Below are 113430 nucleotides of genomic sequence, written 5' to 3'. Positions count from 1 at the left end.
CGTGCACCACGATGCACCGAAGGGCCGACCGTCGCGGTGCTCTACTACCGCGCGCACCACATGGCGGGGAACACCGCGTTCGTCGAGACCCTGTCGGACGCGGTCGAGGACGCGGGTGGGCAGGCGCTGCCGGTGTTCTGCGCGTCACTGCGCACCGCACCGGACGACCTGATCTCGTTGCTGGGCACGGCGGACGCGCTCGTCGTGACCGTGCTGGCCGCCGGTGGCGCCACCCCGGCCACCGCGGGCGCGGGCGGCGAGGACGACGCGTGGGACGTCGGTGCGCTCGCGGCGCTGGACGCGCCGATCATCCAGGGCCTGTGCCTCACCACCAGCCGCGCGACGTGGTCGGAGAGCGACGACGGACTGTCCCCTCTGGACACCGCGACTCAGGTGGCGGTGCCGGAGTTCGACGGGCGGCTCATCTCGGTTCCCTTCTCCTTCAAGGAACTCGACGCCGACGGCCTGTCGGTGTACGTGCCCGACGCCGAACGCGCGGCCCGCGTGGCCGGGATCGCCGTGCGGCACGCGGCCCTGCGCCACACGCCGGTCGCCGACCGGAAGATCGCGCTGATGCTGTCGGCGTACCCGACCAAGCACGCGCGGATCGGCAACGCGGTCGGCCTCGACACCCCGGCCAGTGCGCTGCGGCTGCTGAACGCCATGCGGGAGAGGGGATATGACGTCGGCGACCTCCCCGGCATGGCAAACGGCGACGGCGACGCGCTGATCCACGCGGTGGTCGAGGCGGGCGGACAGGACCCGGACTGGCTCACCGAAGAACAGCTCGCCCGGAACCCCGTTCGTATCCAGGCGTCCGAGTACCGCGCGTGGTACCAGACGTTGCCCGCCGAGCTGCGGGAGTCGATCGAACAGCACTGGGGGCCGCCGCCCGGCGAGCTGTTCGTGGACGGGGACGACATCGTGCTCGCCGCGCTCCTGGCGCGGAACGTGGTCCTGATCGTCCAGCCACCACGCGGTTTCGGCGAGAACCCGGTCGCGATCTACCACGACCCGGACCTGCCGCCGAGCCACCACTACCTGGCCGCGTACCGGTGGATCCGGCACACCTTCGGCGCGCACGCCATGGTGCACCTCGGCAAGCACGGCAACCTGGAGTGGTTGCCGGGCAAGAACCTCGGCATGTCCGCGTCGTGCGCGACCGACGCCGCGCTCGGTGACCTGCCGCTGATCTACCCGTTCCTCGTCAACGACCCCGGCGAGGGCACGCAGGCCAAGCGGCGCGCGCACGCCGTGCTCGTCGACCACCTCGTGCCACCGATGGCACGTGCCGAGAGCTACGGCGACCTGGCACGACTGGAGCAGTTGCTCGACGAGCACGCGTCGATCGCCGCCATGGACCCCGCGAAGCTGCCCGCCATCCGCGCCCAGATCTGGACACTGATCCAGGCCGCGAAGCTCGACCACGACCTCGGGGTGGCCGACCGCCCGCACGACGCCGAGTTCGACGACTTCCTGCTGCACATCGACGGCTGGCTGTGCGAGGTGAAGGACGCGCAGATCCGCGACGGCCTGCACGTGCTCGGCGAGCCACCGACCGGGGAGGCGCGGATCAACCTGGTCTCGTCGATGCTGCGGGCCCGGCAGGTGTGGGGCGGCGACGCGAACGCCCTGCCCGGGTTGCGGGAGGCGTTGGGCCTCGACGAGGACGGGACGTCCGCCCGGGCGGACGTCGACCGCGCCGAGGCACTGTCCCAAGCGCTGGTGTCCACAATGGAAGCACGTGACTGGGCGGCGTACGCGGTGCCCGCGGTGTGCGAGCAGGTGCTCGGCCGTGTCGAACCCGCCGTCGTCGACGTGCTCACGTTCGCCGCCACCGAGATCGTGCCCCGGCTCGCGCGCACCACCGACGAGATCGACCACGTGCTGCACGCGCTCGACGGCGGCTACGTGCCCGCCGGCCCGAGCGGTTCACCGCTGCGCGGCCTGGTCAACGTGCTGCCGACGGGCCGCAACTTCTACTCCGTGGACCCGAAGGCGATCCCGAGCAGGCTCGCGTGGGAGACCGGTCAGGCGATGGCCGAGTCGTTGCTGACCCGCTACCGCGGCGACACCGGCGAGTGGCCGCGCTCGGTCGGACTGTCCATCTGGGGCACGTCGGCGATGCGCACCGCGGGCGACGACATCGCCGAGGTGTTCGCGCTGCTCGGGGTCCGGCCGAGGTGGGACGAGGCGTCCCGCCGGGTGAGCGGCCTGGAGGTGATCCCGCTCGCCGAGCTGGGCCGCCCCCGGATCGACGTGACGGTGCGCATCTCCGGCTTCTTCCGCGACGCGTTCCCGCACGTGGTGTACCTGATCGACGACGCGGTCCGCATGGTCGCCGCCCTGGCCGAGTCCGATGAGGACAACCACGTCCGCGCCCACGTGCGGTCCGACATGGACACCCACCGCGACGAACGCCGCGCCACCACGCGGGTGTTCGGGTCGAAGCCGGGTTCGTACGGTGCGGGACTGCTGCCGCTGATCGACAGCCACAACTGGCGTGACGACAGGGACCTGGCCGAGGTGTACGCGGTGTGGGGCGGTTTCGCGTACGGCCGTGACCTCGACGGCGCCCCGGCCCGCGAGGACATGGAGTCCGCGTACCGCCGGATCGCGGTGGCGGCGAAGAACACCGACACCCGCGAACACGACATCGCCGACTCCGACGACTACTTCCAGTACCACGGCGGCATGATCGCCACGGTCCGCGCGCTCACCGGCCGCGCCCCGGCCGCGTACATCGGCGACAGCACGCGGCCCGAGTCGGTCCGCACCCGGTCGCTGACCGAGGAGACCGCGCGGGTGTTCCGGTCCCGCGTGGTCAACCCGCGCTGGCTCGCGGCGATGCGCAGGCACGGCTACAAGGGCGCGTTCGAACTGGCGGCCACGGTGGACTACCTGTTCGGCTACGACGCCACCGCGGGCGTGGTCTCGGACTGGATGTACGAGCAGCTCGCGCGGACGTACCTGCTCGACGAGGAGAACCAGAAGTTCCTCACCGAGTCGAACCCGTGGGCCATGCACGGCATCGCGGAGCGCCTGCTCGAGGCGGCGGAACGCGACCTGTGGGCGAACCCGGACGAGGACACCCTACGGGCGGTGCGGGCGCTGTACCTGAAGGCGGAGGGAGACCTGGAGTCGGGCACGTGACCGGCGACGTCACGGCGTCTCCTCCAGGCACTGCCGCAACCGGCGCAGGTCGGCGGCGATGCTCCTCCGGACCTGGCGCGCCATGAGCGGGCCGGCCCACCCGAAGAACCGCCCCGGTGTGCCGGTCGCGTGGATCGACACCAGCGTCCCGTCCGGGTGCTCGGCCAGCTCGTAGCGCACCGTCATCGGGAACGGCCGGTCCACCCGCATCTCCACCAGCCGGTCCGCCTCGTGCCGGGTGACCACGTACCCGTACGTGAACGTCCGCCCGAGGAACTTCGCCGTCCGCGTGACCGTCGCGCCCTCGGTCAGCGGCCCCGGCCGTGCCGGGGTGCTCGCGGTGATCCCGCCGGTCCACCGCAGGTCGTTGGCCGGGTCGAACATGAACGCGGCGACCTGTGCCGGGGACCGGCGCACGACCACACTCGGTGCGACGTCGACTGCCATGACATCTCCTCCTGGTGGAAGTGTGAACGAGTGCCCCGTCCGTGGCGAGCCGAGCGCGCGCACGGGATGCTGCGGGGCATGGAATTCCTCATGAGCCGGATGATCCTGCGTCCGCGCGACCCCGACCGGACGGTGGCCTTCTACCGTGACACACTCGGGTTGGCCGTGTACCGGGAGTTCCCCGGCGGCACGGTGTTCTTCCTGGGCAACGGCCTGCTCGAGGTGTCCGGACGTGGAGAGGGCGGCCCGGGGGACGACGTCGTGCTGTGGCTGCAGGTGCGCGACATCGAGGCCACGGCACGGGAGCTGGCCGACCGCGGGGTCGCGGTCGAGCGCGCGCCGACGCGGGAGCCGTGGGGGCTCGTCGAGATGTGGTTGCGTGACCCGGACGGCCTGCGGCTCGTGGTGGTGGAGGTGCCCGAGGACCACCCCATACGCCGTGACCAGCGGCCGACCGGGTGAATTCGTCAGGAAGTCGTCAGGTCCGTGACCTGCCCACGCGGTGAGGATGGGGCATCGGCGTCGTCGACGGGAAGGCAGCAGGTGTACCGCTACGAGCAGCATTGCCCGGTCGCGCGTGCCGCCGAGGTGCTGACCGAACCGTGGACCCTGCTGGTGTTGCGGGAGCTCCTGCGCGGCGCGGAACGGCGAGCGGACATCGCCAAGGGCGTGCCCCGGATGTCGGCGAGCCTGCTCACCGCACGGTTGCGCACGCTCGTCGCGAACGGGCTGGTCGTCGAGGTGGTCCACCACCCGCGGGACAAGCGGTACCGGCTGACCGAGGCAGGGCGGGGCCTCCGGCCGGTCGTCGACCAGCTGGGCCGGTGGGGCCAGCGCTGGCTGACCCCACCCGGCCTCCGCGACCTCGACACCGACGTGCTCCTGCACGACATCTGCGGGCAGATGACGCAGGACCGGCTGCCGGAACAGCCGCTGACCGTGGCCGTGGCGGTCGCCGACGCGCTGGACAGCGGCCGCTGGTGGCTCGCGCTGTCGCCGTCGGGTGCCACCGTCCACCGCGGGGCGCCGCCCCGCGGCGCCGACGTGCGCCTCGCGTGCACCCTGAGCGGTCTGGCCGGGATCTGGCTCGGCCGCCAGAGCTGGCTGCGAGCGGTCCGTGACGGGTCGGTCGTGTTCACCGGCCAACCGGACACGGTCCGCGCGGTGCTCGCCTGCGTCGGCGTCAGCCGCTACGCGACGAGGGAGACCGCGTGACCCTGCCGTTCGCCGACCAGGTCGCGCTGATCATCCCGACCGCCGACGAGCCGCCACCGGACGAGGTCCGGTGCTGGGTGCAGGACAACCTGGCCGCGGTGCCACCCGTGCCGAGGCTGCACGCCGCCCTCGTCACCGAGGAGCTGGTCGGCAACGCGCGGGCGCACGGTCTCCCGCCGTACGTGCTGCGCATCGCCGTCGACCCGCAGCGGCGGGCGCTGCGGGTGTTCGTCGAGGACTGCGCCGCCCACAGCGGCGGCCGGTGGCAGTCCGGCGGCGGGCTCGCCCTGGTCGACGGGCTGTCGCGGGGCTGGGGCGTGGAACGACGTGCCAGTGCCAAGACCGTGTGGGCCGAGGTCGGTCTGTGACCGGGCAGGACTCATGACGGGCGGGCACCGCGCGGCGGGACGAGCACGGGCAGCAGCGCCCACACCGTCTTGCCCGCCACCACGCCGCCCATCAGCGCCTGCTCGACGCCCCACCGCGCGCACATGCCACGCACGACCCGCAGGCCGCGGCCGAGCCGCCAGCCGTCCGCGCAGCCGCGGGTGGCGTCGGTGACCGCGAGCCGGATGAGGTGGCCGTGTGACCGGACCGTCACCGCCACGCGGTACGGCGGTTCGGCGTGGTCGAAGGCGTTGTCGACGAGTTCCCCGAGCACGACCGCGGCCTCCCGGATCACGCCCGGTGTGCAGCCGTCGAGCGGTCCGCGCAACCATGTCGGGAGGCCGGTGCGGAAGCCGGGGTCGGCCGCTGCGATACGGATCTCCGCGGGCAGGTGGCCCGCGATGCCGGGCGCGGTGTCGGTCACCTCGACATCCTTGCCGTGTCCGCGCCCGGAAAACCTGACGAACGGCTGACGATTCCCCATGACCACCACGTTGTTGCTCGTCGAGGACGACGCACGGATCCGGGAGGCTCTGGGCCTCGCGATGGCCGACGAGGGCTACCGCGTCATCCAGGCCGCCACCGGCGAGGAGGCGCTCGCGCTGCTCGCACGCGACGAGCGGGAACCCGACGTCGTGCTGCTCGACCTGATGCTGCCCGGGATGGACGGGCTCGCGGTGTGCGCGCGGATCCGGGAGCGCGGCGACCTGCCGATCATCGTCGTCACCGCGCGGACCGGGCCGAACGAGGTCATCGCCGGGCTGGAGGCGGGCGCGGACGACTACGTGTCCAAGCCGGTCGACGCCGGTGAGCTGAGCGCCAGGATCCGCGCGCTGCTGCGCCGGGTCCGCACCGGCGACCCGGACATCCCGTCGGTCGTCGACGTGGGTGACCTGAGCGTGCGCGTCGCCGAGGGCCGGGTGGTCCGCGACGGCGCCGAGGTGCCGCTCACGAAGACGGAGTTCCGGCTGCTGTGCGCGCTGGTGCTGGCGGGCGGTGCCGTGGTCACCCGCGAGCAGTTGCTGGAGCGGGTGTGGGAGTACGGGTACTTCGGCGACACGCGGCTGCTCGACGTGCACGTCCGCAGGCTGCGGCGCAAGATCGAACCAGACCCCGGGCAGCCGACCCACGTCATCACCGTCCGGGGAGTCGGCTACCGGATGGGGACGCCGTGATCGGGGCACGCGGATGAACATCGTGAGCCGCCTTCCCCTGCGCGCCAGGGTGATGGCGTGGTTCAGCCTGGTGTCGCTCGTGGTGGCCGGGACGCTCGCCGTCGCGACCTGGCACCTGTCCACCGGGTACATGCTCGGTCAGCGGGAACGCAGCGCGATCGCCCAGGCCACCGGCAACTCGCGGCTCGTGGAGGCGCAGCTGCGCCGCAACCCCGACGGGCTCTCCGAGCTGATGACCGGGCTCGGCGCCGAGGTCGAGTCGGCGGTCCTGCTCGTCGACGGCGGCGACTGGTTCTCCGGCGGCAACCGGGTCGACCCGCGCAGGCTGCCGGACGGGTTCCTCGACACCGTGCGGAACGGGCAGGCCGCGCACCAGCGCACCGTGCTCGGCGAGGTCCCGGTGCTCGCGGTCGGGCTGCCGCTGCCGGAGCTGGCCGCCACGTACTTCGAGGTCTCGCCGATGCGCGAGCTCGACCGCACGTTCAAGTTCCTGAGCTGGCTCCTGATCGCGGGCACGCTCGCGAGCGCGCTGGCCGGTGCGCTGCTCGGCCGGTGGGCGGCCACCCACGCGCTGCGCCCGCTGCGGCGGGTCACGGCGGCGGCCGCGGAGGCCGCACGCGGCGACCTCGGGGTGCGGCTGCCCGCGACCGGCGACCCGGACCTCGTGCCGCTGGCCGAGGCGTTCAACGACACCGCGGAGCGCCTGCAGCAGCGGGTCGCGCGGGACACCCGGTTCGCGGGCGACGTCAGCCACGAGCTGCGGTCGCCGCTGACCACGATGCTCAACGCCATGGCGGTGCTGTACCGGCGCCGCGCGGAGCTGCCGCCCGGTTCGCGCCAGGCAGTGGAACTGCTCGACACCGACCTGCGCCGTTTCCGCCGCATGGTCGACGACCTGCTCGAGATCTCCCGCGACGACCAGGACCGGTCCACGTTCGAGCTGGTCGACCTCGTCGAGCTGGTCGCCGCCGTGACCGCGCACCACGGCCCCCTGGCCCCGGGCGTGCTGGACGTGTCCGCGCGCCCGTGGATCACCGGCGACCGCCGCAGGCTGGAACGCGTGGTGGTGAACCTGCTCGACAACGCGACGCGGCACGGGAAAGGGCTGGTGCGGCTGGGGATCCTCAGCCGCGACGGGCGGGCGCGGATCGAGGTGGACGACGCGGGGCCCGGCGTGCCGGAGGCCGAGCGGGAACACGTCTTCGAGCGGTTCTCCCGCGGCTCGCCCGCCGCGCGCGACACGAGCGACAGCGGTGTCGGACTCGGGCTCGCGCTGGTGGCGCAGCACGTGCGCGGCCACGACGGACGGGCGTGGGCGGAGGAGCGACCCGGTGGCGGAGCGCGGTTCGTCGTGGAACTGCCGGAGGTCACCGAATGAGGGCGCTGGTGCTGGCGTGCGTACTGGTCCTGTCGGGGTGCGGGGTGAGTTCCGAGGACGAACCGCAGATCATCGAGGAGAGCACGCAGCCGCAGCCGCCCGGGACCCCGAGCTTCGACATCGACCCGAGCCCACCCGCTACGAGCGGCACGGCGTCGCCGTCGCCGTCTCCGTCATCACCGTCATCACCGTCATCACCGTCGCTGCCGCCGTCGACGGGTCCGGTGAGCGTTACGTCGCGGGGGTGAACTGCTCGATCGCCAACGGGATGCCGCCGGTGCACTTGGTCGGCTTCGGGGTGTGCGCCTGACCGGTGACCGTGACCTCCTCCTCGTTCTCCTCGGCCTCCTGGACGGCCGCCCGGTCACCGCCGAGCAGGACGTAGGTCGTGAAGCCCGTGTCCAGCAGCAGGCATCCCGGCTGCTCGCCGGGCACGACCGTGCCGGTCACGCGCACCAGCATCGTCGCGGGCTCGGCCGCGTCCGTCGAGATGGCGTCCGCGCGGGTCGGGGTGCTTTCGGCGGTGGCGCCGGTGGTGGTACCGCCCGCACAGCCCGCCGTGGCCAAAGCGACCGCGACGGCGGTGGTGACGAGGGACGTCGAGCGGGGCCGAGGTCTGCGTGATGGCCTGTTCACAGGCGGCCACGTTATCGCTGACGGAAGCGGGCCGGGTCCGCCGAACGGTGGAAACGACCGTGTGATCGTCAATGCATGGGCTATCTTCGAAAGGTGAAGATCGCCGTGGTCGGCGAGACTCGGCCGGGGGAGCGCAGAGTCGCGCTCGTGCCCGGTCTCGTGTCTCGCATCGCCGATGTCGCTGGGGATGTCGTGGTCGAGCCGGATGCCGGCGCCGCGGCGGGATTTTCGGACGAGGACTACCGGCAGGCGGGTGCCTCCGTCGCCGCGGACGCGGTGCGCGGCGCCGGGGTGGTGCTGTCGGTGCAGCCGCTCCCCGTCTACCGCGTGGCGGAGCTCGCGCCGGGCGCGATCACCGTCTCCTTCCTTCCACCGGCACAGGAACTGGACCTGGTCCGCGCGCTGCGCGACGCCGGGCACACGGCGCTGTCGATGGAGTTGGTGCCGCGCATCTCGCGTGCCCAGACCATGGACGCCCTGTCGTCACAGGCGTTCGTCGCCGGGTACCGCGCCGCGATCGTGGCCGCCGAGCGGTTGCCGAGGCTGATGCCGTTGTCGATGACCGCGTCCGGGACGATCCGGCCCGCCACCGTGCTCGTGCTGGGCGCGGGTGTGGCCGGGTTGCAGGCGATCGCGACGTCGCGCCGCCTCGGCGCGATCGTGAAGGCCTACGACGTCCGCGCCGCATCGGCCGAGGAGGTCCGCAGCCTCGGCGCCGAGTTCGTCGACCTGGAGTTGCCGCCGCTGGAGGGTGCGGGCGGGTACGCGCGGGAGATGAGCGAGGAACGGTCGCGGCGGCAACGCGAGCTGCTCGCACCGTACGTCGCCGACGCGGACGTGCTGATCACGACGGCCGCCGTGCCGGGCCGGACCGCGCCGCTGCTCGTGACCGAGGAGATGGTGGCGGCCATGCGGCCCGGCTCGGTCGTGGTGGACCTGGCCGCCGAGTCGGGCGGCAACGTCGAGGGCGCGAAGCCGGGTGAGGAGGTCGCCGTCGGCGGCGCCACGGTCTGGGGTGGCGCGAACGTGCCGAGCCAGCTGCCCGCGCAGGCGAGCCAGCTCTACAGCACGAACGTGGTGAACCTGTTGCTGCTCCTGCGTTCCGGCGACGAGCTGGTGCCGGACTTCGATGACGAGATCGTCGCGGGCGCCTGCGTGACGCACGCGGGCGAGGTCCGGCACGAGCCGACCCGCACCCTGCTCGACGAGTCCTAAGTGGACGCTGTGCGTTTGACGGACACCCCGGATCCGGCGGCCACCTGGGCGGGTGGCCAACCGGATCCGGGGCTCGACGGCATCGGGGTCGGCGCCGCGACCGTTGCCGTACCGACGTTCAACGGGGATCACCCGTTGTGGGCGGTGCGAGGGCTGCCGGCCCTGCATCCGGCGCCATCCCGTCACCCCCAACCGTCGGCGAAACCCAGGATGGCAGGGCCGAGGGGTGCCCGATAGGGGGCCAGTTACCGGTCAGATCGGTGAAATATCAACGAATCCGCGCCGGTAACACTTTGCGCGATGAGATGAGCACTTGGGGTAACTGCGCTCCGCCCACTGGCGATAACAGGGTCGTGACAAGAGCACCACTACCCGAGATCGTATGTGAGGCGATGAATTGATCATGGTCGACAACCCGTTCGGTGTGCCGGTCGGCGACCTCATCCGCGAGCTGCGCCACCGGCGCGGTCTCACCCAGGTGGCGCTGGCGGAACGACTGGCCGAGATGTCGGGCAACGACGGCGTGAACCGCAGGCAGGTGGCCAGGTGGGAGCGCGGTAAGCGGATCCCGAGCCCCTACTGGCGGAACTGGATCTCCGCCGTGCTGGAGGTCCCGTCCACCAGACTGGACCGGGCGGCCGCGGTCGCCCGGTTCCTGCGTGCGGCCCGGGAGGTGGCGGAGGTCGGATCCGTGGGGTGAACCCGCGTGGCGGGCACGACCACACCCGACGTCGTCGCGCCCGCCACGCGCCCAGGGGGTCTCGTTGGGGGTTTCCCCGACGCCGGGGCGCGCCGGGTTCTCTAGAGTTGGAACCATGACCGCCCGACCCCTCCGTGACCTGCTCGCCGACCTCGTCGGCGACGCCGAGGCACGGCAGGCCTACGGCGACGACCCTGCCGGTTACCTCGCCGCCAACGGGCATCCGGACCTGCCGTCGGCACTGGTCTCCGAGGCGGTGGTGGCGTACGCCGACACGGCCCCGGTCGAGGTGGCGGAAGCGCTGGCCCCGTACGTGGCCGCTCATGGCCCGGTACCCGACCCCGACGCGCGGGCGGACTGGTTCGACCTGCTGACCGCCGCGGAACCGGTGGGCGCCGACACGTTCGGCGAGCACCTCGACACGATGCCGCCGTCCGGTGAGTGGAGCGATCCGGAGGAACTGGACTTCGGCGCGGGCGCGGGCCCCGCGACCGGGGAGAGCACGCACGAGGTGATCCCCGACACGGACGAGGTGCCCGTAGACGACCCGGCACCGGAGTGGCCGGACGACGTCGTGCTACGGCCGGAACCGCCGATACCAGGACTCCCCGCCACCGACGACGACGAGGCGGACGACACCACCCTGGAGTGAATGCCCTGAAAGACGCTTTCGGGACGTTGAGCCCGAATCCACCGATGATCATGCTCGGTTGTGTACGGGGCGGTTTCCCTCCGGGGGGGTCCTCGCCGGACGGGCTGATCTCGGGGAGGGGCCTCACGAATTGGGATTGTTGTGGTTTGGCATCGACGGGAGGGCAGGCAGGCCGTCTTCGTGGGCTGGCGCTCGGCTTGTGCGCGGGCCTGACCAGGCCGCGCTTGCCGCAGGTACGGAACAACCAGGTTGACCACCGGTGGATCCAGGCTGAGTGTCCCGAAAGCGTCGTTCAGGGCATCGCTCTCAGCCCTCCGCGTTCTCCGGTTCCGAGGGCGGGGTGGCTGGTTCGCTGTCCGGGGGCGGTTCCGTCGTGCTGGGTTCCGTTGAGCTGCTCGTCGTCTCGGTCGTCGTGGTCTCGTGGTGCGTCTGGGGTGGACGGTTCGGACGCGGCGTCTGCGGCGGGGCCTCCGTGGGGGTCACCTCGGCCCTGGTCACCGGGACGCAGTTGCCCGTGCGGTAGCTGCCGTCGGTGGCCTTGACCAGCACGTGGTCGGCGGTGGCGATGCGGGCGCACACCTTGGGCGCGTCCCCGACCGCGGTGACGTACTTCTGCGAGGTGACGTCGACGACCGACGGCCTGCGGTCCTCGACGTACCACTCGCCCTGCTCGGACTCCGGCACCTGGTGACCCATGATCCGGTCGGGCGGGTTCGTGCCGTCGCTGCCGTAGATGTGCAGGTGCTTGCCACCGCCGACGCTCAGCGCGCCGCCGTCGCTCACGTACTGGATCGTGAGCTTCCCGTCGGCCACCACCGCCGCGGTCAGGCACACCCAGCTCGGGTTGCTCATGATCGCGTCGGTGCACTGCTCGTCCGGTGGCAGCAGGGAGTTCGCCGTGGTGGGCACCGTGCTCGACGGCGGGTTCGCCGCGGCACCGGCACCGCCGTCGTCGCCGTTGATGAGCGCCAGTCCCACGCCGCCACCGGCCAGGAGGGCCACGACCGCACCGGCCACGCCGAGCGCCATGAGCCGCTTGCGCCGGTCGGGTTCGGGCGCGGACGGTGGGCTGACCGGTTCCGAGGGGCGTTCGGCACCACGGGCCGCGAGGTTCGGGCGCCCGGTGTCTCGGGTGCCGCTCACGTTGGTGGGTGGTCCGGACGCGGCCGCACCACCCGGGCGCGCGCCCGCTGCCCCACGCGGAGCGGGTCCGCCAACGGCCGCCGACGTGTTCGCCGGTCCACCCCGGCCCGGTGCCGACGACGTACCCGGCACACTCGCCCTGCCCGCCGCGAAGCCCGCACCCGCCGCCGCGAGGCCCGCGCCGCGTGGCGGTCCACCCGGCCCCGCTGCCGTCGCGCCGCCGTCGGTCACCGGGCCGCCGCGACCCGCGGGGGCCCCGCGCCACGCAAGACCCGCGCGCCACGCCGCCCCCAGCGCCACCGCGTGCTTCGGGTGGGTGTCCACCGCGACCGGTCGGCCCAGCTCGGCGCTCACCAGCTGCCCGACGATGGGCATCCGCGACGAACCACCCACCAGCAGCACCGAGTGCAGCTGCTCCGGCGTGCAGCCGGCCGACCGCACCGCCCGCCGCAGCGCCTCGATCGACCCGTGCAGCGCCGGGCGCACCATCGACTCGAACTCGCCCCTCGTCAACCGCACGTCCGTGGTCACCGACGGCAGAAGCACCGGAATCGTGGTGTCCGTGTCGGCCGACAGCGCTTCCTTGGCCTGCACGCATTCCTCGCGCAGCCGGGCCACGGCGGCGATCGCGGCCGGGTCGTCCTCGTCCAGGTCGTCGAGTTTGCCGCCCAGCGCGGTGCGGACGTGGTTGAACACGGCGGCGTCGAAGTCGATGCCGCCCAGACGTTCGATGCCTTCCGGTTTGCCGAGGATGGTGAAGCCGGTCGCGGTGCGGCGGAGGACCGCCGCGTCGAAGGTGCCGCCGCCCAGGTCGTAGACCGCGACCACCGCGCCGACGCCCAGCCGTTGTTCCTGCGCGTAGTGCGTGGCCGCGGCTTCCGGTTCCGTGGTGAACAGGACCGACGGGAGGTCGGCCATGCGCACCGCCTGGCCGAGCAGGTCGATCTTGTAGGGGCCCCAGTTCGCCGGGTGCGACACGCACACCCGCGCGGGCGGGCCGCCCTCCCGCTTCACGACCTCGTCGACCGCCGCGCGCAGGAGCCGGGACATCAACGACTCCGCCGAGTGCGGGGTGCCGCCCAGCATGATCGGCGTGGTGTCCCCGACGCGCCGTTTGAACTCCCGCGCCACCCGGTTCGGCTCGGTCAGCCCTCGTCGGTTCGCGGCCTCGCCGGTCAGGAACGTCTCGTCCTGGCGCAGCAGGACCACGGACGGGATGGCGGCGGTCCGGTCGCCCAGCGAGACGATCTCGGCGCGGCCGTCACGCCACACGGCGGCCGCCGTGTACGTGGTGCCGAGGTCGATGCCCAGTGCGTACATCGCGAAACTCCTAACGGGAACGGGCGAGGTCGGCGAGCATGCCCTCGCACGACCGGACCGCCACGCGTGCGGCGACCGCCATCTCGTAGCTGGTCATGGGACTTTCGGCGCGGCGCTGCCAGCGCTCCAGCGCGGTGGTGGCGGCGGCGCTCACCTGCCCGCCGTCCGCGTCGGCGGGCAGCCGCAGCCGTTGGTGCGCGGCGCCGCCCGCACCGCCGATCACGCGCTCCAGCTCGTCGAGCACCTCGTCCTTGCCACGCACCCAGCCGGCGCGCAGCCCGGACAGCACCCGCAGCTCGTTGAACGGGTGCGCGGAGGCGACGACCTCCTCGACCTCCGCGGCGAGCCGCTCCGACCCGGGCCGTGCCCAGCCGCGGGTGACCTCGGCGACGGCGAGCAGCGCGGACCGGCACTTCAGCACGTCGCGCCGCTCGAAGAACAGCGACCGCAACAACTCCTGCAGGTGCCCGAGCCCGCTGCGGTCGGTCAGCTCGGTGGCCAGCTCGCTCGCCTTCTCGGCGACGCCGCGGCGCAGCATGGTGCTCGCCAACCGGACCCCGAACACGCCGAACCGGGTCAGCAGCGCGGTGCGTTCCAGCTCGGTCAGGCCCAGCTCCGGCTTCGACGACACGAACCGGTCGGCCGACAGCAGCAGCTCCTCGGCCTCCTTCACCGGCAGGTCCGCGATCCGGCGCAGCCGCGCGACCTCCTCCTCGGTCAGCGTCACCGCGGTCTCCGCGAGCAGCCCGGCGACCGGGACCACAGACTGCACCAGCCGCCGCACGTTCGGGTCGGCGCCGAGCCGGGTCGCGACGCGGCGGGCCGACGCCATCGAGTCGAGCCGCCCGACCGCGATCTCGTCGGCGCGCGACAGCACGCCGATCGCGTTGACCGGGCTCGGCCGCGACACCTCGGAGTCGTGGAACGCACGCAGGAACTCGACGTCCCCGGCGTGCAGGTGCCGCATCAGGTAGACGACCGCGTCCGCGGGCGTCTCCTCCTCGTCGGGCACCAGCAGGTCCCACGTCCGGCGCGCGGCCGACTCGGTCAGCGAACCGATGCCGGGCGTGTCGACGAGCGTGACCGCCCGCAGCGCCTGCGCGGGCCACGTCACCACCAGCTCGTCGACGTCCTCGGCACGCAGCCCGCCGAGGTCGATGTCGAGCCGGTCGTCCTCGCGCGCGAACCGCAGCTGCCGTTGCTCGCGACCGACCTGGGCACGCACCTGGTAGGTGTGCCCGTCCCGGTACCAGGTGACGATCCTGGTGCACTCGCCCGCGTCGGTGGGCGCGAGCCGCTCCCCGACGAGCGCGTTGAGCAGCGTCGACTTGCCCGCCTTGACCCGGCCCGCGACCGCGACCCGCAACGGCTGGTCGAGCCGGTCCCGGAGCGTGGCGAGCCGTGCGGCGTGCGGCGTCCCGCGATAGACCTCGATACCGTGCGCGAGCACGGAACGGGTGCGGTCGACGAGTTTCATCGCGAGACCGCCTCGGCGCGCGAGCGGAGCTTGCGGATCCGCTCGATCTCGGCGTCGACGTCCTTCAGCCGCTTGGCGCGGTCGGACTGTGTGCGGGTCGCGGCCTCGGTGGCCGCGGCGAGGGCCGCCGCGTTCGACCGGTTCAGCTCCTCGGCCAGCGCCGTGTAGTGGTCGCGCAGCTCGCGTTGCACGCGGCGCAGCGTGTCGCGGGAGTCCTTGGCCGCGACGAACGTGACCTTGTCGCAGTACCGGCGCACGGCGTTGCGTGCCTCCGTCCGTCTCTTCTGGACCTGTCGCTTCTTCTCCTCGCGCAGGCCACGATGCCCGAGCACGAGGCCGATCCCGACGCCGATCGGACCGAGGACGATGCCGACCATGCTGCCCAGAAGGGAGAACATGACGGCGCTGCCGTACGCGCTCTTCAGGGCGACCATCGCCTGCTTGACCACGCGCATCTTCTTCAGGTCCAGGTCCTCGCCGACCTCACCGGCCGCGAGCGGGGTCGGGTCGTGCACGGTCGGCCTGCGCAGCGCCGTCCCGGACGCCGCACGGAAGTGCTCGCCGACCCGCTCGGACAGGTCGGTGGCGCGCTCGCTCAGCAGCTCGTAGTTCGCCAGCAGCTCCTCGGCCGTCTTCGCCTGCAGCCACGACCCCATCTCCGCCCACGTGTCGGCGGGGTCGCTCTCGTCGATGGCCTCGTCGGCCTCCGCGGTGACCGCGCGGATGCGGGACTTCAGGTCGTGGTCGATGTCCGAGGTGAGGTCGGCGATGCCGTCGTTCAGGGTCTGGTTCCACCGGGCCGCCGCGGACTTGAGCTGTTCGACGCGGGACTTCACCGCGGTCAGCTCGTCGACCACCCGCTGCGCGGCGACCGGGTCGGCGAGCGCGGCCCGTTCGGCGGCGAAGGACGCCTCCAGCTGGTCGCACAGCGACACCACCTCGGCCGCCGCCTCGGTCGCGAGCCGCTGCTCGGCCGAGCCGCCGACGAGGTCGCGCACGAACTCGATCAGCCCGGGGTAGCCGGACTCGGCGTTCAGGCCGGCGTCGCTGTTCTTCACCGCGCGGGCACGCAAGGCCGACGACACCGCGACGAGCGGGATGTCCGGCCCCTCCGCAGCGAGGTGCGCCTCGTCCAGCTCGCGGATCCGCCGCCACGCCGGGTAGAAGTCGGTCTTGGTGAGCACGCACGCCACCGTCGGGCACAGTTTGCGTGCGCGGCGGAGGAAGTCCACCTCGCTGCGGGTCAGCTCCTGCGCCGCGCTCGTGACGAACAGGACCGCGTCGGCCATGGAGATCGCGGCGAGGCTGGCGGCCGCGTGCGCGGAGGCGAGACCGCCGATGCCCGGTGTGTCCACGAGGGTGAGGCCGCTCGCGAGGATCGCCCTCGGGATCCGGATCTCGACCCCGGCGACCCGCTCGTCGAGCGCACCGTTCTCGACCACGTGCGCACGTACGTCGGCCAGCGCGATCGGCTCGCGCCGCCGTTCGCCGCCCTGCCACACCAGCTCGGCGCTCGCGTCGTCGCCGTGCCGCACGAACGTCGGCACCGCGGTGGCCGCGTCGTCGTCGACCGGGCAGACCGGCGCGCCGACGAGCGCGTTCACCAGGGAGGACTTGCCCTGTTTGAACTCGCCCGCGACGACGACGTGCAACACCGGGTCGGCGAGCCGCGCCCGTACCGCAGCCAGCCGGGACGCGAGGTCCGGTCTGCCGAACGCCTCGCAGGCACGCAGGCCGAGGTCCACCAGGTCACCGGCCCGCGCGGCGGGCGCTGTCGTGGTCGCTGCTGTCGTCATCGGGGGCTCCCGGGTCGGCGCACGCGCGCGGCCGGTGCGGGCCTCGTGGCCCGACCGGCCTGCTCGCTGGTGGTGGGGATTACTGCACGGCCAGCTGGTCGTCGCCCGCGACCGCGGTGTCGTTGTCCTGCACCGTGGTGACGGTCGTGTCGTTGTCCTGGATCGTCGTGTCGTTGTCGTTGACCGTGGTGTCGTTGTCCTCGACCGTGGTCACGACCGTCGTGTCGTTGTCCTCGACGTTCGAGCCGCTGGCGCTGCCGCCGACCGCGATCGCCGAGCCGTCGTCGACGGTGACGTCGGACAGGTTGGTCGCGTCGCCCTCACCGAAGGACACGGCCGAGTCGTCGACGTCCGCGTTGCCGAGGTTGTTGACGTCGCCGTCGCCGAAGTTGAACACCGTGCCGTCGGCGCTGCCTTCGACCTGCGCGGTCTGGTTGCCGTCGCCCACGACCGCGTTCTCGACGTCGCCGCCCGCGTTGACGCCCGTGTTGACCCCGGTGTTGACGCCCTCGGCGTCCCGCCCGGCCTGGACCGCGCCGTCGCCGGTGTTGGCCTGGCCGAAGTTGGGGCCGTCGATGATCTGGCCCTGCTCGCCGGTGACCGCGTTGACGTCGCCGAACACGGGACCGCTGACGTCCACGCTGTTGTCGACGGACTGGTCGATGAGGTTGGTGATGTAGTCGTCGCCCTCGTAGGTGGCGTAGGTGATGTGGTTCAGGTGCTGGACCACGTTGTCCACCGAGTGCGACGCCCCGCTCGACGGCGGCGGGCCCGCGTTCTGCACGGCCGTGCGGGCCTCGGCGGGCACGGACGGGTCGCCGCACACCTCGCGCACCGCGGCCTGCACGTCCACACCGGACAGGTCGTGGTCGGTCACGCCCTGCGCGGCGAGCATCCCCTGCGGGTCCTCGGCGTAGTTCCCGGCGAACTGCCGGTCGGTCATCAGGTTGTGGATGAAGTCCTTCAGGGCTTCGGTCACGTTGACGGTCATGGCTACCTCCTGGATCAGCGGCCCTGGCGTTCGGGCGTGACACCAGGTTGCGGCGGGAGGCCCCGTGCGGACATCGGGGAGACCCCCGTCACTGTTGGGGGCCGCTAGGGGGTAGATCGGTGGAACGGGGCTTCCGTGTCGGTTGTGACCGAATCTCTCGGTCCGCGCTCACCCGGTCACTCGGCGACGATGTCCCGGAGCATGGCCAGCAGCTCCGCACGCGAGGTGGCGCCGAGCTTGCTCCTGATGCGCGCGACGTGGTGTTCCACGGTCTTGGGGGAGATGTAGAGCTGCGCCCCGATCTCGCGGTGGGTGCTGCCCGCGAGAACCATGCGGGCGACGTCCAGTTCCCGTTCGGACAGGCCGCTGCTCTCCGCGCTGATCGTCTTGTCGGGTTCGGACAGTTCCCGCGCGCGTTCGAGGAGCCTGCGCGCGGCGGCGGGGTCGGTGGTGGTGATCGCGGCCTGGCCCGCGAGCCGCGACGCCTCCCACGGCAGCTGCCGGTCCGCGAGCGCTTCGGTGAGTTCGCTGACGGCGTCCGGGTCGACCGCCCCGCCCGCCAGCACGGTCGCCCACATCGCGGCCGCCTGCCCCAGCACGCCAGGGAGCTGTTGCGCGGCAACGGTTTCGGGGTCGTCGTCGGCGATCGCGACCTGCACGCGCAGCCAGCCGAGCGCGGGCCGCCAGGCGGGTGTGACGATCTCGTCGAGCGCGGCGAGCACCGGCTCGATGCGGCGACGGTGCCGCAACCGGGCGGCGGCGACGAGGAGTTCCTCGACGGCTGCCAGCTGCCACAGGTCGACCGCCTGGCGCGCCAGGACCGGTTCGACGGCGTCCCAGACGGCGTGCAGCCCGGCGATGTCACCGCGGCGGCGCGCGATGCCCGCACTGAGCGCGGCCCGCAGCAGGCGTTCGCGGCCGGGTGGGTCGCTGGTGCGGCGCAGCTCGGCGAGCGCGGTGTCGTACCGGCCCGCACGCATGCGGGCCCACGCGAGCAGCAGCCGGTGCCGTTCCTCGGCGGCGGGGCCGCCGACCGCGGTGGTGAGCGCACGGGTCAGGAGGTGCTCGGCCGTGGCCAGGTCACCGGTCGCGACGGCGGTGATCGCCCCGATGGCGTGCGGGGTGTCGGGGAGAACGGCGACCGGGGTAGCCCGCTCGACGTCCTCGGCCGCCTCGATGAGGAGAGGAACGGCGGACGCGGGGTTCTCGGCCGCGACGATCGCCGCCATCGCGAACCGGGCCAGCGGGCCGGTACGGGGCGCAACCCGTTCGGGGGGCCGCGGCTGACCGGCAACGACCTCTTCGGCGACGTACGCCGCGGCCCGCCTGGCTTCCGCCAGCCGTCCCGTCGCGGCCAGCAAGGGGACCGCCAGCAGCGGGCCGGGCGCGGGCGCGGTCAGGAGCGTGTCCGCGCCGCGGGCCGCGCGGCCGTCGTGCGCGGCGGCCGCTCCCGCGGCCAGCGCGAGACGCCCCGTCCCGGGTTCGATGTCCGCGGGCAGGCCGAGGAGCGTGGCGGTCTCCGCCCTGCCCGGCGCGACGGCGGCCGGGTCCGCGCCCGCGTCGGCGGCGTCGTCGAACCACGACAGCGCGGCCGCCGGGTCGGTGAACCGGGTCCGCTCACCCGCCAGCAGGTACACCGCCGCCGCGGCCGGTGTGCGGATGTGTGCCGCACGCAGCTGGGTCGCCGTCGTCACGGGGTCGGCACCGGCGGCGAGCATGGCGCGGGCGGCCGTGTCGTGCAGGGACCGTCGTTCGGGCGGCGACAGCTCGGCCAGCACCACGTCCGCGAGCGCGGGGATCATCCGCTCGCCACCGGGCACGAGCAAACCGGCCTCGCGCAGCGTCGGCATGACGTCGCCGAGCACCTCGTCCGGCAGGTCGACGCGCAGCGCCAGCAGCTTCGCCACCGACCGCGCCTCCGCCGGGAGCAGGGCGAGAACGCGCTGTGTCCTGGCGACCAGCGCGTCCCGGTCCCGTGACAACGCCACCACGACCGGCATGCCCGCCGACTCCGCACGCACCTCCGCCGCGACGTCCGGGGACACCGGCCGCCCGCTTGCCGTCGCCAGGAGGGTGGCCACCCCGTCCACGTCGAGCGGCGCCAGCACCTCGACCCCGTCCGCGGCCGCCAGCTCGTCGAGTTCGGCCAGTTCCCGGCTGGTGATCGCGGGGCGGCGGGAGATCGCGAGCCGCGTTCCGGTGCGCGCCGCCGCGGTCAGTGCACGCAGCGCGGTCGCGTCGAGCCGGTGCGCGTCGTCGACCACCACGAGCCCGTCGCGGGCCGCTGCCAGCCCCTCCACACCCGTGAACCACCAGCCGGATCCGTTGGCGGCGAGGATCGTGCGGAGGCGGTGGGTCCGCCCCGCGCCGTCCACGCCCACCACCACGGTCACCCGCGAGACGCTACTCCGGGACGGCCCGTCGGCGGGCGTACGCCGTCGGTGTCACGCCCTTCCAGCGTTTGAAGGCGTGGATGAAGCTGGACGCCTCCGCGTAGCCGAGCCGGACCGCGACGTCCTCGACCGGGACCGCGCCCATCGAGAGCAGCTCCTCCGCGAGTGCCTCGCGCACCTCGTCGAGCAGCGCGCGGAAGCTCGTGCCCTCCTCCTCGAGCCTGCGCCGCAGCGTGCGGGTGCTCAGGTTCAGCTCGCGCGCGATCGCGGGCATCGGCGAGCCGAGCGCGCCGAGACGGGTCAGCCGCTCGCGGACCTGGTGCGCGGTGCCGGTCCTGGCCCGGCGTCGCGCCACCAGGTCCCGGCACTGCGCCTCGCACATGGCCACGGTGTGCGCGTCCGCCAGCGGCAGCGGCTCGTCGAGGTAGGACGCGTCGAACGTGGCCACGTTCGCGGGCGCGCCGAACGTCGGACGCAACCCGAAGGTGCGCTCGTACTGGCCGGTCGTCGCCGGTTCGGCGAAGCGGAACGCGAGCCCGGTCAGCGGCACCCCGGTCGGCAGCAACTCGTCGACGACCGTGTGGATCGCGGCCAGGTCCCGTTCGACGAGGAAGCGGGCCAGGTCGGCGGGGAGCAGGCGGTCGTCGAGCGCCAGCCGCACCTGGCCGTCGGCGACGGTCACCTCCGGGATGCTGAACGCGAAGCTGAGGTCGTAGTAGCGCAGCGCGACCGCGACCGCGTCCCGCATCGTCGGGCTGGACAGGAACGCGAAGCCGAGGATCCCGAACGTCGTCGCGTGGTACTCGCGGCCGGCCGCCACCCCGGAGTCGGGCAGCGCCTGGGCCAGGTTGCGGACCACCCGCAGCTCCTGCCGGGCCTCCACCTCCACGGACGGGTCGGCCAGCTGTGCGGCGGCCAGGCCGCTGCCCGCCAGCAACGCGCGTTCGGACAGCCCGTGGCGGGCGCCGAACCGCACGAGCACGCTCGTGCCCGCGACACCGCGCGGGAAGTCCCAGTGCCGCACCGCGGACTCGGCCAACGACGTCATGGCCGAAATTATGGATCGCCTGGCCGCTGTTGTCTGGCCGAGGCGCCCGCCCGCCCCCTAGCGTCACCCTGTGGCCAGCACAACGACACCGTCCGTCGTCGTCATCGGCGCCGGGTTCGGCGGCATCGGCGTCGCCTGCGTGCTGCGCCGGGCCGGGTTCACCGACGTCACGATCCTCGAGAAGGCCGCCGACCTCGGCGGCGTGTGGCGCGACAACACCTACCCCGGCGCCGCGTGTGACGTGCCGTCGTCGCTGTACTCGTACTCGTTCGCACCCAACCGGACCTGGCCGCGCCGCTACTCCGAGCAGGCCGACATCCTGGCCTACCTGCGCCGGACCGCCGAGGCGGAGGGCGTGCTCGACCGGGTCCGGTTCGGTGCCGAGGTGACCGGCGCGGCGTTCGACGAGCGCCGCGGCGTGTGGCGGGTGGACGTCGCGGGCGGTGCGACCGTCACCGCCGACGTGCTGGTCCCGGCTGTCGGCCAGCTGTCCCGGCCGATCGTGCCCGACCTGCCCGGCGCGGACACCTTCACCGGACCCGCGTTCCACTCCGCGGGCTGGGACCACGACGTCGACCTGGCCGGGAAGGCGGTCGCGGTGGTCGGCACCGGCGCCAGCGCGATCCAGTTCGTGCCCCGCATCCAACCCTCGGCCGCCCGCGTGACGGTGTTCCAGCGGTCCGCGCCCTACGTCGTGCCCAAGCCGGACCGCGCCTACCGGCCGTGGCACCACCGGATGTTCACCGCGCTGCCCGCCAGCCAGCAGGTCGGCAGGGGCGCGACCTTCGGCATCGGCGAACTGCTGACGACCGCGCTCACCACGTGGCTGCCGCTCGGCCGGGTCCTCGACTCGATCTTCCGCTTGCACCTGCACGTCCAGGTCCCCGACGCGGCACTGCGTGCCCGGCTCCAGCCGGACTACCGCATCGGGTGCAAGCGGCTCCTCTTCTCCAACGACTGGTACCCGGCGCTGAACCAGCCGAACGTCGACGTGGTCACCGAACGGATCGCCGAGATCCTCCCGAACGGCGTCCGCACCGGGGACGGGCGCGTGCACGAGGCCGACGTGCTCGTCTACGGCACCGGGTTCACCGCCACCGACTTCCTCGCCCCGATGACGATCCGCGGGCTCGGCGGTCGTGACCTGAACGAGGAGTGGGCCGACGGCGCCCGCGCCCACCTCGGCATCACCGTGCCCGGCTTCCCGAACCTGTTCCTGGTCTACGGCCCCAACACCAACCTCGGCGGCAACTCGATCATCGCGATGATGGAGGGCCAGTTCGGCTACATCCGCGACCTCGTCCGGCTCGTCGCCGCACGTCCGGGGTCCTATGTGGACGTCAAACGGACGGCGGCCGACCGGTTCGACACCGAGATGCGCGCCCGGCTGGGCCGCAGCGTGTGGGCGGGGTGCGACAGCTGGTACCGCGGCGAGAACGGCCGGATCACCACGAACTGGCCGGGTCTCGTGCGCGAGTACCGCGAGCGCACCGCCCGGCTGGACGTCAGCGAGTACGCGGTCGTCGAGACCGGCACCGCGACCGAAAGCGGCAGGGAGCGCGCGGATGCACTATGACGTGCTGGTGATCGGCTCCGGTTTCGGCGGCAGCGTCACCGCGTTGCGGCTGACCGAGAAGGGCTACCGGGTCGGCGTGCTCGAGGCGGGCAGGCGCTTCGCGGACGACGAGTTCGCGAAGACCAGCTGGCGGGTGCGCGACTACCTGTGGGCGCCCGCGCTCCGGTGCTTCGGCATCCAGCGGATCACCCTGCTCAAGGACGTCCTGGTGCTGTCCGGCGCCGGCGTCGGCGGCGGTTCGCTCGTCTACGCGAACACGCTGTACGAGCCGCCGGACCGGTTCTACCGCGATCCGCAGTGGGCGGACATCACTGACTGGCGTGCCGAGCTGGCGCCGTTCTACGACCAGGCCAAGCGGATGCTGGGCGTGACCAGGTACCCCACGAGCACCCCGGCGGACCGCGTGCTCGGCGCGGTCGCCGGGGACCTCGGCGTCGGCCACACGTTCCGCCCCACCGACGTCGGCGTGTACTTCGGCGACGGGCCGGGGAAGGCGGCGCCCGACCCGTTCTTCGGCGGCGCGGGACCGTCGCGGACCGGGTGCACGCACTGCGGCTCGTGCATGACGGGCTGCCGCCAGGGCGCGAAGAACACGCTCGTCAAGAACTACCTGTACCTGGCGGAAAAGGCGGGCGCGGAGGTGCACGCGCTGACCACCGCCACCGACGTGCGGCCGCGGCCGGGTGGTGGCTACGTCGTCCACACGCGACGGACGGGTGGCGCCCGCGCCCGGACGTTCACCGCCGACCAGGTCGTGTTCGCCGCCGCCGCCCTTGGTACGCAACGACTTCTGCACCGGCTGCGTGACCGGGGGAGTCTGCCCGGTGTCTCGGGCCGGCTCGGCACGCTCGCCAGGACCAACTCCGAGGCCGTGCTGGGCGTCAAGACCCGCACTGACGACGTCGACCACTCCGTCGGCGTCGCGATCACGTCGTCGATGTACCCGGACCCGACCACCCACGTCGAGAACGTGCGCTACGGGCGGGGCAGCAACATCATGGGTCTGCTCATGACGGTGCTGGTCGACCCGGAGACGGGCCGTCGCCGTTGGGCGCTGGGCCTGCGGGAGATGGTGCGCCGTCGTCGCGACCTGCCCCGGCTGCTCCTGCCGCGCCGCTGGTCGGAACGTTCGATCGGGTTGCTCGTCATGCAGAGCCTGGACAACTCGCTCACCACGTACACGAGGCGTGGTCTGTTCGGGCGCCGGAGGATGACGACGAAGCAGGGGATCGGCGAGCCGAACCCGGTGTGGATTCCCGCCGGGCACGACGTGGCCCGTCGGATGGCGGAGAAGATCGAGGGCATTCCTGGTGGTGCGTGGACCGATCTGGCGAACATTCCGCTCACCGGGCACTTCATCGGGGGGTGCCCGATCGGGACGTCGCCGGAGACCGGGGTTGTCGACCCGTACCACCGTTTGTTCGGTCACGACGGTCTGCATGTCGTGGACGGGTCGACGATCTCGGCGAACCTTGGCGTCAATCCGGCGCTCACCATCACCGCGCAGGCCGAGCGTGCGATGTCGTTGTGGCCCAACAAGGGGGAGGTCGATCCTCGGCCGGCGTTGGGTGCCGGTTATCGGCGGTTGAGTCCGGTGTCGCCGGGAAGTCCTGTGGTGCCGTCGTCGGCGCCTGGGGCGTTGCGGCTGACGGTTGTTGCTCGGGAGGGTGGCCGATGACTGCTTATCCGCCGGAGCCTTGGGATCTGCGGGGGCTCGGGTACGTGTCGTTGTGGTTGGTGCCCACTCGGGTGTTGCCGCCGTTGCCGTCCGGGGTGCGGCCGGTGTCCGTGTTCGGTCGGTCTGTGGTCGCGACGGGGTTCGTGGACTATCAGCCGGGTGGGTTGTTGCCGTATCACGAGTTGCTGGCCGCGCCGGTGGTTCGGCGTGGTGTCGTGCCTGGGGTGTCGATCACGTCGATTTGGGTGGACAGCGCCGCTTCTCGGGCTGGTGGGCGTGAGTTGTGGGGGATTCCCAAGGAGATGGCTTCGTTCGAGGTGGCTCACGAGCCGGTGTTCCGGGGGGTTGCCCGGGTGGATGGGACGGTGGTGGCGGAGGCTCGGGTGAAGGTGGGGCGGGTTGGGGTGCGGTTGCCGGTTCCGTTGCGGGCGGTTGTTTGGCAGACGTTGGGTGGTGTGTTGGCGCGGACTCCGTTGCGGGCTACCGGGCGTGTGTGCCTGGCGCGGGGGAGTTGGCGGGTTGGTGGTTCGTTGGAGTGGCTTGGGTCGTATCGGCCGTTTGTCACTGTTGCGGCGGTGGATTTCGGGTTGCGGTTTGGGCCTCGGGATTGACCGGTTTTCTTGTGGTTTTCCCTCCGGGGGGGCTTGTGCGCGGGGCTGGGGCCGCTTTCGCGGGCGGTTCAACGCCCTGAAAGACGCAGGCCGTTCGAGGGGTGCATGCGGTCTTCAATGTCCAGGATGTTCGCCGCCGCTTTCGCGAAGGCCACCGCCACGTGGTCGTGGCCGTGTGGTGCCACCACCTGCATGCCTACCGGCAGCCCGGTGGGCGTCAGGCCGACCGGCATCACCACCGACGGTAGGCCCAGCACGCTGATCAACCCACACCACCCGATCGTGCTCATGTGCGGGCGGGTCTCGCCGTCGATCTCGAGTGAGCGGGATCCGATGTCGCCCTCCTGGTCGTGTGGGAACGCGGGCATCGCGGTGACCGGCATCAGCAGTACGTCGTACCCGGTGAACCAGCGTGACCAGGCCGACCGTGCCCGTGCGCGGTCCTCTGCCCGCGCCAGCCACCCGCGGTGGGTGGCGGTCGCCTCGGGCACCCCGTTCTCCGGCAGGTTGTAGGCCACCGCCGCCAGCACCATGTCCAGGTGCAGTGCCCACAGCTCGTCGAAGGTGGTGGGTGGTGGTGGCGTCGATATCCGCATGCCCGCCGTCGCGAGCGTGTCCACCGTTCGTCCCAGCACGGTCGCGACCTCGTTGCCCACCCGGCATGACGGGTCGTCCAGCCAGGTCGCTACCCGGAACGTGGTCGGCACCGGACCTGTCGGCACGCCCAGTACCGACATCACCAGTGCCAGGTCGTCCGCGCTGCGGGCGATCGGTCCCAGCACGTTGCCGTCGGGTGGCACCGCGCCTGCGCCGACGTGGTCCACGTAGCCCTCGCCGGGCATGACGCCGACCGACGGTTTCAGCCCGTACACGCCGCAGAAGTGTGCCGGGATGCGGATCGAGCCCGCGATGTCCGACGCCAGGTCGAACGCGGACAGCCCGTCCGCGACGGCCGCCGCGCTGCCGCCAGACGAGCCGCCCGGTGTGCGGGTCACGTCCCACGGGTTGTGTGTCGTGCCGAACACGGGGTTGTAGGTCTGGATGTCGCCGCACCAGGTCGGCACGTTCGTCTTGCCGAGGACGACCGCGCCCGCCGCCCGTAGCCGGGCCACGGCAGGCGCGTCCGACTCCGGCACGTGGTGCGCGAGTTCTGGCGAGCCGCCGGTGGTCCGCAGACCGGCGGTCGCGATGGCGTCCTTCACCGTGATCGGGACGCCGTGCAGTGGGCCGCGGGGCTCGGGTAGTGCGTCCAGCGCCGCCGCTTCCGCCAGCGCGCGTGCCGCGTCCACCGTGACCACGGCGTTCAGGTCCGACGCCGCGATCCGGGCCAGGTGTTCGGTGACCAGCTCGCGGCTGGACACGGACCGTGTCGCCACGGCCCGTGCCAGCCCGCGGGCATCAGTTGCCACCCTTGGCCTTCTCCCAGTTGCCGAGCTTGCCGCCGTTGTCGATCAGCGGGCCCGCCGGTTCGAAGTGCCCGGTCGTGCTCGGCGTCGCGCCGGTGTAGGTGTACATGCCGCCCGCCTCGAACGGGTACGCGTCCTGCGTGCCGCTTACGCTGCCCTCGACGCCCTTGATCATCAGCGGGTACGTCGACGTGTACGAGTGTGCCGCGATGTTGATGTTCGCGCGGGTGAGGCCGCCCTTCATCACCGACGCGTCCTGCAGCGCCTGCACGATGTACCACGCCCAGAACCAGCCGTTCGCGATCTGCGCGTTCTTCGCGTCCAGCCCGGCCGCCGTCACCGTGTCGGTGTACAGCTTCGCGAACTCGGCGTTCGTGTTGTCCGGGTCGGTCGGCGCGTAGTAGTAGCGCACCACGTTGGTGCCGTTGCCGGTCAGGCCCTGCTTGCCGAGCGGTGCGTAGGTCGTCTGGATCTGCGCGCACGGCTGGGCCGCGACCACGACCGGGTCCCACGACGACTTCTCGATCGCACCGATCGCCTGCGTGCAGAACGTGCCCGCCTCGGCGAGCACCACGACGTCCGCCTTCGACGCCGCCGCGCTCGTGACCTCGTTGTCCACGTTCGGCGCGGTGACGTCGTTGGTCTGCTCGTCGACGATCTCGATGCCGTCGGTCTGCGCGACCGCTCGCTTGAACCCGTTGATGTACGCCTGCCCGAGCGCGTTGCCGATCGAGATCGTCGCGACCTTCGCGCCCTGCGGGAACTTCTCCTTGATCCAGGTGGCCCAGATGCCGCTCTCGTTGTAGTAGTCCAGGCCGAACCCGGTGGTCCACGGGTGGTTCGTCGGGTCGCCGAACTCGTTGTCCGACGCCGCGACCATGTAGTGGCCGACGCAGTTCTTGTTCGTGTAGTCGATCAGGTTCAGGTTGTTGGGCGAACCGAGGACCGCGAAGCTCGCCGCGTACTCACCGGACTGGACCGCCTCCTCGACGTTCTTGCGCGTCTGGTCCGGCTGGTACTGGTCGTCCTTCACGTCGATGCTGATCTTGCGGCCCTGCACACCGCCGTTGCGGTTGACGTAGTCGAAGTACGTCTTGATGCCCTCGCTGATCGCGCCGTACGCGGCCAGCGCGCCGGAGTGCGGCATGCTGGTGAACAGGCGGATCTCGTCGTCGGTGATGCCCGCGTTGTTGTCGAAGCTCGACGGACAGTCGGTCAGGTCGAGCGTGAAGTCACCGGGTCCGGTGTAGACACAGCCGTCGGACTGGCCCCAGTTCTTCGCGTCCGGGTTGGGTGTGGGAATCGTGCCGTCGTCCGGCGACGTGGCGTCCTTCGGCTTCGACGACGACGGGCCGCACTTCTGCGCCTCCGCGGCCTGCTTCGCCTCCTCGTGCGAGCACGCCACCAGCGCGGACGTGGCGGCGGTGACCGCCAGGATCGCCAGGCACCGTTGCCAGGTGGATCGGGTCATGGTTCAGCTCTCTCTCACAGCCGGTTGTTCGGTCCGGGACGGCGCGGCGAAGCGGTACCGCTCCCAGTCGTGTGGGGGCCGGGGGACGATCTCGAGGACCCGGCGGCGCAGCCGCGCCAGTCCGTCGATCACCCCGCCCGGCAACAGGAACACGAAGGCGATCAGCAGCGCGCCGGAGGCGATGCCGACGATCTGCCCGCCGTCGGGTCGGCCGCTGAGCAGGTCGAGCGACTCCGCCCAGTCGGCGATGTAGGTGCGCAGGACCACGAACACGATGGCGCCCGGGATCGCGCCCCAGATCGACGCGCTGCCCCCGGCGATCAGCGCGACGAGCAGGAAGATGGACAGGTACAGGTCGAACCGGGCGTCGGAGACCGCCGGCACCTGGATCACGAGCAGCGAACCCGCGACGCCCGCGAACGCGGCGCTGACCGCGAACGCGAAGATCTTCACCGGTGCGACCCTGACCCCGGCCGCCGAGGCGGACAGCGGTGCGTCGCGCACCGCGTGCATGGCCCGGCCGATCCTGCTGCGCACGATGTTGCCCGCGATCAGGAACATCAGCGCGGCCACGGCGAGGATCGCGTAGTAGTGGTCGGTCGGCGGGCCGGTCGGGGTGTAGGGGTTGACGAAGAACCAGTCCGGCGCCGTCATCTCCTCGGCGGCGAACTTGCCGTTGGGACCTCCCGTGAAGCTCGGGAACTTGTTGACGAGCACGGGGAACAGCGCCGCGACGGCGAGGGTGACCGTCGCGAGGTAGAGCCCGCGGATGCGCAGCGCCGGGATGCCGACGAGCGCGCCGGCCACGAGGCAGAGCACGACGCTCACCGGGATCGTGGCCAGGTAGGGCCAGTTGTGGTCGGCGACGAGGATGACCGTCGTGTACCCGCCGATGCCGACGAACGCGCTGTGCCCGAGCGAGATCTGTCCACAGTGCCCGGTGAGCAGCCCGAGCCCGAGGATCGCGACGCTGTAGCACACGATCTGCGTGAGCGTCTCGATCTGGGCGACGGACGGGATCAGCAGCGGCAGGACGACGAGGACCGCGGCGGCGGCGAGGCCACCACCCCAGCGCAGGTTGCGGTGCGCCGTGCTGCCTTCCTCGATGGTGAACCTGGCCATCAAACACGGTCCTGGGTGCGGCGGCCGAGCAGGCCGGAGGGTTTGAACTGGAGCACGGCGATGATCACGAAGAACGCGCAGCCGAGGCCGAACTGGCCGCCGAGTGCGGGGATGTAGCCGGTGAGCAACGCGATCGACAAGCCGACGACGACCCCGCCGACGAGTGCGCCCGCGATGCTGTCGAGCCCGCCGAGGGTGGCTGCCGCGAACGCGTAGACGAGGATCTTGTCCATGAACGTAGGGTCCAGGTAGGTGGTGGGCGCGGCGAGACAACCCGCGAGGGTGCCGACCGCGGCGGCGATGGCCCAGCTGCTCTGCACGGTCCGTCCGATGTGGATGCCGAGCAGCCGCGACGACTCCAGGTTCGACGCAACGCACCGGAACGCGAGCCCTAGCCGGGCACGGGAGAGCACGAGGTGCAGCACCAGCACGACGACGCCGACGAGCAACGCGGTGCCCAGGTTCGTGTAGTACAGCCGGGCGCCGCCGATCGACAGGTAGTCGTCCGCGTCGTGCGGGAACAGCGTCGGGAAGCCACGCGGGTCGAACCCCCACAGCAGCGCGGCGAGCGCGTTGAACGCCAGGTACAGGGCGAGCGTGACGATCGTGATCGCCAGGTGGTTGCTCGGGTCGAACGGCCGGACCAGCGTCCGTTCGATGCCCGCGGCGGCCGCCGCCGAGATCACCATGCCGACGACGATCGCGACGATCAACGGCAGGCCCCACTTGTCCACGGCCGTGAACGCGAGGAACGTGCCGACCATCGCCATCGCGCCCTGCGCGAAGTTGATGACGCCGGTGGCCTTGAACACCAGCACCAGCGCCAGCGCGACCATGGCGTACAGCACGCCGTTGGTCGCGCCGTCGATCACGCGCTGCAGGTACAGGGTCAGTCCGCCGTCGATGATCGCGTACACGGAGAACGCGGCCAGCAGCGCGACGACCACGCCGAGGCTGCGGGTGGCGGAACGGCGCCTGCGCGCGGCGAGGACGTCACCGCCCCTGGGTGTCCGGCCGGTCGGTGTCCCGGCCCTGTCGGTGGTCGTGATCGTCACGGCACCCTCCCTTGGGTGTCAGTAACCGAGGTAGGCGCGGCGGACGGACTCGTCGTCGCGCAGTTGGTCGGCGGGGCCGGTGACGGCGACCGTGCCCGCTTCCAGGACGTAGCCGCGGCGCGCCATCTCCAGTGCCAGCGCCGCGTTCTGCTCGACGACGACCATGGCGACCGACCGCTCCGCGCACACGCGGGCCAGCACGTCGAACAACTGCCGCACGACGATCGGCGCCAGCCCGAGCGACGGCTCGTCCAGCAGCAGCAACGTGGGACGGCTCATCAGCGCCCGCGCGATGGCGAGCATCTGCTGCTCACCGCCGGACAGGCTGCCCGCCGACGTCGACTTCCGCTCCGCCAGCCGGGGGAAGACCTCGTACCAGTAGCGGACGTCCGACTCGACGTCCCTGTCGCGGCGGACGTACCCGCCCGCGCGGATGTTGTCGTCGACGGACAGGTCCACGAGCGTGCCGCGGCCCTGCGGGACCATCGACACGCCGCGGCGGACCACGTCGTAGGTGGACTTGCCGCCGATCCGCTTGCCGCCGAAGGAGATGTCGCCCTCGGTGCGCACGAGCTGGCAGATCGACCGCAGCAGCGTGGTCTTGCCGGCGCCGTTCGCGCCGAGCACGACGACCACCTCGCCGTCGTCGACGGTGAGGTCGACACCGTGCAGGCATTCGACGTCACCGTAGAAGGCGCGGACGTCGTTGAGTTCCAGGAGCGCGGTCATACCGGTGTCCCGAGGTAGGCCTCGACGAGTTCGGGGGAGTCCCGCAGCTCGGCGGGTGTCCCGGAGACGAGGTTGCGGCCGAAGTCGAGCGCGACCACGTAGTCCGAGATGCCCATGACGAACTGCATGTGGTGTTCGACGAGCAGCAGCGTCATGTCGTGTTCCTCGCGCAGGCGCCGCAGCAGCTCGCCCAGCTCGCGGACGTCGCCGTGCGCGAGACCGCCCGCGGGTTCGTCGAGGAGCAGCAGCCGGGGCTCGGCGATCAGCGCGCGGGCCAGCTCCACCCGCTTCAACGTGCCGAACGGGAGACCCTTGCACTCGCGGTGCGCCACGTCGGCGATGCCGAAGTAGTCGAGCATCGCGTAGGCGCGGGCCCGCACCTCACGGTCCTCCCTGCGGGCCGGTCGGCCGAACAGCGCCGACACGAACCCGACCCTGCCACGGGCGTGCCTGCCGACCATCACGTTCTCCAGCACGGTCATGCCGGGCCATAGCGCGAGGTTCTGGAACGTGCGGGCGACGCCCATGCCGCTCAGCGCGGCCGCGTCGAGGCGGGCGAGATCCGTGCCGTCGAAGTGGACGCGGCCTTCGGCGAGTGGGACGAGGCGGCTGATCGCGTTGAACGCGGTGGTCTTGCCCGCGCCGTTCGGACCGATCAGCGCCGCGATCTGTCCGGTGCGGACGGAGAACGACACGTGGTCGAGCGCGGCGACACCGCCGAACCGGACAGTGACGTCTTCGAGGGTGAGTAGGTCACTCATACGACCCCCTCCGCGTGGAGGTCGGCCAGCTCGTTCTCGTCGACGTTCGCCAGTGCGGTGAGCACCGCGTCGGTGTCCGCGCCGAGCGCCGGGCCGGTGCGTTCGATCTCGCCCGGGGTGCGGGAGAACTTGGGGACGACGCCGTTCATGGGCAGCTCCGTGCCGTTCGCGGCCTGGCGCCACAGGATCATGTCGCGAGCCGCGAAGTGTTCGTCGGTGAGGATGGTCGCCGCGGTGTTGATCATCCCGACCGGGACGCCGTGCCGCTGCAACAGCTCGACCAGTTCGCCGCTGTCGTACGACTTCGTCCACGCGGCGACGAGCGTGTCCAGCTCCGCCATCGCCGCGCCGCGTGCCTGGTGGGTCGCGTACCGCGGGTCGACGGCCAGGTCGGGATTGCCCATCGCCTCGGTGAGCCTGCCGAACACCGAGTCGGCGTTGGCGGCGATGACCACCTCCGCGCCGTCCGCGGTCGGGTACACATTGGACGGTGCGACGCCGGGGAGGACGCTGCCGCTGCGGGTGCGGATGACCCCGCCGACGTGGTAGTCGGCGAGCATCGACTCCATGAGCGCGAACACCGCCTCGTAGATCGCGACGTCGACTTCCTGGCCTTCGCCGCTGGTGTCCCGTTCCCGCAGCGCGGCCAGTGTGCCGATGACGGCGAACAACGCCGCGAGCGAGTCGCCGAGGCTGATGCCCGCGCGTGCCGGAGTGTCGTCCGGGGACCCGGTGGTGTACCGGATGCCGCCCACCGCCTCGGCCACGCTGCCGAAACCCGCGTGGCCCGCGTTGGGCCCCGACTGGCCGAAACCGGAGACGTGCACGACCACGATGCCCGGGTTGACCGCACGCAGGCTCTCGTAGTCGAGGCCCCACCGCGCCATCGTGCCCGGCCGGAAGTTCTCCAGCACCACGTCGCAGTTGGCGACGAGGTCACGCACCAGGCGCTGTCCCCGGTCACTCCGCAGGTCGACGGTCACCGACCTCTTGTTCCGCGCGATCGCCGGCCACCACAGGGACTCGCCGTCCTTCGTGATTCCCCAGTGCCGCATGGGATCGCCGGTCCGCGGCGGTTCGATCTTGATGATCTCCGCGCCGTAGTCGGCGAGCAACTGGCCTGCGAACGGGCCCGCGATGAAGCTGCCCAGTTCGAGAACTCTGACTCCGCTCAGGGGACCCAACTCCGCGCCACCCTCCTGAATCGACAGTGGGCACATATTGCACACAATCCGGAGATCGAGACAAGGGTTTGTCAGCACTCTTGTTGACGCGGATCCCCGATTGTATGCTGACGACCACCTGCGATGGCGTGCGCCCGTCGCCGGGCACTCGGTGTCACCGGCCGCGTACTCTGCACGCCCGAGCGGGCAGTGAGGGGTGTTGGTCATGGGTGCGAACGACAACGGTGTGGCGGCGGCGTACGGCGGGGGACCGCTGCCGGAGGAGGGCATGGCGGGCCCGGTGCTCGCCTACAGCTCCATCCGCTCGTGGATCGTGGAAGGCAGGCTGCGACCCGGGGAGCGGCTCATCGAGGCGAAGATCGCCGCCGAGCTGAGCCTGTCCCGCACGCCGGTGCGCGAGGCGGTGCGGATGCTCGCCGCCGACGGGCTCGTCATCACCGAACGCAACCGCGGCGCGATCGTGCGGTCACTGGACCGTGGTGACGTGCTGGACCTGTACGAACTGCGTGCGCGGCTGGAGTCGTACGCGGCGGAGCTGGCCGCGGCGCGGGCCACGCCGGACGACGTCGCCGCCATCGACGCCGGCATCCGCGACTTCGGCAAGGCAATGCGGCGCAAGGACCTCGACCGCCTCGACCGCACCCGCCTGATCGGTGAGGCCAACCGCAGGGTGCACGCCGCCATCATCGCCGCCAGCAGGCACACCCGGCTCGCGCACCTGCTCAGCAGCGCGGTCGACGCACCGCTGGTGTTCGAGGCGCTGCGGGAGTTCTCCACGAAGGAACTGGAGCGGTCGAACCTCTTCCACCAGCTGATCCGCGACACGATCGCGAAGGGTGAGCCGGTGCGGGCCGCGCAGCTGATGCACGAGCACATCATGCTCGGCCGGGACCAGATCCTGCGGAACCTCGACGGCGAGGAGTAGTTTTCGCACCAGCGATTGCATACAATCGCCGACCATGGCGGACTACACGCGGATTCGGTCCACTGTGGATGCATACATCGCCACCCTCACCCTCGACCGCCCGGAACACGGCAACGCCGTCGACGACGCCATGCACTCGGAGCTGACACGCGTCTTCGCCGACATGGGTCGCGATCCCGACGTGCGTGTCGTCGTGCTCACGGGCGCGGGCACGACGTTCTGCCGTGGCGGCGACAGCAGCCCGACGCGGACGTTCACGACGCTCACCGGGCTGACACCGATCGAGGAGGCCCGGCTGATCGTGGAAACGCTGCTGGACCTGGACAAGCCGGTGATCGCCGCGGTGAACGGGGACGCGCTGGGGCTCGGCGCGATCCTCGCCAGCCTCGCGGACGTGGCGTTCGTGGCGCCGACGGCTCGCGTCGGCGACCGGCACGTGCTGGGCGGCGTCACCGCGGGCAACGGCAGCGCGGCGCTGTGGCCGGTGCTGGTCGGCCTGAACCGCGCCAAGTACCTGGTGCTGAACGGCGAACTGCTCACCGCGGACCAGGCGGTGTCGGCGGGTCTGCTGCACGAGGTGGTCGCGGACCCGCTGTCAGCGGCGCGGGAGCTCGCCACCCGCTGGGCGACGTTGTCGCCGTTCGCGTTGCGGAGCACGAAGTCCGTGCTCAACCGCCATCTGAAGGCGGCGGCGGACGAGGCCCTCGGGTACGGGCTGGCGTTGGAGGAACAGTCCCTCGCGGAGTTCACGGCTCGGCGCGCACGGTAGAGGAGACGACATGCTCGACTTCACCGGACAGGTCGCGATCGTGACGGGCGCGGGCAACGGGCTCGGCAGGCGGTACGCACTCGACCTCGCCGCGCGCGGCGCCCGGGTCGTCGCGAACGACATCGGCGTCGGCGTCGACGGTGTCGCCAACGACGACAGCCCGGCACGGCGGGTCGTCGAGGAGATCCGTGCCGCCGGGGGAGAGGCGGTGGCGGCGGAGGCGAGTGTGGCGTCCCTGGCGGGCGGCGAGGCCGTCGTGGCGCAGGCGGTCGCGGCGTTCGGCAGGCTGGACGTGCTGGTCAACAACGCCGGCATCGCCAGGACGAACCACTTCACGGACGTCAGGTACGCCGACGTCGAGGCGTCGTTGTCGGTGCACCTGCTGGGCGCGTTCCACCTGCTGCTGCCCGCGTGGCGGCACTTCGTCGCACAGGGCGGCGGCGCGGTGGTGAACACGACGTCGGCGGTCGGGGTGTTCGGGCAGCAGCGGTCGAGCGTGTACGCGGCGGGCAAGATGGGCGTCGTCGGCCTGACCAGGGTGCTCGCGCTGGAGGGCACCGCGCACGGCGTGCGGGTGAACGCGATCGCCCCGGTGGCCCAGTCCCGCATGGCGGCGGACGTCTACGGGCGGCTGAACGACAAGCTCGACCCGGCGTTCGTGTCCGCGGTCGTGCTCGCACTCGCGCACCCGTCGGCCACGGTGACCGGCGAGGTGATCTCGGCGGGCGGCGGCCGCGTCTCCCGCCTCCTGCTCGCCGCGACGGAAGGCCACTTCGACCCGAGCCTGGACGACGAGTCGGCCGCGGCGGTCCTGTCCGAGGTGGCGGCCGACGAACGCGTGGCGGCGGTCCCGAGCTGCGCGATGGACGAGATCGACCTGATCCGGGCGAACTACCCGGATCTGGCGGACTTCCGCATGGCGCCGCGCTAGTCCCGGTGAAGGCCGGTCAACCTCGGGTTGATGGTGGCGGCCAGCATGGCCTGGACGTGGCTGATCCAGCAGCCCAGTTCGTTGGTCTTCCGCGCGTTCCTGCGCTCGAACAGGAACCGGCTCAGCCCGAGCGCGATGATCCAGTCGTCGATCTCCGCCTGGTCGATGACGTGCGTGGTGCCCGCGACGACCCGGTCGCGAACCCGCCGAACCGCGGCGGTGTCCCGCAGGACGCGCGCGTGCCGCTGCCGGAACGACTGCGCCTCGCGACGGTCGCGGTAGGCGTCGGGGAACATGTCGCGCAGCACCGCCTCCGGTGAGCGGCCGCGGCGGAACCGGCCGCGGGGCTCCACCCGATCGTCCTCCAGGAGGCGCAGCAGTTGGCGCATCATCTCCGTCAGCGTCTCGGCCACGTTGTCCGTCATCCGCACCGCGATCCCGTCGCTGACGGCGACCGCGTCGAAGTCGTCGGTGATCCCGTACTGGACCTCGTCGTCGGTCACGCCGTGCGCACCGATGCGTGAATGCCGCGGCGCTGGAACGCGACGGCGAGCTGCTCGGCCTCGTCCCGTCCCGGCAGCTCCGCCACGTCCGCCGTCCCGTCCTGGTCGATCCGCCTGGTCAGACCCAGCGCGTCGTCGAACGAGAAGGAACACAGCGTTTGCAGGTAGTGCACGACAACTTCGAAACAGGTCACATGGTCGTTGTGCAACGCGACTCTGAACACGCGCGCATGCTAACCGTACAGTGATCGGCCATGTGGGATGGCGTCGACCGGGTCGGCGACGCGGCCGTGTGGGCGCTGTCCCGCCTGCACGACCCGCGCTGCGTGGCGGGCTGGTCGAGCAATTGACCGGGCCAGGCCTCGGCTTCGGCACCGTCGAGACTCACTTCCCACGCGATGGTCACGTGGTGTCGTCGCCCGCCGTGCACGAGTGCTCGTCTCCTTGCCGGACCACGCAGGCGTCCTCCTCGACGCCGTGGTGACCCGCCTGGAGACCGAGCCGAACCAGCACCTCGTGTCGAACCTGTGCGCGGTGCTCGGCGCGTGGGGTCCGGCGGCCACCGTCGCCGCGCCGGTCCTCGACCGGTTGCTCTTCCGGCCCGCCACCTGCGCGCGGCGGCGAAGGCGCTCGGTGGGATCGGCCCGGCGGCCGCCCGGGCCACGGACACCCTTCGCGTGCTGATCAGGTCCGGTGACGACTGGGTGCGGGTCGAGTCCGCGCACGCGTTGTGGCGCGTCACCGGCGACACGGCCGAAGCGCGCGCGGTGCTGACGGACGAAGTCCGGCCGCTCGTCGACGGCGACGTCCTCCCGGTGCGGCGTGCCGCGTTGCGCTACCTCGCCGACATGGGAGCCGCGACCGAGCCGGTGCTCGCCGTCGCGCGTGCCGTCGAGAGCAGTCCGCGCAGGCTGGCGGACTCCGGTGGCTGGCGGACGTTCGTCCAGGACGAGGAGATCCGCGCGGCCGCCGCCGCGATCACGCGGTCTCGATGACGCACAGCAGGTCGCGCACCTCCAGCACGTCGCCGTTGTCGCCCTGCAGTTCCCGGACCACTCCCGACTGCGGGGCGGTGATCACCTGCCGGGCCTTCTCCGCCTCGATCTCGACCAGGTCCGCGCCCTCGGCGACCTCCTCGCCGTCCTCGACGTACCAGTCGACGATCTCGGCGTCGCTCATGCCCATCGACAGCTGGGGGAGCCTGACCTCGTGTCGTGCCAACGTGTTCTCCTTCAGACGAACGTGCGGCGCACCGCCGCGACGACCTTGTCCTTGTTCGGGTAGATCTGCTTCTCCAGCGCCGGGCTGAACGGCACGTGCGTGTCGTCCGTCGTGACGCGGACTACCGGGCCACGCAGTGCGCTGAAGCACTCCTCGGTGACGTGGGCGGCGATCTCGCTCGCGGCGCTGCACGTGCGGTTGGCCGGGTCGACCACCACGAGCCTGCCCGTGCGCGTGACCGACTCGAGGATCGTCGGCCAGTCCATCGGGACCAGCGTCCGCGGGTCGATCACCTCGGCGCTGATGCCATCCTCCGCCAGCTCGGACGCCGCCTGCTCGGCCAGGAACGCACCCAGTCCGATGCCCACGATCGTCACGTCCGTGCCCGCACGCCGCACCGCCGCGGACCCCAGCGGCACGATGTGGTCCTCCGCTGTGGGGAGCGGGCCGCGGCCCTTGCGGCCCCACAGGTTCGCGTCCTCGAAGCACAGCACAGGGTTGTCGTCGCGGATCGCGGACTTCAGCAGGCCCAACAGGTCCGGCGCGGTCGACGGGAGGATGATCTTCAGGCCCGGCACGTTCATGAACATCGGGTACGGCCGGTCGGCGTGGTGGCCGGCGGTGCCACCGTGGTAGTACAGCGCGGCCCGCACGACCACCGGCAGCGTCGCCTGCCCGCCGAACATGTACCGCGCCTTCGCGAGCTGCGACACGAACTGGTCCATGGCGCCGAACACGAAGCTCGCCACCGTCAGGTCGATGATCGGCCGCAGGCCGGCCATCGCGGCACCGGCCGCCACGCCGATCGACCCGGCCTCGGCCAGCGGCAGGTCACGGACCCGGGACGGGCCGAATGTCTCCAGCGCACCCGCGGCCGCGCCGAACACGTTGGCGCGCAGGTCCTGCCCCATCAGGATCACCCGCTCGTCGCGGGCCATCTCCTCGGTCTGCGCGCGGTTGATGGCCTGCAGGAAACCGAGCTGCTTGGCACGGGTCGCCGTGGTCATGCGGAAGCCTCCGAGTACACGTCGGTGTAGGCCGCCTCCGGCGGCGGGAACGGGGACGCCTTGGCGAACTCGACCGCCGCGTCCACTTCGGACCGCACGGCCGCCGTCACGGCGGCCAGCTCGGTGGCGTCGAAGCCCCAGCCGACGAGCCGGTCGTGGAACAGCGTCACCGGGTCCACCGTGGAGAACCAGCTGTCCACGACGGACTGGTCGCGGTAGGGCGACGGCACTGTCAACCCGTACGCGTGCTCGTGGAACCGGTACGTCTTCGCCTCCACGAGCGACGGCCCGTCCCCGTCCCGTGCCCGGCGCACCGCGGAAAGCGTCGCCCGGTAGACCGCCAGCACGTCCTGACCGTCCACTGTGACACCCGGCATCGAGTAACCCGCCGCCCGCATCGACACGTCGGGCACCGACAGGGACTCCGACGCCGTGACGCTCACCGCGTAGCCGTTGTTCTCGCAGAAGTAGATGACCGGCAGCCGCCAGATGCTCGCTATGTTCATCGACTCGTGCAGCACGCCCTCGCTGGCGGCGCCGTCGCCGAAGAAGCACAGCGCGACCTGCCCGGAGCCCTTCACCTGGGCCGCCAGCCCCGCGCCGGTCGCGACCGGGATGGCAGAGCCGACGATGCCGGACTCGCCGAGGCTGCCGACGGAGAAGTCGGCCAGGTGCATGCTGCCGCCCTTGCCGCCGCACACGCCGGTCGCCTTGCCGAGCAGCTCGGCCATGAGCGCGTCGAGTCGCGCGCCCTTCGCGATCGGGTGGCCGTGCGAGCGGTGGTTGCCGGTCATGTAGTCCGATGTCTCGGTGGCGAGGCACGCGCCGACGACGGCGGCCTCCTGTCCGATCGAGAGGTGGACCATCGCGGGCAGGTCGCCCGCGTGGAACAGGGCGATGGTGGCTTCCTCGAACAGCCGGACGCGCTGCATCCCGCGCATCATCTCGATGGCGAGCGCGTGTCCCTCGGTGCCCGCGAACTCGGCGGGGAGGGCGGCGGACTCGGTGCTGACGGTCATTGGCGGGACTCCTGTGTCCTTGGCTGAAACGGGCGCCGCGTCGTCAATCTAGGTTCCGACCAGCGGCTTTGGCAATAGTCAACACAAACGTTGACGTAGACGTGCCGTGCGGCTACCGTCGTCGTCAACACGAGTGATGACGCGAGGAGTCACGCGAAATGGTTGGCAAGTTGCACGACGCGCTCGAGGCCGTCGCCCGTGGCGAGTTCGTCGTCGTGGTGGACGCGGCCGACCGGGAGAACGAGGCGGACCTCGTGCTCCCGGCCGCGCACATGACACCCGAGAAGATGGCCTTCCTGCTGCGACACTGCTCCGGGATCGTCTGCGTGCCGATGACCGCCGAGCGCGCCGACGCGCTGGACCTGCCGCTGATGGTCGCCGACAACACCGAGCGTCACAGCACGGCGTTCACCGTCACCGTGGACGCCCTCGACCGCACGACCACCGGGGTGTGCGCGAGTGACCGCGCGATCACCGCCCGCAGGCTGGCGGACCCGAACGCCCGGCCGGAGGACTTCTCCCGCCCGGGCCACATGTTCCCGCTCCGCGCGCACACCGACGGTGTCCTCGGGCGTGCCGGGCACACGGAGGCGGCGGTCGACCTCGGCGCCATGGCGGGAGTCGAGCCGGTGATGGTGATCTGCGAGCTGACCCGGCCCGACGGTGGCATGGTCCGCGGCGAGGACGTCGCCGAGTTCGCCGCCCGCTACGACCTGCCGGTGATCGGGATCGCGGACATCGCGGCCGCCCGCAAGCGGGAACGCGAGGTGCCGGACATCCCGTTGCCGACCGCGTACGGCGAGTTCACCGCGACCCTGACCGAGGACGACGGCACGGAGCACCTGGTGCTGTCGCTGGGCGACCTGTCCGGACCGGACCCGGTACTGGTGCGCGTGCACTCCGAATGCGCGACCGGTGACCTGTTCGAGTCCCTGCGGTGCGACTGCGGCGAGCAGCTGCGGTCCGGTCTGCGGGCGATCGCCGAGGCGGGCCGCGGGGTGTTGGTCTACGAACGCGGGCACGAGGGCCGGGGGATCGGCTTGGCGGACAAGTTCCGCGCCTACGCGCTGCAGGACCGGGGTGCGGACACCGTGGACGCGAACCTGCGGCTCGGCCACCCGGCCGACGCCCGCGACTTCGCGCCCGCCGCGGAGTTGCTCACCCGGCTGGGGCTCACGGACGTGGTGCTGCTGACCAACAACCCGGACAAGGTGCGCGCGCTGCGCGCGGCCGGGCTGCGGGTCACCGCGCGTCCACTCCGGACGGTCCCGGCCCGGGAGAACGTGCACTACCTCCACACCAAGCAGGTCCGGCTCGGCCACGACCTCGGTCTGGCGTCGACCGGGACCACCGACGGACGGGAGCCGTGGTGACCGCGATGGCGGAAGACGTGAGTCCCGACCGGTTCCGGTCGGTCATGCGGCACGTGCCCACGGGTGTGGCCGTCGTGGCGGCGGCGACGGACAGCGGACCGGCCGGGCTCGCCGTCGGCACGTTCGTGTCGGTGTCGCTGCGGCCGCCGCTCGTCGGGTTCTTCGTCGACCGCACGTCGACGACGTGGCCGAGGATCGAGCCGACCGGGCGTTTCACCGTCAACGTCCTCGCGGAGGACGACGAGGCCACCTGCCGCGCATTCGCGACGTCCGGCGGGAACAAGTTCGACGGGGTCGCCTGGCACCCCTCGCCGAAGGGCTCCCCGGTGCTGGACACCGCGCTCGCGTGGTTCGACTGCGAGCTGAACGCGGTCACCGACGCGGGCGACCACCGGTTCGTCCTCGCGGACGTGCACGACCTGTCGGCGCGATCGGCGGGGCGCCCGCTGGTCTTCTGCCACGGCACCTACCAGCGGCTGGGGGACCAGCCCACGACAACACGAAGGGTCTGACCCCGATGCGAGTCGGATACACCACGATCTTCCAGGGCGGCGGCGACGCGAGCGACGACCAGCGCGTCTACCGCGACGAACTGGCCCTGTGCGACCTCGCCGAGCCGCTCGGCTTCGAGATGCTGTGGGGCGTCGAGCACCACTTCACCTCCTACACGATGTGCCCCGACCCGGTGCAGTTCCTGTCCTACATGGCCGGTCGCACCAAGGACATCCTGCTGGGGTCCGGCGCGGTGATCCTGCCGTGGCACGACCCCGTCCGGGTCGCCGAGCAGGTGACGATGCTCGACCTGATGTCCGGCGGCCGGTTCGTCTTCGGCATGGGCCGCGGTCTCGGCCGCATCGAGTTCGAGGGCCTGCGCGTGCCGATGGACGAGTCACGGGCGCGGTTCGTCGAGTCGGCCGAGATCGTGCTGCGGGCGCTGGAAACCGGGGTCCTGGAGGCGGACGGCAAGTACTACCAGATCCCCAAGCGTGACCTGCGGCCCGCGCCGGTGAAGTCGTTCCGCAACCGCCTGTACGCGGCCGCGGTGTCGCCGGAGTCGGTGCGGATCATGGCCGACGTCGGCGCCGGCATCCTCATCAACCCCCAGAAGGACTGGGAGGAGGTCTCGTCGGACATGCGGACCTACCGCGAGCAGTTCCGCGAGCTGAAGGGCACCGACGCCCCGGCCCCGATGGTCACCGGCTGGGTGTGCTGCGACAAGGACCCGGTCAAGGCGAAGGACATGGCGCAGGAGTACATCGGCGCCTACTACGAGTCGGTGATGTCGCACTACGAGCTGGGCGGGCGGCACTTCGCGAACACGCAGGGCTACGAGTACTACCGCAAGCTCGCGTCCTACATCCAGAACAAGGGCAGCAGCAAGGTCGTCGACAACTTCATCGAGCTGCAGATCTACGGCACGCCCGACCAGTGCTACGAGCGGATCATGGACATCCGCTCCAAGGTCGGCAACGACGGGTTCAACGCGGTCTGCTCGTTCTCCGGGATGTCCCGCGAGATGGCGGAGGCCAACATGCGGCTGTTCGCCGGCGAGGTCATGCCGCGCCTGAAGGAGGTCCCGCCGGTGGACTTCGCGGAACTCGAAGCGGCGGGAGCACAGGCATGACCGCGCCACGGATCGTCGCGAGTGGACTCCGCTTCCCGGAGGGACCGACCTGGCTGGGTGACGGGTCGGTCGCGGTCGTCGAGATGAAGGGCGAGTCGGTCAGCCGGGTCGCCGCCGACGGCGCCGTCACGGTGCTCGGTGACTGCGGTGGCGGGCCGAACGGCAGCGCGCTGGGCGCTTCCGGGGAGGTGTACGTCGCCAACAACGGCGGGCTCTCCGCCGAGGGCACCGGCTACTGGCACGCCCCGCGTGAGTTCGACGGCCGCGTGCAGCGCGTCGACCCCGACGGGACGGTCACGACCGTCGGCGGCACGCTGCCCGGCGACGCCCCGCACCGGCCCAACGACCTGTGCTTCGGCCCGGACGGCACGCTGTACGTCACCGACAGCGCCAACTGGGAGGACCTGCGGAACATCCGCCCGGGCCGGATCGTCGCGATCGGACCGGACGGCACGCAACTCGGGCACGTCGTGGTGCCCGCGATGCCCAACGGTGTCGCGTTCGGTCCGGACGGACGGCTGTACCTGAGCCAGTCGCTGACCCGCAAGGTGCTCGCGTTCGAGGTGGACGGCGGCGAGTTCGGCGAGCCGCGGCAGGTGCTGAAGCTGCCGTCGGGCATGCCGGACGGGTTCGCGTTCGACGGCGACGGCACCCTGTACGTGTGCGGCAGCATCGGCGACGCCATCCACGTCTACGTGGACGGCGAGCTGAAGGAGTCCATCGAGACCGGCAAGGGCACACAGCCCACCAACTGCTGTGTCGGTGCGGACGGTTCCCTGTACGTCACGTTCGGCCAGATCGGGCAACTCGTCGCCTACGACCTGGGACTGACTCCCGGCACCGTCCACACCGGATCGATCGCGGGAGCCGCCGCCATGAGCGGAGCTTGCGGAGCGAATCAACAAACACAGGGCGACCGCGAGCGGCGCCCCGGAGCCTGCGAGGGGGCGTCGTGAAGCTGGCCCTGATGTACGAGCTGCCCGTGCCGCGCCCGTGGGGGCCGGACAGCGCCTACAACGCGTTCGAGAACACGCTCCAGCAGATCGAGCTGGCCGACCGGCTCGGGTTCCACAGCGTGTGGACCGTCGAGCACCACTTCCTCGACGAGTACTCGTTCTCCTCCGCGCCCGGCGTGTTCTACGGCGCCATCGCGGCCCGCACGGAGAACATCCGCATCGGCCACGGCGTGCGGCTGCTGCCGTTCCCGTACAACCACCCGGTGCGGGCGGCGGAGGCGGCGGCCACCGTGGACATTCTCTCCAAGGGACGCCTGGAGTTCGGCACCGGCCGGTCCGGCACCCGCCTGGAGATCGAGGGCTTCGGCATCAGCCCGCCGGACACGCGTCCCATGTGGGAGGAGGCCCTGGACGTCATCGTCGGCTGCTGGACCGAGGAGGAGTTCAGCTGGGACGGTGAGTTCTTCAAGCTGCCGCCGCGCGGGGTCGTGCCCAAGCCGATGCAGGCGCCGCACCCGCCGATCTGGGGCGCCAGCTCCAGCGCGGACAGCCACGAGATCATCGGGCAGAAGGGGCTGGGCCTGCTGTCGTTCTCGGTCGCGGTGCCGCCGGAGGCGCTCACCAAGCGCATCGGCCGGTACCACGAGGGCCTCGAACAGGTGAAGCCCGTCGGGAAGTTCGTCAACAACCGGATCGCGACGTTCGCGCAGGCCCACTGCGCGGAGACCACGGCGGAGGCCCACAATGACTCCCGTGAGGCGTTCCCGTGGTACATCCAGACGTCGCTGAAGACCATCGCCGAACTCGGCGCGTGGCAGGAGGGCACGAACCTCGGCAGCTACGAGTACGCCCGCAAGCTGCTCGGCGGCATGGACCTGACGGACCTCGACTTCGACTACCTCGTGAACAACGAGACCGTCCTCTGTGGCGACCCCGACCATTTCGTGTCCATGTGCCGACGCTACGAAGCGGTCGGCGTCGACGTCTTGCTCCTGCTCGTGCAGTCGTACAACATCCCGCACGAGAAGGTGATGCGCTCCATCGAACTGATCGGCACCGAGGTAATGCCGAAGCTGTCCTGACCTCTCGCGACAACTCCGGAGTGGACAATGGTGGTCCAGCAGAACTCCCGCATCTCGGACTGGATCCGGATCAACGCCAGTACCGTGCCCGACAGGGACTGTTTCGTCACCGACACCGACAGCTACACGTTCCGCCAGGTGAACAGCAGGGTCAACCGCATCGCCTCCGCCCTCGCGCGGATGGGGGTCGTGAAGGGTGACCGGGTGGCACTCTTCGCCACCGACTCGCCACAGTACGTGGAGACCCTGCTGGCCTGCATGAAGCTCGGCGCGGTGTACGTGCCGCTGAACTTCCGCCTCGCCAGGCCCGAGCTGCAGACGCTGCTGCGGACCGCCGAGGCCAAGGTGCTGTTCTTCTCCGACCGGTACACCGACATGGTGCGCGCCGTCGACGTGCCGGGCATGGTCGCGACGATCAGCTACGACTCGGACTCCGGCGACGAGTCCTACGAGCGGCTCGTCGCCGACTCCGACGACGTCGAGATCGACACGCCCGTCGCCGACGACGAGCTGGTGTGCCTCGCGTTCACCAGCGGCACCACCGCGCTGCCCAAGGGTGTCATGCACAGCCAGCGCATGGCCAAGCACATGGTCATGCAGTGCATCGTCGAGCGGCGGATGACGAACATCTCGTTCCACTACTCGGCGGCGCCGCTGTTCCACGTCGGCGGCATGCTCTACACGCTCGCCGGTGTCGCACGTGGACACACGTCGCTCGTGCTGCCCGCGTTCGACGCGAAGACCGTCGCGCACTGGATGGCCAACCGTGGGCTGGACGGCGTGTTCCTGGTCCCCACGATGATCGACACGCTGCTGCACGAACCGGCCGTCATCGAGGGCGACTTCTCCCAGCTCGGCTCGATCGGCTACGGCGCGGCGCCCATGTCGCCGTCGCTGCTGCGCCGGGCGATGGACCGCTTCCACTGCGACTTCATGAACATGTTCGGCGCGGGCACCGAGGCGGGGTTGCAGACCGTGCTCACCCCGGAGGACCACCGGCTGGCGCTGGCCGGCCAGGAGCACCTGCTCGGGTCGATCGGCAAGGCCGGCATGGGCGTGGTCCTGCGCCTGTGCGACCCCGACGAGACCGGCGGCCTGGTCGACGTGCGCGACGGCGAGGTCGGCGAGATCGTCACCCGCTCCGACGCGGTCATGTCCGGGTACCTGAACCAGCCGGAGGAGACCGCGAAGGTCCTGGTCGACGGCTGGTTCCGCGGCGGGACATGGCGTGGCGGGACCCCGACGGCTACCTCTACCTGTCCGGGCGCAAGAAGGACATGATCATCCGGGGCGGCGAGAACATCTACCCGGTGGAGATCGAGGACGTCCTCGGCCGCTACCCGGGGGTTCGTGAGGTGGCCGTGGTCGGCGTGCCGGACGAGCACTGGGGCGAGGTCGTGCGTGCCCACGTCGTCCTGGAGGCGGGGGCGTCGCTCGACGAGGACGCGGTACGGGCGTACTGCCGGGACCGGCTCGCGGGGTACAAGGTGCCCGCGACGTTCCACGTCGACGAGGAACTGCCGCGCAACGCCAGTGGGAAGGTCCTCAAACGAGCGCTCCGTGCGGTCTAGGGTGAGGGCGGCAGAGATCGTGTCTGGACCGCGAGGGGGTTCGATCGGGAGTGGCCGCGCCACGTCAACGCCGTACCGCGAAGGCAGCGGAACCTGCGAGCGACATCGCTCGCAGGCGCATGGAGCGCCGCCAGGCGAGCGGCCGCCGGTCGGACGCCCGCTGGGCGGAGATCCTCGCGGGCGCGGGCCGCGTGTTCGCCCGGCTCGGCTACGGCCAGTCGACGCTGGAGGACGTCGCCACCGAGGTGGGCATCCGCCGCGCGACGCTGTACTACTACGTCGGGACGAAGGAGGAGCTGCTGGTCGGCCTCCTGCACGACCCGATCGAGACGATGCGCACGCGCCTCGAAGAGGTCGCGGCCCAGCCCGACCCGGCGCGGGAACGCCTGGCCGCCGCGCTGCGCGAGTACGTCCGCACGATGGCGGAGCTGCCGGAACTGTTCATCTTCCTCAGCGAGAACGTGCACCAGGTGATGTCCGGCCCGGAGGCCGACCACATCCGGGAGAACGCCGACCGGTACGGCCGCGTGCTCGCACAGGTGATCAAACAGGGGGCCGACGCGGGCGAGTTCCGCTCGGACATCGACCCGTCGATCGCCGTGATGGGCATCATCGGCATGTTCAACTGGATCCACCGCTGGTACAACCCGGAGGGCGAACGCAGCCTGGCCGACTTCGGCGAGGTCTTCATCGAGATGACCCTGTCCTCACTGGCGCCGAAGAACTGACTCCCGGCGGCCCGGCATGAGCCGGGTCGCGTTCGTGACCGGCGGTGGTCGGGGGATCGGCGCCGCCACGGCGCGGCGGATCGCCCGGGCGGGCGTCGCCGTCGTGGTCGCCGACCGGGACCTCGACGCCGCGCGTGCCGTGGCCGACGAGGTCGGCGGGCTCGCGGTCCGCGTGGACGTGTCCCGGCCCGACCAGGTCGCCGCCGCTGTCGAGCAGGCCGTCGCCTGGGGTGGTGGGCTGCACCTCGCCTACAACAACGCCGGGGTCACCGGGGTGCGGGCCGAGCTGGCCGACTACCCGGACGACGTGTTCTGGCGCGTGCAACAGGTCAACGTCGGCGGTGTCCTCGCCTGCATGCGGGCGGAGATCCCGCACCTGCTCGCCGCCGGTGGCGGCGCGATCGTCAACGCCGCCTCCGGAGCCGGGCTGCGCGGGGTGCCACGGTCGAGCGCCTACGTCGCCAGCAAGCACGCCATCGTCGGGCTGACCAGGACCGCCGCCGTCGAGTACGCCGTCCGCGGTGTCCGCGTGAACGCCGTCGCGCCCGGCCTCGTGCGGACCGGGCTGGTCGACGGGCTCGACGACTTCGCCGCCGCCCACCCGACCGGCCGGGCAGCCGAACCGGAGGAGGTCGCCGAGGCCGTGTGGTGGCTCCTCGACCGCGCCCCGTTCGTCACCGGCGCCGTGCTGCCCGTCGACGGCGGTCTCCTCGCACCCGTCCCGGGGTTGTCATGACCGCGCCGCGGCCCGCTGACTGCCGGGTACTGCCCCCGGACGCCCTGACCGGCAGGACCGCGTTGGTGACCGGTGCCGGGTCCGGGATCGGGCGGGCCGTCACCCTGCGGCTCGTCGAGCTGGGCGCCACCGTCGTCGGGGTCGGGCGGCGGGCCGACGCGCTCGCCGGGACCGCGGACCTGGCGGGGGAGCGGTTCCGGCACACGGTGCTCGACGTCCGCGACAGGGACGCCGCCGCCGCGTTCGTCGCCGGGCTCGGGCCGCTGGACCTGCTGGTCAACAACGCGGGCGGCCAGTTCGTCGCCCCCGCTGCCGACATCTCCCGCCGCGGCTTCGCCGCCGTCGCCGACCTGAACCTCACCGCGCTCGCCGCGCTCGTCCAGGCGGCGCGCCCCGGGCTGGCGGCGGCACGCGGCCGGATCGTCAACCTGTCGCTGTCCGCGCCGGACCGCGGCGTCGCCGGGCTCGCGCACTCCGCCGCCGCCCGTGCCGGCGTCGCGGCCCTGACCAGGTCGCTCGCCCGGCAGTGGCGGGACGTCCGGCTGTTCTGCCTCGCGCCCGGCACCGTGCTCACCGACGGCGTCGGTGACGAGCTGCCACCGGACGTGCTGGCGCGGATCGTCGCCGGCACGCCGCTGCGCCGGGACACCACGCTCGCCGAGGTCGCCGAGTGGGTGGCGGCGCTCGGGTCCGGGGTCGCCGACGCCGTGAGCGGTGCGTTGATCGAACTGGACGGGGGATCCGGGCTCGTCTCGGCCGCGTCCCTGACCGGATAGGAGGCGCCGCGTGGAGCGCGTCGAGATCGTCGAGGTGTCACCGCGGGACGGCCTGCAGAACGAGGCCACCACACTGTCCACAGCGGACAAACTGGAGCTGGTCGACCGGGCCGCGCGCACCGGCGTGCGCCGGATCGAGGTGACGTCGTTCGTCCGCCCCGACCGCGTGCCGCAGCTCGCCGACGCCGCCGAGGTCGCCAGAGCGTTGCCCGGTAACGGCATCGACTACAGCGCCCTCGTGCTCAACGTCCGCGGCTACGAACGGGCCGTCGCGACCGGCATCCGCGAGGTGACCACCGTCGTGCTCGCCAGCGACACGTTCAGCACCCGCAACCAGGGCACGACCACCCGCGAAGCGCTCGACGTGGTGCGGGAGATCCGCGGCCGCGGCCGGGTCGACGGGGTGAAGGTCGCGGTCACGATCGGCGCGTCGTTCGGGTGCCCGTTCGAGGGCGAGGTGCCCGAGGACCGGTTCACGTCCGTCGCCGCGGCGGTCGCCGACCTCGGCGCGGACGAGGTGTGCCTCGCCGACACCATCGGCGTCGCCGTACCGTCCGATGTGGAGACCCGGTTCGGGATCCTGCGCGGGCTGTCGCCGGACGTGCCGATGCGGATCCACCTGCACGACACCCGCGGCACCGGCGTGGCGAACGCGGTGGCCGCCGTGCGCAGCGGGGTGCGGGCGCTCGACGCGTCGCTCGGCGGCATCGGCGGCTGCCCGTTCGCGCCGGGCGCGTCCGGCAACGTGGCCACCGAGGACGTCGTCTACACGTTGCACCGCATGGGTTACGACACCGGCCTGGACCTCCGCGAGACCATCGAGCACGCCACGTGGGTGACCGGAAAGCTGGGGGTGCCGCTCTCCGGCCGGCTCGCGAAGGTCGGCGGGTTCCCGAAGTGATCCACGCGCTGCTCATCCCGAACGTGGGCTGGCCGGAACTGCTCGCACGGGCGCGGCGGCTGGAGGACATGGGCGTCACGACGGTGTGGGTCGACGACCACCTGCTCAACCCCGCCCACCCGGAACAGCCGTGGCTGGACGCGTGGAGCGTGCTCCCGGCGCTCGCGGCGGCGACGACCACGATCCGGCTGGGGCCGTTGGTGGCCAACGGAGTCCTGCGCCCACCGGCCGTGCTGGCCCGCCACGCGCTGTCGGTCGACCACATCTCCGGCGGCCGTCTCGAACTCGGCCTCGGCTCAGGGTACGCGGCCGCCGACCGCGCCGTGGGCCGGGACGTCCCGTTCGCGGACGTGGTCGAGACCGTGGCGGCCGCAGTACGCGGCGCCCCGGTCCTGGAGGGCTTCCCCGCGCTGGCACCGGTCGGCCGGATCCCGCTCACCGTGGCCGCACACGGCGAGAAGGCATTGCGGATCGCGGCGAGACACGCGGACCGCTGGGTGTCCTACGGTGGTTTCGGGATGAGCATGGACGACCACCTCGCGCTCACGAGGCGGCGCGCCGAGCACGTCGGCCCGATCAGGAAGATGCTGCTGGCGGGCAGCCCGGCCGTCACCGCGACACCGATCTGGCGCTCGGCGACGGCGGTCGAGGACTTCACCGGCCGCTACCGCGAGGCGGGCATCGACGAGTTCGCCTTCTACTACCCACCTGGTCCGATGTGGAGGGACGACAACGCGGACCGCGTGTTCGAGGTCTACGTGACGAGCTGATCCAGCGCCGCCCACAACGCCTCCGGCACGGGCGTGTGGAGCGACGCGAGGTTCTCCCGCACCTCGGTCGTCGACCGCATGCCCGCGACCACCCGGCGCACCGCGGGATGCCGCAGCGGGAACCGCAACGCGGCCTGGGGCAGCCGCACGCCGTGCGCCTCGCACATCGCGGCCATCACCCGCACGCGGGCGAGCACCTCGGCGGGCGCGTCGCGGTAGAGGTACTTCGCGCCCAGGTCGGCGAGCAGGCCCGAGTCGAACGGTGCCGCCGCCAGCACCTCCACGCCACGCGTCGCGCACGCGTCGAGCAGCCCGGCCGCGTCGCGGCGGGTGAGGCTCCACCGGTTCGCGATCATCACCACGTCCACGACACCGAGCAGCGCACGGGCGGTCGCCACCGACGTCGTGCCCACGCCGACCGCACCCACCTCCGGCAGCTCACGCAGCGCCGGGAAGGTCTCCGCGAGCGCCACCTCCAGGTGGTCGTCGGGGTCGTGCACGAACACCGTGTCGACGCGGTCCAGACCCAGCCGGTCGAGGCTCGCACCGACACCGCGTTTCACGGCGGTCGCGGTGAAGTCGAACGACGGCTCCCTGCGCGTGGTGTCCGTGCCGTACGGGTCGGCGATCGCCATCCGCACCCGGCCGACCTTCGTCGACACCACCACCTCGTCCCGCGGCCACCAGCGCAGTGCCTCGCCGAGCAGCCGTTCACCCGTGCCGTCGCCGTAGCTGGGCGCGGTGTCGAAGTGCCGGATGCCACCCGCCCACGCGGCACTGAGCGCCGCCATGGACTCGGTCCACCCGGCGTCGCCGCGCGCACCGATCGGACCGCACCCGAACACGAGCGCGCTCATGCCAGCAGCTCGCGGTCGTAATCGCGGGCCTGCGCGGGCGTGGACCGCGTGGCCACCCGCAGCGACCGCACCAGCAACGCGGCGGACGGTTCGGCCAGTCGCTTCACCGCGGCCTCCGGATCACCGAACCGGGCCAGCCCCGCGGCCCGCAACCCGTGCGCGTTGACCGACTCGGTGAACAGCAGGCCGCTGGCCCGCGCGCCACCCAGCGCGGCGGGTAGCGACGAGGTGAGGCCGAGCGCCAGCACCGTCGCGGCGTCGACGTCGACCACCGCGTCGTCGGTCACGAACCCGAGGGTCACCGACGCGAGCACGGCCAGCGCGCTCGCGTCGCACCGTCCACTCACGACCGCGACGCTCGGCAGCGCCGCGGTGTCCAGCCCGCGCACGAACGCCGCCACGTCGTCCGAGTACTCGAGGCCCGCCGCCGTGACGAGCACGGCATCACCCACAGCTGTCCGCAACTCCTTGACGGAGGGGGAGATTCGCGCGATCGACATGGCCATCCTCACTGTCCGGTGAACCGCGGCTGCCGCTTCTCCAGCAGCGCCGTGATTCCCTCGACGTGGTCCGTGCTCGTCAGCATCAGCAGCAGCTGCTGCCGCTCGTACTCCAGGGCCGCCGACAGCGGCAGTTCCTCCGCCCGCCGCAGAGCCGCGCGTGCCGCCGTCACGGCCAGCGGTCCGTTCGCCGCGATCTCCGCCGCCACCGTGACCGCGGCGGGCACCAGCCGTTCCGGGGGCACGATCCGGTGCACCAGGCCGAGATCACGGGCCTCGAACGCGTCCACGGTCCGGCCGGTCAACACCACCCCGGTCGCCGCGTACCGGCCCGCCGCCCTGGCCCACCGCTGCGTGCCGCCCGCGCCGGGGACGAGGCCCAGCTTCACCTCCGGCTGCCCGAACACCGCGGTGTCGGCCGCCACCACGAGGTCGGCGGCGAGCGCCAGCTCACAGCCGCCGCCGAGCGCGAACCCGGCGACCGCCGCGACGAGCACCGTGTCCACCGCGCCGATCCGCCGCCAGCATGCGCCTCGCGCCGACGCCGCGTAGTCGACCGGTGCGACGTCCCGCAGCTGCCGCACGTCCGCGCCCGACGCGAACAGCGTGCCGCCGCCGGTCAGGACGATCGCGTGCACGGCCGGGTCGGCGTCGAGCGCGTCGAGCGTGTCGGCCAGTTCGACCAGCAGGTCGGTCGACAGCGCGTTGCGGTTCTCCGGCGAGTCCAGCGTGACGACCGCGACCGGATCGTCCCTGCTGACGGTGACCTTGCCCATGCTCGGCAGCCCCTTGACTTCATAGGTCCCCTGTGTACGGTTGTCAGCATCTACGTCGACGTTGATTTTGGCAAGGTTGATGGCGAGGAGACGCGACCATGACGGTGCTCTGGGAACCGACGTTGGACTCCGACGCCACGGGGTGGCGGGACCTGGCGCGCAAGGTCGCCACGGAACGGTTCGCGCCGCTGGCCGAGGATCTCGACCGCGAGCAGCGGTACCCGTTCGAGCACATCGACACGTTCGTCGAGACCGGGCTGTCCGGGATGCTCGTGCCGGCCGAGCACGGCGGCGCGGGTCTGTCGATGACCGCGATCACCGCGGTGGTGGAGGAGGTCTCCGCCGCGTGCGCGTCGACCGGCGCCATCCTCGCCGCACACGCGCTCGGGGCGGTGCCGGTCCGCCTGGCGGGCACCGACGAGCAGAAGCGCGACCTGCTCGGCCCGTTGCGCGCGGGCGAGGCGATCAGCTTCGCGCTCACCGAGGAGGGCGCGGGCAGCGACGCGGCCGCGATCCGCACGCGCGCCGAGCCCGACCGCGACGGGTACCGGCTCACCGGCGAGAAGATCTACATCGGCAACGGCAGCGTCTCCACCCGCTACGTGGTGTTCGCGAAGACCGATCCGGACGCCGGCGCGCGCGGCATCACCGCGTTCGTCGTGCCCGCCGACGCGCCCGGCGTGGTGATCGACCGCGTCGAGGACAAGATGGGCATCCGCGGCACCCGCACGAGCAATCTCAAGCTGCACGACGTGCGCGTCGAAGCAGCCGACGTGCTCGGGCAGGTGAACCGCGGGCTGAAGCTCGCGTTGCGGACGCTCGACCTCGGCCGTGTCAGCGTCGCCGCGCAGGGGCTCGGCATCGCCTACGCCGCGTATCAGTTGGCCGCGCGGGAGGCCGCGCGCAGGCACACGTTCGGCAGGCCCATCATCGAGAACCAGGGCATCGGGTTCCGGCTCGCCGACCTCGCCGTGGACCTGTCCGCCGCGCGGATGCTGACCTACCAGGCCGCCGCTGCCTACGACGCCGGGCAGTCGGTGTCGCTGCCGGGCGCGATGGCGAAGCTGCACACGAGCGAGGTCGCGCACCGGGCCGTGGACCTGGCCGTCCAGGTGTACGGCGGTGACGGCTTTTGCAAGCCGTGCCCGGCCGAACGGCTCTACCGCGACCAGCGCGTGCTGGAGATCTACGAGGGCTCGTCGGAGATCCAGCGGCTGGTGCTGTCGCGTGCGATCGCGACCGAGGTCACGGCATGAGCCACGTGGTGATCGAGGTCGCGGGCGAGTTCGGTCTCGCGGAGGCCGCGTCCGGGGCCGTCGCCGCGACGCTGGCCGACGCGTTCGTCGACGCACGGGACGCCGTGGTGGCCTCGGCACCCGGCGACGGCGTGCTGATCCGGTGCACCACAGTGGACAGTCCTGCACTCACCGGTGCGGTGACGTCCCTGTGCCGCAGCCTCGCTCGCGAGGCCGCGCCCCGAGGTGTCCGGGTCAACGCGATCATCACGACTCCGGATGCGGACACCGACGCCCTGGTCGCGTTCCTCGGCAGTCCGGCGAGCACCATGTGCACCGGTGCTGTGCTCGAGGCGGTCTGACGTGGACACGTGGCACGACTGCGAGACCTGGTCACCGGACCGGATCCGCGACCACCAGCTGGAACTCCTGCGCGCCCAGCTGACCCGGCTGCACGCGACGAGCCGCCACTACCGCCGCCGGTGGGACGACCTCGGCTGGCACCCCGGGGACCTGCGCGACCTCGACGACCTCGCCGCGCTCCCGTGCACGGACAAGGCGGACTACCAGCGCTCGATCGACGAGCACCCGCCGTACGGCGACTTCCTCGCCGTGCCACGGGAAGAGGTCGCGCGCCTGCACTTCTCGTCCGGCACCACCGGCGCGCCCACCCCGGTCGCCTGGACCCGCCAGGACCTCGACCGCTGGGCCGACCTGTACGCCCGCGCCGCCTACAGTCAGGGGGTGCGGCGGGGCGACGTGTACCAGTGCCTGTTCTCGTTCGCCTGGTTCGTCGGCGGTCTCGGCGGCACCCTCGGCTACACGCGGCTCGGCGCGACCGTCATCCCCGGCGGTTCCGGCGACACGGAACGTCAGATCGAGACGATCTTCCGGTACGGCACCACGGCCGTCGGCGGCACGCCGTCGTTCCTGCTGCACCTCGCCGACCGCGCCCGCGGCCTCGGCACGCCCCTCGCGAACTCCACGGTCCGGCAGGTGATGGTCGGCGGCGAACCGGGTGGCCAGGTCCCCGCCACCCGGGCGTTGATCGAACGCGAGTGGGGCGCCCGCTGCTACGACGGCTACGGCTGCCTCGAGTTCCAGCCGACTGCCTGGGAGTGCGCCGCGCAGGCGGGCGGGCACCTGGCCGAGGACTTCACCTACGCCGAGGTGGTCGACCCGGTCACCCGCGCGCCCGTGCCCGACGGTGAGCCCGGCGTCCTCGTGCTCACCCACCTCGACAAGCAGGCCTGCCCGCTCGTGCGGTGGTGGACCGGTGACGTCGTGGTCCGCGACCGCTCCCGCTGCGACTGCGGCCGCACGCACGCGCGGCTCGTCGGCGGTGTCCGCGGCCGCGCCGACGACATGCTGGTCGTGCGTGGCGTCAACGTCTTCCCGTCGGCGGTCGAGAACGTCGTGCGCGGGACCGTCGGCGACCTCGTGGAGTTCCGCGTCGTCCTCGACCCCGCGCTCGCCGATCCCGCCACGGGCTACCCGACCGCGCTGCGCGTGCAGGTCGAGGGTGCCGAGAACGACGATCTCCGTGGCAGGCTCGCCGCCGCGCTCCGGGCGGAACTGGCTGTGCGCGCCGTGATCGACATCGTCGCGCCGGGCGAGCTGCCCCGCACGACCCACAAGGCGCGGCGAGTGGTCCGCGCGGAAGAGCCGGAGGTACACCGTGTCCCGTGACGTCCTGTTGCTCGGCGCCGTCCGCACACCCAACGGGCGGTACGGCGGTGCCCTGCGCGACACCCCCGTGGTCGAGCTGGCCACGCTCGCCGCCCGCGAGGCGGTGCGCCGGGCGGGCGTCGGGCCGGAGCTGGTCGAGGAGGTCGTGCTCGCGAACTGCAGGCAGGCGGGCAACGGGCCGAACCCCGGCCGCCAGGTCGCGCTGCGGGCCGGGTTCCCCGAAGCTGCGCCGTCACAGACGATCAACATGGCGTGCGCGTCCGGGCTCAAGGCCGTCCAGCTGGCGTGGCGGTCGATCGCGTCCGGGGAGGCCGACATCGCGGTCGTGGTGGCCGCCGAGTCGATGAGCACCATGCCCTACCTCGCGCCCGGCGCACTGCGGTGGGGCGGGGTGCGGCGCGGCGACATCGTGCTCGCCGACGGCTGGCGCGACGGCGGCACCGACCCCGTGTGCGGGCTGAACATGGGCCAGACCGCGGAGAACATCGCGTCCCGGTACGGGGTGTCGCGGGCGGACCAGGACGCGTGGGCGTTGCGCTGCCACCAGCGGGTCGCCGCCGCGTGGGAGCACGGGCACTTCGCGGGCCAGGTGGTCGACGTGCCCCTCGCCGACGGCGACGTGCTCGACCGCGACGAGGGCTTCCGCACCGACACCACGGCAGAACGCCTCGCCCGGCTCCGGCCGTCCTTTGTGGACGGCGGCACGGTGACCGCCGGGAACGCCAGCCAGATGGCCGACGGAGCCGCGGCCGTGGTGCTCGCCAGCGCCGACGCCGTAGCCGCGCACGGGCTCACCCCGCAGGGCCGGATGCGGTCGTTCAGCGCGGTGGGTGTGGACCCGACGGTCATGGGCATCGGGCCGACCGCCGCGATCCCGAGGGCGCTCGCCCGGGCCGGGGTGTCCACAGCGGACCTCGACCTGGTGGAGATCAACGAGGCGTTCGCCGCGCAGATCGTGCAGAACGTCCGGGAGCTGAAGCTGGACGAGGAGCGCGTCAACGTCAACGGCGGCGGCATCGCGCTCGGGCACCCCACCGGGCAGAGCGGGTGCCGGTTGGTGGTGGCGCTCCTGCACGAACTCGCTCGCCGGGACACGGCGCTCGGGGTCGCGAGCCTGTGCGTCGGCGGTGGCCAGGGTGTGGCCGCGGTGATCGAGCGGGTCGCGTGATGCGGGTCGCGGTGGCCGGGCTCGGCCCGATGGGACGCGGGATCGCGCGCGTCTTCGCGGAGACCGGGGCGACGGTGACGATCGTGGACGCGGACCCCGAGGCGACCGCTCGCGGGCACGCCATGATGCTGGCGGACGGACCGGTCGAGGTGACGGCCGCCGCGAGCGTGGCCGACGCCGTCCGCGACGCGGACCTGTTCGTGGAGGCGATCGTGGAACGCATGGACGCCAAGCGGTCCCTGCTCGCCGAGGTGCGCGCCGCGGGCAACGAGAAGCTCGTCGTCGCCTCCAACACGTCGTCGTTGTCGATCGGCGAACTCGGCGTGGCCTACGGCGACCCGGCACGCGTGGTGGGCATGCACTTCTTCAACCCGCCGACGAAGATGCGGCTCGTCGAGATCGTCCGTGGCGCGCGCACCGACCCCGAGGTGGTGGACCGGGCCCGAGAGTGGGTCGCGGCGCTGCACAAGACGGCCGTGCTGTGCGCGGACTCGCCGAACTTCATCGTGAACCGGGTCTGCCGTCCGCTGTACTACGAGTCGCAACTCCTCGTCACGCAAGGGGTCGCGGCGCCGGTGGTCGACGCCGCCGTGCGTGGCGCGCTCGGACACCGCATGGGCCCGCTCGAACTGCTCGACTTCACCGGCCTGCACACCCACCTCGGCTCGTCGGAGACCGCGCTGCGGGAGTTCGGCGACCCGCGGTACCGGCCGATCCCGCGCACCCGGCAGCTGGTGCGCGCGGGCACCACCGGCCGGGCGGCGGGCCGCGGCTACTACGACTACGCCGAGGGCAAACCGAAGGCCGCGCAGGCGGCGGTGACCCGCGAACCGCGACCGTCCTCGTCGCGCGTGCGGCTCACCGGGCCCGGCGCCGCACAGCTCCCGTTGCCCTCGGACGGCGACCTGGCGGTCTACCGGACGTCCTCCTGCACGGAGGCCGACGTGACCGTCGTGACGTCGCTGGCCCGGCACGGTCGCGTGGTCGTCGACTCGTCGCACGGTGGCTGGGTGTCCGCGCTCCCGCACGGCGTCGGGTGGGTGCGGCTGCACCGCATCGAGGACGAGTTCTTCGCCGAGGTCGTGGCCGACGACGTCGCGAGGATCGCGCCCGCGCACGACGTGGCCGACGCGGTCGGCGCCGCGTCCGTGCCCGTGCTCGCGTTGCCGGGGCTCGTCGTGGACCGGCTGGCGCACACGATGGTCAACGAGGCGCTCACGCTCGTCGAGGAGGGCACCGCGACCCCCGACGACGTCAACCTCGCCCTGCGGCTGGGCATGAACCACCCCGCCGGCCCGCTGGAGTACCTGGCACAAGCGGGTCCCGCCGAAGTTCTGGCCGGGCTGCGTGGGCTGCTGGACGGGTTCGGCGATCCCCGGTACCGGCCCGCACAGCTCCTCGTGCGGCAGGCCGCCGGGAGCCGCCGGTGACCACGCTCGCCACCTCCGTCGCCACCGCCGTCGCCACCGTGTCGCCCGGCGACACCGTCTGGCTCGGCAACTTCGGCACGCAGCTGTTCGCGGTGGGGGAGGAGCTGGTGCGGCAGGAGGTCCGCGGCCTGCACGTCGTGCTCGCGTCCGGCGGGTTGCTGCTGGACCGGCTGATCGGCGCCGGTGTCGTGGCCGAGGTGACGTTCGCGCACTGCTGGAACGCGGTCGGCCCCGCGCCGACGTGGCACTTCCGCCGTGCCTGGCAGGAGAGGGCCGACATCCGGTGGCACGAGCTGCCGATGGGTGTCCTGGCCGCCGCGCTCGGCGCCGCCGCGCGGGGCCTGCCGTTCGCGCCGGTCCACGTGCACCCGGACACCGGGTACGCCACCGACGACTGGTCCGGCGGCATGCTCGCGGCCGTGACCACGTCGTTCGGCGTCGCGACCGTGGTCCGTGCGCTGCCGGTCGACGTCGCGTTCGTGCACGTGGACCGCGCCGACCCGAACGGCGACAGCGTGTTCAGCGCCCCGCCCGGGGAGGCGGTGGCGGCGGCACAGGCGGCTCGCCGGGTCGTGGTGGTCGCGGAGGAACTCGGCCTGCCCGAGGGGGTGCGGGCCGACCTGCCCGGGCTGCTGGTCGACACGGTCGTCGTGGCACCCGGCGCGGCCGCTCCCGACGGCGTGCCGGGCCGCTACCCGCGCGACGTCGCCGCCTACACCGGGGGGACCGCGTGAACCAGGAGGTCGTCGCGTTCCTCGCACTGGCGGCCAGGGAGTTCCGGGGCTGGGTGTTCACCGGGTTCCACTGGCCGGTGCTCGCGGGTCAGGTCGCCGCCCGCCTCGGCGGCGAGTTCCGGCAGCTGTTCGAGGCCGGGTTCGCGACACAGGGCCCCGCCACCGAGCTGCCGACGTCCACCACCGACTTCGTCGCGTTCGGCGACACGGTCGTGTGGCGGGGAGACGTGCTCGGCACGCTCGTGCGCCGCGCGGACCTGGTGGTGCTGGACGCGGCGAACGTCGACCTGGCCGGGCACGTCAACTCGACCGCCATCGGCGACTACCGGGCGCCACGCGTGCGGATGCCCGGCGGCGGTGGCGCGCCCGACGCCGCCGCGGCCGCCCGCGACCTGCTCCTGCTGTACGGCGGCGCGGACCCGGCCCGGATCGTCGAGCGGGTCGAACACGTCACCGCCGCGCCGGGCGGGCCCGTGCGGCTGCGCACCCGGTGGGGCACGGTCCGGCTCGGCGCCGAACCGCGGCTGCTGACCACGCGGGGCCAGGTGCTCGCGGACCGGTTGCGGGACCTGGGCGTGGACACCTCGGGTGCCCGGCAGGAAGAACCGCCGTCCGAGCGGGAGTTGTCGGTGGCCGCCGAGGTGCTCACCGAGGCGGCTACCCGCGGTTACGTGGTGGCCAGGGAGGCCGTGCATGGATGACGAACTGGACGAGCTGCGCCGCACCGTCCGCGAACTGGTGGCGGCCCACGACTTCCCCGCCCGCTGCGACGGGTGGATGCGCGGGCACGACGCGGCGTTCACGCGTGAGCTGGCACGACGGGGGCTGATCGGGCTCACGTGGCCCGAGCCGTTCGGCGCTGGCCGGTCCAACCTGGCCCGGCTGGTCGTGACCGAGGAACTGCTGCGGGCCGGTGCGCCCGTGGCCGCGCACTGGATCGCCGACCGCCAGATCGGGCCGGCCGTCCTCCGCAACGGCTCGCCCGCTTTGCGGGAGGCGCTGCTGCCAGGCATCGCGGCCGGCGAGGTGACGTTCTGCCTCGGCATGAGCGAGACCGAGTCCGGCTCGGACCTCGCGTCGGTCCGCACGAAGGCGATCCGCGACGGTGCCGGGTGGCGCGTCACCGGCAGCAAGATCTGGACCACCTACGCGCACCGCGCCACGCACGCGTACGTTCTCGCCCGCACCGACGACAGCGGCGGCAAACACGAGGGCCTCACGGAGTTCGTCGTGGACATGAGCGCACCGGGCGTCACGGTCCGGCCGGTCCTCGACCTGTCCGGCGAGCACCACTTCAACGAGGTGCTGTTCGACGACGTCCCGGCCGACCACGTCATCGGCGTGGAGGGCGGCGGCTGGCGGCAGGTCACCGAGCAGCTGTCGTTCGAACGTGGCGGCATGGAACGCGTGCTGTCCACGTACCCGCTGCTGGCGGCGCTGCTCGACCAGCCGCACGACCCGGCCGCGGTGGGCATTGCGGTCGCCCGGTTGATGACGCTGCGGGAACTGGCCTGCCGGGTGGCGGAGCGGATGGACGCCGGACAGGCACCCGCCGCGGCCGCGGCCGTGCTGAAGTACCTGGGCACCACGTTCGAACGCGACCTCGTGGACGTGGCCCGCACGGTGAGCGACGTCGTGCCGGAGCTGGGCGGTGACGGTTTCGCCGGGCTGCTCGCGCAGGCACAACTGGCCGCCCCGGGGTTCTCGATTCGCGGCGGCACCGACGAGATGCTCCTGACGATCGTGTCCCGCGAGGCGCCCGCCCCGGACGGCGACGACGTGGGCCGCATGGGCGACGAGGTACTCGGGTCGGCACCGGACCCGTGGGCGACCGCGGTCGACCTCGGCTGGACGACGGTCGGTGTCGACGAGGCCGACGGTGGTTCCGGCGGCACGTTCGCCGATCTCGCCGCGCTGGTCCGTGCCACCGGTCGGCATGCGCTGCCGCTGCCGCTGGCCGAGGTCGCCACCGGGTACCCGGGCGCCGTCGCCGCCGTGGCTGAGGACCTCGCCGTCCGCGACGGCCGGGTGACGGCGACCGCCGACGTGGCGGAACCGTCGGGCACCGTGCTGCTCCTGGGCCTGGGGTGCGCGGCCCGCGTCGAGCTGTCCGCCGACGGCGTGACCGTCCGGCCGTGGCGCGACGTCGCGGGGCGCGCCCGCCTGCGCGTGACGTGCGTGGACGTGGCGGCGGAGGAGGTCGCGGGAGACGCCGCCGGGCTCACCGTGCTCCGGGTGCACGCGGCGCTCGGTGCCGTCGAGGCCGTGTGCCGCCTGACCCGCGAGCACGTCACCACGCGCGTCCAGTTCGACCGGCCGCTCGTGCGCATGCAGGCCGTCGCGCACCGGCTGGCCGAGATGGAGTGCGCACGGGTGCTGCTGGAGGTCGCCGCGTCCGCCGCGCTCGGCCGCGAACCTTCGCGGGTCGCGGCGGCCGCCGCACTGCTCGAACCCGTGGCGACCACGGTCGCACGGCTCGCCCACCAGCTCCACGGCGCGATGGGCATCACCCACGAACACCCCCTGCACCGGTACACCACGTTGTTGTGGGCGCTCCGCGACGAGACCGGTCACCGCTGGGCGGCCCGTCTGCACGACCTCGCGGCCACCGACGAGAAGACACTGTGGACGGCCGTGACGACCCGACCAGGACGATGACGATGTCCCTTGTGCTGCTGGAAGAACCCGCCCCCGGCGTCCGCGTGCTGCGGCTCGACGACCCAGGCAGGCGGAACGCGATCTCACCCGCGCTGCAGGACGAACTGTGCGTGGCCGTCGACGCGGTCGCGGCCGACGCGGACGCCCGCGCACTCGTCGTGACCGGCAACGGCACGGCGTTCTGCGCGGGTGCCGACCTGGACGCGACGTTCGGCGACCCCGGCCTCCCGGTCCACGCGCTGCGGGACCGGTTGCGCGCGACGTACGACAGTTTCCTGCGGGTCCGGCGCCTGCCGATCCCCACCATCGCGGCGGTGAACGGCGCGGCCGTCGGCGCGGGCGCCAACCTCGCGCTGTGCTGCGACCTGCGGTTCGCGGGCCGGCGGGCGCGGTTCGGGATCACGTTCACCCGGCTGGGCCTGCACCCGGGTGGCGGGTGCACCCACTTCCTCGTCGACGTACTCGGCCCGCAACGCGCGTTGGCGGTGCTGCTGGACGGCGCCACGCTCGACGCGACGGAGGCCGCCGCGACCGGGCTCGTGCTCGACGTCGTCGACGACCCCCTCGAAGTGGCGGTGGCGACGGCGACCCGCTATGCGGCGCTCGACCCCGGTCTCGTCGCGGACGTCAAACGCACCGTCGCGATCGCGGCGGGCGGCGCTTTCGACGCGGTGCTCGATTTCGAGGCGTGGGCACAGGCGTCGTCGGTGACGAAACCGGCCGTCGCGGCCGCGATCGCCGCCGCGCTAAATCGTTCCTGACCATTTCGCAGGTCATTTCCGGAAGCGGTTTCCGCAGGTAGATAAGGTTAGGATGGCCTAACCATTCCTGTTGCGGAGTCATAAAAGTGGTGGCAACGTTTCATGCGCCGAACTGTTGCGGGAGGAGTTACGAGATGACCACCACGGAAATGCCCGCTGTCAGCGAGTGCACGGTCACCGCGTGTTCGTACAACGACCACCGGGGTTGCCATGCCTTCGCGATCACGGTGAGCGGCTCGAACGGCGCGGCTGACTGCGGCACCTTCATCCCGCTGTCCGCCAAGGGCGGCCTGCCGAAGATCGTGTCCCAGGTCGGCGCCTGCACGAGGGCCGACTGCGTGCACAACCAGAACCTGGAGTGCACCGCGTCCGCGGTCCGCGTGGGCCCCGGCGAAGGCGACCACGCCGCGAACTGCCTGACCTACACCACCCGCTGACGAGGAAGCCCGCGCGGAGCCGGATGCCGACCGGCTCCGCGCGGGCACAACCGCGGCACCGCACCAGCGCGGCGAGGGCTCAGATCACCACCGCGCGGAAGGCGTGTACGCACCACGCGCCGTCGTAGCTCGTCACCCACAGGTTCGTCGAGTAGCCCTCCAGGTCCTGCCCCTTGGCCGTGCCCCGCAGGTACAGCTGCACCGACTGCTCCCCGGTCGCGATCCCGTCCATCGACGGGTCGATCCGCAGGTCCGGGTCGTACCCGACCAACTCGTCCACGTCCTCCGGCGTGTTGATCGCGTCCTCGCACAGCGTGCCCTTCGCGGCTGCCGCGTCGCCGGAGTTGATCGCGTCGAGGAAGCCCTGCATGGCCGTCAGCGCGGCCGCGGGCACCGGCTTCCCGCTCGCGGTCGGCTCGCCACCGCTCGGGCCGGTGGACGGCTCCGGCGGCTCGGACGACGCGGTCGGTCCGCCATCCGCCTGGCGGATGTCCTGCCAGCACCACTCGTCGTCGGCCAGTACGACCGTGATCTCGAAGTCCGCCGACTCGTCGTTGACGGTGACCTCGACGGTGCCCATGACCTCGTCGTCGGACACCTCCTCGGTGTCCACCAGTTCGGCCTTGGTGATCGCGTCGGCGTCGCCGATGGCCTCGTCGACGATCTCCTCCGCGTCCGCGCACGCGATGTCCCGCAGCGCGCCGGTGTCGTGGCCGTCGAGCCCGTCCGCCACGACCGCGAGCGCGTCCTCGGCGCCGTCGGTGTCCGGCTTCTCCGACGACGTGGTCGTCGGCGTGGGGGTGGTCGTGCCTCCGCCGGTCTTCGTGTCGTCGTCGCTGAGGAAGAACCCGGGCGCCACGAACCCGGTGATGCCCAACCCGGCCAGCACCACCACGACCGCGGCCACCACCGCGACGATCGCCGCCGTGTTCTTCTTCTGCGGCGGCGATGGCGGCGGGCCGTAGCCGCCGAATCCGCCGTAGGGCTGTTGTGGGTACGTCACCTGGGCCTCCCGCTCTTCGTTGCGGCGTTCGACTGTGGACGGAGCCGTTTCGTTCCCTGTTGTTGAGCACGGCACCCCCGGGGCCGCTACCTTGAGTGCGGTGAGCACCGACGACGGGGCGCTGCGGCGAGGGGCGCTGACCTGCCTCTACCTGCTGATCTTCGCCGTCGCGCTGTGGGTGCTCGGCCGGGTCGTCAGCCGGCTGATGATCGTCGTGGTGCCCGTCGCCGTCGCGTTGCTGATCGCCGCGCTGTTGTCCCCCGGGGTGTCACTGCTCGTCCGGCGCCGGGTGCCGAAGGGCCTGGCGACCGCGATCGTGCTGCTGGTCGGCGTCGCCGCGCTCAGCGGGCTCGTCTGGTTCATGGTCGCGACGCTCGTCGCCGGCCTGCCCGACCTCGGCACGCAGCTCGACGAGAGCTACCGACAGCTGCGTGACTGGCTGACCAACGGGCCGCTCGGGCTCACCGGCGCCCAGCTCGACTCGGTGCTCGCCGAGGGCCAGAGCTGGTTCAACCGCAACCGGTCGGCCATCGCCTCCGGTGCCTTCGGTGTGCTGTCCACCGCCGGGACGATGCTCGCCGGGTTCGTGCTCGTGGTGTTCCTGCTGATCTTCTTCCTGCACGACGGCCGGCGGATGTGGCGGGGGACGACCAGCCCGCTGCCCGAGCGGCACCGCGAACGGATCCGCCGCGCGGGCGACCGGGCGTTCGGCGACCTCACGTCGTTCGTGCGGGTGACCGTGGTCGTCGCGCTGATCGACGCGGTCGGCATCGGGCTCGGGTTGTGGATCACGGGCGTGCCGCTGGTGCTGCCGCTGGCCGCGCTCGTGTTCTTCGGCGCGTTCGTGCCGATCATCGGGGCGTTCGTGACCGGGCTCGTCGCCGTGCTCGTCGCACTCGTGAGCCAGGGGCCGCTGATCGCGCTGGTGATGACCGGTGTCGTACTGCTCGTGCAGCAGCTGGAGGGCAACGTGTTCGAGCCGCTGCTGGTGAGCAGGTCGGTGAAGCTGCACCCGGTCGCCGTGATCATCGCCGTGGCCGTCGGTGTGGAGCTGGCGGGGATCGTCGGCGCGTTGTTCGCCGTTCCGCTGCTGACGACGGTCCGGGCCGTGTACCTGGTGCTGCGCGAGCGGGAGCCCGACGAGGATGTTCAGTCCAGCGGCGCGAGCGGACCGGGGTAGGGCGCGGGCCGCAGGCAGCTGTCGAGCCCGTCGACGAGCGAGCACACCGCGGGCGCCTCGCTTCGAGTGGCGGAATCCGCCGACCCTCCTAGACTTTCCGCTGATGACAGCGCTGGTCGGCGAGGGGAGTGCTGATGTCCGAAACGGTCAGTGCCACGCAGGAGATCGCGGCCGGGTATGCCACGTCGGGTGCCGCCGTCGAGCTCGGTGCCGTCGTGGTCGACGGCACCGCCGATGCGGCCGCGCGCGTCCGTGTGCCGCTCGCGATGATGAACCGGCACGGGCTCGTCGCGGGTGCGACCGGCACCGGGAAGACCAAGACCCTGCAGGGCATCGCGGAACAGCTGTCCGCCGCCGGGGTGCCGGTCGTCATGGCCGACGTCAAGGGTGACCTGTCCGGGCTGGCCCGTCAGGGTACGGCCAACGACGCGATCACCAAGCGCGCCAAGGACACCGGTGACGACTGGGCGGCGTCGGCGTTCCCCGTGCAGTTCCTCTCGCTGGGCACGAGCGGCATCGGCGTGCCGGTCCGCGCGACGATCAGCGGGTTCGGGCCGTTGCTGCTCGCGAAGGTCCTCGGGCTCAACGAGACCCAGGAGTCCACGCTCGGCCTGATCTTCCACTGGGCCGACGGCAAAGGGCTGCCGCTGCTCGACACGAAGGACCTGCGTGCCGTCATCACCTACCTGACGAGCCCGGACGGCAAGGCCGACCTGCAGGGCATCGGCGGTGTGTCGTCCGCGACCGCGGGCGTGATCCTGCGTGCACTGTCCAATCTGGACGCCCAGGGTGGGGACGAGTTCTTCGGCGAACCGGAGCTGTCGGTCGCCGACCTCATGCGGCAGGCCGACGGCAAGGGGGTCATCAGCCTGCTGGAGCTGGGCAACCTGTCCGACCGGCCCGCGTTGTTCTCGACGTTCCTCATGTGGCTCCTGGCCGAGCTGTTCGAGGAGCTGCCGGAGGCGGGCGACCTCGCCGCGCCGAAGCTCGTGTTCTTCTTCGACGAGGCGCACCTGTTGTTCGACGACGCGTCGAAGGCGTTCGTCGAACGCATCGAGCAGACCGTCAAGCTGATCCGCTCCAAGGGCGTCGGCGTCTTCTTCTGCACGCAGCTGCCGACGGACCTGCCGAACGCGGTGCTGTCCCAGCTGGGCGCGCGGGTGCAGCACGCGTTGCGCGCGTTCACGCCGGACGACCAGAAGGCCTTGGCCCGCACGGTGAAGACCTACCCGACGACTCCGCACTACGAGCTGGAGAAGGCGCTGACGTCGCTGGGCACCGGCGAGGCGATCGTGACGGTCCTCGGCGAGACCGGTGCGCCGACGCCGGTGGCGTGGACCCGTCTGCGCGCACCCCGGTCGCTGATGGGCACGATCGGCGACGACGCCGTGAAGGAGGCCGCCGCGGCGTCGGATCTGCACGGCACGTACGCGCAGACGGTCGACCGCGAGTCGGCCTACGAGCGGATGGCGCGGAAGGCCCCGGCGGCACCGGCTCCGCAGGAGAAGAAGGCGGAGCCGAAGAAGAAGGAAGAGGACGATCCGGGCTTCGTCGAGAAGGTGATGGGGAACAGTGCCGTCAGGTCGTTCCTGCGCTCGGCGGCCAGTGCGGTCGGCCGCGAGGTGACCCGCGGGCTGTTCGGCACCCGCCGCCGACGCTGACGGTCGCCGTCGCATCACACTCCGGGTTTCAGGGCGATCCCTGAGCCCGGTCCGGGGTCAGCCCGGAGCCCCTCGATGTCTTCGTGCACGAGCCTTGTGCCTGCACGAAGACCTGAGAGGGGACGACCATGGGGAAACCGCTGTTAACCGTGCGGATCGCAAGATGGAGTGCCGAGCACCCGTGGCGCGCGATCGGGGCCTGGCTCGTGTTCGTGGCGATCTGCGTCGGCGCCGGTCAGCTGACCGGGACGAAACAGGCCGACTTCGACGACAACCCGAAGGGTGAGCTGGCCACCTACCAGAGCATCGTCGACGAGGCCGGTTTCACCCGTCCGGCGACCGAGAACGTCCTGATCTCCGCCCGTGACGGCGCGCTGGACCAGGCCGAGGCGACCGCGGCCGCGAACGACGTGCGGGCCGCCATGGGCCGGTTGCGCGAGGTCGGGGACGTGAGCGAGCCGGTGCCGTCGCCCAAGGGCACCGCCGTGCTCGTCAACGTCGAGCTGGCCGGTGACCCGGACACGGCGGAGGACCGGGTCGATCGGCTGCTCGACACCACCGCCGACGTGCAGCAGCGGCATCCGGACCTGCTGGTGGAGCAGGTCGGCGGCGCGTCGCTCGACAAGGCGCTCTCCGCGACGCTCGGCGAGGACTTCCAGAAGGCCGAGCTGATCAGCATCCCCGTCACGCTGGTGATCATGCTGGTGGTGTTCGGTGCGCTGATCGCCGCCGGGGTGCCCGTGCTGCTCGCGATGTCCGCGGTCGGCGCCGCGCTGGGGCTGTCCGCGCTCGCCTCGCACCTCATCCCCGCGACCGACAACACGGCCAGCATGATCCTGCTGATCGGCATGGCGGTCGGCGTGGACTACTCGCTCTTCTACGTGCGCCGCGACCGGGAGGAACGCGCGAAGGGCGCCGGGCACGTGGACGCCGTGGAGATCGCCGCCGCCACGTCCGGCCACGCGATCGTGGTGTCCGGCATCGCCGTGACCGTCGCGATGGCGGGCATGTTCGTCGTGAACGACGTCGTGTTCTCCTCGATCGCCGTCGGCACGATCCTCGTCGTGCTGGCCGCCATGATCGGCTCGATCACCGTGTTGCCCGCGCTGCTCGCGAAGCTCGGCCGGTGGGTCGACAAGCCGAGGATCCCGTTCCTGTGGCGGCTGTCGATGCGCGACAACGCGGGGACGTCGAAGTTCTGGGGTGCGGTGCTGCGGCCGAGCCTGCGGCGGCCGAAGACCACGCTGGTGGTCGGGGTCGGTCTGCTCGCCGCGCTGGCCGTGCCCGCGTTCGGCATGACCCTGAACGCGCCGAGCGAGGCGGACCTGCCGCGCAGCATCCCGATCATGCGGTCCTACGACCGGATGACCGAGGCGTTCCCGAGCACCGGGGCATCCCACGAGATCGCGGTGCGGGTGCCGGCGTCGGCGGTGGCGGACGGCGAGGCCGCGGTCGGCAGGCTGCTCGACCGCATCGCCGACGACCCCGGCTTCGCGCACGACCAGCCGCCGCGGGTCACCACGGTCCGCGACGGCCGGATCCACCTCATCTCGGCGGGCATCCCGCACGACGGCGGTTCGGCCGAGGCCGACCAGTCGCTCGAACGGCTGCGCAGCACGCTCCTGCCCGCCACGATCGGCACGGTCGCGGGCGCCGAGTACGCGGTCAGCGGGCAGACGGCGGGGGAGAACGACTTCATCGAGTCCATGACCGGTGCGCTGCCGTGGGTGATCGGGTTCGTGCTGCTGCTGACGTTCCTCGTGATGCTGTGGGCGTTCCGAGCGCCGGTGATCGCGCTGTCGGCCATCGGGCTGAACCTGTTGTCGGCGGGGGCCGCGTACGGGCTGCTGGTGCTGGTCTTCCAGAACACGTGGGCGGAGGGCCTGCTGGGCTTCACGTCGACGGGCGGTATCACGGCGTGGCTGCCGGTGATCCTGTTCGTGACGTTGTTCGGGTTGTCGATGGACTACCACGTGTTCGTGGTGAGCCGCATCCGTGAGGCGGCGGGCGTGCTGTCCACGAAGGACGCGATCGCGGCGGGCATCACCCGGTCGGCCGGAGTGGTGACGAGCGCGGCCGCGGTCATGATCGGCGTGTTCTCGATCTTCGCGACCCTGAGCACGATCGACATGAAGCAGATGGGCGTCGGCCTCGCGGCGGCGATCCTCATCGACGCGACGCTGATCCGCGCGGTGATCCTGCCCGCGCTGATGACGGTGCTGGGCAAGGCGAACTGGTGGACGCCGCGCCTGCTCCGCCCACGCGCGGACAAGGTGGCCACGGAGGAGACGCGAGTCCTGGAACCGGTCGGCTGAGCCCATGCCCTGAAAGACGCTTTCGGGACGTTGAGCCTGGATCCACCGATGGTCAACCTGGTTGTTCCGGCCCTGCGGCAAGCACGGCCTGGTCAGGCCCGCTGCGCAGCGCCCGGCGGGCATCCGCCGGGTGCCGTGCTGCGAGGGGCGCCTTCGCGGCATCGCCGAGTGCTGCGAAGGGCGCTTTCGCAGCACTGAGCGCCGGTAAGGCGCCTTTCACAGCACCGCCCGGGCGCTGCGCGCCCCGGCCCGCGAAGCGGGCCCCCAGCCCTGTGCACAAGCCCGGGCGCAAGCCCACAAAGACGGTCTGCCTGCCCTCCCGTCGACCTGGCGAAGCCCGATCACACCGGGGCAAGGGGCCTGCCGAAAGCACCCCGTGCCAGAAACACCGGCCCCTTGACGCGGTGTGATAGCCCGGAGGGAGGTCGACGGGAGGGCAGGCCACCCATCCTCGCCAAATCTCAACAAGCCCGAACCGGAAGGCCCCCTCCCCGAGATCAGCCCGTCCGGCGAGGACCCCCCGGAGGGAAACCCCAAGCCACCCCGCGCACAACCGAGCATGATCATCGGTGGAACCAGGGCATTCGGTGGTTCCTTGCCGCCGGGGGACAGGGGACGGGTGGGTTGCGTCCTTGGGGTGGATCTGGCGTGGCGTGCCTGCGTTGTGGTGGTGGCGGGCCATAGCGTGGTGGGTATGGGTGTTCGTCACACGTCGGCTGCTTATCGGGAACTCGGTGGGATGCTGCGCCGCGTTCGAGAGAAGGCCGGTATCACCGGGGATGAGCTGTCGCGCAGGTTGGGCTGGCCACCGACCAGGGTGTCGCGCATGGAGAACGGGCGGCGGCCGTCGACCACGACGGACGTCATCCAGTACGCGGTGATGTGCGGGGTGCAGCGGTCGGAGGTGCAGCCGATCGTGGACTTCACCCGGATGGCCGAGAGTCAGGAAGGCTATTACCTGTCGGACAAGTGGATCGACGGTTCGCTCCAGTCGTTGATCTTTCACGAGTCGTCGGCCGAGCAGTCGATCATCTATGAGCCACAGGTGATCAATGGCCTGGTACAGACTCCGGGTTATACCCGTGCGCTCATCGCTGCTCGCAATCCCATGCTCGATGCGGACACGATGGCTGGCGTTGTGCGTACCCGTGTGGAGCGGCAACGGATCCTGACCCTGCCGGATCCAGGGCGGTTCACCTTCTTCGTTCACGAGCACGCATTGCGGCTCCGGATCGGCTGTGACCAGGTCATGCACGAGCAGTTGCTGCATCTGGTGCTCACCGCCGCCCTGGACAACGTCTCGCTGCGGATCGTGCCCAGCTCGGCGGGGGAGCGATCCGCTGTCGGCGGGGCCTTCCGCCTGATGGAGTTCCAGGAGCACCGCCCGATGGTGTACCTGGACAATCTCGGCGGAGGGGGTCTGATCCTCGACGATCCCGGCTACGTCCGCCGCTACCGCGAGCTGGTGCCGATGCTTACGGATGTTGCCCTGGATGAGGGACAATCTCGGGAGTTCGCGGCCGACCTGGCCGACGAGTACGACCGAGGGAGTCAAGGGGTTGTCGCAGACGTCCTGGCGGAAGAGCAGTTACAGCGGCGAGGGTGGATCGGACTGCGTCGAAGTGGCGTGGAAGCAACCCCCATCTACCAGTGACGGGGTGCTGGTCCGCGACTCCAAGAACGCCGAAGGGCCGGTGCTGACCGTCTCCACGACGGCCTGGCACCGGCTCCTCCAGGTCACGCCTCAGCCGTCGTAGCTCGCCTGCCGCACCGCGAACACGTTCCGGTTGCCGACGCCCTCCTGCAGCGTCCACAACAGGTCGGGGTTCGTCGAGTCCTCCCAGTACGAGATGCTCTCACCCAGGCTCACGAACCCGTACGTCGTGGACCCGGCCGACGGCGTCCAGTAGTACAACTGCTTGGCACCCGACGAGTAGAACCACCAGCGCCCGTTGTGCGACGCCAGCCCGTTGAGCTTGTACCAGGGCAGCCGCAGCGCCTGCGTCGCCGTGGTCGACGCCGCGAACGTGGTCGACCCCGCCGCGAACGGGAAGCGGATCGCCCTCGGCGCGCGGTTCGGGTACGACGTGCAGCCCGACGCACACGTGTACTCGGTCATCACGATCGACCTGCTGACCCGGTCTAGCGAGATGGTCGACCAGTTGAGCCTCGTGCCCGACGTGGTGTTCGACGTGATCGTGCCGACCTGCGGCAGCACGTAGGCGTAGTTGTGGGCGTAGTACTCGCCGTTCGGCTGGCGGCCGATCTGGTCCGCCGTGCCGCCGGTGTTCGTCTTCAGGATCTTGCGCATGTCGAACACGCGCATCCCACGGCCGGTGTCGGCGACGTAGAGGTAGTGGCCGTACCAGGAGACACCGCCCGCGTGAATGGGGATGTCCTTGAAGTTCGGCGTGGTCGCGGTGCCGGTCGGCTCGACGAGCAGGACCTTGCGGTACTTGTTCGGGTAGTCCGCGTCCCAGTCGACGATCGTGATGCGGCTGCGTTCCTGGCTGCCGCCGCACTCGTCGCGGGTGTACCAGCTGACCACGACGAGCTGGTGACCGTCGTAATGTCCGCCGGGACCGACCGCGTCCCGGCTGGTCGTGATGCCCTGCGGGTAGTTGGTGCAGCTCGAGTTGTCCCCGCTGTCGAACCGGAAACCGGTCTCCAACCCCGGAACCGAGAACGACGACGGGAGGCCGGTGCGGTCGTGGTTGGCGTTCGCCATCACCGTGCTGACGGACGCGACGCCAAGCCTGGACACGAGAGCGGAGTTGATCGTGTCGAACTGGTTGTAGTTGGCGGACAGCGTGTACTGGCTGGTCGGCAGGTTGGTCGGATCCGCCGCGGCGACCCCGGGCGCGACGAGCAACCCGGCGGCGACTACGGCGGCAGCGAGCCCTGCCCTGGCCAGACGATGTTTCGACATCGGACCCCCACGTTGTCGGAAACTCACAGAATCTGCTACACGCTAGTGAGCTTCCGCCCGTGGGGGCAAGACGTCGCGGGATCAGAACGTGGCGATCGGGTTGACCGGGCTGCCGGACGTGCCGGCGAAGCGGACCGGCGCGACCGCGAGGTGGAAGTCCCACTGGCCCAGCTCGGCCGCCGTCGCCGCGCACGCCTCCAGGTCGCAGTTGTCGAGCAGCCACAGACCCATCGCGACCAGGCCCACCGCGTGCACCGGCATCAGCACGTCGTCGTACCCCGACGGCTGCACGTCCTGCGGGGTGTCGGCGCCGATCAGCGCGACCTCCCGGTCCCGCAGCCACGGCAGGCACGACGCGTGCCAGCCCGCCTGCGTGACGCCACCGGCGGGACCGGCCTCGTGCCGGGCGCGGCCGTGGCCGGTGCGCAGGAGCACCGCGTCGCCGGACCGCACCCGCACCCCCTGGCGGCGTTCGGCCTCCTCGAGGTCGTCGGGGAACACACCCTCCCCGGGCGCCAACCACGGCACGTCGCGGACCTTCGCGACGTCCAGCAGGACACCGCGCGTGGTGATCCCGTTCGCCGCCGCGGTGACGGCCGCCCACGCCGAACCCGTCTCGGCGTCGACCAGCTCATGCGGCCGGCCGTTGTACATCGTGCCGTCCCAGTAGAGATGGCACGGGGAGTCGACGTGGGTGATCGTGTTGCCGTGGAACACGATGCCGAGCCGCTCGTTCGAGAAGCCCCAGCGCCGGTCCCGGTGGAACGGTGCGGGCATGTGCTCGGCGCCCGGCATGTCGGCGGCGCACGGGCAGGTCGTCGTCGACCGTTCCATCTCCGCCGGCACGGCGACCTCCCACGCGCACGACACGCTCCTGCCGTGGCGCACGGCCCGCGCCGCCGCCAGCCGGACCTCGTCGGTGATGTGGTTCAGCGTGCCGAGCTCGTCGTCCGCACCCCAGCGTCCCCAGTTCGACAGCGTGTCGAAGTACCCGAGCACGTCGTCCTGCGAGGGGATCGGTCGCCCTGCCGTCATCCCCCGACAGTAGATCAGCGCGAGCGAGCCAGAGTCATGGCGTTGTCATGCCGCCGACCGAATACTCGGGCCACCTCTCCGACTCATGCGAAGGCGTCGCGCGATGGACGACTTACCCACGGTTCCCGCTGACCTCCTCGGCACCGCGTTCGCCCGCCTCGGGCAGATCGCGCCGAACCCCGCTGACACCTGGTTCGGGCTCGTGTTCCGGCTCGCCGGGCCACGCCCGACCGTCGACGAACTGCGGGCGCGCGTGGCGGCCCGGCTCGACCGGCTGCCCCGGCTGACCGAGCGGCTCGTCGCCCGCGCGACGGTCCAGTGGGAACGGGACCCCGACTTCGACGTCGCCCGGCACGTCGGCACCCTGCCGCGCCACACCGGGGTGCTGTCCGCGCACGAGATCCTGGCCGGTGGCCCGGACCCGGCGCGGCCGCCGTGGGGCCTGTGGGTCACCGACGACAGCGAGGACGGCGAGAGCTGGCGGCTGTACTACCTCGTGCACCACGCCCGCCAGGACGCGGCCGGTGCGCTGCGCACCGTGATGGCGTTGCTGGGCGACGACGAGATCCCCGCCGCCACCGGCCCCGCCGGGGTGCGCGGCCGTGGCTGGCCCGCGTTGCTGCCGATCGCCGCCGACCTGGTGCGCACCAAGCTGCCCGCGCCGCCGGTGCCGCGCAAGGCGTACGGGCCGGGCCGGGTGCTGGCGTCGGCGGAGGTGGACGTCGCGCTGCTGACGGAGATCGCGGGCCGCACCGGCGCGACGGTCAACCAGGTCCACCTCGCGGCCATGTCCTCGGCGCTGGACCGGTGGTCGCCGCGACCGGAGGTGTCGCGCAGGCCCGTGAACATCCCCGTGGACACCCGCGCGGCGGGGGAGGAGGACCTGAGCAGCAGGCTCGGGTTCATGCGCGTCGACCTGCCGTGCGGCGACGCGGCACCCGCGCAGCGGCTGCGTGCCGTGCGTGCCGCGGCGGGCCGTCGGCGCACCGAGCGGTACCGGCGGGTCTGGGCCGCCATCACCCGGCGCGGTGGCCACCCGGCCGCGGCCTGGGCGATGCGGCGCATCACCGACCACACGCAGGTCGCGATGACGTTGTCGAACCTCCGCCTCACCGCGCCGATGACGCTGGCGGGTGCGCCGGTCGTCGACGCCACCGCCCTGCCGTGGCTGCCGCCCGCCCACGAGTGCTTCGCGTTCTTCGCCACCTACGGTGACCGGGCCGCGCTGACCGTGCTCGCACCCGAGGGCGCACCGGAACCCGCCGCGCTCGCCGCGTACTGGACCGACGCCGTGCACGAACTGCACCGCGTGCACGCGCCCCGGCCCGGCGTGGGCTCGTCGGCGTAGAACCCGCTGACCGGCATGCGTTACTCGGGGTGGCGGTCACGCCCCCGCGGGGACGTCCTCGCGCGGGGCGGTGGCCGCCGGGCCCGGCACGACGTCGCGGGCCCGGGCCAGCTGGGCCACGCCCAGCCCGGCGAGCAGCGCGCACACGACGGCGATGACGACCTCGACCGGCGTCGTCGCGAGGTGCTCGCCGAGCAGCACGACACCGATGGTCGTGGCGGTGGCCGGGTTGACCAGGTTGGTCACGGCGAGCGGCGCCGCGAGCCCGTTGCGGTACGAACGCTGCGTGAGCAGGGTCGCGGCGACCGCGAAGACGGCGATGCCGATGATCGCCACGATCGTGATGGGCTCGAGCAGCACGCCGAGCCCCTCGTCGCCCACGGTCACGACCACGGTCTGGCACAGCGCCGAGCAGACGGCGTACCCGGCGCCACCCGCGATGGCCTCCCACAGCGTCGACGCGCCCGGCCGGTTGCCCAGCGCACCCAGCACACCGACCACGGCGACCGTGGCGACCAGCAACGCGACCAGCTCGGTCGAGCCGAGTGTCTCGGTCGTGCCCGACGTCGTGATGAGCAGCGCGAGCCCGGCCAGGCCGATCACCGTGTTGGTCATGCCCTGCAGTTCGAGCCGCGTGACCTTGCGCTTGGCGGTGGCCGCCGCGAACGGCACCGCGATGACCAGCGTGAGCACCCCGAGCGGCTGGATCAGCGACAACGGACCGAACGCCAGCGACGTGACGTGCAGTGCCGCGCCGAGTCCGTTGAGCGCGAGCGCCACCCAGAACTGCGGGATGCGCAGCAGCTCCATGACCGGCAGGTGGGCGTAGCGGGCCTGGATGAGCGCCGCCGTCGCGTAGGCGATCGCGACCGCCACGCACAGTGCGATGGTGATGATCAGGTCGGCCATGCCACTCTCTCGGTTCGCCCGGCGGACGCGAAGGTCCTGCGTCCTTGGTCGGACGTACCGAGGGCATGAGCTACCCCCAGGGCTCTACCTCGCAGGATAGCGCTCCGGCGGAACGCGGCGAGGGCGATTGAGCTGTGACCGCCCCCACGCGCTGCCCCGGTAGGGTGGCGGCCGTGCCACTCCACGACATCCCGCTGACGACCCTCGCCGGTGAGCCGACCACGCTCGCCGACCTGCCGGGGCGCGCGTACCTGATCGTCAACGTCGCGTCGAAGTGCGGCCTCACGCCCCAGTACCGCGTCCTGGAAGAACTCCACGAGCGCTACGCCGACCGCGGCTTCTCCGTCGTCGGGTTCCCGTGCAACCAGTTCGGCGGGCAGGAGCCCGGCACCGCCGAGGAGATCGAGACGTTCTGCTCGACCACCTACGGCGTCACGTTCCCGATGATGTCGAAGATCGACGTCAACGGCGACGACCGCCACCCGCTGTACGCCGAGCTGGCCGCCACCCCCGACAAGGACGGCGCCGCGGGCGACGTCCAGTGGAACTTCGAGAAGTTCCTGGTGGACGGCCAGGGCGCGGTGGTCGCCCGGTTCCGCCCGGGGACCACCCCGGACGACCCGGAGCTGACGGCGGCGGTCGAGAAGGTCCTCAGCGACTAGGACACGGCTCCGACGGCGCAGGTGAAGGCCGCGATGCCGAGCAGCGTCCTGCCGTAGTGGAAGCGTCGCCACGTGACCCGCAGGCGCTCGGCCCCGTCGGGCGGGTCACCCTCCGGCAACCGCCGGAAGCGGGCGTTGATGGGCTCGGCGACGACCAGCGAGCTGACGATGATCACGCCGAACAGGCCCACCGCCACCCACGTCAGCGTCGCGGCCCGGCCGCTGCTGTTCAGCGCGAACAGCAGCGCACCGATGCCGCTCACCGCGCCGAGGATCGGCAGCATCGGGTCGACGCGCGCGAGCGAACGCCGGAAGTCGACGGCGTACTGCTGCACCGGCATGCGCCGCCAGAGGCTGGTGCGCTCGACCGCCACGACCAGGATGCCGCCCGCGAACAACCCACCGGCGGCGAGCATCAGCCAGGACCCGATCTGCGCGAGCGTCATACCTGCCAGTGAAACGCGGCCCGACCAGCGGGACAACGATCCTCGGCCGCCCCGCGACCGGCCCGTCAGTGATGAGTTGTCGCGCCCGCATCCGTCTCACCTGTGACGGAACACGACAACGCGGGAGGATGACGTGATGGGTGTGGACACGCGGCCGGCGGACGTGCGCGGTCTCGGCGAGGCCGACGAGCCGGCGTTCTCGGCACTGGCGGAACGGCACCGGCGGGAGCTGCACGTGCACTGCTACCGGATGCTCGGGTCGTTCGAGGACGCCGAGGACACCGTGCAGGAGACGTTCCTCCGTGCCTGGCGGCGGCGGGAGACCTTCGAGGGGCGGTCGACGTTCCGCGCCTGGCTGTACCGGATCGCCGCCAACGCCTGCCTGGACCTGCTCGCCAAGCACCGTCCGGCGCCCGCGTCCGGCGGTGAGGTGCCGTGGCTGCAGCCCTACCCGGACCGGCTGCTCGACGAACTGCCCGCGGGTGACGCGGACGAGCCCGAGACCGTCGCCGTCGCGCGGGAGACGATCGAGCTGGCGTACCTGGTCGCGGTCCAGCACCTCGCGCCGCGCCCGCGCGCCGTGCTGATCCTGCGGGACGTGCTCGGCTGGCCCGCGAAGGACGTCGCGGAGCTGCTCGGGGACTCCGTCAACTCCGTGAACAGCGCGCTGCAGCGGGCCCGCGCCGGCATGCGGGAGCACCTGCCCGCGCAGCGGCAGGACTGGACCGGCGGGGAGGAGGACGCGGCGACGCGCGACCTGGTGCGGCGCTACACCGACGCGTGCGTGGCCACGGACATCGACGCGCTCGCCGCGATGCTGCGGGACGACGTGCGCTCCTCGATGCCGCCCACCCCGGGCCTGTACGTCGGCCACGACGCGGTCGTGACCAGCTGGGTCGAGGACGGTTTCGCGGGCATGACGCACCTGCGTGCCGTTCCCGCGTCGGCGAACCGGCAGCCGGCCGTCGCCTTCTACCACTGGCGCGAGCAGGAGGGCGCGTACCTGCCGCTGACGATCGACGTCCTGCGCGTCACCGGCGGGGCGATCGCGGAGATCACCACGTTCCACGCCGACCGGTTCCCGCGGCTCGGCCTGCCGGAGCGCCTCACGCCATCGTGATGTCCACGCGGTGTCGGCCCGTCAGGGTGACCGGGACGGTGTGGTCGGCTCGCGTTTCGTCGTCCACCGCGAACGTCGTGATCCGCGTGCCCGTGCCGGTGATCGTGACGTCCAGTGTCAGGTCGCGGTACGGCAGGTTCGACAAGCGAACCTCGCCGAAGCCCTCCGGCACCGTCGGCGCGAAGCCGATCCGGTCGGCGGCGAAGCGCAGGCCGAACAGGCCGTGGTGGACCAGCGCCAGGTAGCCCGCCGCGCTCCACAGTTGCCGCGCCGAGCCGTCCGGGCGGCCCGCCCGGTAGAACTCGTGGAACGTCGGCGCCCGGCTCGCCAACCCGGCCAGCGCGTCCAGTTCCGCCGTGAACACGTCCACCGCGCCCCGCACCGCCGCCGCCCAGCCCCAGTAGCCCTGGACGAACGGCCACACCGTCCCGTTGTGGTAGTGGTACTCGTCCCTGACCAGCCACCGCGTCCACAACGGATACTTCGGCCACAGGCACGGCAACCCGTGCTCTGTCGGCCGCACCGTCGAGAAGACGGTCGCGGCCTGGGCGTCGTCCGCCACGCCCCACAGCAGCGCCAGCGCCGTGCCGAGCCCTTCCCACCGGTCCGACACGCCGCCGGCGGCGTCCTCGTAGTACGCGTAGCGGCCGCGTTCCGGCACCCACAGCCGGTCGTTGATCGCGTCCTTCACCGCCGCCGCACGGGTTGCGAACGGGCCGGGGTCCTCGCCGAGCACGCGGGCCGCGTGTGCCGCGATCGTGTAGGCCCGGTGGTGGAGCACGTTGGTGCTCAACGCCTTCGTGGCACCGACCGCCCGGCCGCGGAACGCGTACCTCGGCGGGTAGCCACTGTTCGACTCCATGAAGCTCGCGCAACCCCGGAACAGGCCGCCGTCGAAGACCTCCTGCTCTGCTCGTGCGAGGCTCGCGCGGGTCACCTCATGGCTCCACGCCAGGAAGTCCCGGTCCCCGGTCGCCTCGTAGCACGCCCACGCGCCGATCGTGCCCACGATCGCGTCCGTCAGGTTCGGCCACCGGCCGAAGTGCGCTGCCCGGTCCTGTTCCCACCGGCCCGCGGCCGCAACGGCACGCGTCGAGGCACGCGCGATGTCCGGACGCAGCAGCCCGGCGCCGAGGTCGATGGCGTACGCCGCGTCCCGCACCCACAGCGTCGGCCACGACTCGCCCGCGACGAACACGTCACCGACGACGTTGTTCGCCACGTCCCGCACCGCCTTGGCGTAGGCGGCGTCGTGAACCCGTTGTCCACTCGCGAGCGCCGGTGTCACCACATGATCGAACGTACTACCGCTTGCCGTGCGGGCTGCCGAACGTCCACACGGCCCGGGTGAACGGACCGACGACGAGCGTGGACCTGCCGATCTTTTCCTTGTGCCGGTAGCCGACGGGGCGGTTGAGCGACATCTCGACCTGCCGCAGCCCGATCCGGTCCGGCGGGGCGACGTCCAAACGGATCGTCATGTCGTCACTGTGCGCGATGACACCGCCGTTCGGGTGCTCCACGACGGTGAAGTCACCCGCGCGCAGCAGCGGCACGGTGTTCGCCAGGTCCCGCGCGGTGACGGCCATGCGCACACTGGTCACGTCCCGCATCAGGTGGTGGCGGTAGCCGTCCGGCAGGTACCGCTCGCGGCCCACGTCGCGGGCGTGGTTCGGGGGTTCGGTCTTGCTGCGCGGGTCGGCGAAGTACTCGGGGCGGTACTCCATCGCCCACGCGCCGAACGCGTCGTAGCGATCCGTGGTGAACACCGAGTCGAACCACGGAACTGGCTTACCGTCACCAAAGTCGCGAGTTTGGGTGAACTCGATCGGCTCAGTGATGCCTTCGTCGCGCAGTTCCTCCGTCACCCCGGGAAGGTCCTCGGCGCACTCGGTCGACAGGCCCATGCCGCCCGCGCCCGCGCCGCCGTCCGGGCCGGGCAGGTCACCGACCCCGAACAGTTCCAGGTAGGTCTCGCGGCCCAGCAGGTAGCGGCCGGTCCAGGTGTGGCCGCCCGCGCCGGTGGTGGTGCGCAGCTCGAAGTCGGCGAAGCGGCGCAGGTAGTCGGACTTCTCGATGGCCTCGGCGGTGCCCGCGTCGAGCACCCCGTAGATGTGGTTGAAGTACAGCAGTTCGCGGGGTAACGCGTCGGCGCGGCTGTCGGCCGCTCCTGCGACCAGCAGTGGCACGGCGACAACGGCGGCCAGAAGGGTGCGTGACACCCCGCGTTTCTGCATGCGGCCATGGTAGGAGCAGCGATCATGAATCGCGGTCGAGCCACGGTCGCCGGACAGAAAACCGGACAACGCTTGACCGGCGGGGAGGACTCTCGGTGCACTCGTTCGCGGTGATCGCTAACGCGAGGAGGTCCCATGTCCTACGTCCCACGATTAGGGCTGACGCTCAGCGTGGTGCTGGCGCTGCTGCTCGGTCTGACGACACCGACCGGGGCGGCCGCACCCGCACCGCACGGGCCGCCGGGTGACTGGGTCGGCACCTGGTCGGCGTCCGCGTCCGGCACCGTGCCCAACACTCCGACCGGGTACGCGGACCGCACCGTCCGCAACGTCGTGCACACCAGCGTCGGCGGCACGCGGGTGCGGGTCGGCCTGACCAACGTCCTCGGCACGGCCGCCGTCCGCATGACCGCCGTGACCGTCGCGGTCGCCGCGCGCCCGGACGCGCCGGACGCGGTCGCGGGCACGATGCGCCCCGTGACCTTCGGCGGCGCGTCGTCGTTCACCATCCCCGCCGGCGGCGAGGTGCTGAGCGACCCGGTCGCGATCGCCGTGCCGGAGGACGGGGACCTGCTCGTCAGCGTGTACACGCCGGTGCCGTCCGGGCCGGTGACCTACCACCAGGTCGCCAACCAGACCTCGTACCTGACGCCGTCCGGGGACCACACCGCCGACGAGGCGGGCGGGGCGTTCACCCAGCAGATCGGTTTCTGGCCGTACGTGAGCAGGGTCGACGTGCGGGGGAGCGCGGAGGGCACGGTGGTCGCGTTCGGCGACTCGATCACCGACGGGAACAACTCGACGCGCAACGCGAACCACCGCTGGCCGGACTACCTGGCCGACCGGCTGAACGCCGCGCCGGGCCCGTCACGGCTCGGTGTGGTGAACGCGGGGATCAGCTCGAACCGGCTGCTCAACAGCACGTGGAACCCGAACGCGCTGTCGCGGCTGGACCGGGACGTGCTCTCGGTGCCCGGCGCCCGTGCCGTGGTCGTGCTGCTGGGCATCAACGACATCGGCGGCAAGCCGCAGCACCGCGAACCGGAGCCGATCATCGCCGCGCTGCGGCAGGTCGCGGCGCAGGCGAAGGCGAAGGGGCTGCGCGTGGTCGGCGGGACGTTGACGCCGTTCGGCGGGTCGAGCAACTACACCGAGGAACTCGAGGGCGTGCGGCTCGCCGTCAACGAGTTCGTCCGGCACGGCGGCGCGTTCGACGCGGTGGCCGACTTCGACGCGGCGCTGCGCGACCCGGCCGACCCGCACCGGATGCGCGCCGAGTACGACTCCGGCGACCACCTGCACCCGAAGGACGCGGGCTACCGGGCGATGGCCGACGTCGTGGCTCTCGACCAGTTCCGGCCCGCGCAGGCGGGGGACTGGGTCGGCACGTGGCACACGGCGATGGCGCAGGCGCTGCCGGGCACCGACCAGGGGCTCGCGAACCACTCGATCCGCAACGTCGTGCACACGAGCGTCGGCGGCCGGGCGGCCAGGATCCGGCTGTCCAATGTGTACGGAAAGGTGCCGGTGACGATGGGCCGGGTGACGCTCGCCGTGGCGGCGGGGCCGTCGACCCCGGACGCGGTCGCGGGCACGATGCGGGCGGTGACCTTCGGCGGTGCGCCGTCGGTGACCATCCCGGCGGGCGCGGAGGTGCTGAGCGACCCGGTGCCGTTCGCGGTGCCCGCCGACGGCGACCTGCTGGTCAGCGTGTTCACACCGGAGCCGTCCGGGCCGGTGACCGCGCACCCGCGCGCCTACCAGACCTCGTTCCTGACCTCCGCCGGTGACCACACCGCCGACGAGCGGGGGAGCGCGTTCACCACGCCGACCCCGGCGTGGCACTACGTGACCGCCGTCGAGGTCGACGCCCCGGCCGTGGACGGCGCGGTGGTCGCGTTCGGGGACTCCATCACCGACGGCGACAAGTCGACGACCAGCGCGAACGTGCGGTGGCCGGACGTGCTCGCGGACCGGCTGGCGGCGCGCCCAGGACCGACGCGGCTCAGCGTGGTGAACAGCGGGATCAGCGGCAACCGGATCCTCGACAGCACAACGGGGATCGGCGGGCAGAACGCGTTCGCCCGGCTGACCCGCGACATGCTGGTGCCGACCGGCGCGCGGACGGTGATCGTGCTGGAGGGGATCAACGACATCGGGAACCTGGCACACCCCGATCCAGTGGCGCTGAGCGCGGCGCTGCGGCAGATGGCGGCGCGGGCGCACGCGTCGGGGCTGCGGATCGTCGCGGGGACGATCACGCCGTTCATGGGCTGGCGGTCGTACAACGACGAACGCGAGTCGGTGCGGCAGGCGGTGAACGAGTTCATCCGGACGAGTGGCGTGTTCGACGCGGTCGTCGACTTCGACCAGGTGGTGCGGGACCCCGCGGACCCGCGGCGCCTGGCGGCGGAGTACGACTCGGGTGATCACCTGCACCCGTCGGACGCGGGCTACCGCGCGATGGCGGAGGCGATCGACCTGCGCCAACTCGACTGACCAGCGGCGGCCGCTGATGCCCTGAAGGACGCTTTCGGGACGTTGAGTGTCCCGAAAGCGTCCTTCACGCAGTGGGCGTGCCCTTGCCGGGGTAGTGGGCCCGGTGGTGGAAAGATCACCTGCGTGTCCCCCCGCGCTCGTTCTCGCTCCACCGGTCGTCTGCTCGGTCTCCTCGTCGCCGTCGCGGTCGCGGTCGCCGTCTGGTGGTTCACCGGCGACCCCACCCGGGCCGACGAGACCGGGAAGGAGACCGAGCCGCTGCCCGCCGACCCCGCGACCGCGCTGACCGTGCTCGACGGGCTCACCGTCGCCGAGGAGGACACCGGGTTCCGGTACGACCGGGACCAGTGGCCACACTGGTCCGGGCAGGGCGACGGGTGCAATACGCGCGAGGTGGCGCTCCAGCGGCAGGGCACCGGCGTGAAGACCGACGACGCGTGCCGGGCAGTGTCCGGGACGTGGGTGTCCGACTACGACGGTGTGGTGCTCCACGACGCGAGCGACGCCGACCTGGACCACCTCGTGCCGCTGGCCGAGGCGGCGCGCAGCGGTACCCGGAAGTGGACCCGCGACCAGCGGGAGGCGTTCGCCAACGACCTCGACCAGCTCCTCGTGGTGTCCGCGACCTCGAACCGGCAGAAGGGCGACCAGGACCCCGCCAGCTGGCTGCCCGAGCAGAACCGGTGCGGGTACGCGGTCCGCTGGGTGCTCACCAAGGACAAGTACGACCTGACCGTGGACCGGGACGAGCGGGACGCCCTGCGGGGTGTCCTCACGCACTGTTGACCTTCAAGACTTGACTCGTTCCAGAAAAGTCGCAAGACTGCGCCCGTGCCCACGACGTCGGACTTCGAACGCATGCTGCGCGACGCCGCGCTGCGTGTGACGCGCCCCCGGATGGCGGTGATGTCCGCGGTGCACGACCATCCGCACGCCGACACGGATTCGATCATCGGTATCGTGCGCGCGGATCTCGGCGGAGTCTCCCACCAGGCCGTCTACGACGTCCTGCGCGCACTCACCACGGCCGGGCTGCTGCGGCGGATCGAGCCGCCGGGGTCCGTGGCGCGGTACGAGGCGCGGGTCGGCGACAACCACCACCACGTCGTCTGCCGGTCGTGCGGCGTGATCGCCGACGTCGACTGCGCCGTCGGCAGCGCCCCCTGTCTGATCGCGTCCGACGACCACGGTTTCGTCATCGACGAGGCCGAGGTCGTCTACCGGGGCCTGTGCCCCGACTGTTCCACCGCAACGAGCACCAACCCCTGATCCTGGAAGGATTCCCGTGTCTGACAGTCCTGACGCCGTCGTTGGAGAGATGAACACCGAGGGCGCCGGCGGGTGCCCGGTCTCCTCGGGGCGTTTCAACCACCCGACCGAGGGTGGGAGCAACCGTGACTGGTGGCCGAACCGGCTGAACCTCGCGATCCTGCGCAAGCACAACCCGGTGGCCGACCCCATGGGCGGGGACTTCGACTACGCGGCCGCGTTCGCCGGCGTCGACCTCGACGAGCTGGCCAGGGACGTCGACGAGGTGCTGACCACCTCGCAGGACTGGTGGCCCGCCGACTTCGGCAACTACGGGCCGCTGATGGTCCGCATGGCGTGGCACAGCGCGGGCACCTACCGCATCGAGGACGGCCGCGGTGGCGCGGGCGCGGGCATGCAGCGGTTCGCGCCGCTGAACAGCTGGCCGGACAACGGCAACCTCGACAAGGCCCGCCGTCTGCTGTGGCCGGTCAAGAAGAAGTACGGCCGCAGGATCTCCTGGGCCGACCTGATGATCTTCACGGGCAACCGCGCCCTGGAGACCATGGGCTTCACCACCTTCGGCTTCGCCGGTGGCCGCGCCGACGTGTGGGAGCCCGACGAGGACGTGTACTGGGGCCCCGAGCGCACCTGGCTCGGCGACGAGCGCTACAGCGGTGACCGCCAGCTGGAGAACCCGCTCGCCGCCGTCCAGATGGGACTCATCTACGTCAACCCGGAGGGCCCCAACGGCAACCCGGACCCGCTCGCCGCGGCCCGCGACATCCGCGAGACCTTCCGCCGCATGGCGATGAACGACGAGGAGACCGTCGCGCTCATCGCCGGTGGCCACACCTTCGGCAAGACCCACGGCGCGGCCAACCCGGACGTGCACGTCGGCGCCGAGCCCGAGGGCGCCCCGCTCGAGGAGCAGGGTCTCGGCTGGAAGAACTCCTTCGGTTCCGGCAAGGGCCGGGACGCGATCACCAGCGGTCTCGAGGTCACCTGGACCTCGACGCCGACCCAGTGGAGCAACTGGTTCTTCCACAACCTGTTCACCTACGACTGGGAGCTCACCACGAGCCCGGCCGGCGCGAACCAGTGGCGGCCGAAGAACAACGCCGCCTCGGGCACCGTGCCCGACCCGGAGAGCGGCGCCCTCGACCGCGCGCCCGGCATGCTCACCACCGACCTCGCGCTGCGGTTCGACCCGATCTACGAGCCGATCTCGCGGCGGTTCTACGAGAACCCGCAGGAGTTCGCCGACGCGTTCGCCCGTGCCTGGTTCAAGCTGACCCACCGCGACATGGGCCCGATCCAGCGCTACCTCGGCCCGCTGGTGCCGCAGGAGGAGCTGCTGTGGCAGGACCGCGTCCCCGCCGTCGACCACGAGCTGGTCGACGAGGCCGACGTGGCCGCGCTCAAGGAGCGGGTCCTGTCCTCCGGCCTGTCGGTGTCGCAGCTGGTCACCACCGCGTGGGCGTCCGCCTCGACGTTCCGCGGCAGCGACAAGCGCGGTGGCGCCAACGGTGCCCGGCTGCGTCTCGCGCCGCAGCGTGAGTGGGAGGTCAACCAGCCCGACGAGCTCGCGCAGGTGCTGCGCACCCTGGAGAGCGTCCAGGAGGCCTTCAACGGCGAGCAGACCGGCGGCAAGAAGGTCTCGCTGGCCGACCTGATCGTGCTGGGTGGCGTCGCGGCGGTCGAGCAGGCCGCCAAGAACGCCGGCGTCGACGTCACCGTGCCGTTCACACCGGGCCGCACCGACGCGTCGCAGGAGCAGACCGACGTCGAGTCGTTCGTCGCGCTGGAGCCGAAGGCCGACGGGTTCCGCAACTACCGCGGCAAGAACGGCCACCTCCCGTCGGAGTACCTGCTGGTCGACCGCGCGAACCTGCTGAACCTGAGCGCGCCCGAGATGACCGTGCTCGTCGGTGGTCTTCGTGTCCTCGGCGCGAACCACCAGCAGACCGCGCTCGGTGTGCTGACGTCGACGCCGGGGTCGCTGACCAACGACTTCTTCGCGAACCTGCTCGACATGGACACGGAGTGGACGCCGGTGTCCGGGGACGCGGAGGTGTTCGAGGGTCGCGACCGCGCCACCGGTGAGGTCAGGTGGACCGGCTCCCGGGTCGACCTCGTGTTCGGCTCGAACTCCGAGCTGCGTGCCGTCGCCGAGGTCTACGCGAGCGACGACGCCAAGGAGAAGTTCGTGCGCGACTTCGTGGCCGCCTGGGACAAGGTCATGATGCTGGACCGGTACGACCTGGTCTGAGTCTCGTCCCGTGCGCAGGGCCGGTCGAGGGGTTTCCCCGACCGGCCCTGCCGCGTTTCACCCGGCGGTGCTGCGCGTGCCCGCGCGAAGGGTGCGGCCGAATTCGCGGCACCGCACTGGACGAACGCCGCTCGGCCGGGTGGCCGTATTCCGTCCTCCCGGAATTCGGGGTGCCGACTCCAGCGAATGGCTCTGTACCAGCGTGTTTCGCCGCGAGTACGGTCCACGTGATCACGATGGGCACGGTGGTTCGGAGGTGTGGCATGAAGAAGGTGACCGCGAAGAAGGCGGGCGGCACGCGGTTGACGGCCGGCTCGCGCAGGCTGTGGATCGAGTGGTGCTGGTGAGCTGAGTGCCGCGGTCGAGGAGCGTCATGACGACGTACGGACCGTTCGACTGCGACGCGTGGGCGGCCGGACCGTACGGCGGCGTCGGCGAGTTCCTGAGGCTCGTCGTCGCGGAACTCCTCGACCGCGCACCGGAAGTGGTCGAACGGCACGCGGTCGAGCTGGTCAGTGCCGTGCCGGACCTCGCGCCGCTGCTGCCAGGGTCGGCGGCGGCCGCGCTCGACGTGGCCGCGGACGTCCAGATCCGGTTCCACCCGGCGGCACGCACCCGCGCGCTCGCGTTCGGCCTGACCGAACTCGTGGCGGCGTGGGACACCCCGGCACACGTCGTCCTGCACAACGTGGACCGTGCGGACCGCACCACGGTCGAGCTGGTCGACGCGCTCCGCCACGTGCCGGCGCTGACGCTGGACCTCGACCGCGGATCGCCCGCGCCGGCACCGGACACCGATGCCGCGGCGCTGCGTGCGGCGCTCGGTTCCGCCATTGCCAGAGGTTTCTACGACCACGGGCGGCGTGTCGCGACCCGCGGCCGTGAGCTCGCCGGGGACGCGGACCTCGCCTGGGCGTTCACGACGGGTCTCGCGACCTGCCTGACCGCACTCGGTGAACCCGTTGCCGCGCGGGACCTCTACCTGGCGGCGGTCGCGTCCGCGGCGTCCACTGAGGACACCGCGGTCCTCATGTCGGCGTCCGCGTCGCTCGGGGTGCTGCACGCCCGGCACCTGCCCGCCGACCCGGGAACCGCCCGTGCGTGGCTCGACCGCGCGATGGCGCTCGCGGCGGAACTTCCGGAGCCGCGCCGAACCGTGCTGACCGTGTTCCACGGTCAAGGGCTCGCGTTGCTCGACAGCAAGGCGGGCGACCACGAGCGTGCACTGCGCACCATCGACGATGGCCTCGCCGCGCTCGACCGCGTGCTCGCGCCGGGGGAGCGGCGTCAGGACCGGGCCCGGCTCGTCCACAACCGCGCGCAGGTCCACCTGGCCATGCGGCAGCCTGCCGCCGCGCTCGCCGACCTCGACGCGGTCATCGCGGTGGACCCGTACAACGCGGAGTACTACGTGGACCGCGCATCGCTGCTGCGGGCGGCGGGCCGGGTCGAGGAGGCCGTCGCCGACTGCGCGGCGGCGATCCGGTGGCACCCGCACCTCCCGGAGGCCTACTACAACCGGGCCGACCTGCTCCAGTCGCTCGGCGAGCCGGAGGCGGCACTGGCCGATCTGGACCGCGTTCTGGCGCAGGACCCCCGGCACGTCGACGCGCTCACGAACCGGTCGGCGCTGCGGTACGAACTGGGCGACCCGGACGGTGCGCAATCCGACGCGCGCGCTGGACTGGCCGTCGCGCCGGAGGACCCGCACCTGTTGTGCGCACTCGGTCTCGTCCACGCCGACCGCGGTGAGCACGACGCCGCCGACGAGTTGTTCACCCGTGCGCTCGCGGTCCGCCCCGACCTGACCGAGGCGCTCGTGAACCGCGCCACCACCCGGTTCGACCGCGGCGACGTCCCGGCCGCCATCGCCGACCTCACCACCGCGCTGTCGGTCGCCGACGACCCCGTCACCCGCTACAACCGCGGCCACGCCCACCGCGAACTGGGCGACCGGCGGTCGGCGGCCGCGGACTTCACGGCGGCGCTGTCCCTCGACGACGGCACGGACGAGGAGTTCACCGCCGAACTCCGCGCCGCGCTCGCGGACTGCCGGCCGGGAAACCGGTTCGACGGCGTCGCCGAGTGCTGACACAGTGGCGCGCCATGACCACCGTCGAGACCGTGACCGCCGAGGACGTGCGGCTCATGCAGGAGCTGGCGCAACGGGTCACCGCCACCCATCCCGAGCTGGTGAACAGCGACGCGTCGTACGGTGAGCTGGCGTGGAACTGGGGCAAGGACCACGCGAGCGCGGGCGCGAGCTGGCGGCGCGGGCTGTGGTTCTCCGGCGGCGACCTCGTGGCGTGGGGCTGGGCCCAGCTCCCGCGCCAGGTGCGGCGCGACGACGGCTCGGTCAGGGACGTCACCGGCGCCTACCTCGCCTACCAGGTCCATCCCGACCACGCCGCGCTGCTCGACGAGGTGATCGACTGGTTCGACGACACGGCCGGGAACGTCGAGCGCACGGTCCTGCCCGGCGCCGCCGACGAGTTCGGCCTGGCGCGGTGGGCGGCGCACGGCTACGGGCCCGACCCGGCCGGGCTCGGCGACACCGGGTACTGGACACAGCTCAACGAGCGGGACCTCACCGACGTGGCCGAGCCGGTGCTGCCGGACGGGTTCCGGTTCCGCACCGCCGACGGGGCCGGGCCAGCGGCCGCGGTCGCGGCTCACGTGGCCGCGTGGACGCCCACCACCTACACGGCGGAGAGCTACGCGGGCGTCCGGCTGACCACCGCCTACCGCGGCGACCTGCACGTTCTCGTCGAGGCGCCGGACGGCACGATGGCCGCCTCGACGATCATGTGGCTCGACGAGGTGAACAAGACCGTCGAGTTCGAGCCCGTGGGGACGCACCCCGGCTTCCGGCGGCTCGGACTGGGCAGGGCCATGCTCCTGCACGGAATGCACCTGGCGCGCGCGGCCGGGGCCACGCACGCCACGGTCGCCAGCCTCGGCGCACCAGGACACCCCAGCGCGCGGGAGCTGTACCACGGCGTCGGGTTCCGGGAGGTCTCGCGGGACCTCCCGCACCTCAGGAGCGCGGACTGAGGACCGACGCGTAGTGGCACGCCACCGGGTGGTCCGTCCCGTGCGGCTCCAGCGCCGGTTCCTCCGTGCGGCACCGCTCGTCCGCCTTCCAGCAGCGGGTGCGGAAGCGGCATCCGGTCGGCGGGTGCAGCGGTGACGGGACGTCGCCGGTCAGCACGATCTCCTCGCCACCCTGGTCGCGCCAGTCGTCCACGCTCGGTGCGGCCGACAGCAGCGCCTGCGTGTACGGGTGCGCGGGGGAGCGGTAGATCTGTTCGGTGTCACCGGTTTCCACGATCGTGCCCAGGTGCATCACCGCGACGCGGTCGGCGAAGTGGCGCACCACGCCCAGGTCGTGCGTGATGAACAGGTACGCGACGCCCAGCTCGTCCCGCAACTTCCGCAGCAGCGCGAGGATCTGCGCCTGGATCGACACGTCCAGCGCGGACACCGCCTCGTCCAGCACGATCAGCCTCGGCCGCACCGACAGCGCCCGTGCGATGCAGATCCGCTGCCGCTGACCGCCCGAGAACTGGTGCGGGTACCGCGACGCGTGCGCCGGGTTGAGGCCCACCCGTTCCAGCAGCGACGCCACCTCCGCGTCCCACTGGTCGCGTGCCACGACGCCCGGGTGGATCCGCCACGCCTCGGTGATCAGCTCCCGCACGGTCATGCGCGGGTTCAGCGACGCGTACGGGTCCTGGAAGACCAGCTGCACCTCGCGCCGCTGGTCCCGGCTCATCCCGACCAGTGACCGGCCGTCGAACCGGATCTCTCCTTCGAACGGGCGGATCAGGTTCACCACCGCTCTGGCCACAGTGGACTTGCCGCACCCGGACTCGCCGACCAGGCACACGGTCTCGCCCGCGGCGACGGTCAGGTTCACCCCGGCCACGGCCCGGATCTCACCGCGCCTGCCGAACAGGCCCTGGCGGGTCCGGTACCCGGCCACCAGGTCGACCAGCTCAAGCACTGAGCACCTCCTCCGCGAAGTGGCACGCGCTGGCCCGGCCCGACGGGATCACCCGCAGCGCCGGTGTCTCGGTCCGGCACCGCTCGCGTGCGAACGGGCAGCGCGGGTGGAACGCACAGCCGTCCGGCAGCGCCGACACGTCCGGTGGGTTGCCGTCGATGGGCCGGACCTCCCGCGCACCGTCCCGTGCGGACGGGCTGGCCGCCATCAGGCCGAGCGTGTACGGGTGGGCCGGGCCCGAGTACACCTCGCCGATCGTGCCGGACTCCACCGCCCGACCGGCGTACATCACCACCACCGACTGCGCGGCGCGGGCCACCACGCCGAGGTCGTGGCTGATGATGATCATCGCGAGGCCGGTGCGCTGCCGTTCCCGCAGCAGGCGGAGGATCTGCGCCTGCACGGTCACGTCCAGCGCGGTGGTCGGCTCGTCGGCGATCAGGAGCCGCGGTTCCAGCGCCAGCGCCATCGCGATCATCACGCGCTGGCGCATGCCGCCGGAGAACTCGTGCGGGTAGGACTTCGCGCGCCGCGCCGCGTCTGGGATGCCCACCTCGGTCATCGCGGCGACGGCCCGCCCGTGTGCCGCCGCGCGGGACATGCCCCTGCGGCGCCGGAACATCTCCGCGATCTGGTAGCCGACGGTCAGCGACGGGTTCAGCGCGGACAACGGATCCTGGAAGATCATCGCCAGTTCCTCGCCCCGCAGCGCGCGCAGCTCGTCGGGGGAGAGGGCGAACAGGTCGGTGCCGTCGAACCGGACCGCGCCCTCGACGACCGATGCCTGTGCGGGCAACAGTCCCATCACGGCGAGGGACGTGAGGCTCTTGCCGCTGCCGGACTCGCCGACCACGGCCAGGGTCTGTCCTTCCGCGACGGACAACGAGACCCCGCGAACCGCACGCACACCGCCGAACGCGACCGCGAGGTCGTCCACTTCGAGCAGGGCGGTCATCGCGCCACCACCTCCTTGGCCGGGTCGGACTCGTCACGGGCCGCGTCGCCGAGCACGCCGACGCAGATCACCACCAGCGTCAACGCGATGCCGGGCACCGCCGCGATCCACCACGCGGAGGCGAGGTAGTCGCGACCGTTCGCGATCGTCGAGCCCCACGACGCCTGGTCGACCGGCACGCCCAGGCCGAGGAAGCTCAACGCCGCCTCCGCGACCATGGTCAGTCCCACCTGGACGGTCGCGGCCACGAGCAGCGGCTGCACACACGACGGCAGGATGTAGTGCGCGAGGATGCGCAGGTCGCTCGCCCCCATCACCCGGGCGGACTCGACGAACTCCCGCCCCTTCGTGGTGAGCGCCGAGCCACGCACCACCCGCGCGAAGATCACCCACCGGGTCACGGCGAGCGCCACGATCACGTTGGTGAGGCTCGGCCCGAGCGCGCCCGCGAGCAGGATCGCCAGCAGGATGGACGGGAACGCGAGCTGCATGTCCCCGAGCCGCGAGATGATCGTGTCGAGCCAGCCGCCGTAGTACCCGGCGAGCAACCCGAGCACGAGCCCGACGAGCACCCCGGCCACGACGACGCTGATCCCGACGAGCAGCGACACCCGCGAGCCCGCGATCACCTGGGCCAGCACGTCCCGGCCGTTCTGGTCGGTGCCCAGCAACGCGAACGAGCCGTCCGACGCGGTGCTGCCCGGCGCCAGCAGCCGGTCGCCCACGCGGGTGGCGACGCTGTCGTAGGGCACGAGCACCGGCCCCAGCACGGCGACGAGCACGAACAACCCGAGCACGGCCGCGGCCACGACCGGCCCTGTCCCGAAGCGCTTCACACCGTCTCCAGGGTGACTCGGGGGTCGAGCGCGAAGTACAGCAGGTCGACCACGACGTTGATGCCGACGTAGAACACGGCGATGAGGATGATCGCGGCCTCGGCGACCGCGTAGTCGCGCTGCTGGATCGACTCGATCATCAACGAGCCGATGCCGGGCCACGCGAACACTTGCTCGATGATCACGGCGTCGGCGATGAAGTGGCCGAGGATCAGCCCGAGCACGGTCACCACCGGCGTCAGCGTGTTGCGCAGCACGTGGATGTTGAACACCACGCGCTCGTTCAGCCCCTTGGACCTGGCGGTGCGCACGTAGTCCTTGCCGAGTTCCTCCAGCGTGCCGTTGCGCACCAGCCGGGCGAGCCAGCCGAGGAACGGCAGCGCGAGCGTGAACGCGGGCAGCACCAGCCCGAGCAGCGACCCGTCCGCGGTGGCGGGCAACAGGTTCAGCGTCCGCGAGAAGATCAGCACCAGCATGATGCCGACCCAGAACGCGGGCAGGGCCTGCCCGGTCAGCGAGAAGTACGACACCGCCCGGTCGACGAGCTTTCCCTTGTGCCGCGCGGCGTGCAGGCCCAGCGGGAACCCCAGCAGCAGCGTGAACACGAGCGCGCACCCGGCCAGGGTGATCGTGGCGGGCAGCCGGGACAGCACCGCGTCGAACGCGTCGCCGCCCAGCCGCCACGACTCGCCGAAGTCCAGTCGGACGACCTCGCCGAGGTGCCGGACGTACTGCACGAGCAGCGGGTCCGACAGCCCCATCTCCGCGCGCTTCGCGGCCAGTTCGTCCGGGGTGGCCTGGCTGCCGAGGATCAGCGCCGCGGGGTCGCCGGGGATCACCCGCAGCACCAGGAACACGATGGTGACGGCGCCGAACAGCAGCAGGACCGCCTGTCCCAGCCTGCGCGCGAGGTAGACGATCACGTCACTCCCCGCCTGCTCGACGCGCGCACGACCAGCTCGGCGGGGAGCCGGCGCTTGTCCGCCCGGTCGTGGTCGCGGTCATGGTCGTCCTGTCCTTTCATCCGCCGCAGCAGCAGGTCGACGGCGGTCACGCCGATGTCGGCCGACGGCAGCGCGACGGTGGTCAGTGAGGGGTTGAGGTAGGCGGCGAAGGGGTGGTCGCCGAAGCCGCCGACCAGCACGTCCTCGCCGACCCGCAGACCGGCCTCGGTGAGTGCCCGGTAGACCCCGAGCGCGAAGTAGTCGTTGCCGACCATGATCGCGTCGGGCAGCCGGTCACCGCGCACGATCTCCTGCGCCAGCCGGTAGGCGTCGGCGGGCTCCCACGGCAGGGCGAGCGACTCGAGGCGCCTCGTGGGCACCGAGACCACCCGTTCACCGGTGAGGCCCGCGTCGGCGAGCGCGCGGCGGAACCCGGCGATCCGGTCGGCGACCGGCGAGATCGGCAGGTCCTCCTCCATCAGGCACACCGTGCGGGCGCCGGACGCCACGAGGTGGCGCGTCGCCTCGTACGCGCCACGCTCGTAGTCCACCCCGACGTAGTCCAGCTCCAGGTCCGCGAGGTCCCGGTTCAGGCACACGAGCGGGATGCCCGCGTCCGACAGCCGCGCCCAGTGCTCGCCGTCGCCCTGCACCGCGGGCACGACCAGCGCGCCGTCCACGTTCCACCGCAGCAGCGTCTGCGCGGCGTTCTGGTCGCCGTCCGGGCTCTCCTCGGTGAGCAGCAGCATCAGCGAGTAGCCCGCCGCGCGGCCCCGGTGCTCGATCGCGCTGATCAGCCTGGCGTAGAACGGGTTCGACGGGTTGGTGATGACGAGGCCGATGGTCATGGCCGAGCCGAGCACCAGCGAGCGCGCCATCGGGTTGGGCACGTAGCCGAGGCGTTCGGCCTCGGCCTTGATCCGCGCCCTGGTCTCCTCACCGACGCTGTCCTTGCCGGTGAGGGCCCGCGAGACGGTGTTCACGGACACCCCGAGCGATTTCGCGATGTCCTTCAGCGTCACCCGCCGCGAGTCGGCCATGTTCGTCCTCCCAGTTACGTGCCCACGGTCACGCCGCGCAGGTCCGGCTGGTTGCTCGGCGCCGGTTCGAAGCCGGTAACCGTACTGCGCAGGCCGTAGGTGCTGATCAGCGCGGCAGGGAAGATACCGACCGCGTCCTCCCAGACGATCTTGCAGGCCTGCGCGTACAGGTCGCGGCGGATGTCCTGGTCGGCGTCCTCGTGCGCCTTTCGCAGGATCGTGTCGAGCTCCGGGTTGCGGTAGCCCATCCGGTCGGCCTTCGAGTCGTAGAGCCGCCCGAGGGTGAAGTCGGCGTCGCCGGTGGTGACCGTGTTGGTCTGGAGCTCCATGTCGAACTCCTTGGCGTTGAGCCGCCGCAGCCACTCCGCCTTCTCCAGGCTCTGCGGTGTCACCTTCACCCCGATCTTCGCCCAGTCGGAGATCATCGCCTGGGCGAGCCCGTCCGCGAGCGGCCCGGTGTCGCCGAACCACATGAGGGACGTGGTGAAGCCGTCCCCCAGCCCGGCGGCCGCGAGGTCACGCTTGGCGGCGTCCGGGTCGTGGCCGTACGGCTCCTGCTCGGCGTGGCCGAACGCGGTGCGGGGGATGGGTGCGGTCATGACCTCGGCACCCTCGCCGAACAGGCTCTTGACGATCCCGGCCACGTCCACCGCACGCCACATGGCCCGCCGCACGCGCGGGTCGTCGAACGGCGCCTTCCCGCAGTTGAACCAGTTGAGGTAGTAGACATAGCTGGGCATCGTCTCGAGCGTGATGCCGTCGACGCCCTCCAGCTCACGCAGCTGGTCCGGCGGGATCGGCCACAGCGCGTCCAGGTCGCCGGTGCGCAGCGCGGTGATCTGGCTGGAGGTCTCCGGCAGGTACGGCAGGCTGACCTCCTTGAGCTTCGGCTTACCGCTCCAGTGGTCGACCGCGGTGAGCGCCAGCTCGTCGGCGGGGGTGAACGACGCGACCTTGAACGGGCCGCTGCCGACGGGCTTGCCGAAGAACCCGGACTGGGTCATCTTGGCGGCGGGCAGCACGAACATCAGGGTGAGGTTCGTCAGCATCGTGCCGAGCGGCCGTTCGGTCGTGATCGTCAGCGTGGTGTCGTTCGTCGCCTCGACCGACGTCACCGACGTCCACAGCGCGGACTGCGCGGTGTTGGCGTTCTTCACCCGCTCCAGCGACGCCTTGACGTCCTTCGCCGTGAGCTTCTCACCGTCGTGGAACGTCACGTCGTCCCGCAGCGTGAACACCCACGTGGTGTCGTCCGGCTGCTCCCACTTCGTCGCCACGGCCGGTTCGAGCTTCTCGCCGTTGCGTCGCACGAGGGTGTCGTAGATCAACCGCCCCGCGAGCAGTGTCGCCTCGTCCACACTGGACGGTCCGTGCGGGTCGAGGTCGTTGATCGGCTGGGTGAACGCCGCCCGCAGCGCCGACTCGGCACCCGACTGGGTGCCGCCGCCGACGCTGCACGCGGCGAGGTAGGCGCCGGCGAGCCCCATGCTGCTGATCTTGAGGAAGTTCCGGCGGGTGGTCACCATGTGTCTCTCCAATGCTCAGCCCTTGAGCGTGAGGTAGATCAGCACCTTCGCTGACCGGTCTGCCCCCTCGACGGACCCCCTGATCCGCAACCACTGCCCGAACTCGCGCACGGGCCACGACACCATTCCCGTTCCCTCGGCCACCTGCGCCGGTACTTCGGCGTCACACCAGTGCAGCCCGTCGGGCGACACCTGTGTGGTGAGCACGAGCTTGGTGTCCGATGTGGACGAGTCGAGCACCCGCACGAACCACCGGGCCTCGCTCGCCCAGCCGGACTCGTACGGCTCGGTGGTGAACTCGCCCGTCAGTACGCGGTAGCGCTCCAGCACCGCTGCCTGTGACTGTCGCATGAGGACCTACCAATCCACCGAGACGAGCACCGAGTCCAGGAACAGGAAGTTCCGCACGTCGGTGTGGGTACGGGCGCTGACGTAGAAGTTGAGGAGGTTGTCGAGCGAGTCGTAGCGCTCCTCGTACACCGGAACGGGCACGTCCCGCATGTCGTAGACGCGGTCGTTGACCTGCAGCTCGACGTTGCGCTGCGCCTCGGTGTCGATCTGCCAGCGCAGGTAGTGCCAGTTGACCTTGGTCGGCACCTCGTTGTAGCAGAACGACTGCGGCTCCCCGAACTGGTGCCAGTCCTCGGGGTTCGGCGCGGTGAAGTCGGCCAGCGCGTCGAGCTTCACCTTGCCTTCGAGGTGCTCGCGCGGGGTCGGCTCCGGCACGTTCGGGTACATCCAGCGGCGCGTGAAGTTGTTGTCCAGATCGGTGTTCTGGTACCTGACGACCGTGTGGTAGCGCTCCCCGCGGTCGTCGCAGATGTCGGTGGCGACGGTGAACGCGCCGAACTGCTGCTCGGACGGGTGGATGTTGCCGTCCCAGTCGCCCGCGCCCGCCTTGGTCGCCGCGCCGTTCTCCTCGGACGCGGACTCGGCCTTGTAGGTGAAGTAGGTCTCGAACTGCACCCGGCCCTTCTTCGCCATCGTGAGCCTGCGGATCGCGACCGCGGTGTGGCCCGTGACCGGCCGGGTCGCGACCTTGAGCGCGTAGTTGCCGGTCATCGCGCCGTGCGTGCCGGTGTCGAAGAACGTGCACGAGGACAGCTGCGGTGGGCGGAAGTCCCGCATGTGGTCGTCGACGGTGTCGAGGTTGCCCTCGCCGTCGTGGTTGCCGATCAGTTCGGTCCAGCCGTGGGTGCCGGTGTCGAACTTGTCGAACACGAGGATGCGGGGGAGCGGGTTGTACCGGGACAGGTCCGGGTCCGCGTCGAGCAGCGCCCTGCGCAGGTGCGCGGCGATGTCGGCGTCTGTGGTCAAGATCGGTCAGCTCCTGGGGATCGGCACACGCGGGGATGAACGTTCACGTGAGCGCTAACTGAGGAAGTGGCGTGAACGTTAATTCCCGATGGCGCGGCTGTCAAAGACCACTTCGGACTGAACCGGTACGGACGCGCCGGACCCCTTGACGGTGCGCTTCATGCGCACGTAACGTACCCATGAACGCTACCGATAACGTTAACTTAAGCGTTCAACTAACTGTGTGCAGTGGTCTGCTCACGTCCCCACCCACCCCGACCGACGCGGTTGGCCTGGGCGTCACCGGCCGTCGGCGCGTCGTTCCACCGGGCCCGCGACGCTCGCGCCCGAACGGAAGGGAATCCCATGCGTGTGAAAGCTCTGTTGTTGTCGGTCGCGCTGGCGGCCGGCCTCGCCGCGGTGCCGTCCGCGGGTGGTGCGGTCGCGGACGAGGTCGCGCGGCCGTGCCGGGACGTGCCGGTGACGCCGGTGCGCACCGGCGCGGTGTTCAACGATCCGGCGGGTGGTGACGCGACCGCGATCGTCCGAGCGATCTGCAACCTCGTGCACCAGGCGCCCGCCGGGTCGCGGATCCGCATCGCGCATTTCGTGGTGTCCGGCGCGGCGGGCCTCGACTTCGCCACCGAGCTGATCGCAGCGCACCGCCGCGGGGTGGACGTGCAGATGGTGCTCGACGGCTGGCAGGACACCACTCCCGCGGCGGAGGCGTTGCGTGCGGAGCTGGGCACCGACGAGTCGGCGGACTCGTGGCTGCACGTGTGCTCCCGGGTGTCCCCCGAGGGCAACACGTCCTCGTGCATCGGCACCAAGGGTCAGCACAACAAGTTCTACCTGTTCTCCCGCACGGGTGACGCACGGGACGTCGTGGTCCAGTCGTCGGCGAACCTGACGGACGTCAACTCGCGGACCTACTGGAACAACGCGACGACGCTCGTCGGCAACACCAAGCTCTACGCGGCCTACGACGCCTACTTCGAGGACCTGGCGGCCGAACGCGCCACGGACGACTACTACCGCACGACGACCACCGGCATGCCCGGCGGCACGGTGCGGTCGTACTTCTTCCCGCGCGCGGAAGGTGATCACGTGCTGGAGATCCTCGCGAAGGTCGGCTGCGACGGCGGCACCACCATCCACATCGGGATGTCGGAATGGGACAGCTACCGGATCGCGATCGCGGAGCGGCTGGTGGCGTTGTCCGGTCAGGGCTGCCGGGTGAAGATCGTCCACGGTCTGATGGACGACGAGGTGCTGGCGACCCTGTCGGCCGACCCGCGCATCGAGCGGCGTGTGCTGAACGACGCGAGCGCCCTGCCCGGCCGCATCCACTCGAAGTACTTCCTGATCGACGGCGAGTTCGACGGGGACGCGAACGCGCGGTGGGTGTTCACCGGCAGCCCGAACTGGAACGCCACCTCGCTGCGCCGCAACGACGAGGCGATGATCCAGACCAACATCCGCTCGGTGTTCGACGCGTACGAGGCGAACTTCGGGTACATGTTCGCGACCGCGTCCTGAGGTCGTTCGCCGGCCACGCGACGTCGCCGACGCGGCAACAGCACCACCACCCGGGAGAGGCCGGGCGCGCAGCGCCCGGCCTCCGAAGCGGGCCCCAGCCCCGTGCACAAGCCGGGCGCTAGGCCATCCATCCATGCCAAATCTCAACAAGCCCGCCGGACCACGTCACGTACGGCCGAACGGCTGAGGCTGCCGCGATGCGGGTTGAGCCCGGCGTTCCAACCAGGTCCAGCCGGTCACACCGGACCTGAACGTCCTTTGAGGAATGAATCTCCCCATCCCATCACGCGCGGTGAGATTCCCCCGGCGCAAGTGGACGAACAGTCACTGGAATTGCTCAGGAAAAAGTTGACTTTCGTACGAGGCGCCCAGGGTTTGTACTCCATTTCGCCCCATACAGTGGGACGGAGGTAGGTATCCCGGGAATACTGCCCGGGATGTCCTGTTCTGGGTGGCAATCGGTCGGCCGGACGGACGTCAAACGCCGTCGGTCCACGCCAACGACAGGGCAAACCGGCAGGTCAGCGCGCTGATCGCGAGATCGACCTTCGTCCTCTTCAAACAGTCCGTAATCGACTCATTACTTTCAGCGTCGTTCCGTGATTGTCTTCTCACTGCGCGGAATCTGACGTACGCTCCACTTCGCTGTCGGCTGAGGGGCCCTGGCGGCAACCCGATGTACGCCCTCAAGGAGGGCGAATTTGTGCTGCACATTTCTAGTCGGGAGGTGACAGCGATTACGGCCACGGAACCGCTGCGGACCGGTGCGTCGGAATGGGTCGACGAGGTATTGCTGAATGGTGCAGACAATGACGTCTGTTTACACCTGAAGACTGGCCCGATTGCCCGCTCCGCGCTACGCCGGCTGGTCCGCGACAAGCAGGAGACCCTGGTCGCCGCGGGGGTGCGGCCCGGCGGCTGCGTGGCGCTGAACCTGCCGCCCTCGCTCACCTACGTTGCCAACCTGCTCGCCGTCTGGCGAGCCGGTGCGCAGGCCGTTCTGCTCGACCACCGGCTCACCCGTTACGAAGTCGACGCGGCGGTCGATCGTCTCGGTGTGCAGGTCCTGGTCGCGGTCGGGGCCACGCACGGCAGCCCGCTGGACGTCTTCCACGACGTGACGGAGGTGATCACGGCCCGGGAGGGCAGGCAGGCGAACGCACCGCACGCGGTCCTCCAGCTCAGTTCCGGTTCCACCGGGCCGTCGAAGGTGATCGGCCGAACGGCCGAGGACCTGGTCGCGGAGGTGCACCGGTACACGGAGATCGACGGCGTGCCACTGCCTGGTGAGCGAATCGTCCTGCTGCCGTCGATGGTCCATGTCCTCGGTCTCGTCGGCGGACTCCTCTACGGGCTGCACGCGGGGATCGAGCTGGTGCCGCCGCGGCGGCTCACCGGCGAGTCCATCCTCGACGCGGTCGCGTCCGGCGACACACCGGCCACCGTGCTCGGCGTGCCGTTCCACATCGGACTCCTGAACTCGGTCGCCGAGCCACGCAAGCTCGGCCAGCTCAAGCGGATGACCACCGGCGGCGAGCTGGTGCCCGCCGCCGTCTCGGCGACGTTCGACGAGAAGTACGGCGTGCCGCTCGGGAACATGTGGGGGATGACGGAGCTGGGCGTCATCGCGACCGACCTGTTCGGCGAGCACCGCCCGGCGCTGCTGCCCGCGCCGGGCATCGAGGTCCGCGAAGTGGCCGGTGAACTGCTGATCCGGCGACGGGAGTCGCCGTACGTCGGGCTGTCCGATCCGGCGCGGTGGGCCGACGGCTGGCTGCACACCAAGGACGCCGGCCGGGTGGACCCGGACACCGGTCTCGTGACCGTGCTCGGCAGGCTCGACTCGCAGGTGTCGGTCGGCGGGCTGAAGGTCGACCTGACCGAGGTGGAGCACACGCTCACCGAGCTGCCGGGAGTCGCCGCCGCGGTCGTGTTGTACGACAGGGAGATCACGGCGTTCGTCCAGTTGGCGGGGGACACCCCGGGGCAGTCGGTGGAAGCCGCGCTCGCGGAACGGCTCGCGGCCTACAAACGACCGAAGACCACGCACTTCGTGACGGCACTGCCGCGCACCACGACGGGCAAGCTCGTCCGCGACCGCACCGTGCTCCACGACACGATCTCCTAGAAACCCTTACGGGACAGCGTTTCCCGACGAGTACACCGCAAACACAGTAGAAGGTGAGGACATGAACGCTGCTGAGGTCCGTGAGTTCGTGCTGGAGACCCTCCAGGAGATGAACTACGACATCGAGGGTGTCGACGACGACAGCACGCTCGGCCCGGCGGGTGTCGATCTGGAGTCGCTGGCGATGGCGGAGCTGGCCGTGCGTGTCGAGGACCGCTTCGGTGTGCGGTTCGCCGAGGAGGAGTCCGAGGAACTGGCGCTGATGACCGTCGGCGAGTTCACGAAGACGGTCGCCGAGCGCGCCTCGAACGTCGCCGGTGCGGGTCAGGCGGGATGAGGGAGAAACCCGCTGTCGCACGCGACGACGTCGTGGCGATGATCGCGAGCCTCGGGGACCGGTCGGTCGACGAGGTCGGGGACCGCGTCGACTCGATGCAGCTCGCGTGGCTCATGCACCAGGTGGAACAACGCTACGGCGTGGAGATCGAGCTGAACGACGGGCAGTACGCCCGGATGAGCACAGTGGACGGTGCGGTAGAGGTGTTGCGCGAGGCGATCACGGCGGTCCCGCATGAGTGAACCGCCGTTACGAACCGGTATCACCGGGCTGGCCGCGGTCAGTGCGCTCGGGAGAGGAGTGCAGGCCCAGCTGGCAGGCGCACTCGCCGGTGCCGCCGCGTTCGGCCCGGTGCGCCGGTTCGACGTCGGCGGACGCAGGACCACGGTCGCGGCGACACTGCCGGACGCGAGCACCCTCGCCGACGAGCTGGCCGGCGTGATCGACGAGGCGTGCACCGGTCTCACACCGGCGGAACGGGCGGAAACCCCGCTGCTGCTGGGCATTCACGGGCATCCCGACGCGGGCCGGTCGGCCACGGCGACCACGGCCGGGTTCGCGCGGGAACTGGCCGAGCGGGCCGGGCTCGCCGGGGTGGCGCGGATCTACACGTGTGCGTGTGTCTCCGGCAGCACGGCGGTCGCCGACGCGGCCGCGTCGATCCGGGCGGGACGGTCCGGGCGGGTCGTGGTGGCGGCGGGCTACCTCGTGGAGCCCGACCAGTTCGCGCTCTTCGACGCCGGACGGGCGCTCGCCAAGGACGGCGTCGCGCGCCCGTTCAGCACCGGACGGAGTGGACTGGTGCTCGGCGACGCGGTGTCGGCGGTGGTGCTGGAACCGTTCGGGGACAGGGAAGTGCTCGCAGAGGTCGCCGGGTGGGGGCGCGCGGGCGACGCCCACCACGTCGTCAGGCCGGACCCGGACGGGCACGGTATGGCGCGTGCCATCGGCGACGCGTTGCGGCGCGGTGGGATCGAACCCGGCGCGGTCGGGTACGTGAACGCCAACGCGAGCGGCGCGGACGGCGACGGCGCCGAGGCGGTGGCACTGCGGAAAGCCCTTGGCGCGCAACGGGTTCCGGTGAGTTCGACGAAGTCCGTGCACGGGCACGGGCTGGAGGGCTCCGGCCTGCTCGAACTCGTCGTCACGGTGCTCGCGGTGCAGGCGGGGAAGCTGCCCGCGACCGCGGGACACCTCGGTGCCGACCCGGCGTGCGACCTGGACCTGATCCTGGACGCACCGAGACCGGCGACGAGCCCGTACGCGCTGAGCGTCAACGCGGCCTTCGGCGGCGCGAACACGGCGGTGCTGGTGAAGGCGTCATGACCGAGCTCGCCACCGCGACCGTGCGGGAACCCAGGCCACTGCCCGGATTCGTGCTGTCCTCGTTCAGCCCGCTCGTGGCCGCCGCCGCGAACGAGTGCCTGACCACCCGTCACGGAAACGCGCCCGCCGCCGACGACGTCGGGGGGCGCACCGCGATCGTCGTCGTGAGCGGGAGCGGGGACGTGGCGATGGCCGAGCACGTGGCGCACGCGGTCGACGACGGCGCCCGCGTCGGGCCGCTGCTGTTCTTCCAGGCCGTGCCCAACAGCGTCGCCGGGCACGTCGCCGCCACCTGGGGTCTGCGCGGTCCCGTGGTCTGCCTGTGCCCGACAGGCGATCCGAAGGCGGAAGGCCTGGCGCACGCACGACTGCTGATCGACGACGGGGACGCCGACGAGGTGTTGGTGGTCCTCGTGGAACAGGCCGGCGCGGAGACCGCGCATGCCGTGCTGGTGAGCTGAAGGAGAGAGTCACGATGAACGCAAAGGGCCTGCGTGCCGTCCTGGCCGCCGACCCGGACATCGGTGCGGGCAACGTGCTGCACACGGTGCTCGCGCACGGCGCCGATCCGGACGGGCCCGGGCTGATCTTCGACACCGAGGTCGACGGCCACCCGGCCGAGTACGAGTTCACGCTCGGCGACCTGGACCGCATGGTGGACGCACGCGCCGCGTGGCTGCACGCGCGCGGCATCCGCAGACGCGACGCGGTGGCCGTGTGGGCGACCGCGGCCGCCGACACCGTCCTGAGCTTCCTCGCCCTCACCCGCATCGGTGCGATCCCCGCGCTGATGAACGGGAAGATGACCCCCGAGATCGCCGCCGAGTTCATCCGCAGGCTGCGTGCCAGGGGTGTGCTCGCCGACGCCGCCCACACGGAGCTGCTCGCCGGGCACGACCTGGGCACCGAACTCCTCGGCGCCCCGGCGGAACTCGCGTCCGGCGACCCGGCCGCGGCGCCGCCGCACTACCGGCACCACCAGGACGACCCGATCGTCATCACGCACACGTCCGGCACCACCGGGGTGCCGAAGGCCGTGCTGCACCTGCACCGCACCCTGTTCGCCTCGCAGCGGCACCTGCTGAAGATGCCGCAGGCGCAGGGCACGAACCGGGTGCTGAACGCGCTGCCGATCCCGCACACGGCGACCGTGCTGATGGTCTGCCAGATCCTGTGCAACCGGGGCAGGATGCTCTGCCTGTCCGATCAGGATGGTGCGACCGTGCTGGCCGCGATCGAACGCTGGCAGCCGGAGGCGGTGTACGGGTTCGCGGTCACGTGGGCCGACCTCGCACGCTTCGACCTGCCCGCCCGGAACGTCGGCTCGGTGCGGATGTGGTTCAACACCGGCGACTGCGCGCACGAGACGCACATCCGGCGGCTCGTCGCGGTCGGTTCACGGGAGACGGTGACCCGTGAGGGGCGCGTCCGGATCACCGGCTCGCACTTCGTCGACGGGCTCGGCTCGTCGGAGATGGGGCACAACGGGTTCCACGTCACGCACACACCGGACAGCGACCACTACGGCCGGCGCATCGGGCGGCCGTACAAGTTCGCCGAGGTCGCGGTACTGGACGAGGAGGGCAACGAGCTGCCGCCGGGCAGGATCGGCAGGCTGGGTTTCAACGCGCCGACGCTCTCGCCCGGCTACTGGAACGACTCGGTCACCACCTACCGCGCGCGGCTGAGCGGCTACTACCTCACCGGCGACCTCGGCTACCGCGACGAGGACGGCAACTACTACCACGTGGACCGCGACCCCGACGCCGTGGTCGGTGACGGTTTCTACACGGCCCTGTCGGAGGAGCGGATCCTCGCGGCATGCCCCGACGTGCTCGACTGCACGGTCGTGATCGTGTCGGAGGACGGTCGCATCGTCACCGACGTGCTGCTCGAACTGGCGTCCGGCGCGGACACCGGGACCGACCGCACCGAGGTCATCCGGGCCGCGCTCGGCGAGCGGGTCGGCGCGACGCTCGACCGCGTGGTCGCGATCCGGCACGAGGACGTCCCGTTGACCGTGACGGGCAAGGTCCGCAAGTTCCTGTTGCGCCAGCAGCACCTGAGCAAGGCACCGGCATGACCGGCGCGACGATCACCGGCATGGGCCTGCTGACGCCGGTCGGCAGGGGCGCGGCGGAGGTCTTCCACGCCCTGTGCGTCGGGAAGTCCGGGCTCGCCGTGCCGCCGGAGGGGCATCCGGCGGCGGACTCGGTGGACGTCGGCGGCTTCGTCCCGGACGTCGACCCGCGCACGGTCGTGTCCGGGCCGGCCGCTTCGGTGGTGGACAAGACGGTGGTGCTGGCGCTGCTGACCGCCGCGGACGCGCTCGCCGACGCCGGGATCGAGGTCGGCGGGGATGTCGACCCGGACCGCATCGGTGTCGTGGTCGGCGGTGTCGGCGGCATGGCCACGCTCGAGAAGCAGGTGCTGGCGCGCGGCGACCGCGGCCGGACGTCGGTGAGCCCGTACCTGCTGACCGGGATCCTGCCGAACATGCCCGCCGCCAGGATCGCGATCACGCACGGGATCCGCGGCTACAGTTCGAGCATCGGCACCGCGTGCGCGTCCGGTGCGCAGGCCATCGCCGACGCGCTGCGGCTGATCCGGTCGGGTGACGCCGACGTGGTGGTGTGCGGCGCGAGCGAGGCGCCGCTGTTCCCCACGTTCGCCGACACGTTCGGCAACGCGCGGGCGCTCGCGCGCCGGTGGAGCGACCCCACCGCCGCGAGCCGCCCGTTCGACACCAGGCGCAACGGGTTCGTCCTCGCGGAAGGCGCGGGCATGCTCGTGCTGGAACGGACCGAGCACGCGAACGCACGCGGGGCCGCAGGCTACGCGGACGTGCGCGGCTGGGGCGCCACCACCGACGCCCACCACCCGACCACGCCGCGGCCGGACGGTTCCGGTGCGGCCGAGTGCATGCGGCGGGCACTCGCGAGCGCGGGCCTCGCCCCCGGCGACATCGGCTACGTCAACGCACACGGCACGTCGACCAAGCTCGGTGACGTCGCCGAGACCGCGGCGCTGGCCGCGGTGTTCGGTGTGGACGGTCCGCCGGTCAGCTCGACCAAGTCGCTGACCGGCCACATGCTCGGCACCTCCGGCGTGGTGGAGGCGGCGGCGAGCGCCATGGCGGTGGCACGGGGCGTGCTGCCACCCACCTACAACCTGGACGAGGTCGACCCGGCGTGCCCGGGCAACCACGTCCGGACCACACCGCTGGAGCGGGAGATCGGCCACGCGCTGTCGAACTCCTTCGGCTTCGGCGGCCAGAACGTGAGCCTGGTGCTGAGCGCGGCCGGCACCGAGAAGAAGCGGAACGGTTAGGGCACATGAATCTCAACGGAATAGACCACATCGAACTGTACGTCGGAGACGCGCGACAGGCCGCGTTCTACTACTGCACCGCCTTCGGGTTCCGGCTCCGGGGCCAGGGCGGGCCGGAGACCGGGCTGAAGGGGCAGCGGTCGCTGCTGCTGACCCAGGGTGACGTCCGGATGGTCCTCACCTCACCGCTCGTCGCCGACCACCCGGCCGCCGAGTTCGTGCGCAGGCACGGCGACGGCGTCGCGGTGATCGCGCTGGAGGTGGACGACGCCGAGTCGGCGTTCGGGGAGCTGGTGCACGCGGGTGCGGCCGCGGTGTCCGCGCCTGCCCGCTACGCGGAGGGCGACGCGGTCGTGACGACGGCCGAGGTGCTCGGTTTCGGGGACATCACGCACCGCCTGGTGCAGCGCACCGGCCCCAGAACCGAGTTCCTGCCCGGCGTGTTCCTCATGTCCGCCACGAACGACGCGGACGACACGGGCGACGCGGCGCCGCTGCTGGAGCTGATCGACCACTTCGCCGTGTGCGTGCCCGCCGGGCAGCTGGACTCGACGGTCAAGCACTACGAGGAGGTGTTCGGCTTCTCGCAGATCTTCGAGGAGTACATCGAGGTCGGCGCGCAGGGCATGTCGTCGAAGGTCGTGCAGAGCCCGTCGAAGCTGATCACGCTCACGCTGATCGAGCCGGACACGAGCCGCGAGCGCGGCCAGATCGACGACTTCCTCGCCTGGCACGGCGGCGCGGGCGTCCAGCACGTCGCGTTCACCACCGACGGCATCACCGACACGGTGCGCGCGCTCGCCGCACGGGGCGTGCGGTTCGCGAACACGCCGCCGACGTACTACGACGCGCTGGCCGACCGGGTGCCCGACCTCGCGGTGCCGGTCGCCGACCTGCGGGACGCCGGCGTGCTCGTCGACACCGACCACTGGGGGCAGCTGCTGCAGATCTTCACCGAGTCGATGCACGTACGCAGGACCCTGTTCCTGGAGATCATCGAGCGCCGGGGCGCGCTCACCTTCGGCAGCGGCAACATCAAGGCGCTGTACGAGGCCAAGAACCGCGAGCTGGTTGGAGGACTTCGGTGACCACGACCGAACGTTTCACGCTGTCCGAACAGGACCGCGAGCTGCTGCCGTCCGACGAGGACGTCGCGTTCTACGCCGAGCACGGCTGGTACCTGTCCAAGAAGCTGTTCACCGACGCCGAGGTCGACGAGCTGGTCGCGGCCAGCGAGGGGTACTACGCCGGTGCGCGTGACCGCACGCTTCCGGTGCGCCCGCCCCGGCTCGCGTACTGGACGCCGGAGCAGGGGGACGTGCAGCGGCACAACGACTACGTGCACTACGAGAGCGACCCCCTCGCCAAGCTGCTGCTCAAGCCGATCATCGGCGCGGTGGCCGCGTGGCTCGCGCGGGCCGAGGAGATCCGCGTCTTCCAGTCGACGCTCATCTACAAGCCGCCGATCGCGGGGTTGCCCTCCAACATCGTGCCGTGGCATTTCGACAAACATTATTGGGCGTCCTCGTCGTCGGACAACATGCTGACCGCTTTCATTCCGTTCCACGACTGTGCCGAGGAAATGGGCACCATCACGATGGTGGACGGCAGTCACCGGTGGCAGGAGATCGGTGCGGACGACAGCACCACCCGCCATTTCGCGGAACGCGACCGGTCCGAGCTGGAGCAGATGCTGGCCGAGAACGCGGCGTACAACGGCGCCGAGGTGCGCAAGGTCCCGATGGTGATTCCCAAGGGGCACATGAGCTTCCACCACTGCAAGACATACCACGGCAGTGGTGCGAACGTGAGCACGCGGCCGCGCCGTGCGGTTTCCCTGCACCTGCAGGATGGCGCGAATGAATTTCACGAATTCCCGTTGTCGGACGGCAGTCTTGCGTTCTACAATCATGACAGCCTGGTCCGGAAAACGCCGGACGGTCGCCCGGACTACTCGGATCCGGATTACTGCCCCGTTCTGTGGCGCGGTTGACCACATCTAGCGAGGAGCGACAAACAATTGTCCAGACCTGACCGGAGACAGCCGTGTCCGGGAACCGCGGACCGCACCATGACGGCCGCCACGTTCCGCGACGACGGATGACGGCCGTGGCGGAGACATCGGTGGCCGGCGGGTTCGCACGGCGCAAGCTGCTCGGGATCCTGTCAAGCAGCTGGGTGGCGCAGTGCTGTTACGCCGTCGCGAAGCTGGGCGTGCCGGACCTGCTCGCGGACGGGCCGCGTTCGGTCGACGAGCTGGCCGAGGTCAGCGGCGCCGACCCGGACGCGCTGGCGCGGCTGTTGCGCGGCATGGCCTCGATCGGCCTGTTCCGCAGGACCGCGCCGAGGACCTACGCGCTCACGTCGGTCACCGACTGCCTCCGCTCGGACGTGCCGCACTCACTGCGGCAGATGGCGGTGCTGGACGGGGAGGAGGTGTTCCGGTCCTTCGCGGACATCCTGCACACGGTGCGGACCGGGGCACCCGCCTTCGACATGGTCTACGGGGAGCCGTTCTACGACTACCTGAACGGCAACCACGCGGTGGCCGCGACCTTCGCGGACGCCATGAACGCGAACCAGGTGCCGAAGACGCTGGCGTCGTGCGACCTCTCCGGGGTCGGCACGCTCGTCGACGTCGGCGGCGGCAGCGGCGGGCTGCTCGCCGAGGTGCTCACCACGTATCCACTGATGCGCGGCGTGCTCCTGGAACTACCGGAGGCGGTGCGCGCGGCAGGCAAGAAGCTCGTCGAGGACGGCCTCGCCGGCCGGGCGGACCTGGTCGAGGGCAGCTTCTTCGACGGCGTGCCGTCCGGTGGCGACGCCTACGTGCTGGCGCGGGTGCTGCACAACTGGTCGGACGAGAAGGCCATGCGGATCCTGCGGCACGTGCGTGCGGCGATGCGCCCTGGCGCACGGCTCTTCGTGTTCGAGCAACTGGTCCCGGAGGAGGACAGCGACCCGGACGCGGCGTCGGGAATGGTCGACCTGCTGATGCTGGTCCTGCTGGAAGGCCACGACCGCACCGAGGAGCACTACCTGCGGCTGCTGACCGACGCCGGGTTCGCACTCGAGACGGTCAACCACGGCAACGGACCGAACGCGGACAGCGCGATCGTCGTCGTGGCGGCCTGAAACCACGCGGTCTGAATCACCACGGTCGGGGAAACGGAGCTGGGGAAAGTGAACCATCAGGACGGCGTCACGCAGACATCGCTGCGGTCGTTGCTCTCGGCGGAGGGACGGCGGGATCCGAACCCGTTCTACGCCGAGCTGCACCGGCACGGCCAGGTGTGCCTGCTGCCGGACCCGTCCGACCGGTTCGACGTGGTGGTGCACGGCTACGACGCGGTGCACCAGGCGCTGCGTGACCCCGCGCTGCACGTGATGACCAGCGACTACCCGGACCGGCGCGACGGCAGGCTGTGGCGTACCCATCCGGCGCTGCGGGTGCTGGTCAGCTCGATCTTCTTCATGGAGGGCGAGCAGCACACCACCGTGCGCAGGATGTTCAGCCAGGCGTTCAGCGCCCGGCGTGTGGCCGCGCTCGAACCGGCGGTGGAACGGATCGTGGCGCGGCGTCTCGACCGGCTCGCCGAACTCGGCGCGGGCGGGACGACGGTGGACCTGTTGGCGGACTTCGCGTTGCCGGTGCCGAGCGACGTCGTCGGCGAGCTGCTCGGCGTGCCGGAGCACGACCGGGACTGGTTCCCGGAGCGGGTGCGTGCGTTCGGCGCGATCCTCGACCTCGGTGCCGGCGTGTGGCGGTTCCAGAAGGCGGCGGACAAGGCCGCGGAGGACCTCACCGGGTACTTCCACGAGCTGGTGGGGAAACGTCGCGCGGAGCCCCGCGACGACCTGGTGAGCGAGCTCGTCGCCGACGACGTCGAGCTGGCCGACGACGTGCTCGTCGCGAACCTGCTGACGATGTACAACGGCGGGTTCGTCACCACGAGCCACCTGATCGGCAACAGCGTGCGGATCCTGCTGGACGACCCGGCGGAGAAGGCGCGCGTGCTCGCCGACCCGCAGCGGGCGGACGGGTTCATCCAGGAGGTGCTGCGGTATGAGCCGCCGACGCACTTCTCCATTCGCTGGGCGGCGGCGGACACGGAGGTGGCCGGAGTGCCGATCTCGAAGGACCGCAGGGTGCTGGTGCTGCTGGGCGCGGCCAACCGTGACCCGGCGAAGTTCACCGACCCCGACACGTTCGACCCGGGCCGCGACGAGGGGCAACCCCTGTCGTTCAGCGCGGGCATGCACTACTGCCTCGGTGCCGTGCTGACCAAGCTGGAGAGCAGGGTGGCCGTGCCGATGCTGCTGCGCCGCTTCCCGGACCTCGCGCTCGCGGGCGAACCCGGCGCACGCACGACGCTGATGCTGCGCGGGTACGAATCCTTACCGGTGAGAGTGACATGACCACGACGCTGGCCGACGTGGCCGCGTTCCTGCCGGAGCGCATGGTGACCGTCGAGGAACTCGGGCCCGAGCTGGGGCTCACCCCGACCCAGGTGCGGGTGCTGCGGCGGTTCAACGGGCTCGGCGAGGTGCGCAGGCAGCGACCCGGCGAGACGCTGGCCGACCTGCTGGAGGGGGCGGCGCGGGCGCTGCCGTCGCTGCGGGGCCGCGAGCACCGCGTGCGGTACGTGATCCACGCGCGCGGTGTGCCGGTGGTCGCGCCGTACCCGGTCAACCCGGTCCACGAGCTGCGGGCTCGGCTCGGTCTCGGCGCCGCGACGGCGTTCACGATCACGCACCACGCGTGCGCGTCCGGGCTGCTCGCCATCGACATCGCGGGCCGCATGCTGGCACGCGACGGCGACCCGTACGCGCTCGCGCTGGTGGTGGCGGGGGAGCAGGTGTTCACCCAGGACGAGCGGCTCGCGCCCGACCAGCGCGTGTTCGGCGAGGGCGCGGGCGCGTGCCTGGTCGCGGCGGGCGGTCCCGGTGACGTGCTGCTGTCCTACGCGGCCGGTCAGCGCGGCGACCTCGACCACTGGAGCACCGACGGTCTCGGCGCGATGGACCGGTTCGCCCAGGACTACACGGAACTGTTGAGCGAGGTCATCCTCGACGCGGTGAAGCAGGCCGACATGTCGCTCGACGACGTCGCGCTGGTGCTGCCGCACAACGTCAACGTCGTGTCGTGGCGGCGGGTCTGCAGGCGCATCGGGCTGCCGGTCGACCGGGTGTTGCTCGACAACGTCCCGCTGGCGGGCCACACGCCGTCCGCGGACACCTTCATCAACCACGCGTCAGCGGTCGCGACCGGGCGGTTGTCGCCCGGCGACCGCTACCTCACCGCCGGGGCGGGGCTCGGTGCGGTCTTCTCGGCCATGGTCTTCGAACACGGGAGCGGACAGATGCTGGCAACCGAGCTGCGCACGCGGGTCGTCGACGCCCTTGGCGTCCTGTTGGGACGGATGCTGGGCGGCGACCTGGCCGTGTCGGAGGAGACGCGGCTGTTCGACGAGCTGGGCCTGTCGTCGTCGAAGACGCTCGAACTGCTGCTCGCGCTGGAGGAGGAGCTGGACATCCAGGTCGACGTCGAGGAGATCGACCGCCGCGACCTCGCGTCCGTCGGGTCGCTGTCCGACTTCGTGGTCGCGCACGCGGACGGTGTGTGACCCGCGATGTACCTGACGGCGCTCGCCCACCACAGCGACGACGCGCACTCCGTGCTCGCCGCGCACCCGGCGCTGCCCGCGTACCTCACCGACCTCGCCGCGACGAGGGGACTGGCGGTGCGCGAGGACGTGCTGGGCACCGGGCACGCCTACGCCGAGCTGGCGGAACCCGCGATCGCGGCGCTCACGGCCGACGGTGAGCCGGTGGACCTGCTCGTGCTGGCCTACGGCGTGCCGGACGTGCAGCCTGGCCGCAACACGGCACTGCACCTGGCGGCGCGGTGTCCCGGCCGGCCGCGCGGGTTCGCGGTGTGCGACCAGGGGGTCGTCGCGGCGTTCACCGCACTGCGGCTGATCGCCGACCACGACGTCGACCGCGCGGTGCTGGTGGTGGCCGAACAGACCGCCGTGCCCTACCCGCTGGTGGCCGACGCGTCCGTGCCCACACGGCACTCGGCGGTGGCGCTGCTGCTGGAGCGGGGCCCGGCGCCGGTGGTCGTGCGCCAGCACGCCGCGCTGCCCGCGGACGCGGTGGACGCGGCGCTGGCCGTGGACATCGCGGAGCTGAGCGGCGCGCGCGACGACGTGACGCTCGTGCTCGGGTCCGGAGTGGACGGTCCGAGTGACGGCCTGCCCTACACCGGGCTGTGGGCACGGCTCGATGACCGCGAACCCGGCGGCCTGCTGGTGTTCGCCGACTACGACCCCGGGCTCGGCTACCTGTGCGTGGCCGGGGTCGAGACAAGCCCCCGGCCGACCGCCTTCGCGGCGGCGGCCGGAGCACCTGGAACGGGAGGAGGTGTAGCGGACATGGCGGTCAAGGACTGAAACAGCGCTGCTGAAAGCAGCTAGTTCTCTCGTGCCGAGAGACGTGGCGGCCCTCCCGCGAGAGGGCCGGTGCGGGGGCGGGTGTCGCCGCCCCCGCACGCTCTCGCGGCCATTCTACGTGAAGGAGCAGTCACTCCATGCGCATCCCGTGGCTCGGGCTGCCCGCCAGGAGCGGGTTGCTGGTCGTGGTCGGGCTGATCGACTCGACCGGCACCGGTCTGTTCATCGCCGGGTCCGCGGTGTTCTACACGGCAGGCGCCGGGCTCTCCATCGCCGAGGTCGGCATCGGCCTCACCGTCGCGGGCCTGTGCGGGCTGGTGGCGCTCACCCCGCTCGGCATGCTCGCCGACCGCATCGGGCCCCGGCCCGCCGCGGTGCTGCTGCACTTCTGGCGTGCCGCGGGGTTCTTCGCGTACGCGTTCGTGCACGACTTCGTCACGTTCCTGATCGTCGCCGTGGTGGTGGGCATACCGGCACGCGCGGTCGATCCGGTCAACCAGATGTACGTGGACCGGCACATCGGCAAGGAGCTGCGGACCGGGGTGATGGCCGCGTTCCGGGTGGTGGCCAACGTCGGGTTCACGCTCGGCGCGCTGCTCGCCACCGTGATCATGGCGATCGGCACGCGTCCGGCGTTCCTCGCGATCGTGCTCGGCGACGCGCTCACGTTCGTGCTCGCCGGGATCCTGCTGGCCAAGGTGCCGCTGATGGCGGACTACACGCCGACCCGGCGCACCGTGCGCGGCTGGCCGACGTCGTTGCGGCAGGGCCGGTTCCTCGGGGTGGCGGCACTGCACGCGGTGTTCGTGCTGCACATCCCGCTGCTGTCGATCGGCATCCCGCTGTGGATCACCGAGCACACGTCGGCGCCGCCGCTGATCGTCGGGCCGCTGATCGTGCTCAACACCATCCTCGTGATCCTGTTGCAGGTCCCGTTCAGCAAGGGCACGGAGACCCGCGAGGGTGGTGTCCGCGCCCTGCGCCTCGCGTCGCTGTCGCTCGCCGGGTGCGCCGCGGTGGTCGCGTTCTCCGGCGAGACGCCGACCGCGCTCACCATCGTGCTCCTCGCCGCCGGGATGGTGCTGCTGACGTTCGGCGAGCTGTTCCAGGTCGCGGGCGGCATCAGCGTGTCCTACGACCTCGCGCCGAGGGACCGGCAGGGGGAGTACCTGGCGGTGTTCTCACTCGGCACCGCCGCGATGTACACGGTCGGGCCCGCGCTCGTGACGATCGGGGTCGTCGAGCGCGGCATGTTCGCCTGGCTGGGGCTGGCCGCGGTGTTCGGAGTCGCCGGGTTCTTCATCCGGCCCGCCGTCGAGGCGGCGGCCGCCCAGATCGAGAAAGCACACCCGAAGGTTGAGGCACACCATGCCGGATGAGGACAGGCTTCCCCAGGGCGAGGTCGTCGACCGGGTCGCCGTGACGTTCGAGGGCGACGGCGAGGGGGAGGCCGATCTCACGTGGGGGCAGATCGGGCTGTGGCAGTCGATCGAGGCCTCCGGGATGTCGAAGACCGTGTTCCACGTCGCCGAGGCGGAGCCGGGCACGACGCTCGACGACCTGGCCGCGACGCTGCGGTCCATGGTGTCCCGCCACCAGGCGCTGCGCACCACGCTGGTGCTGCGCGAGGACGCGCCACCACGGCAGCGCTGCCACACCTCGGGCGAGGTCACGCTGGCGGTGGTCGACGCGGGCGCCGACGACCCCGCGCTGGTGGCCGAGGCGGTGTCGGAACGCTGGCAGCACGAGCGGTTCGACTACGGAACCGAGTGGCCGATCCGGGTCGCCGCGATCCGCAAGGAAGGCGTGCTCACCCACGTGGTCACGGTCATCCTGCACACGTCCATCGACGCGTACGGGCACAGCGCGCTCGCCGCGGACACGAAGGCGGGCGGGACCGGCCCGGTCACCGCGTTGCAGCCGCTGGAACAGGCGGCGCGGCAGGCGAGCCCCGCCGGGCAGCGGCAGAACGCGGCTTCGTTGAAGTACCTGGAGCGGGTGCTGCGCACGATCGACGCGAGCCGGTTCGGCGAGCCGCGTTTCGGCGGTGAGCGGTGGATCGACATGGTCCACTACCGGTCACCCGCCACGCTGCTCGCGATCAGGGCGGTCGCCGCACGCGAGAAGATCGACGACTCGCCGGTGCTGCTCGCGAGCTTCGCCGTCGGCCTCGCCCGGTTCACCGGCGTGAACCCGGTGATGGCGATGCTCATGGTGGGCAACAGGTTCCGGCCGGGCCTCGCCGACTCGGTGAGCGCGCTGATCCAGCTGAGTCCGTACATGATCGACGTCGCCGACACGACCATGGGCGACGCGGTGTCGCGGGCCGCGGCGAGCGCGATCAACGCCTACAAGAACGCCTACTACAACCCGTACGAGCAGGACGAGGTGATCGAGCGGGTCGAGCGGGAGCGCGGCGAGGAGTTGGACCTGTCGTGCTTCTACAACGACCGACGGCAGCAGGAACGCGGCCACGTCGGCGAGGCGATCCCGTCGGACGAGGAGATCCGCGCGGCGCTCGCGCACAGCCACCTGTCGTGGGAGCCGGAGATCAGCATGCCGCGCCGGAAGATCTACTTCAACGTCGACGACCCGCCGGGCGCCATCGAGTTCGTGATGTCGGTCGACCGGCGGTACTTCGACCGGACCGACATGGCGACGATCATGCGCGACATCGAGGCGGCGGCCGTGCGGGCCGCGCTCGAACCGGACGCGCCGACCGGGGTCACGCGCCGCGTGGCCACCGGCGCGGCCCATTGAGTGTCCAAATGGACAGCACGAATAGCGGGAAGGGAGGTGGTTATCAGATGTCGATCTTGGAGAAGCCGATCGAGGAGAAGCCGATCTTGGAGAAGCCGGCCTGACGGCCGGTCTAGTGCACGAGAGGTGGGGGGGGGGGGGGGGGGCGCCCCCCCCCCCCCCCCCCCCCCCGGCCCGGGGGGGGGGGGGGGCCGCGCGGGGGGGGGGGGGCGGGCCCGCCCCGGGGGGGCCC

General features: G+C 71.6%; 108 protein-coding genes (1 of these 108 running past the window's edge). 69 read left to right on the top strand and 39 right to left on the bottom strand.

Annotated features, from left to right (window positions below; translation table 11 throughout):
• A protein-coding gene (cobN, locus tag ACIBVP_RS08065; RefSeq protein WP_396105291.1) for a cobaltochelatase subunit CobN crosses the window boundary here: on the top strand, positions 1–3153 show its 3' portion. 420 nt of this gene lie to the left of the window's left edge; the window shows 3153 of its 3573 coding nt (coding positions 421–3573); its start codon lies off the left edge, out of view; it ends in the stop codon at positions 3151–3153.
• A 9-nt stretch (positions 3154–3162) separates the two neighbouring features.
• Here cobN and ACIBVP_RS08060 read toward each other — a convergent pair whose 3' ends face one another.
• Positions 3163–3600 (bottom strand): SRPBCC family protein, encoded by a 438-nt coding sequence (locus ACIBVP_RS08060; protein ID WP_396105290.1) that lies wholly within the window; start codon positions 3598–3600, stop codon positions 3163–3165.
• A gap of 78 nt (positions 3601–3678) precedes the next feature.
• Here ACIBVP_RS08060 and ACIBVP_RS08055 point away from each other — a divergent pair, with 78 nt between their 5' ends.
• The 3 genes from ACIBVP_RS08055 (at position 3679) to ACIBVP_RS08045 (ending at position 5183) form a co-directional block, all read left to right on the top strand.
• Positions 3679–4062, top strand: a complete 384-nt coding sequence (locus ACIBVP_RS08055) for a VOC family protein (RefSeq protein ID WP_396105289.1) — start codon at positions 3679–3681, stop codon at positions 4060–4062.
• Between the two features lie 81 nt (positions 4063–4143).
• A complete protein-coding gene (locus ACIBVP_RS08050; RefSeq protein WP_396105288.1) occupies positions 4144–4815 on the top strand; it encodes a winged helix-turn-helix transcriptional regulator in 672 nt (223 codons plus the stop codon).
• Positions 4812–5183 carry an ATP-binding protein gene (locus ACIBVP_RS08045; RefSeq protein WP_396105287.1) on the top strand — a complete coding sequence of 124 codons (372 nt, stop codon included), beginning with the start codon at positions 4812–4814 and terminating at the stop codon, positions 5181–5183. The genes ACIBVP_RS08050 and ACIBVP_RS08045 overlap by 4 nt, the downstream gene beginning before the upstream one ends.
• 11 nt (positions 5184–5194) lie before the next feature.
• Here the strand turns inward: ACIBVP_RS08045 and ACIBVP_RS08040 are convergent, their stop codons facing one another.
• Positions 5195–5626 carry an ATP-binding protein gene (locus tag ACIBVP_RS08040; RefSeq protein ID WP_396105286.1) on the bottom strand — a complete coding sequence of 144 codons (432 nt, stop codon included), beginning with the start codon at positions 5624–5626 and terminating at the stop codon, positions 5195–5197.
• 58 nt (positions 5627–5684) lie between these two features.
• Between ACIBVP_RS08040 and ACIBVP_RS08035 the strand changes: the two genes are divergently transcribed.
• Together ACIBVP_RS08035 and ACIBVP_RS08030 are read left to right on the top strand one after the other, a co-directional pair.
• On the top strand, positions 5685–6377 hold the full coding sequence (locus tag ACIBVP_RS08035; RefSeq protein ID WP_396105285.1) for a response regulator transcription factor: 693 nt from the start codon (positions 5685–5687) through the stop codon (positions 6375–6377).
• Between the two features lie 13 nt (positions 6378–6390).
• A complete protein-coding gene (locus tag ACIBVP_RS08030) occupies positions 6391–7755 on the top strand; it encodes an ATP-binding protein (protein WP_396105284.1) in 1365 nt (454 codons plus the stop codon).
• A 231-nt stretch (positions 7756–7986) separates the two neighbouring features.
• Here ACIBVP_RS08030 and ACIBVP_RS08025 read toward each other — a convergent pair whose 3' ends face one another.
• The gene (locus ACIBVP_RS08025) at positions 7987–8391 is read right to left on the bottom strand and encodes a hypothetical protein (protein ID WP_396105283.1); all 405 of its coding nucleotides are present in this window, start codon (positions 8389–8391) and stop codon (positions 7987–7989) included.
• A 75-nt stretch (positions 8392–8466) separates the two neighbouring features.
• On the opposite strand from ACIBVP_RS08025, the gene ACIBVP_RS08020 reads away from it, so the two are divergent.
• The 3 genes from ACIBVP_RS08020 (at position 8467) to ACIBVP_RS08010 (ending at position 10958) form a co-directional block, all read left to right on the top strand.
• Positions 8467–9606: an NAD(P) transhydrogenase subunit alpha gene (locus ACIBVP_RS08020; RefSeq protein ID WP_396105282.1), complete on the top strand. Its 1140-nt coding sequence runs from the start codon at positions 8467–8469 to the stop codon at positions 9604–9606.
• Positions 9607–10009: 403 nt separating this feature from the next.
• On the top strand, positions 10010–10306 hold the full coding sequence (locus tag ACIBVP_RS08015; protein ID WP_396105281.1) for a helix-turn-helix transcriptional regulator: 297 nt from the start codon (positions 10010–10012) through the stop codon (positions 10304–10306).
• A 115-nt stretch (positions 10307–10421) separates the two neighbouring features.
• Complete coding sequence (locus tag ACIBVP_RS08010) at positions 10422–10958, top strand: hypothetical protein (protein ID WP_396105280.1); 537 nt, start codon at positions 10422–10424, stop codon at positions 10956–10958.
• 306 nt (positions 10959–11264) lie between these two features.
• On the opposite strand, the gene ACIBVP_RS08005 is transcribed toward ACIBVP_RS08010, so the two are convergent.
• The 6 genes from ACIBVP_RS08005 to ACIBVP_RS07980 form a co-directional block, all read right to left on the bottom strand.
• Complete coding sequence (locus ACIBVP_RS08005) at positions 11265–13421, bottom strand: Hsp70 family protein (protein WP_396105279.1); 2157 nt, start codon at positions 13419–13421, stop codon at positions 11265–11267.
• A gap of 10 nt (positions 13422–13431) precedes the next feature.
• On the bottom strand, positions 13432–14898 hold the full coding sequence (locus ACIBVP_RS08000; RefSeq protein ID WP_396105278.1) for a dynamin family protein: 1467 nt from the start codon (positions 14896–14898) through the stop codon (positions 13432–13434).
• Positions 14895–16694 (bottom strand): dynamin family protein, encoded by a 1800-nt coding sequence (locus tag ACIBVP_RS07995; RefSeq protein ID WP_396105277.1) that lies wholly within the window; start codon positions 16692–16694, stop codon positions 14895–14897. Before ACIBVP_RS07995 ends, ACIBVP_RS08000 begins: the two co-directional genes overlap by 4 nt.
• A 79-nt stretch (positions 16695–16773) precedes the next feature.
• The gene (locus ACIBVP_RS07990) at positions 16774–17685 is read right to left on the bottom strand and encodes a hypothetical protein (RefSeq protein WP_396105276.1); all 912 of its coding nucleotides are present in this window, start codon (positions 17683–17685) and stop codon (positions 16774–16776) included.
• 176 nt (positions 17686–17861) lie between these two features.
• Positions 17862–20078 carry a LuxR family transcriptional regulator gene (locus ACIBVP_RS07985; protein WP_396105275.1) on the bottom strand — a complete coding sequence of 739 codons (2217 nt, stop codon included), beginning with the start codon at positions 20076–20078 and terminating at the stop codon, positions 17862–17864.
• A 10-nt stretch (positions 20079–20088) separates the two neighbouring features.
• Positions 20089–21126 (bottom strand): AraC family transcriptional regulator, encoded by a 1038-nt coding sequence (locus tag ACIBVP_RS07980; RefSeq protein WP_396105274.1) that lies wholly within the window; start codon positions 21124–21126, stop codon positions 20089–20091.
• A 70-nt stretch (positions 21127–21196) separates the two neighbouring features.
• Between ACIBVP_RS07980 and ACIBVP_RS07975 the strand changes: the two genes are divergently transcribed.
• Genes ACIBVP_RS07975 through ACIBVP_RS07965 form a run of 3 tightly spaced genes read left to right on the top strand, consistent with a single transcriptional unit; the run spans position 21197 to position 24991 of the window.
• Positions 21197–22702 (top strand): flavin-containing monooxygenase, encoded by a 1506-nt coding sequence (locus tag ACIBVP_RS07975; RefSeq protein WP_396105273.1) that lies wholly within the window; start codon positions 21197–21199, stop codon positions 22700–22702.
• A complete protein-coding gene (locus tag ACIBVP_RS07970) occupies positions 22692–24380 on the top strand; it encodes a GMC oxidoreductase (protein WP_396105272.1) in 1689 nt (562 codons plus the stop codon). The genes ACIBVP_RS07975 and ACIBVP_RS07970 overlap by 11 nt, the downstream gene beginning before the upstream one ends.
• Positions 24377–24991, top strand: coding sequence for an acetoacetate decarboxylase family protein (locus tag ACIBVP_RS07965; RefSeq protein WP_396105271.1), 615 nt, complete (start codon positions 24377–24379; stop codon positions 24989–24991). Before ACIBVP_RS07970 ends, ACIBVP_RS07965 begins: the two co-directional genes overlap by 4 nt.
• 68 nt (positions 24992–25059) lie before the next feature.
• Here the strand turns inward: ACIBVP_RS07965 and ACIBVP_RS07960 are convergent, their stop codons facing one another.
• The 7 genes from ACIBVP_RS07960 to ACIBVP_RS07930 are packed head-to-tail and all read right to left on the bottom strand — an operon-like array spanning position 25060 to position 32719.
• A complete protein-coding gene (locus ACIBVP_RS07960; RefSeq protein WP_396105270.1) occupies positions 25060–26400 on the bottom strand; it encodes an amidase family protein in 1341 nt (446 codons plus the stop codon).
• Positions 26390–27868, bottom strand: coding sequence for an ABC transporter substrate-binding protein (locus ACIBVP_RS07955; RefSeq protein ID WP_396105269.1), 1479 nt, complete (start codon positions 27866–27868; stop codon positions 26390–26392). The genes ACIBVP_RS07960 and ACIBVP_RS07955 overlap by 11 nt, the downstream gene beginning before the upstream one ends.
• A gap of 3 nt (positions 27869–27871) precedes the next feature.
• A complete protein-coding gene (locus ACIBVP_RS07950) occupies positions 27872–28990 on the bottom strand; it encodes a branched-chain amino acid ABC transporter permease (RefSeq protein ID WP_396105268.1) in 1119 nt (372 codons plus the stop codon).
• Positions 28990–30045, bottom strand: coding sequence for a branched-chain amino acid ABC transporter permease (locus tag ACIBVP_RS07945; protein WP_396105267.1), 1056 nt, complete (start codon positions 30043–30045; stop codon positions 28990–28992). The genes ACIBVP_RS07950 and ACIBVP_RS07945 overlap by 1 nt, the downstream gene beginning before the upstream one ends.
• An 18-nt stretch (positions 30046–30063) precedes the next feature.
• On the bottom strand, positions 30064–30774 hold the full coding sequence (locus tag ACIBVP_RS07940; protein WP_396105266.1) for an ABC transporter ATP-binding protein: 711 nt from the start codon (positions 30772–30774) through the stop codon (positions 30064–30066).
• On the bottom strand, positions 30771–31535 hold the full coding sequence (locus ACIBVP_RS07935) for an ABC transporter ATP-binding protein (protein ID WP_396105265.1): 765 nt from the start codon (positions 31533–31535) through the stop codon (positions 30771–30773). Before ACIBVP_RS07935 ends, ACIBVP_RS07940 begins: the two co-directional genes overlap by 4 nt.
• Positions 31532–32719 (bottom strand): CaiB/BaiF CoA transferase family protein, encoded by a 1188-nt coding sequence (locus tag ACIBVP_RS07930; protein ID WP_396105264.1) that lies wholly within the window; start codon positions 32717–32719, stop codon positions 31532–31534. Before ACIBVP_RS07930 ends, ACIBVP_RS07935 begins: the two co-directional genes overlap by 4 nt.
• 205 nt (positions 32720–32924) lie before the next feature.
• Between ACIBVP_RS07930 and ACIBVP_RS07925 the strand changes: the two genes are divergently transcribed.
• The 3 genes from ACIBVP_RS07925 to ACIBVP_RS07915 are packed head-to-tail and all read left to right on the top strand — an operon-like array spanning position 32925 to position 35344.
• Positions 32925–33644: a GntR family transcriptional regulator gene (locus tag ACIBVP_RS07925; RefSeq protein WP_396105263.1), complete on the top strand. Its 720-nt coding sequence runs from the start codon at positions 32925–32927 to the stop codon at positions 33642–33644.
• 34 nt (positions 33645–33678) lie between these two features.
• On the top strand, positions 33679–34413 hold the full coding sequence (locus ACIBVP_RS07920) for an enoyl-CoA hydratase/isomerase family protein (protein ID WP_396105262.1): 735 nt from the start codon (positions 33679–33681) through the stop codon (positions 34411–34413).
• A gap of 10 nt (positions 34414–34423) precedes the next feature.
• Positions 34424–35344 (top strand): SDR family NAD(P)-dependent oxidoreductase, encoded by a 921-nt coding sequence (locus tag ACIBVP_RS07915; RefSeq protein WP_396105260.1) that lies wholly within the window; start codon positions 34424–34426, stop codon positions 35342–35344.
• Here the strand turns inward: ACIBVP_RS07915 and ACIBVP_RS07910 are convergent.
• Both ACIBVP_RS07910 and ACIBVP_RS07905 read right to left on the bottom strand, forming a co-directional pair.
• Positions 35341–35847 (bottom strand): DUF2017 family protein, encoded by a 507-nt coding sequence (locus tag ACIBVP_RS07910; RefSeq protein WP_396105259.1) that lies wholly within the window; start codon positions 35845–35847, stop codon positions 35341–35343. The genes ACIBVP_RS07915 and ACIBVP_RS07910 overlap by 4 nt on opposite strands.
• Positions 35844–36071: an ATP-dependent Clp protease adaptor ClpS gene (locus tag ACIBVP_RS07905; protein WP_396105257.1), complete on the bottom strand. Its 228-nt coding sequence runs from the start codon at positions 36069–36071 to the stop codon at positions 35844–35846. The genes ACIBVP_RS07910 and ACIBVP_RS07905 overlap by 4 nt, the downstream gene beginning before the upstream one ends.
• 208 nt (positions 36072–36279) lie before the next feature.
• On the opposite strand from ACIBVP_RS07905, the gene ACIBVP_RS07900 reads away from it, so the two are divergent.
• Together ACIBVP_RS07900 and ACIBVP_RS07895 are read left to right on the top strand one after the other, a co-directional pair.
• A complete protein-coding gene (locus ACIBVP_RS07900; RefSeq protein ID WP_396105256.1) occupies positions 36280–36531 on the top strand; it encodes a hypothetical protein in 252 nt (83 codons plus the stop codon).
• Positions 36525–36842 carry a hypothetical protein gene (locus ACIBVP_RS07895; RefSeq protein ID WP_396105255.1) on the top strand — a complete coding sequence of 106 codons (318 nt, stop codon included), beginning with the start codon at positions 36525–36527 and terminating at the stop codon, positions 36840–36842. Before ACIBVP_RS07900 ends, ACIBVP_RS07895 begins: the two co-directional genes overlap by 7 nt.
• On the opposite strand, the gene ACIBVP_RS07890 is transcribed toward ACIBVP_RS07895, so the two are convergent.
• The 3 genes from ACIBVP_RS07890 to ACIBVP_RS07880 are packed head-to-tail and all read right to left on the bottom strand — an operon-like array spanning position 36826 to position 39094.
• On the bottom strand, positions 36826–37068 hold the full coding sequence (locus ACIBVP_RS07890; RefSeq protein WP_396105254.1) for a lipoyl domain-containing protein: 243 nt from the start codon (positions 37066–37068) through the stop codon (positions 36826–36828). The genes ACIBVP_RS07895 and ACIBVP_RS07890 overlap by 17 nt on opposite strands.
• 11 nt (positions 37069–37079) lie before the next feature.
• Complete coding sequence (locus ACIBVP_RS07885; RefSeq protein WP_396105253.1) at positions 37080–38075, bottom strand: alpha-ketoacid dehydrogenase subunit beta; 996 nt, start codon at positions 38073–38075, stop codon at positions 37080–37082.
• The gene (locus tag ACIBVP_RS07880) at positions 38072–39094 is read right to left on the bottom strand and encodes a thiamine pyrophosphate-dependent dehydrogenase E1 component subunit alpha (protein WP_396105252.1); all 1023 of its coding nucleotides are present in this window, start codon (positions 39092–39094) and stop codon (positions 38072–38074) included. The genes ACIBVP_RS07885 and ACIBVP_RS07880 overlap by 4 nt, the downstream gene beginning before the upstream one ends.
• 158 nt (positions 39095–39252) lie before the next feature.
• Between ACIBVP_RS07880 and ribB the strand changes: the two genes are divergently transcribed.
• The 12 genes from ribB (at position 39253) to ACIBVP_RS07820 (ending at position 49611) form a co-directional block, all read left to right on the top strand.
• Complete coding sequence (gene ribB, locus ACIBVP_RS07875; protein ID WP_396105251.1) at positions 39253–40467, top strand: 3,4-dihydroxy-2-butanone-4-phosphate synthase; 1215 nt, start codon at positions 39253–39255, stop codon at positions 40465–40467.
• 5 nt (positions 40468–40472) lie between these two features.
• Positions 40473–40979, top strand: a complete 507-nt coding sequence (locus ACIBVP_RS07870) for a flavin reductase family protein (RefSeq protein WP_396105250.1) — start codon at positions 40473–40475, stop codon at positions 40977–40979.
• 5 nt (positions 40980–40984) lie between these two features.
• Positions 40985–42091 carry an LLM class flavin-dependent oxidoreductase gene (locus ACIBVP_RS07865; protein ID WP_396105249.1) on the top strand — a complete coding sequence of 369 codons (1107 nt, stop codon included), beginning with the start codon at positions 40985–40987 and terminating at the stop codon, positions 42089–42091.
• Positions 42088–43047, top strand: a complete 960-nt coding sequence (locus ACIBVP_RS07860; RefSeq protein ID WP_396105248.1) for an SMP-30/gluconolactonase/LRE family protein — start codon at positions 42088–42090, stop codon at positions 43045–43047. Before ACIBVP_RS07865 ends, ACIBVP_RS07860 begins: the two co-directional genes overlap by 4 nt.
• On the top strand, positions 43044–44129 hold the full coding sequence (locus tag ACIBVP_RS07855; protein ID WP_396105247.1) for an LLM class flavin-dependent oxidoreductase: 1086 nt from the start codon (positions 43044–43046) through the stop codon (positions 44127–44129). The genes ACIBVP_RS07860 and ACIBVP_RS07855 overlap by 4 nt, the downstream gene beginning before the upstream one ends.
• A gap of 27 nt (positions 44130–44156) precedes the next feature.
• A complete protein-coding gene (locus ACIBVP_RS07850) occupies positions 44157–45410 on the top strand; it encodes a class I adenylate-forming enzyme family protein (RefSeq protein WP_396105246.1) in 1254 nt (417 codons plus the stop codon).
• On the top strand, positions 45353–45700 hold the full coding sequence (locus tag ACIBVP_RS07845) for a class I adenylate-forming enzyme family protein (protein WP_396105245.1): 348 nt from the start codon (positions 45353–45355) through the stop codon (positions 45698–45700). The genes ACIBVP_RS07850 and ACIBVP_RS07845 overlap by 58 nt, the downstream gene beginning before the upstream one ends.
• A 119-nt stretch (positions 45701–45819) precedes the next feature.
• Positions 45820–46428, top strand: a complete 609-nt coding sequence (locus ACIBVP_RS07840) for a TetR family transcriptional regulator (RefSeq protein ID WP_396105244.1) — start codon at positions 45820–45822, stop codon at positions 46426–46428.
• Positions 46429–46444: 16 nt separating this feature from the next.
• Positions 46445–47164, top strand: a complete 720-nt coding sequence (locus ACIBVP_RS07835) for an SDR family NAD(P)-dependent oxidoreductase (protein ID WP_396105243.1) — start codon at positions 46445–46447, stop codon at positions 47162–47164.
• Positions 47161–47940, top strand: a complete 780-nt coding sequence (locus ACIBVP_RS07830) for an SDR family NAD(P)-dependent oxidoreductase (RefSeq protein ID WP_396105242.1) — start codon at positions 47161–47163, stop codon at positions 47938–47940. Before ACIBVP_RS07835 ends, ACIBVP_RS07830 begins: the two co-directional genes overlap by 4 nt.
• Positions 47941–47950: 10 nt before the next feature.
• A complete protein-coding gene (locus tag ACIBVP_RS07825) occupies positions 47951–48841 on the top strand; it encodes a hydroxymethylglutaryl-CoA lyase (RefSeq protein ID WP_396105241.1) in 891 nt (296 codons plus the stop codon).
• Positions 48838–49611, top strand: coding sequence for an LLM class flavin-dependent oxidoreductase (locus ACIBVP_RS07820; protein ID WP_396105240.1), 774 nt, complete (start codon positions 48838–48840; stop codon positions 49609–49611). The genes ACIBVP_RS07825 and ACIBVP_RS07820 overlap by 4 nt, the downstream gene beginning before the upstream one ends.
• Here ACIBVP_RS07820 and ACIBVP_RS07815 read toward each other — a convergent pair.
• The 3 genes from ACIBVP_RS07815 to ACIBVP_RS07805 are packed head-to-tail and all read right to left on the bottom strand — an operon-like array spanning position 49596 to position 51744.
• Complete coding sequence (locus tag ACIBVP_RS07815; RefSeq protein WP_396105239.1) at positions 49596–50468, bottom strand: aldo/keto reductase; 873 nt, start codon at positions 50466–50468, stop codon at positions 49596–49598. The two genes, ACIBVP_RS07820 and ACIBVP_RS07815, sit on opposite strands and share 16 nt — an antisense overlap.
• Positions 50465–50968: a hypothetical protein gene (locus ACIBVP_RS07810; protein WP_396105238.1), complete on the bottom strand. Its 504-nt coding sequence runs from the start codon at positions 50966–50968 to the stop codon at positions 50465–50467. Before ACIBVP_RS07810 ends, ACIBVP_RS07815 begins: the two co-directional genes overlap by 4 nt.
• 8 nt (positions 50969–50976) lie before the next feature.
• Entirely contained in the window at positions 50977–51744 is a 768-nt protein-coding gene (locus ACIBVP_RS07805; RefSeq protein WP_396105237.1) for an enoyl-CoA hydratase/isomerase family protein, read from the bottom strand.
• A gap of 98 nt (positions 51745–51842) precedes the next feature.
• Here ACIBVP_RS07805 and ACIBVP_RS07800 point away from each other — a divergent pair, with 98 nt between their 5' ends.
• From ACIBVP_RS07800 to ACIBVP_RS07755, 10 genes are all read left to right on the top strand, one after another.
• The gene (locus tag ACIBVP_RS07800) at positions 51843–53000 is read left to right on the top strand and encodes an acyl-CoA dehydrogenase family protein (RefSeq protein ID WP_396105236.1); all 1158 of its coding nucleotides are present in this window, start codon (positions 51843–51845) and stop codon (positions 52998–53000) included.
• The gene (locus ACIBVP_RS07795) at positions 52997–53341 is read left to right on the top strand and encodes a Rossmann fold domain-containing protein (RefSeq protein WP_396105235.1); all 345 of its coding nucleotides are present in this window, start codon (positions 52997–52999) and stop codon (positions 53339–53341) included. The genes ACIBVP_RS07800 and ACIBVP_RS07795 overlap by 4 nt, the downstream gene beginning before the upstream one ends.
• Before the next feature lies 1 nt (position 53342).
• Positions 53343–54668 (top strand): phenylacetate--CoA ligase family protein, encoded by a 1326-nt coding sequence (locus tag ACIBVP_RS07790; protein WP_396105234.1) that lies wholly within the window; start codon positions 53343–53345, stop codon positions 54666–54668.
• Entirely contained in the window at positions 54658–55836 is a 1179-nt protein-coding gene (locus ACIBVP_RS07785; protein WP_396105233.1) for a thiolase family protein, read from the top strand. The genes ACIBVP_RS07790 and ACIBVP_RS07785 overlap by 11 nt, the downstream gene beginning before the upstream one ends.
• On the top strand, positions 55836–57266 hold the full coding sequence (locus ACIBVP_RS07780; protein ID WP_396105232.1) for a 3-hydroxyacyl-CoA dehydrogenase NAD-binding domain-containing protein: 1431 nt from the start codon (positions 55836–55838) through the stop codon (positions 57264–57266). The genes ACIBVP_RS07785 and ACIBVP_RS07780 overlap by 1 nt, the downstream gene beginning before the upstream one ends.
• On the top strand, positions 57263–58000 hold the full coding sequence (locus ACIBVP_RS07775) for a CoA-transferase (RefSeq protein WP_396105231.1): 738 nt from the start codon (positions 57263–57265) through the stop codon (positions 57998–58000). Before ACIBVP_RS07780 ends, ACIBVP_RS07775 begins: the two co-directional genes overlap by 4 nt.
• Positions 57997–58701, top strand: a complete 705-nt coding sequence (locus tag ACIBVP_RS07770) for a hypothetical protein (RefSeq protein WP_396105230.1) — start codon at positions 57997–57999, stop codon at positions 58699–58701. Before ACIBVP_RS07775 ends, ACIBVP_RS07770 begins: the two co-directional genes overlap by 4 nt.
• Complete coding sequence (locus ACIBVP_RS07765) at positions 58694–60658, top strand: acyl-CoA dehydrogenase family protein (protein WP_396105229.1); 1965 nt, start codon at positions 58694–58696, stop codon at positions 60656–60658. The genes ACIBVP_RS07770 and ACIBVP_RS07765 overlap by 8 nt, the downstream gene beginning before the upstream one ends.
• Entirely contained in the window at positions 60625–61419 is a 795-nt protein-coding gene (locus ACIBVP_RS07760; RefSeq protein ID WP_396105228.1) for an enoyl-CoA hydratase, read from the top strand. The genes ACIBVP_RS07765 and ACIBVP_RS07760 overlap by 34 nt, the downstream gene beginning before the upstream one ends.
• 134 nt (positions 61420–61553) lie before the next feature.
• Entirely contained in the window at positions 61554–61856 is a 303-nt protein-coding gene (locus ACIBVP_RS07755; protein ID WP_396105227.1) for a DUF1540 domain-containing protein, read from the top strand.
• A gap of 79 nt (positions 61857–61935) precedes the next feature.
• Here the strand turns inward: ACIBVP_RS07755 and ACIBVP_RS07750 are convergent, their stop codons facing one another.
• Positions 61936–62859, bottom strand: a complete 924-nt coding sequence (locus tag ACIBVP_RS07750; protein ID WP_396105226.1) for a hypothetical protein — start codon at positions 62857–62859, stop codon at positions 61936–61938.
• A gap of 100 nt (positions 62860–62959) precedes the next feature.
• Here ACIBVP_RS07750 and ACIBVP_RS07745 point away from each other — a divergent pair, with 100 nt between their 5' ends.
• From ACIBVP_RS07745 to ACIBVP_RS07725, 5 genes are all read left to right on the top strand, one after another.
• Positions 62960–64039 carry an AI-2E family transporter gene (locus ACIBVP_RS07745; RefSeq protein WP_396105225.1) on the top strand — a complete coding sequence of 360 codons (1080 nt, stop codon included), beginning with the start codon at positions 62960–62962 and terminating at the stop codon, positions 64037–64039.
• A gap of 134 nt (positions 64040–64173) precedes the next feature.
• A complete protein-coding gene (locus tag ACIBVP_RS07740) occupies positions 64174–65700 on the top strand; it encodes a helicase HerA-like domain-containing protein (protein ID WP_396105224.1) in 1527 nt (508 codons plus the stop codon).
• Between the two features lie 149 nt (positions 65701–65849).
• Positions 65850–68015 carry an MMPL family transporter gene (locus ACIBVP_RS07735; RefSeq protein ID WP_396105223.1) on the top strand — a complete coding sequence of 722 codons (2166 nt, stop codon included), beginning with the start codon at positions 65850–65852 and terminating at the stop codon, positions 68013–68015.
• A 637-nt stretch (positions 68016–68652) separates the two neighbouring features.
• Positions 68653–69669: a helix-turn-helix domain-containing protein gene (locus tag ACIBVP_RS07730; protein WP_396105222.1), complete on the top strand. Its 1017-nt coding sequence runs from the start codon at positions 68653–68655 to the stop codon at positions 69667–69669.
• The gene (locus tag ACIBVP_RS07725; RefSeq protein WP_396105221.1) at positions 69638–69772 is read left to right on the top strand and encodes a DUF397 domain-containing protein; all 135 of its coding nucleotides are present in this window, start codon (positions 69638–69640) and stop codon (positions 69770–69772) included. Before ACIBVP_RS07730 ends, ACIBVP_RS07725 begins: the two co-directional genes overlap by 32 nt.
• On the opposite strand, the gene ACIBVP_RS07720 is transcribed toward ACIBVP_RS07725, so the two are convergent.
• On the bottom strand, positions 69760–70944 hold the full coding sequence (locus ACIBVP_RS07720; protein ID WP_396105220.1) for a hypothetical protein: 1185 nt from the start codon (positions 70942–70944) through the stop codon (positions 69760–69762). The two genes, ACIBVP_RS07725 and ACIBVP_RS07720, sit on opposite strands and share 13 nt — an antisense overlap.
• Positions 70945–71025: 81 nt before the next feature.
• Positions 71026–71979 carry a cyclase family protein gene (locus ACIBVP_RS07715; RefSeq protein WP_396105219.1) on the bottom strand — a complete coding sequence of 318 codons (954 nt, stop codon included), beginning with the start codon at positions 71977–71979 and terminating at the stop codon, positions 71026–71028.
• 103 nt (positions 71980–72082) lie between these two features.
• Between ACIBVP_RS07715 and ACIBVP_RS07710 the strand changes: the two genes are divergently transcribed.
• Positions 72083–73327, top strand: a complete 1245-nt coding sequence (locus ACIBVP_RS07710) for a WS/DGAT domain-containing protein (protein ID WP_396105218.1) — start codon at positions 72083–72085, stop codon at positions 73325–73327.
• Between the two features lie 36 nt (positions 73328–73363).
• Here the strand turns inward: ACIBVP_RS07710 and ACIBVP_RS07705 are convergent, their stop codons facing one another.
• Positions 73364–74236 carry a hypothetical protein gene (locus tag ACIBVP_RS07705; protein WP_396105217.1) on the bottom strand — a complete coding sequence of 291 codons (873 nt, stop codon included), beginning with the start codon at positions 74234–74236 and terminating at the stop codon, positions 73364–73366.
• Positions 74237–74409: 173 nt separating this feature from the next.
• Here ACIBVP_RS07705 and ACIBVP_RS07700 point away from each other — a divergent pair, with 173 nt between their 5' ends.
• Positions 74410–74898: a glutathione peroxidase gene (locus tag ACIBVP_RS07700; protein ID WP_396105216.1), complete on the top strand. Its 489-nt coding sequence runs from the start codon at positions 74410–74412 to the stop codon at positions 74896–74898.
• Here the strand turns inward: ACIBVP_RS07700 and ACIBVP_RS07695 are convergent.
• Positions 74895–75344, bottom strand: a complete 450-nt coding sequence (locus ACIBVP_RS07695; RefSeq protein WP_396105215.1) for a DUF1772 domain-containing protein — start codon at positions 75342–75344, stop codon at positions 74895–74897. The two genes, ACIBVP_RS07700 and ACIBVP_RS07695, sit on opposite strands and share 4 nt — an antisense overlap.
• A 136-nt stretch (positions 75345–75480) precedes the next feature.
• Between ACIBVP_RS07695 and ACIBVP_RS07690 the strand changes: the two genes are divergently transcribed.
• Complete coding sequence (locus tag ACIBVP_RS07690; RefSeq protein ID WP_396105214.1) at positions 75481–76464, top strand: RNA polymerase subunit sigma-70; 984 nt, start codon at positions 75481–75483, stop codon at positions 76462–76464.
• Here ACIBVP_RS07690 and ACIBVP_RS07685 read toward each other — a convergent pair.
• Both ACIBVP_RS07685 and ACIBVP_RS07680 read right to left on the bottom strand, forming a co-directional pair.
• Complete coding sequence (locus ACIBVP_RS07685) at positions 76451–77755, bottom strand: MGH1-like glycoside hydrolase domain-containing protein (protein WP_396105213.1); 1305 nt, start codon at positions 77753–77755, stop codon at positions 76451–76453. The two genes, ACIBVP_RS07690 and ACIBVP_RS07685, sit on opposite strands and share 14 nt — an antisense overlap.
• A gap of 13 nt (positions 77756–77768) precedes the next feature.
• Complete coding sequence (locus tag ACIBVP_RS07680) at positions 77769–78701, bottom strand: DUF5829 family protein (RefSeq protein ID WP_396105212.1); 933 nt, start codon at positions 78699–78701, stop codon at positions 77769–77771.
• A 135-nt stretch (positions 78702–78836) separates the two neighbouring features.
• Here ACIBVP_RS07680 and ACIBVP_RS07675 point away from each other — a divergent pair, with 135 nt between their 5' ends.
• The 6 genes from ACIBVP_RS07675 to ACIBVP_RS07650 all read left to right on the top strand — a co-directional run bounded on the left by ACIBVP_RS07675 (position 78837) and on the right by ACIBVP_RS07650 (position 87774).
• Positions 78837–81200: an SGNH/GDSL hydrolase family protein gene (locus ACIBVP_RS07675; protein WP_396105211.1), complete on the top strand. Its 2364-nt coding sequence runs from the start codon at positions 78837–78839 to the stop codon at positions 81198–81200.
• Positions 81201–81323: 123 nt separating this feature from the next.
• A complete protein-coding gene (locus tag ACIBVP_RS07670; protein ID WP_396105210.1) occupies positions 81324–81986 on the top strand; it encodes an HNH endonuclease family protein in 663 nt (220 codons plus the stop codon).
• Between the two features lie 45 nt (positions 81987–82031).
• Positions 82032–82469, top strand: coding sequence for a Fur family transcriptional regulator (locus ACIBVP_RS07665; RefSeq protein ID WP_396105208.1), 438 nt, complete (start codon positions 82032–82034; stop codon positions 82467–82469).
• A 16-nt stretch (positions 82470–82485) separates the two neighbouring features.
• Positions 82486–84720, top strand: a complete 2235-nt coding sequence (gene katG / locus ACIBVP_RS07660) for a catalase/peroxidase HPI (protein WP_396105207.1) — start codon at positions 82486–82488, stop codon at positions 84718–84720.
• A gap of 373 nt (positions 84721–85093) precedes the next feature.
• Positions 85094–86812, top strand: a complete 1719-nt coding sequence (locus tag ACIBVP_RS07655) for a tetratricopeptide repeat protein (RefSeq protein ID WP_396105206.1) — start codon at positions 85094–85096, stop codon at positions 86810–86812.
• A gap of 14 nt (positions 86813–86826) precedes the next feature.
• Positions 86827–87774 (top strand): GNAT family N-acetyltransferase, encoded by a 948-nt coding sequence (locus ACIBVP_RS07650; RefSeq protein ID WP_396105204.1) that lies wholly within the window; start codon positions 86827–86829, stop codon positions 87772–87774.
• On the opposite strand, the gene ACIBVP_RS07645 is transcribed toward ACIBVP_RS07650, so the two are convergent.
• Genes ACIBVP_RS07645 through ACIBVP_RS07610 form a run of 8 tightly spaced genes read right to left on the bottom strand, consistent with a single transcriptional unit; the run spans position 87758 to position 95344 of the window.
• Positions 87758–88726, bottom strand: a complete 969-nt coding sequence (locus ACIBVP_RS07645) for an ABC transporter ATP-binding protein (RefSeq protein ID WP_396105203.1) — start codon at positions 88724–88726, stop codon at positions 87758–87760. The genes ACIBVP_RS07650 and ACIBVP_RS07645 overlap by 17 nt on opposite strands.
• A complete protein-coding gene (locus tag ACIBVP_RS07640) occupies positions 88719–89681 on the bottom strand; it encodes an ABC transporter ATP-binding protein (protein WP_396105202.1) in 963 nt (320 codons plus the stop codon). Before ACIBVP_RS07640 ends, ACIBVP_RS07645 begins: the two co-directional genes overlap by 8 nt.
• Complete coding sequence (locus ACIBVP_RS07635; protein WP_396105201.1) at positions 89678–90517, bottom strand: ABC transporter permease; 840 nt, start codon at positions 90515–90517, stop codon at positions 89678–89680. The genes ACIBVP_RS07640 and ACIBVP_RS07635 overlap by 4 nt, the downstream gene beginning before the upstream one ends.
• Positions 90514–91440, bottom strand: coding sequence for an ABC transporter permease (locus ACIBVP_RS07630; protein WP_396105200.1), 927 nt, complete (start codon positions 91438–91440; stop codon positions 90514–90516). The genes ACIBVP_RS07635 and ACIBVP_RS07630 overlap by 4 nt, the downstream gene beginning before the upstream one ends.
• Positions 91437–92501, bottom strand: coding sequence for a LacI family DNA-binding transcriptional regulator (locus ACIBVP_RS07625; RefSeq protein WP_396105199.1), 1065 nt, complete (start codon positions 92499–92501; stop codon positions 91437–91439). The genes ACIBVP_RS07630 and ACIBVP_RS07625 overlap by 4 nt, the downstream gene beginning before the upstream one ends.
• A gap of 14 nt (positions 92502–92515) precedes the next feature.
• Positions 92516–94027, bottom strand: a complete 1512-nt coding sequence (locus ACIBVP_RS07620) for an ABC transporter substrate-binding protein (protein WP_396105198.1) — start codon at positions 94025–94027, stop codon at positions 92516–92518.
• A gap of 15 nt (positions 94028–94042) precedes the next feature.
• On the bottom strand, positions 94043–94378 hold the full coding sequence (locus tag ACIBVP_RS07615) for a hypothetical protein (protein ID WP_396105197.1): 336 nt from the start codon (positions 94376–94378) through the stop codon (positions 94043–94045).
• 6 nt (positions 94379–94384) lie between these two features.
• Entirely contained in the window at positions 94385–95344 is a 960-nt protein-coding gene (locus ACIBVP_RS07610; RefSeq protein ID WP_396105196.1) for a DUF6772 family protein, read from the bottom strand.
• 345 nt (positions 95345–95689) lie between these two features.
• Between ACIBVP_RS07610 and ACIBVP_RS07605 the strand changes: the two genes are divergently transcribed.
• From ACIBVP_RS07605 to ACIBVP_RS07530, 16 genes are all read left to right on the top strand, one after another.
• On the top strand, positions 95690–96862 hold the full coding sequence (locus ACIBVP_RS07605) for a phosphatidylserine/phosphatidylglycerophosphate/cardiolipin synthase family protein (protein WP_396105195.1): 1173 nt from the start codon (positions 95690–95692) through the stop codon (positions 96860–96862).
• A 727-nt stretch (positions 96863–97589) separates the two neighbouring features.
• Positions 97590–98990 carry a class I adenylate-forming enzyme family protein gene (locus ACIBVP_RS07600; protein WP_396105194.1) on the top strand — a complete coding sequence of 467 codons (1401 nt, stop codon included), beginning with the start codon at positions 97590–97592 and terminating at the stop codon, positions 98988–98990.
• Between the two features lie 61 nt (positions 98991–99051).
• Entirely contained in the window at positions 99052–99327 is a 276-nt protein-coding gene (locus ACIBVP_RS07595; RefSeq protein ID WP_396105193.1) for an acyl carrier protein, read from the top strand.
• Complete coding sequence (locus ACIBVP_RS07590; RefSeq protein ID WP_396105192.1) at positions 99324–99569, top strand: hypothetical protein; 246 nt, start codon at positions 99324–99326, stop codon at positions 99567–99569. The genes ACIBVP_RS07595 and ACIBVP_RS07590 overlap by 4 nt, the downstream gene beginning before the upstream one ends.
• A complete protein-coding gene (locus tag ACIBVP_RS07585) occupies positions 99562–100653 on the top strand; it encodes a beta-ketoacyl-[acyl-carrier-protein] synthase family protein (protein ID WP_396105191.1) in 1092 nt (363 codons plus the stop codon). Before ACIBVP_RS07590 ends, ACIBVP_RS07585 begins: the two co-directional genes overlap by 8 nt.
• A complete protein-coding gene (locus ACIBVP_RS07580; protein ID WP_396105190.1) occupies positions 100650–101114 on the top strand; it encodes a beta-ketoacyl synthase chain length factor in 465 nt (154 codons plus the stop codon). Before ACIBVP_RS07585 ends, ACIBVP_RS07580 begins: the two co-directional genes overlap by 4 nt.
• A 14-nt stretch (positions 101115–101128) precedes the next feature.
• A complete protein-coding gene (locus ACIBVP_RS07575) occupies positions 101129–102736 on the top strand; it encodes a class I adenylate-forming enzyme family protein (protein WP_396105189.1) in 1608 nt (535 codons plus the stop codon).
• A complete protein-coding gene (locus ACIBVP_RS07570; protein ID WP_396105188.1) occupies positions 102733–103983 on the top strand; it encodes a beta-ketoacyl-[acyl-carrier-protein] synthase family protein in 1251 nt (416 codons plus the stop codon). The genes ACIBVP_RS07575 and ACIBVP_RS07570 overlap by 4 nt, the downstream gene beginning before the upstream one ends.
• A 5-nt stretch (positions 103984–103988) precedes the next feature.
• Positions 103989–105071, top strand: coding sequence for a 4-hydroxyphenylpyruvate dioxygenase (hppD, locus tag ACIBVP_RS07565; protein WP_396105187.1), 1083 nt, complete (start codon positions 103989–103991; stop codon positions 105069–105071).
• A complete protein-coding gene (locus ACIBVP_RS07560) occupies positions 105068–105976 on the top strand; it encodes a phytanoyl-CoA dioxygenase family protein (RefSeq protein WP_396105186.1) in 909 nt (302 codons plus the stop codon). Before hppD ends, ACIBVP_RS07560 begins: the two co-directional genes overlap by 4 nt.
• Before the next feature lie 116 nt (positions 105977–106092).
• Positions 106093–107118 (top strand): methyltransferase, encoded by a 1026-nt coding sequence (locus ACIBVP_RS07555; protein WP_396105185.1) that lies wholly within the window; start codon positions 106093–106095, stop codon positions 107116–107118.
• Positions 107119–107166: 48 nt separating this feature from the next.
• Positions 107167–108402, top strand: coding sequence for a cytochrome P450 (locus tag ACIBVP_RS07550; RefSeq protein ID WP_396105184.1), 1236 nt, complete (start codon positions 107167–107169; stop codon positions 108400–108402).
• Complete coding sequence (locus ACIBVP_RS07545; RefSeq protein ID WP_396105183.1) at positions 108399–109610, top strand: 3-oxoacyl-[acyl-carrier-protein] synthase III C-terminal domain-containing protein; 1212 nt, start codon at positions 108399–108401, stop codon at positions 109608–109610. The genes ACIBVP_RS07550 and ACIBVP_RS07545 overlap by 4 nt, the downstream gene beginning before the upstream one ends.
• 6 nt (positions 109611–109616) lie before the next feature.
• On the top strand, positions 109617–110438 hold the full coding sequence (locus ACIBVP_RS07540) for a hypothetical protein (protein ID WP_396105182.1): 822 nt from the start codon (positions 109617–109619) through the stop codon (positions 110436–110438).
• Positions 110439–110575: 137 nt separating this feature from the next.
• Positions 110576–111817 carry an MFS transporter gene (locus tag ACIBVP_RS07535; RefSeq protein ID WP_396105181.1) on the top strand — a complete coding sequence of 414 codons (1242 nt, stop codon included), beginning with the start codon at positions 110576–110578 and terminating at the stop codon, positions 111815–111817.
• Positions 111807–113198 (top strand): condensation domain-containing protein, encoded by a 1392-nt coding sequence (locus tag ACIBVP_RS07530; RefSeq protein ID WP_396105180.1) that lies wholly within the window; start codon positions 111807–111809, stop codon positions 113196–113198. Before ACIBVP_RS07535 ends, ACIBVP_RS07530 begins: the two co-directional genes overlap by 11 nt.
• The last annotated feature ends 232 nt before the right edge of the window (positions 113199–113430 follow it).

The organism is Actinophytocola sp. NPDC049390 (genome assembly GCF_044466355.1).
In the GTDB taxonomy this organism is placed as follows: Bacteria; Actinomycetota; Actinomycetes; order Mycobacteriales; family Pseudonocardiaceae; genus Actinophytocola.
Note: the sequence above shows the minus strand (reverse complement) of the source record. Positions and strands in the feature narration are given on the sequence as shown.

Bases quoted from the DNA above. Each gene is read 5' to 3' on its own strand.
- ACIBVP_RS08060 (WP_396105290.1), bottom strand. From the start codon at position 3,600: ATGGCAGTCGACGTCGCACCGAGTGTGGTCGTGCGCCGGTCCCCGGCA.
- ACIBVP_RS08055 (WP_396105289.1), top strand. From the start codon at position 3,679: ATGGAATTCCTCATGAGCCGGATGATCCTGCGTCCGCGCGACCCCGAC.
- ACIBVP_RS08035 (WP_396105285.1), top strand. From the start codon at position 5,685: ATGACCACCACGTTGTTGCTCGTCGAGGACGACGCACGGATCCGGGAG.
- ACIBVP_RS08030 (WP_396105284.1), top strand. From the start codon at position 6,391: ATGAACATCGTGAGCCGCCTTCCCCTGCGCGCCAGGGTGATGGCGTGG.
- ACIBVP_RS08020 (WP_396105282.1), top strand. From the start codon at position 8,467: ATGGGCTATCTTCGAAAGGTGAAGATCGCCGTGGTCGGCGAGACTCGG.
- ACIBVP_RS08015 (WP_396105281.1), top strand. From the start codon at position 10,010: ATGGTCGACAACCCGTTCGGTGTGCCGGTCGGCGACCTCATCCGCGAG.
- ACIBVP_RS08010 (WP_396105280.1), top strand. From the start codon at position 10,422: ATGACCGCCCGACCCCTCCGTGACCTGCTCGCCGACCTCGTCGGCGAC.
- ACIBVP_RS08005 (WP_396105279.1), bottom strand. From the start codon at position 13,421: ATGTACGCACTGGGCATCGACCTCGGCACCACGTACACGGCGGCCGCC.
- ACIBVP_RS08000 (WP_396105278.1), bottom strand. From the start codon at position 14,898: ATGAAACTCGTCGACCGCACCCGTTCCGTGCTCGCGCACGGTATCGAG.
- ACIBVP_RS07995 (WP_396105277.1), bottom strand. From the start codon at position 16,694: ATGACGACAGCAGCGACCACGACAGCGCCCGCCGCGCGGGCCGGTGAC.
- ACIBVP_RS07990 (WP_396105276.1), bottom strand. From the start codon at position 17,685: ATGACCGTCAACGTGACCGAAGCCCTGAAGGACTTCATCCACAACCTG.
- ACIBVP_RS07980 (WP_396105274.1), bottom strand. From the start codon at position 21,126: ATGACGTCGTTGGCCGAGTCCGCGGTGCGGCACTGGGACTTCCCGCGC.
- ACIBVP_RS07970 (WP_396105272.1), top strand. From the start codon at position 22,692: ATGCACTATGACGTGCTGGTGATCGGCTCCGGTTTCGGCGGCAGCGTC.
- ACIBVP_RS07965 (WP_396105271.1), top strand. From the start codon at position 24,377: ATGACTGCTTATCCGCCGGAGCCTTGGGATCTGCGGGGGCTCGGGTAC.
- ACIBVP_RS07955 (WP_396105269.1), bottom strand. From the start codon at position 27,868: ATGACCCGATCCACCTGGCAACGGTGCCTGGCGATCCTGGCGGTCACC.
- ACIBVP_RS07950 (WP_396105268.1), bottom strand. From the start codon at position 28,990: ATGGCCAGGTTCACCATCGAGGAAGGCAGCACGGCGCACCGCAACCTG.
- ACIBVP_RS07940 (WP_396105266.1), bottom strand. From the start codon at position 30,774: ATGACCGCGCTCCTGGAACTCAACGACGTCCGCGCCTTCTACGGTGAC.
- ACIBVP_RS07935 (WP_396105265.1), bottom strand. From the start codon at position 31,535: ATGAGTGACCTACTCACCCTCGAAGACGTCACTGTCCGGTTCGGCGGT.
- ACIBVP_RS07925 (WP_396105263.1), top strand. From the start codon at position 32,925: ATGGGTGCGAACGACAACGGTGTGGCGGCGGCGTACGGCGGGGGACCG.
- ACIBVP_RS07920 (WP_396105262.1), top strand. From the start codon at position 33,679: ATGGCGGACTACACGCGGATTCGGTCCACTGTGGATGCATACATCGCC.
- ACIBVP_RS07915 (WP_396105260.1), top strand. From the start codon at position 34,424: ATGCTCGACTTCACCGGACAGGTCGCGATCGTGACGGGCGCGGGCAAC.
- ACIBVP_RS07885 (WP_396105253.1), bottom strand. From the start codon at position 38,075: ATGACCACGGCGACCCGTGCCAAGCAGCTCGGTTTCCTGCAGGCCATC.
- ACIBVP_RS07880 (WP_396105252.1), bottom strand. From the start codon at position 39,094: ATGACCGTCAGCACCGAGTCCGCCGCCCTCCCCGCCGAGTTCGCGGGC.
- ribB (WP_396105251.1), top strand. From the start codon at position 39,253: ATGGTTGGCAAGTTGCACGACGCGCTCGAGGCCGTCGCCCGTGGCGAG.
- ACIBVP_RS07870 (WP_396105250.1), top strand. From the start codon at position 40,473: ATGGCGGAAGACGTGAGTCCCGACCGGTTCCGGTCGGTCATGCGGCAC.
- ACIBVP_RS07865 (WP_396105249.1), top strand. From the start codon at position 40,985: ATGCGAGTCGGATACACCACGATCTTCCAGGGCGGCGGCGACGCGAGC.
- ACIBVP_RS07860 (WP_396105248.1), top strand. From the start codon at position 42,088: ATGACCGCGCCACGGATCGTCGCGAGTGGACTCCGCTTCCCGGAGGGA.
- ACIBVP_RS07850 (WP_396105246.1), top strand. From the start codon at position 44,157: ATGGTGGTCCAGCAGAACTCCCGCATCTCGGACTGGATCCGGATCAAC.
- ACIBVP_RS07845 (WP_396105245.1), top strand. From the start codon at position 45,353: ATGGCGTGGCGGGACCCCGACGGCTACCTCTACCTGTCCGGGCGCAAG.
- ACIBVP_RS07840 (WP_396105244.1), top strand. From the start codon at position 45,820: ATGGAGCGCCGCCAGGCGAGCGGCCGCCGGTCGGACGCCCGCTGGGCG.
- ACIBVP_RS07835 (WP_396105243.1), top strand. From the start codon at position 46,445: ATGAGCCGGGTCGCGTTCGTGACCGGCGGTGGTCGGGGGATCGGCGCC.
- ACIBVP_RS07830 (WP_396105242.1), top strand. From the start codon at position 47,161: ATGACCGCGCCGCGGCCCGCTGACTGCCGGGTACTGCCCCCGGACGCC.
- ACIBVP_RS07815 (WP_396105239.1), bottom strand. From the start codon at position 50,468: ATGAGCGCGCTCGTGTTCGGGTGCGGTCCGATCGGTGCGCGCGGCGAC.
- ACIBVP_RS07810 (WP_396105238.1), bottom strand. From the start codon at position 50,968: ATGTCGATCGCGCGAATCTCCCCCTCCGTCAAGGAGTTGCGGACAGCT.
- ACIBVP_RS07805 (WP_396105237.1), bottom strand. From the start codon at position 51,744: ATGGGCAAGGTCACCGTCAGCAGGGACGATCCGGTCGCGGTCGTCACG.
- ACIBVP_RS07800 (WP_396105236.1), top strand. From the start codon at position 51,843: ATGACGGTGCTCTGGGAACCGACGTTGGACTCCGACGCCACGGGGTGG.
- ACIBVP_RS07795 (WP_396105235.1), top strand. From the start codon at position 52,997: ATGAGCCACGTGGTGATCGAGGTCGCGGGCGAGTTCGGTCTCGCGGAG.
- ACIBVP_RS07780 (WP_396105232.1), top strand. From the start codon at position 55,836: ATGCGGGTCGCGGTGGCCGGGCTCGGCCCGATGGGACGCGGGATCGCG.
- ACIBVP_RS07765 (WP_396105229.1), top strand. From the start codon at position 58,694: ATGGATGACGAACTGGACGAGCTGCGCCGCACCGTCCGCGAACTGGTG.
- ACIBVP_RS07755 (WP_396105227.1), top strand. From the start codon at position 61,554: ATGACCACCACGGAAATGCCCGCTGTCAGCGAGTGCACGGTCACCGCG.
- ACIBVP_RS07740 (WP_396105224.1), top strand. From the start codon at position 64,174: ATGTCCGAAACGGTCAGTGCCACGCAGGAGATCGCGGCCGGGTATGCC.
- ACIBVP_RS07720 (WP_396105220.1), bottom strand. From the start codon at position 70,944: ATGTCGAAACATCGTCTGGCCAGGGCAGGGCTCGCTGCCGCCGTAGTC.
- ACIBVP_RS07715 (WP_396105219.1), bottom strand. From the start codon at position 71,979: ATGACGGCAGGGCGACCGATCCCCTCGCAGGACGACGTGCTCGGGTAC.
- ACIBVP_RS07710 (WP_396105218.1), top strand. From the start codon at position 72,083: ATGGACGACTTACCCACGGTTCCCGCTGACCTCCTCGGCACCGCGTTC.
- ACIBVP_RS07705 (WP_396105217.1), bottom strand. From the start codon at position 74,236: ATGGCCGACCTGATCATCACCATCGCACTGTGCGTGGCGGTCGCGATC.
- ACIBVP_RS07695 (WP_396105215.1), bottom strand. From the start codon at position 75,344: ATGACGCTCGCGCAGATCGGGTCCTGGCTGATGCTCGCCGCCGGTGGG.
- ACIBVP_RS07690 (WP_396105214.1), top strand. From the start codon at position 75,481: ATGGGTGTGGACACGCGGCCGGCGGACGTGCGCGGTCTCGGCGAGGCC.
- ACIBVP_RS07680 (WP_396105212.1), bottom strand. From the start codon at position 78,701: ATGCAGAAACGCGGGGTGTCACGCACCCTTCTGGCCGCCGTTGTCGCC.
- ACIBVP_RS07675 (WP_396105211.1), top strand. From the start codon at position 78,837: ATGTCCTACGTCCCACGATTAGGGCTGACGCTCAGCGTGGTGCTGGCG.
- ACIBVP_RS07655 (WP_396105206.1), top strand. From the start codon at position 85,094: ATGACGACGTACGGACCGTTCGACTGCGACGCGTGGGCGGCCGGACCG.
- ACIBVP_RS07650 (WP_396105204.1), top strand. From the start codon at position 86,827: ATGACCACCGTCGAGACCGTGACCGCCGAGGACGTGCGGCTCATGCAG.
- ACIBVP_RS07640 (WP_396105202.1), bottom strand. From the start codon at position 89,681: ATGACCGCCCTGCTCGAAGTGGACGACCTCGCGGTCGCGTTCGGCGGT.
- ACIBVP_RS07625 (WP_396105199.1), bottom strand. From the start codon at position 92,501: ATGGCCGACTCGCGGCGGGTGACGCTGAAGGACATCGCGAAATCGCTC.
- ACIBVP_RS07620 (WP_396105198.1), bottom strand. From the start codon at position 94,027: ATGGTGACCACCCGCCGGAACTTCCTCAAGATCAGCAGCATGGGGCTC.
- ACIBVP_RS07615 (WP_396105197.1), bottom strand. From the start codon at position 94,378: ATGCGACAGTCACAGGCAGCGGTGCTGGAGCGCTACCGCGTACTGACG.
- ACIBVP_RS07605 (WP_396105195.1), top strand. From the start codon at position 95,690: ATGCGTGTGAAAGCTCTGTTGTTGTCGGTCGCGCTGGCGGCCGGCCTC.
- ACIBVP_RS07595 (WP_396105193.1), top strand. From the start codon at position 99,052: ATGAACGCTGCTGAGGTCCGTGAGTTCGTGCTGGAGACCCTCCAGGAG.
- ACIBVP_RS07590 (WP_396105192.1), top strand. From the start codon at position 99,324: ATGAGGGAGAAACCCGCTGTCGCACGCGACGACGTCGTGGCGATGATC.
- ACIBVP_RS07585 (WP_396105191.1), top strand. From the start codon at position 99,562: ATGAGTGAACCGCCGTTACGAACCGGTATCACCGGGCTGGCCGCGGTC.
- ACIBVP_RS07580 (WP_396105190.1), top strand. From the start codon at position 100,650: ATGACCGAGCTCGCCACCGCGACCGTGCGGGAACCCAGGCCACTGCCC.
- ACIBVP_RS07575 (WP_396105189.1), top strand. From the start codon at position 101,129: ATGAACGCAAAGGGCCTGCGTGCCGTCCTGGCCGCCGACCCGGACATC.
- ACIBVP_RS07570 (WP_396105188.1), top strand. From the start codon at position 102,733: ATGACCGGCGCGACGATCACCGGCATGGGCCTGCTGACGCCGGTCGGC.
- hppD (WP_396105187.1), top strand. From the start codon at position 103,989: ATGAATCTCAACGGAATAGACCACATCGAACTGTACGTCGGAGACGCG.
- ACIBVP_RS07545 (WP_396105183.1), top strand. From the start codon at position 108,399: ATGACCACGACGCTGGCCGACGTGGCCGCGTTCCTGCCGGAGCGCATG.
- ACIBVP_RS07540 (WP_396105182.1), top strand. From the start codon at position 109,617: ATGTACCTGACGGCGCTCGCCCACCACAGCGACGACGCGCACTCCGTG.
- ACIBVP_RS07535 (WP_396105181.1), top strand. From the start codon at position 110,576: ATGCGCATCCCGTGGCTCGGGCTGCCCGCCAGGAGCGGGTTGCTGGTC.
- ACIBVP_RS07530 (WP_396105180.1), top strand. From the start codon at position 111,807: ATGCCGGATGAGGACAGGCTTCCCCAGGGCGAGGTCGTCGACCGGGTC.